Annotated in this window: 79 protein-coding genes, 3 tRNA genes and 1 pseudogene; 54 read left to right on the top strand and 29 right to left on the bottom strand. The window is 46.9% G+C overall.

The genetic code is table 11. From position 1 onward, the window contains the following. Window positions 1-356: 356 nt before the first annotated feature. The 17 genes and pseudogenes from BLW68_RS21480 to adk form a co-directional block, all read left to right on the top strand. A pseudogene (locus BLW68_RS21480) lies at window positions 357-500 on the top strand (transposase); the annotation flags it as partial. Between the two features lie 382 nt (window positions 501-882). Beyond that, window positions 883-3,678: a TonB-dependent receptor plug domain-containing protein gene (locus BLW68_RS18070; protein WP_092796317.1), complete on the top strand. Its 2,796-nt coding sequence runs from the start codon at window positions 883-885 to the stop codon at window positions 3,676-3,678. A 145-nt stretch (window positions 3,679-3,823) separates the two neighbouring features. After that, complete coding sequence (locus tag BLW68_RS18065; protein ID WP_092796315.1) at window positions 3,824-5,245, top strand: putative 2OG-Fe(II) oxygenase; 1,422 nt, start codon at window positions 3,824-3,826, stop codon at window positions 5,243-5,245. 27 nt (window positions 5,246-5,272) lie between these two features. Continuing rightward, entirely contained in the window at window positions 5,273-6,439 is a 1,167-nt protein-coding gene (locus BLW68_RS18060; protein ID WP_092796313.1) for an aspartyl/asparaginyl beta-hydroxylase domain-containing protein, read from the top strand. A 385-nt stretch (window positions 6,440-6,824) separates the two neighbouring features. Next, a complete protein-coding gene (locus BLW68_RS18055; protein WP_092796311.1) occupies window positions 6,825-7,100 on the top strand; it encodes a transposase in 276 nt (91 codons plus the stop codon). A 298-nt stretch (window positions 7,101-7,398) separates the two neighbouring features. Continuing rightward, window positions 7,399-10,410 (top strand): TonB-dependent receptor, encoded by a 3,012-nt coding sequence (locus BLW68_RS18050; RefSeq protein ID WP_218141405.1) that lies wholly within the window; start codon window positions 7,399-7,401, stop codon window positions 10,408-10,410. A 95-nt stretch (window positions 10,411-10,505) separates the two neighbouring features. Then, window positions 10,506-11,990, top strand: coding sequence for a tetratricopeptide repeat-containing sulfotransferase family protein (locus BLW68_RS18045; protein ID WP_177172285.1), 1,485 nt, complete (start codon window positions 10,506-10,508; stop codon window positions 11,988-11,990). Between the two features lie 90 nt (window positions 11,991-12,080). Then, complete coding sequence (locus BLW68_RS18040) at window positions 12,081-12,461, top strand: HvfA family oxazolone/thioamide-modified RiPP metallophore (RefSeq protein WP_092796305.1); 381 nt, start codon at window positions 12,081-12,083, stop codon at window positions 12,459-12,461. An 89-nt stretch (window positions 12,462-12,550) separates the two neighbouring features. After that, window positions 12,551-13,396: an HvfB family MNIO-type RiPP peptide maturase gene (locus BLW68_RS18035; RefSeq protein WP_177172286.1), complete on the top strand. Its 846-nt coding sequence runs from the start codon at window positions 12,551-12,553 to the stop codon at window positions 13,394-13,396. 3 nt (window positions 13,397-13,399) lie between these two features. After that, window positions 13,400-14,164 (top strand): HvfC family RiPP maturation protein, encoded by a 765-nt coding sequence (locus BLW68_RS18030; RefSeq protein WP_092796301.1) that lies wholly within the window; start codon window positions 13,400-13,402, stop codon window positions 14,162-14,164. Window positions 14,165-14,398: 234 nt separating this feature from the next. Beyond that, window positions 14,399-14,947 (top strand): adenine phosphoribosyltransferase, encoded by a 549-nt coding sequence (gene apt, locus BLW68_RS18025; protein ID WP_068232301.1) that lies wholly within the window; start codon window positions 14,399-14,401, stop codon window positions 14,945-14,947. Between the two features lie 48 nt (window positions 14,948-14,995). After that, the gene (dnaX, locus tag BLW68_RS18020) at window positions 14,996-17,095 is read left to right on the top strand and encodes a DNA polymerase III subunit gamma/tau (protein WP_092796299.1); all 2,100 of its coding nucleotides are present in this window, start codon (window positions 14,996-14,998) and stop codon (window positions 17,093-17,095) included. A gap of 127 nt (window positions 17,096-17,222) precedes the next feature. After that, window positions 17,223-17,549 (top strand): YbaB/EbfC family nucleoid-associated protein, encoded by a 327-nt coding sequence (locus BLW68_RS18015; RefSeq protein ID WP_092796297.1) that lies wholly within the window; start codon window positions 17,223-17,225, stop codon window positions 17,547-17,549. Next, on the top strand, window positions 17,549-18,151 hold the full coding sequence (gene recR / locus BLW68_RS18010) for a recombination mediator RecR (protein WP_092796295.1): 603 nt from the start codon (window positions 17,549-17,551) through the stop codon (window positions 18,149-18,151). The genes BLW68_RS18015 and recR overlap by 1 nt, the downstream gene beginning before the upstream one ends. 116 nt (window positions 18,152-18,267) lie before the next feature. After that, window positions 18,268-20,202 carry a molecular chaperone HtpG gene (gene htpG / locus BLW68_RS18005; RefSeq protein ID WP_092796293.1) on the top strand — a complete coding sequence of 645 codons (1,935 nt, stop codon included), beginning with the start codon at window positions 18,268-18,270 and terminating at the stop codon, window positions 20,200-20,202. 141 nt (window positions 20,203-20,343) lie between these two features. Further along, window positions 20,344-22,275, top strand: a complete 1,932-nt coding sequence (locus tag BLW68_RS18000) for a methyl-accepting chemotaxis protein (protein WP_092796291.1) — start codon at window positions 20,344-20,346, stop codon at window positions 22,273-22,275. A 239-nt stretch (window positions 22,276-22,514) separates the two neighbouring features. Next, window positions 22,515-23,159 (top strand): adenylate kinase, encoded by a 645-nt coding sequence (gene adk / locus BLW68_RS17995; RefSeq protein WP_092796289.1) that lies wholly within the window; start codon window positions 22,515-22,517, stop codon window positions 23,157-23,159. Window positions 23,160-23,222: 63 nt separating this feature from the next. Here the strand turns inward: adk and BLW68_RS17990 are convergent, their stop codons facing one another. Continuing rightward, the gene (locus tag BLW68_RS17990) at window positions 23,223-23,690 is read right to left on the bottom strand and encodes an Hsp20 family protein (RefSeq protein WP_068232280.1); all 468 of its coding nucleotides are present in this window, start codon (window positions 23,688-23,690) and stop codon (window positions 23,223-23,225) included. A 186-nt stretch (window positions 23,691-23,876) separates the two neighbouring features. Beyond that, complete coding sequence (gene tpx, locus BLW68_RS17985; protein ID WP_092796287.1) at window positions 23,877-24,497, bottom strand: thiol peroxidase; 621 nt, start codon at window positions 24,495-24,497, stop codon at window positions 23,877-23,879. A 129-nt stretch (window positions 24,498-24,626) separates the two neighbouring features. Here tpx and BLW68_RS17980 point away from each other — a divergent pair, with 129 nt between their 5' ends. After that, complete coding sequence (locus tag BLW68_RS17980) at window positions 24,627-25,643, top strand: response regulator (RefSeq protein WP_092796285.1); 1,017 nt, start codon at window positions 24,627-24,629, stop codon at window positions 25,641-25,643. A 2-nt stretch (window positions 25,644-25,645) separates the two neighbouring features. Further along, the gene (locus BLW68_RS17975; protein ID WP_092796283.1) at window positions 25,646-26,611 is read left to right on the top strand and encodes a sensor domain-containing diguanylate cyclase; all 966 of its coding nucleotides are present in this window, start codon (window positions 25,646-25,648) and stop codon (window positions 26,609-26,611) included. Between the two features lie 3 nt (window positions 26,612-26,614). Here BLW68_RS17975 and BLW68_RS17970 read toward each other — a convergent pair whose 3' ends face one another. The 4 genes from BLW68_RS17970 to sodB form a co-directional block, all read right to left on the bottom strand. Further along, the gene (locus tag BLW68_RS17970; RefSeq protein ID WP_092796281.1) at window positions 26,615-28,141 is read right to left on the bottom strand and encodes a SpoVR family protein; all 1,527 of its coding nucleotides are present in this window, start codon (window positions 28,139-28,141) and stop codon (window positions 26,615-26,617) included. 28 nt (window positions 28,142-28,169) lie between these two features. Then, the gene (locus BLW68_RS17965) at window positions 28,170-29,438 is read right to left on the bottom strand and encodes a YeaH/YhbH family protein (protein ID WP_092796279.1); all 1,269 of its coding nucleotides are present in this window, start codon (window positions 29,436-29,438) and stop codon (window positions 28,170-28,172) included. A 17-nt stretch (window positions 29,439-29,455) separates the two neighbouring features. Continuing rightward, the gene (locus BLW68_RS17960; RefSeq protein WP_092796277.1) at window positions 29,456-31,378 is read right to left on the bottom strand and encodes a PrkA family serine protein kinase; all 1,923 of its coding nucleotides are present in this window, start codon (window positions 31,376-31,378) and stop codon (window positions 29,456-29,458) included. Window positions 31,379-31,606: 228 nt separating this feature from the next. Then, on the bottom strand, window positions 31,607-32,191 hold the full coding sequence (gene sodB / locus BLW68_RS17955) for a superoxide dismutase [Fe] (protein WP_092796275.1): 585 nt from the start codon (window positions 32,189-32,191) through the stop codon (window positions 31,607-31,609). A gap of 239 nt (window positions 32,192-32,430) precedes the next feature. Between sodB and BLW68_RS17950 the strand changes: the two genes are divergently transcribed. After that, window positions 32,431-32,772, top strand: a complete 342-nt coding sequence (locus tag BLW68_RS17950) for a Grx4 family monothiol glutaredoxin (protein ID WP_068232257.1) — start codon at window positions 32,431-32,433, stop codon at window positions 32,770-32,772. A gap of 87 nt (window positions 32,773-32,859) precedes the next feature. Here BLW68_RS17950 and rnt read toward each other — a convergent pair whose 3' ends face one another. Next, a complete protein-coding gene (gene rnt / locus BLW68_RS17945; protein ID WP_092796329.1) occupies window positions 32,860-33,528 on the bottom strand; it encodes a ribonuclease T in 669 nt (222 codons plus the stop codon). Between the two features lie 133 nt (window positions 33,529-33,661). Here rnt and BLW68_RS17940 point away from each other — a divergent pair, with 133 nt between their 5' ends. Then, window positions 33,662-34,531 carry a flagellar protein MotY gene (locus BLW68_RS17940; RefSeq protein WP_092796273.1) on the top strand — a complete coding sequence of 290 codons (870 nt, stop codon included), beginning with the start codon at window positions 33,662-33,664 and terminating at the stop codon, window positions 34,529-34,531. Window positions 34,532-34,536: 5 nt separating this feature from the next. Here the strand turns inward: BLW68_RS17940 and BLW68_RS17935 are convergent, their stop codons facing one another. Together BLW68_RS17935 and mnmC are read right to left on the bottom strand one after the other, a co-directional pair. After that, complete coding sequence (locus BLW68_RS17935) at window positions 34,537-34,863, bottom strand: hypothetical protein (RefSeq protein ID WP_092796271.1); 327 nt, start codon at window positions 34,861-34,863, stop codon at window positions 34,537-34,539. Between the two features lie 83 nt (window positions 34,864-34,946). Beyond that, a complete protein-coding gene (gene mnmC / locus BLW68_RS17930; RefSeq protein WP_092796269.1) occupies window positions 34,947-36,809 on the bottom strand; it encodes a bifunctional tRNA (5-methylaminomethyl-2-thiouridine)(34)-methyltransferase MnmC2/FAD-dependent 5-carboxymethylaminomethyl-2-thiouridine(34) oxidoreductase MnmC1 in 1,863 nt (620 codons plus the stop codon). Window positions 36,810-36,982: 173 nt separating this feature from the next. Here mnmC and fabB point away from each other — a divergent pair, with 173 nt between their 5' ends. Beyond that, on the top strand, window positions 36,983-38,197 hold the full coding sequence (gene fabB, locus BLW68_RS17925) for a beta-ketoacyl-ACP synthase I (RefSeq protein WP_092796327.1): 1,215 nt from the start codon (window positions 36,983-36,985) through the stop codon (window positions 38,195-38,197). Window positions 38,198-38,253: 56 nt separating this feature from the next. On the opposite strand, the gene BLW68_RS17920 is transcribed toward fabB, so the two are convergent. Both BLW68_RS17920 and BLW68_RS17915 read right to left on the bottom strand, forming a co-directional pair. Beyond that, the gene (locus tag BLW68_RS17920) at window positions 38,254-38,448 is read right to left on the bottom strand and encodes a PA3496 family putative envelope integrity protein (RefSeq protein WP_092796267.1); all 195 of its coding nucleotides are present in this window, start codon (window positions 38,446-38,448) and stop codon (window positions 38,254-38,256) included. An 88-nt stretch (window positions 38,449-38,536) separates the two neighbouring features. Next, window positions 38,537-39,577, bottom strand: coding sequence for a glutathione synthetase (locus tag BLW68_RS17915; protein WP_092796265.1), 1,041 nt, complete (start codon window positions 39,575-39,577; stop codon window positions 38,537-38,539). Between the two features lie 183 nt (window positions 39,578-39,760). Between BLW68_RS17915 and BLW68_RS17910 the strand changes: the two genes are divergently transcribed. After that, window positions 39,761-40,345, top strand: coding sequence for a glutathione peroxidase (locus tag BLW68_RS17910; RefSeq protein WP_092796263.1), 585 nt, complete (start codon window positions 39,761-39,763; stop codon window positions 40,343-40,345). Window positions 40,346-40,526: 181 nt separating this feature from the next. Here the strand turns inward: BLW68_RS17910 and rnhA are convergent, their stop codons facing one another. Beyond that, window positions 40,527-41,003 carry a ribonuclease HI gene (gene rnhA, locus BLW68_RS17905; RefSeq protein ID WP_092796261.1) on the bottom strand — a complete coding sequence of 159 codons (477 nt, stop codon included), beginning with the start codon at window positions 41,001-41,003 and terminating at the stop codon, window positions 40,527-40,529. Between the two features lie 65 nt (window positions 41,004-41,068). Here rnhA and dnaQ point away from each other — a divergent pair, with 65 nt between their 5' ends. The 5 genes from dnaQ (at window position 41,069) to BLW68_RS17880 (ending at window position 43,922) form a co-directional block, all read left to right on the top strand. Further along, window positions 41,069-41,770 (top strand): DNA polymerase III subunit epsilon, encoded by a 702-nt coding sequence (gene dnaQ, locus BLW68_RS17900; RefSeq protein ID WP_092796259.1) that lies wholly within the window; start codon window positions 41,069-41,071, stop codon window positions 41,768-41,770. Further along, entirely contained in the window at window positions 41,758-43,215 is a 1,458-nt protein-coding gene (locus BLW68_RS17895) for a TIGR03503 family protein (RefSeq protein ID WP_092796257.1), read from the top strand. Before dnaQ ends, BLW68_RS17895 begins: the two co-directional genes overlap by 13 nt. 108 nt (window positions 43,216-43,323) lie before the next feature. Then, window positions 43,324-43,400 (top strand) — tRNA-Asp (locus BLW68_RS17890). Between the two features lie 28 nt (window positions 43,401-43,428). Continuing rightward, window positions 43,429-43,505: transfer RNA gene (locus BLW68_RS17885), tRNA-Asp, on the top strand. A 198-nt stretch (window positions 43,506-43,703) separates the two neighbouring features. Next, on the top strand, window positions 43,704-43,922 hold the full coding sequence (locus tag BLW68_RS17880) for a DUF6500 family protein (protein WP_092796255.1): 219 nt from the start codon (window positions 43,704-43,706) through the stop codon (window positions 43,920-43,922). Window positions 43,923-44,051: 129 nt separating this feature from the next. Here the strand turns inward: BLW68_RS17880 and BLW68_RS17875 are convergent, their stop codons facing one another. Then, on the bottom strand, window positions 44,052-44,450 hold the full coding sequence (locus tag BLW68_RS17875; RefSeq protein ID WP_092796253.1) for a rhodanese-like domain-containing protein: 399 nt from the start codon (window positions 44,448-44,450) through the stop codon (window positions 44,052-44,054). A 119-nt stretch (window positions 44,451-44,569) separates the two neighbouring features. Between BLW68_RS17875 and BLW68_RS17870 the strand changes: the two genes are divergently transcribed. The 3 genes from BLW68_RS17870 (at window position 44,570) to BLW68_RS17860 (ending at window position 47,074) form a co-directional block, all read left to right on the top strand. Beyond that, window positions 44,570-45,505 carry a helix-turn-helix domain-containing protein gene (locus BLW68_RS17870; protein ID WP_092796252.1) on the top strand — a complete coding sequence of 312 codons (936 nt, stop codon included), beginning with the start codon at window positions 44,570-44,572 and terminating at the stop codon, window positions 45,503-45,505. 316 nt (window positions 45,506-45,821) lie between these two features. Beyond that, window positions 45,822-46,529, top strand: a complete 708-nt coding sequence (locus BLW68_RS17865; RefSeq protein ID WP_092796250.1) for a DUF4386 domain-containing protein — start codon at window positions 45,822-45,824, stop codon at window positions 46,527-46,529. Next, on the top strand, window positions 46,526-47,074 hold the full coding sequence (locus tag BLW68_RS17860) for a hypothetical protein (protein ID WP_092796248.1): 549 nt from the start codon (window positions 46,526-46,528) through the stop codon (window positions 47,072-47,074). The genes BLW68_RS17865 and BLW68_RS17860 overlap by 4 nt, the downstream gene beginning before the upstream one ends. 63 nt (window positions 47,075-47,137) lie before the next feature. On the opposite strand, the gene BLW68_RS17855 is transcribed toward BLW68_RS17860, so the two are convergent. Both BLW68_RS17855 and BLW68_RS17850 read right to left on the bottom strand, forming a co-directional pair. Continuing rightward, window positions 47,138-47,914, bottom strand: coding sequence for an alpha/beta hydrolase (locus BLW68_RS17855; RefSeq protein WP_092796246.1), 777 nt, complete (start codon window positions 47,912-47,914; stop codon window positions 47,138-47,140). A 194-nt stretch (window positions 47,915-48,108) separates the two neighbouring features. Further along, window positions 48,109-48,726 carry a PEP-CTERM sorting domain-containing protein gene (locus BLW68_RS17850; protein ID WP_092796244.1) on the bottom strand — a complete coding sequence of 206 codons (618 nt, stop codon included), beginning with the start codon at window positions 48,724-48,726 and terminating at the stop codon, window positions 48,109-48,111. Window positions 48,727-49,324: 598 nt separating this feature from the next. On the opposite strand from BLW68_RS17850, the gene BLW68_RS17845 reads away from it, so the two are divergent. The 3 genes from BLW68_RS17845 (at window position 49,325) to BLW68_RS17835 (ending at window position 50,330) form a co-directional block, all read left to right on the top strand. Then, on the top strand, window positions 49,325-49,603 hold the full coding sequence (locus BLW68_RS17845) for a hypothetical protein (RefSeq protein WP_092796242.1): 279 nt from the start codon (window positions 49,325-49,327) through the stop codon (window positions 49,601-49,603). Between the two features lie 65 nt (window positions 49,604-49,668). Beyond that, a complete protein-coding gene (locus BLW68_RS17840; protein WP_092796240.1) occupies window positions 49,669-49,983 on the top strand; it encodes a helix-turn-helix transcriptional regulator in 315 nt (104 codons plus the stop codon). Window positions 49,984-50,021: 38 nt separating this feature from the next. Further along, on the top strand, window positions 50,022-50,330 hold the full coding sequence (locus tag BLW68_RS17835) for an addiction module antidote protein (RefSeq protein WP_092796238.1): 309 nt from the start codon (window positions 50,022-50,024) through the stop codon (window positions 50,328-50,330). A 182-nt stretch (window positions 50,331-50,512) separates the two neighbouring features. On the opposite strand, the gene BLW68_RS21175 is transcribed toward BLW68_RS17835, so the two are convergent. Next, window positions 50,513-50,677, bottom strand: coding sequence for a hypothetical protein (locus BLW68_RS21175; protein ID WP_177172284.1), 165 nt, complete (start codon window positions 50,675-50,677; stop codon window positions 50,513-50,515). Between the two features lie 402 nt (window positions 50,678-51,079). On the opposite strand from BLW68_RS21175, the gene BLW68_RS17830 reads away from it, so the two are divergent. The 5 genes from BLW68_RS17830 to BLW68_RS17810 all read left to right on the top strand — a co-directional run bounded on the left by BLW68_RS17830 (window position 51,080) and on the right by BLW68_RS17810 (window position 55,204). Further along, on the top strand, window positions 51,080-52,018 hold the full coding sequence (locus BLW68_RS17830) for a retron St85 family RNA-directed DNA polymerase (RefSeq protein WP_092796236.1): 939 nt from the start codon (window positions 51,080-51,082) through the stop codon (window positions 52,016-52,018). A gap of 7 nt (window positions 52,019-52,025) precedes the next feature. After that, on the top strand, window positions 52,026-53,645 hold the full coding sequence (gene ptuA, locus BLW68_RS17825) for a retron Ec78 anti-phage system effector ATPase PtuA (protein ID WP_092796325.1): 1,620 nt from the start codon (window positions 52,026-52,028) through the stop codon (window positions 53,643-53,645). Next, window positions 53,629-54,402, top strand: coding sequence for a retron Ec78 anti-phage system effector HNH endonuclease PtuB (gene ptuB, locus BLW68_RS17820; RefSeq protein WP_177172283.1), 774 nt, complete (start codon window positions 53,629-53,631; stop codon window positions 54,400-54,402). The genes ptuA and ptuB overlap by 17 nt, the downstream gene beginning before the upstream one ends. A 189-nt stretch (window positions 54,403-54,591) precedes the next feature. Beyond that, the gene (locus tag BLW68_RS17815) at window positions 54,592-54,966 is read left to right on the top strand and encodes a nuclear transport factor 2 family protein (protein WP_092796232.1); all 375 of its coding nucleotides are present in this window, start codon (window positions 54,592-54,594) and stop codon (window positions 54,964-54,966) included. A 19-nt stretch (window positions 54,967-54,985) separates the two neighbouring features. Next, a complete protein-coding gene (locus BLW68_RS17810) occupies window positions 54,986-55,204 on the top strand; it encodes a DUF6500 family protein (RefSeq protein WP_092796230.1) in 219 nt (72 codons plus the stop codon). On the opposite strand, the gene rraA is transcribed toward BLW68_RS17810, so the two are convergent. The 6 genes from rraA to BLW68_RS17780 form a co-directional block, all read right to left on the bottom strand. Next, window positions 55,188-55,670 carry a ribonuclease E activity regulator RraA gene (gene rraA / locus BLW68_RS17805; RefSeq protein ID WP_092796228.1) on the bottom strand — a complete coding sequence of 161 codons (483 nt, stop codon included), beginning with the start codon at window positions 55,668-55,670 and terminating at the stop codon, window positions 55,188-55,190. The two genes, BLW68_RS17810 and rraA, sit on opposite strands and share 17 nt — an antisense overlap. 289 nt (window positions 55,671-55,959) lie before the next feature. Next, complete coding sequence (locus BLW68_RS17800; RefSeq protein WP_092796226.1) at window positions 55,960-57,372, bottom strand: FAD-dependent oxidoreductase; 1,413 nt, start codon at window positions 57,370-57,372, stop codon at window positions 55,960-55,962. A 9-nt stretch (window positions 57,373-57,381) separates the two neighbouring features. Beyond that, the gene (gltB, locus tag BLW68_RS17795) at window positions 57,382-61,842 is read right to left on the bottom strand and encodes a glutamate synthase large subunit (RefSeq protein WP_092796224.1); all 4,461 of its coding nucleotides are present in this window, start codon (window positions 61,840-61,842) and stop codon (window positions 57,382-57,384) included. Window positions 61,843-62,246: 404 nt separating this feature from the next. Next, window positions 62,247-63,452 (bottom strand): beta-aspartyl-peptidase, encoded by a 1,206-nt coding sequence (iadA, locus tag BLW68_RS17790; protein ID WP_245728391.1) that lies wholly within the window; start codon window positions 63,450-63,452, stop codon window positions 62,247-62,249. Window positions 63,453-63,482: 30 nt separating this feature from the next. After that, entirely contained in the window at window positions 63,483-64,967 is a 1,485-nt protein-coding gene (gene yfcC, locus BLW68_RS17785; protein ID WP_092796223.1) for a putative basic amino acid antiporter YfcC, read from the bottom strand. A gap of 60 nt (window positions 64,968-65,027) precedes the next feature. Continuing rightward, entirely contained in the window at window positions 65,028-67,961 is a 2,934-nt protein-coding gene (locus BLW68_RS17780) for a TonB-dependent receptor domain-containing protein (RefSeq protein ID WP_092796221.1), read from the bottom strand. Window positions 67,962-68,328: 367 nt separating this feature from the next. Between BLW68_RS17780 and BLW68_RS17775 the strand changes: the two genes are divergently transcribed. Next, on the top strand, window positions 68,329-70,179 hold the full coding sequence (locus BLW68_RS17775) for a cyanophycinase (RefSeq protein ID WP_245728390.1): 1,851 nt from the start codon (window positions 68,329-68,331) through the stop codon (window positions 70,177-70,179). Window positions 70,180-70,203: 24 nt separating this feature from the next. Further along, complete coding sequence (locus BLW68_RS17770; RefSeq protein ID WP_092796220.1) at window positions 70,204-72,495, top strand: ATP-binding protein; 2,292 nt, start codon at window positions 70,204-70,206, stop codon at window positions 72,493-72,495. Window positions 72,496-72,499: 4 nt separating this feature from the next. On the opposite strand, the gene arcA is transcribed toward BLW68_RS17770, so the two are convergent. Both arcA and BLW68_RS17760 read right to left on the bottom strand, forming a co-directional pair. After that, complete coding sequence (gene arcA, locus BLW68_RS17765) at window positions 72,500-73,207, bottom strand: two-component system response regulator ArcA (RefSeq protein WP_068232166.1); 708 nt, start codon at window positions 73,205-73,207, stop codon at window positions 72,500-72,502. 180 nt (window positions 73,208-73,387) lie between these two features. Then, window positions 73,388-75,025, bottom strand: coding sequence for an ATP-binding protein (locus BLW68_RS17760; RefSeq protein ID WP_092796218.1), 1,638 nt, complete (start codon window positions 75,023-75,025; stop codon window positions 73,388-73,390). Window positions 75,026-75,169: 144 nt separating this feature from the next. On the opposite strand from BLW68_RS17760, the gene BLW68_RS17755 reads away from it, so the two are divergent. Continuing rightward, window positions 75,170-75,568: a DUF3293 domain-containing protein gene (locus BLW68_RS17755; RefSeq protein WP_092796216.1), complete on the top strand. Its 399-nt coding sequence runs from the start codon at window positions 75,170-75,172 to the stop codon at window positions 75,566-75,568. Window positions 75,569-75,594: 26 nt separating this feature from the next. Here BLW68_RS17755 and BLW68_RS17750 read toward each other — a convergent pair whose 3' ends face one another. The 3 genes from BLW68_RS17750 to trmB are packed head-to-tail and all read right to left on the bottom strand — an operon-like array spanning window position 75,595 to window position 77,662. Further along, the gene (locus BLW68_RS17750; RefSeq protein WP_092796214.1) at window positions 75,595-75,906 is read right to left on the bottom strand and encodes a hypothetical protein; all 312 of its coding nucleotides are present in this window, start codon (window positions 75,904-75,906) and stop codon (window positions 75,595-75,597) included. Between the two features lie 10 nt (window positions 75,907-75,916). Then, the gene (locus BLW68_RS17745) at window positions 75,917-76,936 is read right to left on the bottom strand and encodes a methyltransferase (protein ID WP_092796212.1); all 1,020 of its coding nucleotides are present in this window, start codon (window positions 76,934-76,936) and stop codon (window positions 75,917-75,919) included. Beyond that, on the bottom strand, window positions 76,937-77,662 hold the full coding sequence (gene trmB, locus BLW68_RS17740; protein WP_092796210.1) for a tRNA (guanosine(46)-N7)-methyltransferase TrmB: 726 nt from the start codon (window positions 77,660-77,662) through the stop codon (window positions 76,937-76,939). Window positions 77,663-77,791: 129 nt separating this feature from the next. Between trmB and mutY the strand changes: the two genes are divergently transcribed. The 6 genes from mutY (at window position 77,792) to rlmM (ending at window position 82,229) form a co-directional block, all read left to right on the top strand. Next, window positions 77,792-78,877, top strand: coding sequence for an A/G-specific adenine glycosylase (gene mutY / locus BLW68_RS17735; protein WP_092796208.1), 1,086 nt, complete (start codon window positions 77,792-77,794; stop codon window positions 78,875-78,877). After that, window positions 78,874-79,146, top strand: a complete 273-nt coding sequence (locus BLW68_RS17730; protein ID WP_092796206.1) for an oxidative damage protection protein — start codon at window positions 78,874-78,876, stop codon at window positions 79,144-79,146. The genes mutY and BLW68_RS17730 overlap by 4 nt, the downstream gene beginning before the upstream one ends. A gap of 95 nt (window positions 79,147-79,241) precedes the next feature. Next, window positions 79,242-80,177: a transcriptional regulator GcvA gene (locus tag BLW68_RS17725; protein ID WP_092796204.1), complete on the top strand. Its 936-nt coding sequence runs from the start codon at window positions 79,242-79,244 to the stop codon at window positions 80,175-80,177. Continuing rightward, window positions 80,158-80,796, top strand: coding sequence for an alpha/beta family hydrolase (locus BLW68_RS17720; RefSeq protein WP_092796202.1), 639 nt, complete (start codon window positions 80,158-80,160; stop codon window positions 80,794-80,796). Before BLW68_RS17725 ends, BLW68_RS17720 begins: the two co-directional genes overlap by 20 nt. Continuing rightward, the gene (locus BLW68_RS17715) at window positions 80,771-81,145 is read left to right on the top strand and encodes a DUF423 domain-containing protein (RefSeq protein ID WP_092796200.1); all 375 of its coding nucleotides are present in this window, start codon (window positions 80,771-80,773) and stop codon (window positions 81,143-81,145) included. Before BLW68_RS17720 ends, BLW68_RS17715 begins: the two co-directional genes overlap by 26 nt. A gap of 1 nt (window position 81,146) precedes the next feature. Further along, window positions 81,147-82,229 carry a 23S rRNA (cytidine(2498)-2'-O)-methyltransferase RlmM gene (gene rlmM / locus BLW68_RS17710; RefSeq protein ID WP_092796198.1) on the top strand — a complete coding sequence of 361 codons (1,083 nt, stop codon included), beginning with the start codon at window positions 81,147-81,149 and terminating at the stop codon, window positions 82,227-82,229. 50 nt (window positions 82,230-82,279) lie between these two features. On the opposite strand, the gene BLW68_RS17705 is transcribed toward rlmM, so the two are convergent. Further along, window positions 82,280-83,467 (bottom strand): endonuclease/exonuclease/phosphatase family protein, encoded by a 1,188-nt coding sequence (locus BLW68_RS17705; RefSeq protein ID WP_245728389.1) that lies wholly within the window; start codon window positions 83,465-83,467, stop codon window positions 82,280-82,282. 316 nt (window positions 83,468-83,783) lie between these two features. Here BLW68_RS17705 and BLW68_RS17700 point away from each other — a divergent pair, with 316 nt between their 5' ends. The 5 genes from BLW68_RS17700 (at window position 83,784) to BLW68_RS17680 (ending at window position 90,033) form a co-directional block, all read left to right on the top strand. Then, window positions 83,784-86,879 (top strand): TonB-dependent receptor, encoded by a 3,096-nt coding sequence (locus tag BLW68_RS17700; RefSeq protein ID WP_092796196.1) that lies wholly within the window; start codon window positions 83,784-83,786, stop codon window positions 86,877-86,879. Between the two features lie 117 nt (window positions 86,880-86,996). Next, the gene (gene udk, locus BLW68_RS17695; protein ID WP_092796194.1) at window positions 86,997-87,629 is read left to right on the top strand and encodes a uridine kinase; all 633 of its coding nucleotides are present in this window, start codon (window positions 86,997-86,999) and stop codon (window positions 87,627-87,629) included. 20 nt (window positions 87,630-87,649) lie between these two features. After that, entirely contained in the window at window positions 87,650-88,858 is a 1,209-nt protein-coding gene (locus BLW68_RS17690) for a NupC/NupG family nucleoside CNT transporter (protein WP_092796192.1), read from the top strand. Between the two features lie 15 nt (window positions 88,859-88,873). Further along, window positions 88,874-89,824, top strand: a complete 951-nt coding sequence (locus BLW68_RS17685; protein WP_092796190.1) for an isopenicillin N synthase family dioxygenase — start codon at window positions 88,874-88,876, stop codon at window positions 89,822-89,824. 123 nt (window positions 89,825-89,947) lie between these two features. Next, window positions 89,948-90,033: transfer RNA gene (locus tag BLW68_RS17680), tRNA-Leu, on the top strand. Between the two features lie 111 nt (window positions 90,034-90,144). Here the strand turns inward: BLW68_RS17680 and BLW68_RS17675 are convergent. Next, on the bottom strand, window positions 90,145-91,611 hold the full coding sequence (locus tag BLW68_RS17675; RefSeq protein WP_092796188.1) for a RimK family protein: 1,467 nt from the start codon (window positions 91,609-91,611) through the stop codon (window positions 90,145-90,147). 152 nt (window positions 91,612-91,763) lie between these two features. Between BLW68_RS17675 and BLW68_RS17670 the strand changes: the two genes are divergently transcribed. Next, entirely contained in the window at window positions 91,764-92,906 is a 1,143-nt protein-coding gene (locus BLW68_RS17670) for a peptidase C39 family protein (RefSeq protein ID WP_092796186.1), read from the top strand. Window positions 92,907-93,314 lie beyond the last annotated feature (408 nt).

Genomic DNA, 93,314 nt, shown 5'->3' with positions numbered 1-93,314 from the left:
ATTGTTAAAGCGGATAACCAAATCACTGATGGTTGCCCGGCCAATATTTAAAGCCTGAGAGATTTGCCTGTCGCTTAGTCTGGCCTCAAATTTAAGACGGAATATATCCAGATAAGTTTGCATATCTGTCCTTACCATTTTCTTTTTACGTGTCATGACTACTCCGGCAAACAGTTAAAAAACTGTTATGCCAAAGTCCGTAAAACGAAGGAAGAACAAACTGGCCGGACGATACCGAAACAGGTGGCCGGATAAGGCCGAAATCAGTGGCCGGATGATACCGAAATGGGTGGCCGACTCATGCCGAAATCGCTGGCCGGATCATCCCGAAATACGCAAATGAGGAAGTAAATAACGTGAGTAGATATGAATCCGCATCACACGTCTTCTATCGATGCCAGTATCACATCGTTTGGACGCCGAAGTACAGAGACAAGCTCTTAACGGGTGACCTTGGCAAGGTGCTTTACCGTGCAATTTATGTGTATTGTTCAATGAAAAAATGAAGAAATCATCCGTCACTACGGAGGCATCAGGACAAAGTGGTGAGAGAAGATGAGGAACGTCAATTAAGGATGGATGTTGAAAATTATTAAGCCCCTATAGAGGACCAACGCAAAGCCGCCTCCTATGGAGGTGGCTTTTTACTCTAAATTTAATTTGCTTTCTTATTTGCAACCTTTTTTATACGTTCAAGCCTCACATGACAACAGTGCTTAAGTAAAGTTCCTAAAAACCTGTTGACCCTGCGGAAAAATTACGTTTATTATCGGTGGGCGACAAATCGGAGGTTATCCGAGATAAACGGAGTGCCAAACGCCGTAAAAGGTTGGTAACTGTTAAAAAAATAGAATCACTAGATAGTGGTCCAGGGAGAAATACATGTATACGAATAATAAATTAAGCAAAGCCGTGCGCTTAGCGATTGCATTTGGTGCAGCTTCAGCGACTGCTTTTACTGCGTCAGTGAGCGCGCAGGAAGAAGAAGGTGCTAAGATAGAGAAAATTCAGGTGACAGGCTCTCGTATTCAACGAGCTGATATTGAGTCTGCTAGCCCTATCACAGTATTTAGTGCTGAAGATTTGGCCGCCTCTGGTCATGTTACTATCGAAGGCTTTATTCAGAGCATTCCTTCGATGAATGGTGGCATGAATGGCCGCCAAACAAACAACGGATCCGGCGGTGCAGCTGCTGCTTCAATGCGTGGTTTAGGTTCTGTGCGTACTTTGATCTTAATTAATGGTCGTCGTACTGCCACTGGTGATTTAAACACTATTCCTATGGGCTTTATTGAGCGAGTTGAAGTTCTGCGTGATGGTGCTTCAACAATCTATGGTTCTGATGCTATCGCTGGTGTTATTAACTTTATCACCAAACGTAACTTTGAAGGTGCTGAGGTTGTTGCTCAGTACGACGTTACCGGCGAAAGTGATGGTGAAGGCCGCAGTTTGTCTGTGACCTTAGGTAGTTCAAGCAACCGTGGTAATGCAGTGTTGTCACTTGAGTACAGCGATCGCAAGCCAATTTGGCAAGGAGATAGGGAATTTTCTGCCATTCCTTGGGGAGAACGCAATGGCGAACGTGTAATGGCGGGTTCAGGTGCAAACTCTTTTGGTACTTGGACACCGTATGATCGAAATTCACCATATTTTGGTAGCAATGATGATCCGACCTCACCATATTTTGGTCAGGGTGCTTGGGTAGTTGATCCGCAAAACGGTGCTGTTCGCCGCTATGATCAGACAATTGATTCTTATAACTTTGCCCCTGCTAGTTACTTGGTAACGCCGCAAAAAGTATTCTCAGCCAATGCTACGGCCAATTATGAACTGACTAAAGATGTTTCAGCATTTTTGGAGGCGGGATTCACTAACCGCCAGTCAGATCAGTTAATGGCAGCTGATGGGACATTTTGGGGGGCTCGTATGACTGCGGATCACCCGAATAACCCAATTGGAGAAGATATTTCGGTTAGCCGTCGCCTTGAAGAGACTGGTGGACGTAGTTTCCGCCAGGATTACTATGCTTATCGTATGGTTACTGGTTTGGAAGGCAGTTTTGATAATGGCTGGGCGTGGGATGTATCTTACAACTATGCGCGTTATACAGACGCCAGTTTAGATATTGGCCGTGCTAACCCAGGTCGTTATAACAAAATGTTGAGTCCAGCAGCATGTAATGCTGATCCTAAATGTGCCGCAGTTGGGATCTGGAACCCATTAGAAGCTAACTCTCTGACTCCTGAGCAACTTGCCTATGCTTCTGTTCCTAATTCGCCTTTGACTGTGGGTGTAAATAAACAGTTGATGGCCAACCTGACTGGTGATACTGGTGATTTTAGTTTTGATGCAGGTTCAATTGGTTGGGCGGTAGGTTATGAAAGGCGTGATACAAGCTTAGTGGTTACGCCAGATGGCGGTGCTGTTGTCGGTGAAATTTATAGTGTAACTGCCAGTCCTACTGAAGGAAGTTACTCAGTTGATGAAATGTTTGCTGAGGTAAATGTCCCGTTATTAGCTGGTGTAACAGGTGCTGACCGTCTGGATGTTTCTGCGGCAGTACGTATGTCAGATTATGACTTCTTAAGCTCGCATACAACCGCTAAGTTTGGTGTAGAATATGTTCCGGTTCAGGGATTATTGCTTCGTGCTACCTTCTCTGATGGTTTCCGAGCTCCAAGCATTACTAACTTGTATGGACCTCAATCAGAATCCAATATTAGTTACGTTGACCCATGTCATCAGTGGGGCACGAGTACAGCAAGTCAAATTGTAAAAGATAACTGTGCATCGGAAGGTTTATCACCTAATATTCAACTTACTAATTTACAATCTGCATCTATTGTGGGTGGTAATCCGGACTTGGGGCCTGAAGAATCTGAAAGTTACACTGTAGGTTTTGTTTATTCACCAAACTTCGTTCAGAATCTAAGCATAGCGATAGATTACTATAATATTGAGATTACCAATGGTCTTGGTGCTCCAAGCGTAACAGCGCTCATTGCACAATGTTATGGAAGTGAGAATTTCTCTGCTCCAGCATGTGATTCCATTAAGGGACCAACTCACCCAATCGTTAATCGCCCAGCTCTTCCGGGTTCAGATTACCGAGCCTTGGCAGCGAATCCTATTGTTTCAGGTATTATCGCGACAACTCAGAATATTGCTACGTTTGAAACGTCGGGTATTGACTTTGACGTAAACTGGCATACAGACTTATTAGGTGGTCGGTTTAATGCACGTCTGGATGGTACCTATCTAAGAAGCTATGATTATCAGTCTCTGTCTGGTGTGGCGGTACTTGAAATGGCGGGTAAATTTGGTGCTGATCCAAACTTTGGTGGCAGACCTGCTGCATTCTCTAAACTACGTTCTAATTTAGGTTTATCTTATAGTGTAGATAACTGGAATGTATTATGGGTTGCTCGTTATCAATCGGGTGTTGACGACATTAACTTCAGAGCAACGGCTTTGTCTAGCAGCGTTGGTTCGTATATTTACCACGATCTCCAAGGTAGCTATACCTTCCCGAATAACCTGTCATTAACAGCGGGTGTACGTAATCTGTTTGATAAGCAACCACCGTATGTCACAAACGGTAATGATATGAATACTCTGAACAGCTCTTATGATACTGCTGGTCAGTATCTATATGCTCGGTTAGCATATCGTTTTTAATATTTAGAACATTGTGAATAGATAAAGCCAGTTAAGCATTCCTTGACTGGCTTTTTTTTTAAAGTCTTAGTTTATTGCAGCAATAATATTGCTTCTTAGTTTTATACAGTACTTAATCTTTAAGTAGAGTAATTATCGATTTTATATGAACCTATTAAAAGCTCTTACCCTTGAAGCTAAAAAAGCTCAGTTGGCTGGGAACTATAGCTTGGCTTTAGATTTATATCAGCAAGCATATTATAGGTTTCCAAACAGCATTAGCGCTGAGCATAACTTAGCTGCAATTCTTGGTGATTTACATCGATTCTCTGAATCGTATCATCATTCTTTGAATGCTTTACGCAAGGGGGAAGGTGCTTCCGCAACTTGGTTGGTATACGCCAGAGCTTTAATGGGGCTACAGTTATATGATGAGGCAGCGCAAGCATATCAAAAAGCCATTCATCGTGATCCGGTCTCATATGATGCACATCGCGAGTATGCCCAGTTACTTTGGATGAAAACAAATGACTTAGAAAAGTCTCTGGAATTTGTTAATGCAGTGCTACGGCAGGGAGAAGTTGCTGCTTTGATTTTGTTAAAAGCACAAATTTTTGAATATGCTGGTGATTTACACCGAAGCCAGCAGTTGTTGCAGGATGCCGCAGAAAAATGGCCAGTGTTACCAATTTTGCAGGCACTAAGTTATGTCTCGATGCGTATTGGGAACACGGATGTTGCGCTAAAAAGCATTAACCAAGCCCTTGAAACTGCCCCTGCAACGTTCTCAGTAAGAGTTACGGCTAGTTATGTGTATGCGTCAGCAGGGAATGGGGAAACTGCTTTGGAACATGCTTGCGAAGCAGAACGTATCCAACCGAGAAACCAAGAAGCACTAGCTTGTAAGGCTACATCTTTGCGTTTGCTTTATAAAACGACAGATGATAATACATACCTTGAACGGTATCAGGAACTTTGTGATTACGATCGGTTTGTGGCTAAGGTACCGGTAGATATTCCAGTTGGTTGGGATACACGAGAGGCCTTTTTTGCTGACTTGGCCGAAGAATTAAAAAGCTTACATCCGTTCAGAACTCATCCATTTGGACAATCTGTGCGGGCGGGGAGTCAGTTGCCGAACCTTCTTAGTTTAAATAATCCTTTGGTTAGGACTTTTAAGGATGCTATTGAGGAGCCGATAAATCGGTATTTACAGGCTTTGGGTAATGACGAACATTCGTTAGCAAAATATAATAATGGTGGTTGGGAATGCTCTGGTATCTGGTCTGTTTGGTTACCGCCAGGCGGGTATCATGAAAACCATATTCATCCTCAGGGGTGGCTCTCATCCGCGTGCTACTTAGAATTACCAGATGTTATTGCGGATGAGAAGGAAAAGGCAGGATGGCTGAAGTTAGGGCAACCAATGTTCCCAACTCAACCGGAATTGGGTATTGAGCATTGGGTGAAGCCCGAAGTTGGTCATTTGGTTTTGTTCCCATCTTATATGTGGCACGGCACAAGTGTTTTCAAAGGAGATAAGCCCCGACTAAGTATTGCTCTGGATATCGTCCCTAAATCAAAATAAAAAATATGATTTATAAAGGTATTATTGATGGTAAAAAAAGAAAGATCTGTGGTGAGTGAAGCTCGGTTAAAAGAGCTGCTTGCGACAAAAGATTACTCAGAATCTTTGATGGTGATTGAGCGCTTACTCACTGTAAAACCTTCAGATGAACGTTATTTGCTAATGTTGGGCCGTCTATACGAGCTTATTGAGCAGGCTACAGATTTTAAGGATATCTATGAGAAAGTAGTAAACACTGTTCCGGGTGCCTACAATACACACTTAATGCTTGGACGCTACTATCATAGCAAAAATGATTTTGAGAAGACGTTTAAGCATTATGTGACGGCATTGCGTGCTGCAAATAATGGCGGTTTTTGGCTGGATAGAGAATCTACCGCGCCGTGGGTTCATCGATATGTTGTTCAGGCATTGAATTTTTGTGATAAACATCGCCGTGATATCGTAGGAAGCTGGATCACTGAATTACAGCAAACCTATGGTTTAGATGAAATGGAGCGTGTGGCTAAAGGAATTCGTATTTATAGTGGAGAACTCCCTGCTGTATATGATGATCCACGACAGAAGCCAGGTTTTCTCTATATTCCCGGGTTGCCCGTAAAACCGGTATTTGAAAGAAAAGATCTTGATTTTATTGATTATTATGAGTCTCAGTTTGATAAGATTAAAGCTGAACTTGATAATCTCATTTTGCAGAATGTCCCTATTGAGAACTATCGGGATACTGATAAACACGGTTTGACCAAAGGAGGTGATTGGGATGCAAAGTTTTTTTTTCGGCATGGTAAGCGCTATGATGATACGCATACATTATGTCCCCAGACTTCTGAAATATTAACTCACCTTCCTTTAGTCCATATTCAGGATCATAGTCCTGAAGTATGTTTCTCTGTTTTAAGGCCTGGGGCTCATTTACTACCTCACCGGGGAGTTACTAACAGTCGCTCAGTGTTACACATGGGGCTTCAGATCCCTGCTGATTGTGCTTTAAATGTTGTTGATATTGAAGAGCTTCACTGGCAGCCAGGTAAAGTCTTTGCTTTTGATGACAACTATTTACACGAAGCTTGGAATCGAAGTGATCAAAGCCGTTATGTTCTTTTGGCCGATATCTGGAACCCCTTCCTGACAGATGCTGAATGCTGCGCAATTACCGACTTTGTTACAAAAGTGAGTAGCCTTGATGGCAAATAACAGATATCCCGCTAAATAGCTTATCCTGATTATGATACACCTGCTTCAAAGCATCCTTGCCATCCGAAGATGGGGCCGCTGTGCCGCTAAAGTCAGTTAATTCACCCAATTTTTTGCACTGATGGTTCCAGGCTCTCATCTCGTGTAGCGCATGCAACAGTTTTTTAATTTATTGTGCCACTGACTGCTTGCCTGCGTCAGGGCAAACAGCCCATGATTTTAGTGGACAGGAGCAACGCCATCATATTCTACGCGCCAGCATGGCACTGGGAGGCCGCCCGCTAACGTTGCATCGGGGGGGACCGATGAACGAGTATACGTGCCCGCACATACACAAGGTGTTTTTACACCGGCTTAAGCAGGTACTACCGGCAGATTTTAAGCTGTGATTTTTATCGATGCGGGCTTTAAAGTGCCGTGGTTTAAGCAAATAAGTAAGCTTGGCTTGTACTACATCTCCAGAGTGCGCGGCAACCAGACGCTGCAACTGCCTGGGCAAGATACCTTTATCACCGTGGCTCAAGCCTGTAAACAAGCGCGCACTACGCCGCAGTTGCTGGGTGAGGTGAAACTGACCCAAGCACAGCAATACAGCACTGGCATGCGTTTTCATTTACTTACCTGGGGATGTGATTATGTAAGCTCGTCCGGCCGGGGTTGAATGCACAGGAGGCACAGGCTGTGATGAAGCAAATCCTGCCTTAGGTGGGGCAATTTTAAATTGCCATTAGTGGGTTAGTTTTGCATTGTCGGTGCCAGGGAGCCCTCTGCTTATTCATATTCAATGCGTTTTACCGATGGGTTTTGTCTGGCGAAAAATCTGATAGCGTAGCCCGCCTTGGGCTCTCATCCTCGGGCTATCTACCATTTTGAGAAGCTATTTAGCAAAGTTCACTTTTTTTTTTTAGGCAGTTGTAGTCAATAAGTATATCTGTTAAAGATATAGTGTGTAACAAAATGTGACACGTGCAATAAAAATAAAAATCCAAGGAGAAGAACAAATGAAAACCAAGTTTTTTAAGAACACGTTGACGGCTGCCGCTGTTGCTGCTTCATTGGGGATTGTCCTCCCTGCTGCTGCTCAAGATGCATCGCGCGGCAATCTGGTCGGCCAAGCACAAGATCAAAGTGGCCAAGTTATTAGTGGCGTTGAAATTGTTATTACTAATTTAGAAACAGGTTTAATAAGAACCGTAACCTCAAACGACAGTGGTAGTTTTCGGTTTCCTCTATTGCCACCGGGTGCTTACTCATTACAGGCTACTAAAGCAGGCTATGGTGTTGTGGCTGAAGAGAATGTTAATGTTCGTGTGGGTGGCAATACCAATATGAATCTCATTCTGTTGGCTGAGGGGGCTGTAGAGTCTATTGAAGTCCGCGGCTCTCGCATAGCAATGCTTGATACTATGTCGTCAGAATCTCAGTTGGTAGTAAGTCAAGAGTTTTTATCTAAAATTCCGGTCCCTCGCGATTTGGCTTCAGTTGCTCTTTTAGCTCCTGGCACGACAAAAGGTGATTCTGCTTTTGGTAATCATGCATCATTTGGTGGTTCATCTGTTGGTGAAAATGCATATTATGTTAATGGTTTAAATGTTACTAATTTCCGGAATGGTTTGGGAGGTGCTGAATTACCTTTCGAAATGTACGAAACGTTTGAAGTTAAAACTGGCGGTTACTCAGCTGAATTTGGTCGTTCCACCGGCGGTGTAATTAATGCCAGAACTAAATCAGGATCGAATGAGTTTAAAGCTGGTGCCAGTGCTTACTTTGAGCCTTCATCTTTACGTGCCCACAGTCCAGATGTGACTTTGACTGACGAAGGTGCTATCGAAGAGAATGCAACGCCTTATTATCTGGTTAATAGTAATGATAAAACTGGCGAAACCAACCTCAATTTATGGGCTAGCGGTGCCCTTATTCAAGATAAACTTTTCTTTTTCGGTTTAGTTAACTATAAAGACCGTGTCAGAGATTATTCTACAGATACGTTATTCTATAAACGCGATGCGGGTGATGTATTATATGCAGCTAAATTAGATTGGTATATCACTCAAAATCACATACTAGAGTTTACAGGTTGGGATAGTAGCAGCGATCTTGACACTAGTAAGTATGACTACAATTACGCCACTGATACACGTGGAGAGTTGTTTGGTGATTATATCCAAAAACGGGGAGGCAAGTCTTATTCTCTGCAATATACTGGAATTTTAACTGAAGATATTACTATTAGTGCACTGTACGGTGTTAATGAAGCAACATATAGTAATGTTAATGCTGGTGATACTGTAGTGGGTGCTGTGCACTACCCGTCTGGTCGACAATTCACTCAGTATGGTTTGAATTCACCTTCAATACAGGAGGATGAACGTACAGCTTATCGTTTTGACGTGGATTGGTATGTTCATGAAGATCATACTCTGCGCTTTGGTATTGACTATGAGGACATGAAAGCATTTGAACAAACTAGTCGCGTGGGTGGTACTTTATATCAATATCAGAACTGTGCAAACGCAGAGGCAGTAGCTGCTGGTGATTTATTAGCAGCTGATTGTGCTCGGGTGCGCTTTAATACTTATATGAATGATGGTTCATTCCAAACTAAATCTAGTGCTTTCTACATCCAGGACACGTGGCAGGTAACTGATAATATTGTAGCCCGTATTGGTTTACGTAATGAAAAATTTGAGAACTATAACAAGGCTGGAGAAAAGTTTGTTGATGTGAGCGACCAGTGGGCACCACGGGTGGGTATCAGTTGGGATATAAATGGTGATGGTAAAAGTAAAGTATTTGCTAACTATGGCAGGTATTTCCTTCCCGTAGCTACTAACACCAATATACGTTTGGCGGGCGATGAGCTGTATACCATTTTCATTTATGACGTACTGAGCATCAATCCGGATTTAACGCCAGTGGTTGATCCTGAGGCCATTTTAGGCGGTGCAGTTTATGCTGATGGCACTTTGAAAGGTACCTTGGAAACAGTGAATGCTAATCTGGACCCGATGTATCAAGACGAATTTATTTTGGGTTATGAGCGGATGCTGGGAGATAGTTGGTCAGTCGGTATCAAAGGTACTTATCGTGAACTGAAAAGTTCGTTGGAAGATGTGGCAATTGATTACGGTTTTAATGAGTATTTGGAGCAGGAGTTTGGTTCAGGCTGCACTATTTGTTCAGGTTTCCACTACTATGTTCTGACAAATCCAGGAAAGGGCGTGACGATTACTACCGATCCTGACGGCGATGGACCCCTGGCAAATCAACAGTACACTATACCTGCAGAATTTTTAGGTTATCCTGAGGCTAAGCGCCAGTACGGAGCTGTAGATATTAATATACGTCGTGCTTTTGACGGTTTGTGGATGTTGGATGCAACTTATACCTGGTCTCATAGTTGGGGCAATAACGAAGGTTTCGTTCGTTCTGACAATGGGCAAGACGATTCAGGATTGACAACAAACTTTGACCAACCAGGCTTAGTTGATGGTGCTTACGGTAATTTGCCAAATGACCGTCGTCATATGGTAAAAGTGCAAGGAGCATATTCTTTGACGGAAGACCTTAGTTTGGGTGCTAATTTCCGCTGGGAATCAGGTCGGCCTTTGAGTTCTTTTGGTCTACACCCAACAGACGTTTTCGCTTCATATTATGGCGCAGAGTCATTTGTCAAAGATGGGCAATTGGTGAGTAGGGGCTCAGAAGGGCGTACTTCCAGTAACTGGACGCTGGACTTAACGGCGCGTTACGAAATGGATTTCCGCGGTACTGATATTGTATTCCGTGCAGATATATTTAACGTATTTAACAATAATCGTGTTACTGAACGTAACGAAGTTAACGAGTACTGGGACGGCGGTTCAAATCCTAATGGAACTGACTCCGCAGCTAGCAGTTTGTTATATGGACTACCAGATGCATATCAGACACCACGTCATGTTCGTCTGAGTGCCGAAATTAAGTTCTGATAGTGGGCTGCAACTTTTTGCCTGCTTTATTGTAGAGCTAAACATAAAACCGGGAAATGGTAACATTTTCCGGTTTTTTACTGGGGAACATACACGTGAACGTGAGTAGTCAATATAGTTTAAACGATATTCTCAGTGCAGTACGGGAAGGGAAAAGGACTGAAGCACAAGCTCTGATTACATATTTTATTGAAACCGAACCGGATCTCAAAACGGACTGGAGTAAAGTCGCTGCTTTGGCTCTGCGTATTGGAGATATTAAACTTGCTAGACAGGCCGCGGATTTTTTCCATCAATGTTGTGTTAAAAGTGCAGAAACAGACATTCATTACGCTGGGTTATGTGCAGAGATTGGTGACCTAAATAAAGCTTTGAGAGTTGTCTCTCCTTATATAGCTCGCAAAGTTGCTTTGCCTTCGGTATATCACTTGGCTGGCACAGTGCAAGCGCAGCAGGGGAGGTTACAAGAAGCCAGACTAAACTTATTACAAGCATTGGCGTTAGCGCCTCACCTAGGGATTAGCTGGTATACCCTTGCAAGTATTGTTGATTTTAACCAGCATCCTGGCTTGTTGCAAAAGATGGAGTTCGCATTTAGCCAGCTTCGGGCTGACGACCAACGCAACTTCCAACAATTTATGTATGCGTTAGCAAAAGCTTTTAATGATCTACGCGAATATGCCAAAGCTTGGGAATTCTACAAAGCAGGTGCGCAAATCATGGCTGACATTAGTGAATACTCTGTTGACAATAATACACGTGAAATAAACCGACTTATTGCTGGCTTTAATAACACATCATTGCAACAATTGCCGCAATCTAGAAGTGCGTATAATGCGGGGGTGGCTATCTTGGGATTGCCTCGTAGTGGTACCACCCTGTTGGGACAAATGCTTTGCGCGCACAGTAAAGTAAAAGGAGCAGGTGAATTTAATGCTATAGGCGTAGCCTGCATGCACTTGCGTGACAACAACTTTACTGACTTTCCGTCTTTTATTGCACGACATGGTCATTCAGTAGCGGCTCTTGAGCATATAGCTAATATTTATCAGCAGGTCGCGGAACAACGATACTCTGGTCAAGGTTATATCATTGATAAATCTCTTAATCTGAACAGGCACTTTGGTATATGGGCTCAAGTAATGCCTTTGGGGAAAGCTATTTATATTAGTCGTAACGATGAAGATACAGCATGGTCTTGTTTTAAAAGTAATTTCAGATCTCAAGCTGGCTGGAGTTGGTCGGTGTCCCACATAGCTGCGTACATAAAGAACGAAAGGCGTTTATTGCAGCATTGGCAAAAGTTGTATGCTAATCGGATTTTGCATATTCGCTACGAAGATCTGGTAGCTAGACCTCAAGAGGTGCTAACCAGAATATGCCAGCACCTAGAGTTACAATATGAACCAGCCATGCTGTCTTTTTACAAGAGTAGTAGTCCTGTATTTACTTCTAGTATTGGTCAGGTGCATCAGCCTTTGCATCAGGGAAATATAGGTTTATCGCAGCACTACCCTGATTTTGTCTCGCAGTTAGCTCAGGCTAACAAAGCTGTTGGCGTTGGGGCAGATATTAGCTAATTTTGTCATGGATTTGCAGTTCAGAGTTTTGAAATAATATTGGCAATGTCTCGGTCTACTCTTTTGCAATAACTAACAACAGGTGAAAACATGAAAACAATGAAACAATCGAACGTCGCTATGGCTGTAGGTGCTTTAGTTTTTGGCTCACTGGCTACGGTAGCTACTACTGCAAATGCTAACCCGTTTACGGCGATGGAGCTGGCCTCGGGCTATGAGATGGTGGCTAGCGAAGGTAAATGTGGTGACGATAAAGCAAAAAAAGCTAAGGAGAAAGCAAAAGAAGCCAAGTGTGGTGAAGGCAAATGCGGCGCTGATAAAATGAAGGACAAAGCCGACAAAGCTAAAGAGGGAAAATGTGGCGAAGGCAAATGCGGTGCTGATAAAGCCAAAGAGGCAAAAGACAAGGCCAAAGAAGGCAAGTGTGGCGAGGGTAAATGCGGCGAAGGCAAATGCGGCGGTAGCGTTTAATTCAGCCGGTTGAGGCCTGCATAGTTGTACTACTTCGTTGTACTGATAGTGCAGGCCTTTGTTTTACAGGAGCCAGCTATATGCACACCATGACAAAGCTCCCCGTATCCGGGACGGGGCTTGGCCTACGCCGTGAAATGCTGGATGAACTGATCACAGCCAAGCCGGCAGAGATTGATTTTTTTGAGGTGGCACCGGAAAACTGGATCCCTTTTGGTGGCAAGCTGCAAAAGAAGTTTCAGCAGCTAACTGAGCAGCATCGTTTTATTTGCCATGGCTTGTCACTGTCGATTGGCAGCCCTGCATCTCTGGATGTGGTATTTGTGAAGCAGGTAAAGCAGTTTTTACGCCAGCACAATATCAGCTTATACAGTGAACACTTAAGTTATTGCTCCGGTACTGGCCACTTGTACGATCTAATGCCTATTCCCTTTACTGACGAAGCTGTAGGCTATGTCGCCAGACGGGTAAGGCAGGTGCAGGATATTCTGGAGCAGCCGTTAATTCTGGAAAACGTATCTTATTACGCTGCACCCGGCCAACAGATGTCTGAGGCAGACTTTACCAGGGCTGTATTGCAGGAAGCTGATTGCCAGTTATTGCTGGATGTGAACAATATTTATGTTAATTCAGTTAATCATGGCTACAGCGCCAGCGAGTTTCTGCGGGCTATGCCGTCTGAACGTATAGCTTATTACCATATAGCAGGCCATTTTAAAGAAGCGGAAGATTTGCTGGTAGATACTCATGGCGCTGCAGTGATAGACCCCGTCTGGCAATTGCTGCAACAGGCATACCAGTGTCATGGTGTTAAACCTACGCTGCTGGAGCGTGATTTTAATATTCCGCAGCTAAGTGTGTTAAGTGAGGAACTGCAGCAAATTAAAGCGATACAGCAGCTCGTTTTGGCAGATAACCTGATATTGAGGGCCTGACAGATGCAGTTTCAGCAAATTCAGCAGGCTTTTATCGCCCATATTAAGGATCCTGAGCATCAGAGTGCCCCGACAGGTATTGAGGATCGGCGCATGGCGATATACCGCGAGCTGTTTTTTAATAATATGGAAGGTTTTATCGCCAGTGCATTTCCTGTGCTGAAATCACTATATAAAGAAGCTGACTGGCAGGCACTGGTGCGGCAATTTTTTATACAGTATCAGTGCTCCAGCCCTTATTTTCTGCATATTGCTGAACATTTCCTGCATTATTTACAGCAAGATTATGTTACTGCTGAGTGTGATCCGGTGTTTATGCTTGAACTGGCGCACTATGAATGGACTGAACTTTATCTGGCAACAAAGCAGTTACCACAGGCTGAAACGCCGCTGGCTACTGAGCAAATCACCCAGGCGCCGCTGTATTTGTCATCGCTTGCAATGGTGTTGGCTTACCCTTACAAAGTACATGAAATCAGTACTGCTTATCAGCCCGAGGGGCCAGGCGAAGTACAGTATTATCTTTTGTACCGTAATGCTGCAGACGAAGTGAAATTTGTGCTTATTAATCAGCTTACTGCGGCTTTACTGCAGACGTTGCAGCAATCAGCAGGTAGTACTTTGGCAGCTGTAGTGCAGCAATTACTGCCGCTCCTGCCACAGTTTAGTGCGCAGCAGTTAATGCAGGGAGCCACAGCTTTATTACAGGACTTTGCCGCAAAAGGTGTGCTGGTGTCTTTTCAAGCACAGCAAAATTCATTACCATAACTGCCCTTAAATTCGCTGATTACAGAAGAGTAGTGCAATGGCAGACGAAAAGTTTAAAGAGTCGTTTAACCTGTGGCAGTTTCTTGCCCTGGTTGCAGTGTTTGTGTCTTTACTGTGTTTGGCACCCATAGTGCGTTGGTTTCAGATTCTGGCATAATGCACCAGCATAGTTGAAGGCCGCCTGAGGGCGGCTTTTTTGTCCCGGCAGGGGCGCTTAATAAAAGGTTTTCTGACATGGACAAACAGGCATTAGAGCTTGAATTAAAACAGGTTATTAAAACAGTTGTTGATTATCCAAAGCCGGGCATAGTATTTCGCGATGTAACCAGCCTGATGCAGGATGGCCCGAGTTTTAAAAAAGTCATCGACGCTTTTTGTTATTTTTATGCTGATAAGGGCATTACCAAAATTGTTGGTACCGAGTCACGCGGCTTTATTTTCGGTGCGCCGCTGGCTTATGCCATGGGTATTTCTTTTGTGCCGGTACGTAAACCAGGTAAGCTGCCACGTCAGCGCATTTCGCAAAGCTACCAGCTGGAATACGGTGAAGATGCGTTAGAGCTGCATGCTGATGCTATAGCTGCAGGTGATAAAGTGCTATTGGTTGACGATTTGCTGGCTACCGGCGGTACTATTGATGCCACAGCTAAGTTAGTACGCCAGCTTGGCGGTATAGTGGATGACGCTGCTTTTGTTATTGCACTGCCCGAACTTGGCGGCGTTAAACGCTTGCAGCAAGCCGGATTAAATATCCTCAGTCTGGTTGAGTATAGTGGCGAATAAGTTTAGTCTGTCAAAGATCCCAATTACCACAAGACATCAGCAACCGTTATGAGTTATCAGGTATTAGCACGCAAGTGGCGTCCACAACATTTTGCCCAGTTAGTCGGGCAGGAACATGTTAAAAGCGCACTGGGTAATGCCCTGAATAATAACCGGTTGCATCATGCTTATTTGTTTACCGGCACCCGTGGTGTCGGTAAAACCACCATAGCGCGCATTTTTGCCAAAAGCTTAAATTGCGAGCAGGGTATTACTGCTACGCCCTGTGGCCAGTGCTCGGCCTGCCTGGAAATCGATGCCGGCAACTTTGTTGATTTGCTGGAAATAGATGCCGCCTCGCGTACCAAAGTAGAAGATACCCGCGACCTGCTCGACAATGTGCAATATGCTCCCAGCCGTGGCCGCTTTAAAGTCTATCTGATCGATGAAGTGCATATGCTGTCAAAGCATAGCTTTAATGCCCTGCTAAAAACGCTGGAAGAGCCGCCACCGCATGTTAAATTCCTACTGGCCACCACTGATCCGCAAAAACTGCCGGTTACTGTTTTATCGCGTTGTCTGCAGTTTAATTTACTGGCATTAAGCCCGCTGCAAATTGAGCAGCATCTGGCGTTTGTGCTGGGTGAAGAACAGATCCCCTTTGAGCAAAGCGCGTTAACATTGCTGGCACGTGCCGCCAAAGGTAGCCTGCGTGATTCGTTAAGCCTTACTGATCAGGCTATTGCGCAAAGTAACGCCAATATAACCCTTGATACGGTGCGTACTATGCTGGGGTTTCTGGATCAAAGCTGGGCGCAGCAGTTATTGCAGGCAATTCTGGCGCAGGATGCCGCGCAGTTGCAAATTCAATTGGCCGCGCTGGTGCAACAGCAGAGTAACTTCAGCCAGGTGCTGGACGATATGCTGTCTATATTACATCTTACAGCGTTAAGTCAGTTTAGCCGCACTGCTGCCAGCTTTTCGCCACAGCAAGCATTTGTACAACAACTGGCTGACACCCTAGTGCCTGCACAGGTTCAGCTTTATTATCAGTTACTTATTAGCGGAAAAAAAGAGCTGCCTTATGCACCAGATGCGTTAACCGGGCTGGAAATGGCGCTATTGCGTGCCATGGCATTTGTACCTGAGACACAAAGCAAAAACGTAGCACCTGCGAAAACCGCTACGATAATGCCAGTTGCAGCACCGGCAGAACCAACGCAGAAAATTGAGCCGCAACCTGTGGCTGAAGTAGTAAAAGACACGGGCAGCTATTCTGCTACACCATCAGAAACGCTTACAGAATCGGTAACACAAACGCAAGCAGTTACACCGTCAGCGCCAAATACAGTTGCTGGTATAGCAGGTATTGATCCTGTTACCGCCCGTATCATGGCGCGCCGCGGCGTAGCGGTAACTGCAGCGCCTGAAACAAAAAAGTCTGAGCGCCAGCAGGCGCCATTGCAACAAGCGTCTGATGCTAAGGTTGAGGTAAAAACCGCAGCAGTTCAGCCGGAGCCAGTAAAAGCTGCTACACCGCCAACATCTCCTTTGCCTGAACCGACCACTGCTGCGGTTATACCCACTACAGCTTCGCCGCTGCCGGGTAATGACAACTATGACGAGCCTGATGACGCTGATATGCGTCACTATGATGCAGCCGCCACAGATGCATTATGGCAACAGTATGAGCAGGATGCACAGCAACAGCCTGATGTTGTTGTAGCGCCGCCGGCACTGGAAAGTTTTGATGGTAGTATCAACGAGCAGAATTTCTCGGTGCGTTTTGCCGCTCAGGTAGATGCCTGGGCTGCACGGGTTGAAACGCTGGATACCGGTGGTTTAAGCCGGCTGTTTTTACTCAATGCTGCTATGCAGTTGGCTGATAATAAGCTTATGTTAACGGTGGCACAAAGCCAGCAACATCTGGACAGCCCGGGTTTTCGTACTAAGCTGCAACAGGTTTTGCAGCAAAGTTTTAATCAGCCGCTGAGCATTGAAATTACTTATCAGAGTGAAGTAGCGCAAAGCCCGTTATCGATTCAGCAAAAAATTGTGCAGGAACGCTTTGGTTACGTTAGCCGCCTGCTGCATGAAGATGACAAGGTACAACAACTGCAACAGCTGTTTGATGCACAGTTGCTACCCGATACTATAGTAGTCAATTAGCGGTTTTACCGGTGCGCCAACCGCGCACAACTTGTAATTCGGCGGCGAAGTTATTATCTTGTCGCCGGTAAAGGTCAGTGTCCGATACACTGCTAACTCAATTCAATTTTACAGCAGGTACAATATTATGTTTAAAGGCGGTATGGGCAACATCATGAAGCAGGCGCAGGCCATGCAGGAAAAAATGCAGAAAATGCAGGCTGAAGTTGCAGCAATGGAAGTAACCGGTGAAGCCGGTGCCGGTCTGGTTAAAGTAACCATGCTGGGCAACCATAATGTGCGCCGTGTTAGTATTGACGACAGCCTGATGCAGGATGACAAAGACATGCTGGAAGACTTAATTGCCGCTGCAATTAACGATGCCGTGCGTCGCGTTGAAGAAACCAGCAAAGAAAAAATGGCTTCGGTAACCGGCGGCTTACAGTTGCCACCTGGTATGAAAATGCCATTCTGATGAGCCGCTATACCCCGTTGGTGCAGCAACTGATCGATGCACTGCGCATTTTGCCCGGAGTGGGGCCAAAGTCTGCGCAGCGCATGGCGTTTTCGTTGCTGGAGCGCAACCGTGAAGCCGGTTTGCAGTTAGGCGCTGCATTAAGCGCAGCCATGACGAAGGTAGGGCATTGCCAGCAATGCCGTACCTTTTGTGAAACCGCGTTATGCCACATCTGCACTGATCCGGCCCGGGCGCTCGATGGCATTATTTGTGTGGTGGGCTCTGCTGCTGACCAATTGGCAATAGAACAAACTGGCCAGTTTAAAGGCCGCTATTTTGTGTTACAGGGCTATTTGTCACCACTGGATGGCGTAGGCCCGCAGGATCTGGGCCTGGATAAACTTAGCGCATTGTTAACAGCTGGCGGTATTACAGAGCTTATTCTGGCAACCAACCCCACAGTTGAAGGCGATGCCACAGCGTTTTATATTGCTGAGCTGTGCCACAAGCATCAGGTAAATGTCTCACGCATTGCCCAGGGTATTCCGGTTGGCGGTGAGTTGGAATTTGTTGACGGCACTACGCTGTCACATGCTTTTAGTGGCCGTAAAGTATTTTAATCTGTTATAACCCTGCTTGAAATCCGGTTAATTCTCCCCATATTAGTTGTCAGTGTCTGGCTGCCGGTGCAGCCTGCGTTATAACTGTCAAAATTTGATGTTCGAGGATAACCACAATGAGTGATACCACAGCCACTTCAACCGGCCAAAAGCAAACCCACGGCTTTCAGGCAGAAGTGAAACAGCTATTACAGCTGATGATCCATTCACTGTATTCCAATAAGGAAATTTTCCTGCGTGAGCTGGTGTCAAACGCCTCTGACGCTGCAGATAAGCTGCGTTTTCTGGCCCTGTCTGATGGCAGCCTGTACGGCGATGACGGCGAATTGCGTGTGCGTATCAGCCTGGACGAGAAAGCCCGTACCTTAACCATCAGTGACAATGGTATAGGTATGACCCAGGATGAAGTAATCAGCCATCTGGGTACTATTGCCAAATCCGGCACCAAAGAGTTTTTCTCACAATTATCCGGCGATCAGGGCAAAGATTCCAAGTTAATCGGCCAGTTTGGTGTGGGGTTTTATTCCGCTTTTATTGTAGCGGATAAAGTGACTGTGCGTACCCGTAAAGCCGGTGCTGCTGCCATTGAAGCCATTGAATGGGAATCGGCCGGCGAGGGCGATTACAGCATTACGCCTATCAGCAAAGAAACGCGCGGTACCGATATTGTGCTGCACCTGCGTGAAGGCGAAGATGAGTTCTTAAGCCGCTGGAAAATTGAGAGTATCGTTACCAAATATTCTGATCATATTAGTATTCCGGTGGAATTATGGCAGGAAGAACAGCCAGAGCGTGATGGTGCCGAGGGCGAGAAAATTGCTGCTGTGCCGGGCCACTGGCAGGCTGTAAACAAAGCTACTGCTTTATGGACACGCGACAAATCAGATATTAAAGACGAAGAGTATCAGGAGTTTTATAAGCATATTTCGCATGACTGGAACGAGCCGTTAAGCTGGAGCCATAATAAGGTTGAAGGTAATAATAATTACACCAGCCTGTTATATGTGCCGAAAAAAGCGCCGTTTGATATGTGGAACCGCGATGCGCGTCATGGCCTGAAACTGTATGTACAGCGCGTGTTTATTATGGATGACGCCGAGCAGTTTATGCCCAGCTACCTGCGTTTTATCAAAGGCGTGCTGGATTCAAGCGACTTACCGCTGAACGTATCACGTGAAATTCTGCAAGACACCAAAGTGACGCAGGCACTGCGTAAAGGTTGTAGCAGCCGCGCGTTGAAAATGCTGGAAAAACTGAGCAAAGATGCTGAGCAATATCAGGCATTCTGGGCTGAATTTGGTCAGGTGCTCAAAGAGGGTCCGGCTGAAGATATGGCCAACAAAGAGCAGATTGCGGCTCTGCTGCGTTTTGCCTCTACCCATAATGAAAACAGCGAACAAAATGTCGCGCTGGCGGATTATGTCAGCCGGATGAAAGAAGGTCAGGACGAGATTTATTATATCGTCGCTGACAGCTTTGCTGCCGCCAAGCACAGCCCGCACTTAGAAGTATTACGCCAAAAAGGCCTGGAAGTACTGCTGTTATCCGACCGTATCGATGAGTGGCTGGTACAGCACCTGACAGAATTTGGTGGTAAAAAGCTGCGTTCAGTTGCCAAAGGTGGCCTGGATTTATCCAAGCTGGATGATGACGAAACCAAACAGGCACAGCAAGAAGCCGAAAAAGCCTTTGCTGATGTGCTGGGCCGCTTTAAAACCGCTCTGGGTGAGCAGGTTAAAGATGTTAAAGTCAGCCATCGTTTAACCCAAAGCCCGGCCTGTGTGGTTACTGATGAGTTTGACATGAGCACGCAGATGATCAAGTTAATGGAATCAGTTGGCCAGAAAGTGCCGGAAGTGAAGCCGATTTTTGAGCTTAACCCCGAGCACCAACTGGTAAAACGTATCGCTGATGAGCAAGACGAAGACCGCTTTAAACAATGGGCTGAGGTGTTGCTGGATCAGGCACTGCTGGCCGAGCGCGGTAATTTAAAAGATCCTGCTGCTTTTGTTGCCCGGCTCAACACCCTGTTATTGTCTTTAGCGAAGTAACAGTAAACGCCTTTGCTGCGGCCACAGGGCTGCAGCAAAGGCACCTTGCAACAAACATAGTTTCTTCCGCTTTTATCCTATCTATATTTTAATCTGCTTCTATACTTTCAATAGCTTACCGTTACTGGCAAGGAGCAGAGGATGTTTAATTTCTGGCGTAACATGGGTTTTGGTGCCCGGCTTACCACTATTATGGTTAGCTTACTGTTAGTGTCTATTCTGGTGTTAACCAGCCTGGTATTTGTTGAATACCGTAACTCGCAAACCCGGGCCGTGGTGAATACCTTACAAACCACCAGCGTACTTAATGCGGAGGCATTCACAGACTGGCTGTTAGTGCGCCAGGATGAAATGCGTTATCTGGCCAACCTGCCACAAAGCAAACAATTACAGTTGGACGATATCAGTACACTAATGCTGCAATTGGCTCAGGCACAAGGTTATTACGATACGATCTTTCTGGTATCGCCTGCCGGCAGAGGTATGGCAGGCGTAAGCTTTGCTAACGGCCAGGCCACGCTACTTAGCAGTACTGAGGCAAATGACTTTAACGTGGCAGACCGTGACTGGTTTAAACAGGCTGTCAGTGGACAAGATGCTTTCTCGCAACCGATAGTGTCGCGTGCTACGGGTAACCGTATCAGTACTATTGCGATCCCTGTACGGCATAATAATCAGATTGTGGCGGTAATGCGCGGCGCAGTGCAGCTAAGCACAGTGTTTAGCAAAGTAAATGAACTGAGCCATAACGATTATACCGAGATTTATCTGCTGGACGGTGAGGGCAAGGCCATTACACCTGTGGCCTCGATATCGGATACCGAGCAGGCACTGCAAACTGTAGCCGCCGATGCTATACGGCAAAAACAAAGCAATGTGGGCCAGTATAATAATGCTGCCGGAACAGCGGTAATCGGCAGTTATAGTTATATTCCGATGCTGGGGTGGGGCCTGGTACTGGAAAGCCGTGAACAGGAGGCATTGAGCGAAGTACAGGAAATGCTCTGGACACTGGTGCTTATTTCATCGGTAGTGCTGATTATTGCTGTGGTGGTATGCATCAGCCTGGTACGTAGTATTACCCGTACTTTGGGCGGCGAGCCTGACTACACTGCCAATATTGTACATAAGGTCGCCAATGGCGATCTTACCGCAGATGTGCAGCTCAAAGCCGGCGACAGCTCAAGCTTACTGGCGTCGATAAATCTGATGCAGCAGAATTTGCGCACTATGTTGCTGCAAATCCGGGATTATTCTGATCAGGTTGCGGCGGCTGCCACCGAGTTATCGCAAATTAATGAACAAACTCAGCGCGGCATTGAGCTACAAAACACCGAAATCAGCAGCTCTGCAGTGGCAATGAACCAGATGACCGCCTCGCTGGAGGAGGTATCACGCAATACACAACAGGCAGCAGATGCTGCTGATGCGGCAGAAAAAGAAACGCAGCAGGGGCAGCGCGTAGTTAGCCAAACTGTGCAGGATTTGTCGTTGTTATCACAAGAGGTAAGCCGGGCAGCTGATATTATTAACCACCTGAAACAAGACAGCGATCGTATCGGCAGTATCTTGCAGGTGATTGAAAGCATAGCCGAGCAAACCAACCTGCTGGCGTTAAATGCCGCTATTGAAGCGGCACGGGCAGGAGAAACCGGCCGCGGTTTTGCTGTGGTAGCTGATGAAGTGCGCACGCTGGCCAGCCGCACCAAAGACTCAACTACTGAAATACAGCAAATGATTGAAAAACTGCAGCGCGGTACTGATAACGCCGTTCAGGCTACTAACAAAAGTGAGCTGGCAACGCGTAAAACTGCAGAGCAGGCCGGTAAGGCTGGTGAAGCATTAACCTGTATTAGCAGCGCGGTATCGCTGATTAATGACACCGCACAACAAATTGCCAGTGCAACCGAGCAGCAAACCACAGTGTCGCGCGATCTGAATAAGAATTTGCACCGCATAAGCGATGTCGCTTACCAAACGGCTGATAATGTTACGCAGTCAACGCAAGCCAGTGAATCACTGGCAGACTTAGCAGAGCAGCTAAAAGGATTAGTGGCGCAGTTCCGGGTATAGCGCATTACAACTTTAGTCGATATAACCGCTGCTTATCTGGTAGAAAAACTGCTATTTTCTGAAGTTTGAGCAGAAAAAACACAGAGAGAGCTGTCTTTACACAGCTGTACGACTAAAAGCCAATGAAATAGCCGGACCAGTTGGCATGACAAGACAAATTTCTTGTTTCAGGCAGCACATTATGTAAAGATCCAGCCTTTATTATTAATGGATCAATCCCAAAACATGAGGGTGTTGCTATGCGCATAATTTTGTTGGGTGCCCCTGGTGCCGGAAAAGGAACTCAGGCTCAGTTTTTAATGAGTAAATATGGCATTCCACAAATTTCTACCGGTGATATGCTGCGCTCTGCTATTAAGGCCGGTTCTGAGCTTGGTTTAGCGGCGAAGCAGGTGATGGATGCGGGGCAACTGGTATCAGATGATATCATTATCGGTTTAGTAAAAGAGCGCATCGCCGAGCCGGATTGCAGCAAAGGTTTTTTGCTGGATGGCTTCCCACGTACTATTCCGCAAGCCGATGCTATGAAAGATAAAGGCATTGTGATTGATCATGTAATTGAGTTTGATGTACCGGACGAAGTCATTGTTGAACGTATGAGTGGCCGTCGTGTGCACCCGGCATCAGGCCGTGTTTACCATATTCGTTACAACCCGCCAAAAACTGCAGGTAAAGACGATGTTACCGGCGAAGAGCTGGTGATCCGGGCTGATGACGTAGAAGAAACCGTGCGTAAGCGCCTGGCTATTTATCACGAGCAAACAGAGCCATTGGTTGGTTATTACCGCGCTGAGGCTGAGGCGGGTAACACCCGTTATCATCATATTGATGGTACTAAAGCCGTTGAGGCTGTTACCAGTGAACTGGCCAGCTTGCTAAGTTAGTACCGCTGATAGCAAAAAGCCCTGATTAATCAGGGCTTTTTTGTGCCGGTAGCAAGGCTGCAGTTAAGCAACTTTTTCGGCATTGAGTAATTGCGTAGGCGTTTGTGCAGTACTGCCACCAATGCTGATTTTGCGTGGTTTTAAGGCTTCAGGTACTTCACGCACCAGCTCTATATGCAGCAGACCATTGGCCATATGGGCGCCGGTAACTTTAATATAGTCAGATAACTGAAATTTTCGCTCAAAGTTACGCTCTGCTATGCCCTGATGCACAAAGCGGCGGCCATCGTCTTTACCGGCTTTCTGGCCTTTTACCAGCAAGGTATTGTGTTCAGTTTCAATGCTAAGTTCCTGCTCGTCAAAGCCGGCAACTGCCATGGTAATGCGGTACTGATCTTCGCCGGTAACTTCGATATTGTAAGGTGGGTAAGCGGGCTGCTTTTCATTGCGGGCAGCGGCATCCATCAGATTAGCCAGGTGATCAAAACCAATAAATGAGCGGTAAAACGGAGTTAAATCAATATTTGTCATAACCAATTCCTCATTAGCAAACAGGTGTTGTATTGCCCTTCGGTTGAACGGGCGTTAACTTAACCAGCACAGCGGCTGGTTGTTCTCAGGTGCCGTATCCGGCCACCTGACCTGTTAATAAGGTCGGTCAGTAAAATTTCAAGTTTTGGGCCGGACATTTTTTTATTGCCGGCCCAGAGGTGGCTGTCAGCTTTTGCTTATTACCTGCTGCAGGGCATTTAACGCTGCGTCATAGTCAGGTTCTTTGGCCAGTTCATCTACCATTTGCTGGTATACCAGTTTGCCTTCGTTATCAATAATAAGCACGGTACGTGTCAACAGGCCCATGTCTTTAATCAGTAAACCATAGTTACTGCCAAAATCCCGCCATACTGCATCAGATAATACTATTAGCTTGTCAATTTGCTCTTGCTGGCAATAACGCTTTTGCGCAAAGGGCAGGTCGGTACTGATAGTCAGCATTACAACATCTTCAGGCAGCTTAGCCACTTCGGTATTAAAGCGTTTAGTTTGCAGTGAACAAATGCCGGTATCCACACTGGGTACTACACTTATCAGTACAGTTTTGCCTTTAAAGTCTTTTAGCTCTGTTTGCTTAAAACCGGCGTCAACCACCTTAAAGGCAGGGGCTTTTTTTCCTACTTCGGCCTTTTTACCCAGTAAGACAATCTGTTGTTCTCCGGCTTTAACTTTACTCAGGCGTTCTGGTAGCCTTTCCTGCAGATCTACCGCTCCAGCCAGAGTGCTTAAACTGAGTAAGCAACCTGCTATGACAAATTTGCGGCAGGTAAAAGATAATGCAGACATGATATAGCTCCTGTTAAGATAGTTGGTGTAATAGTAATCAGCTGGAACACAACATATTTTTCGTGCCTGACGCACGAACCGAGTATTTCAGTCTAGACTGAAATGAAGCCTGTACGAAGTGAGAAACCGATGACCACTGCGGTATTAATTTGTGACGACTCTAATCTGGCTCGTAAACAATTAGCCAGAATACTACCACAAGAGTGGCAAGCGAACTTATTTTTTGCCGGTCATGGCGCTGAAGCCCTGGATACCTTGCAGCAACACCGTATTGACTGGTTTTTCCTCGATTTAAACATGCCGGTGATGGATGGCTACGAAGTGCTGGCTGAGCTGAAAAAGCGCCAGTTGAATGTCAGGGTTGTAGTAGTGTCTGGCGATGTTCAGCCTGAAGCATTTGAACGGGTAAAAAGCCTGGGCGCTCTCGACTTTATCCGCAAACCGGTAGACGCTGAGAAGATCCGGCAGCTTATGCAGCAACATGCTATTGCTCATACTGTACCGGCAGAAACCAGCAGCACTAAAAAAGCGGGCCCGGTTACTGCAGAGCTTAGTGCAGAAATGCGCGACGTATTGCAAGAGCTGACTAACGTGGCAATGGGGCAAGCGGGTAATTTACTGGCGCGGTTATTAAATGTATTTGTAAAACTGCCTATCCCGAATGTGAATTTAATTGAAGTCAGTGAATTGCATATGGCTCTGGCATCAGTAGAGCAGGAGTCTTCTACTTCTGCTGTGTGTCAGGGGTTTATCGGTGGCGGTGTGTCGGGAGAGGCGCTGCTTATTCTGAATGACTCCAGCTTTAAAGATATTGCCCGGTTAATGAATTACCATGGCGCCTTGACAGTAAAAGTTGAGCTGGAATTGCTGATGGATATTGCCAACATTCTGATCGGCGCCGTACTCAAAGGACTAGCAGAACAAATTGATATGAGTTTCAGCCAGGGCCACCCGGTAGTGCTGGGGCAGCATGCACCGGTTAGCGAGTTGATCAGAGCCAATGCCAAGCGCTGGCGTAAAACTCTGGCAATAGAAGTAAGTTATGGTATTGAAAACTATAATATCAGTTGCGATTTATTATTACTTTTTACGGAGGACAGCCTGAAAACCCTGAATTATAAAGTTGCTTTCTTGCTGGAGGAGTAGTGATGTCAGAAACATCGGTTGAGGTATCTGAGATCCATTGGCTGATGGATATGTTCCAGACAGTTGATGTTGGACTTGTCGTGCTAAATTGCGACTATCGTATTCAGGTGTGGAATGGTTTTATGGAAAACCATAGTGGTTTAACACCACGCCAGGTGCGGGACAGTTACCTGTTTGACTTATTCTCTGAAATTGATGAAGACTGGTTACGGCGTAAATGTGATCCGGTGATCTTGTTGAAAAACCGTGCATTTACGATTTGGGAGCAGCGACCTTATATATTTAAATTCCGTAATTACCGGCCCATTACCGGTAGTGCTGAATATATGTATCAGAACTGTACTATTTTTCCGCTGTCAGACACCCGTGGTCAGGTAACCCACCTGTGTTTTATCATTTATGATGTCACTGATGTGGCAGTAAGCCGCATAGAGTTAGAGTCGATGAACGGCCGTTTACAGCAACTGTCAAAAACCGATTACCTCACCCAGCTATTTAACCGTGGTCACTGGGAAGAAAGCCTGAACCAGGAATATAAACGCTTGCAGCGTTACCCGCACCAAAGCACTTTGCTGATGTGCGACATTGATCATTTTAAACGTGTTAATGACACCTACGGCCATTCTGCCGGCGATTTAGTGATCCAGCAAATTGCTGATGCGGTGCGTAAAAACCTCAGAGCTACTGATATCGCCGGCCGCTACGGCGGCGAAGAATATGCCATTTTGTTAGTAGAAACTAATCTGGAGCAGGCAGCTCATCTGGCGGAAAGGTTGCGTAAATCAGTTGAGCAGCTGTCGATTAAATATAACAGTCAGATATTAAAAGTCACGCTTAGTATTGGTTTGGCTGAGCACAACAAAGACATGGTAAATTACCGGCAATGGCTGGAAGCTGCAGATAAAGCGCTGTACCGCTCTAAAGCCGGCGGGCGCAACAGAGTTACCTGTTACAGCCCGTTAGACTAACACTCAGGCGCCAAGCAGCGCAGGTTCCGGGCAGCTGTGCAGTAGCTCTGTGCTGCCATCAGAGTTTTGTTGTTCCAGATAAACGGTAAAGCCCCATAACCGGTGCAAGTGTTTTAGCACATGCGGCATAGTACCTGCCAACGGAATACGGTTTTGCGGTATATAATGTAATGTCAGTGAGCGGTCGCCGTTTAAATCGACATTATGCACCTGGATGTTCGGTTCTATCTGGCTCAGATTATATTGCTGCGATAACATTTGCCGTATGCGCTGATAACCCTCTGCATTATGAATAGCGGCCACTTCTAAACTGCCTTCTTCGTCATCATCGACAATGGCAAATAAGTGAAAATCGCGGATCACTTTAGGTGACAGATATTGGCTGATAAAGCTCTCATCTTTAAAATTCTGCATGGCAAAGTGCAGTGTTTCCAGCCAGTTACTGCCCGCGATATCCGGAAACCACTCTTTATCTTCGGCTGTGGGATGTTCACAAATGCGGCGGATATCAGTAAACATGGCAAAACCCAGCGCATAAGGGTTAATGCCGGAGTAATACTTGCTGTTGTATTCCGGTTGCGCTACCACATTGGTATGGCTGTGCAGAACCTCCAGCATAAAGCGATCGCTGACTTTACCCTCATCATACAGATGCTGCAAAATAGTGTAATGCCAAAACGTGGCCCAGCCCTCGTTCATCACTTGCGTTTGTTTTTGCGGATAAAAATACTGCGAAATTTTACGTACTATCCGCACAATCTCACGCTGCCAGGGTTTTAGCAGAGGGGCATTTTTTTCAATAAAGTAGAGAATATTTTCCTGCGGCTCTGACGGAAAGCGGCTTTTGTGCTGCGTTGCACTGGCAGCTTTTACCGGTATAGTGCGCCATAAATCATTTACCTGAGACTGCAGATAGGTTTCGCGCTCATGCTGGCGTTTTTGTTCTTCATCCAGAGAGATTTTTTGCGGCCTTTTATAGCGGTCAACGCCATAATTCATTAATGCATGGCAGGAGTCGAGCATATCTTCAACTTCGCTGATGCCGTACTTTTCTTCACACTGGCTGATATAGTTTTTGGCAAACACTAAGTAATCAATAATAGAGCCAGCGTCGGTCCAGGTTTTAAACAGGTAATTATTTTTAAAAAAAGAGTTATGGCCGTAACTGGCATGCGCCATGACCAGCGCCTGCATAGTAATAGTATTTTCTTCCATCAGGTAGGCAATGCACGGGTTGGAGTTGATAACAATTTCATAGGCCAGGCCCATATAACCGCGCTTATAGTTTTGCTCGGTCTGGATAAATTTCTTACCATAAGACCAGTGATGATAACCCAGCGGCATACCGACACTGGAGTAGGCATCCATCATTTGCTCTGCGGTAATCACTTCAATCTGGTTGGGGTAAGTATCTAGCTGATAGTACGCTGCAACGCGGGCGATTTCCTGATGATAGGAATCCAGCAGATCGAAGGTCCAATCCGGGCCATCTGGTAAACAAGCATTTATTTTCGTTTTTGCTTTGGCCATAAAAACCTCACTGCAAAGTCAATTGCGCTTAAGCGGCTTGCTTCTTAAACAGCTCGCGAAACACCGGGTAAATATCACTGACTTCTTTAATATGCTGAATGGCAAAGTTGTCATGCACCGGTAGCAGCTTTTCATATTCCTGCCACAGGCTCTGGTGAGCCCTGGGCGTAATTTCAATGTAAGCATAATAGCGCAGTAGTGGTAGTAACTTATTCGCCAGCAGCTCTGCGCAGGGCGCGCTGTCGTCAGTCCAGTTATCGCCATCGGATGCCTGGGCGGCGTATATATTCCATTCCACCGGGTTGTAGCGCTCCTGCACTATGTCATGCATCAGCTTAACCGCGCTGGACACTATAGTGCCGCCGGTTTCCTGTGAATAAAAGAACTCCTGTTCATCCACTTCTTTGGCCTGGGTATGATGGCGGATATACACCACCTCAACATTTTTGTAGCTGCGGCTTAAAAACAGATACAGCAGTATATAAAAACGTTTCGCCATATCTTTGGTGGCCTGATCCATAGAACCGGACACATCCATCAGACAAAACATCACTGCTTTGCTGGTTGGCTCTGGCCGCTTTTGAAAATTACGAAAGCGTAAATCAAAGCTGTCGATAAAAGGCACAGCAGCAATGCGCTGTTTTAGTGTGTCAATATCGTCAATGATACCGCGCAGCAACTGCTGATCCGGCACCGGTTCGCGCTCCAGCGCACTAAGTTGCTGCTCCAGGTCACGCAGCCGGGCTTTTTTATCGGCTGTCATAGCAACACGCCGGGCCAGAGAACCCCGTAACGAGCGCACTATGTCAATATTGCTTGGCACACCTTCAGAGCGGTAACCGGCCCGTACATTTTTATATTGCACCAGTTTATCTAACTGGTTTTTTCTCAGGTTGGGCAGCTCTAAATCTTCAAATAACAGATCCAGATACTCATCTTTAGAGATAGAAAACACAAAATCATCTGTGCCCTCACCGTCGTTAGCCGGATCTCCTTGGCCACTGCCCGAACCACCGCCACCTTGTGGCCGTTTAATACGATCACCCGGGCTGAACTGATCGTTGCCCGGATGTACGATTTGCCTGCGGCCGCCTTTACCCTGATGAAAAAACGGCTCAGTAATGTCTTTGCTGGGAATAGTGACACTTTCACCGCTGCTAATGTCGGTAACGCTGCGTTTGCTGATGGCGTCCGACACGGCTTTTTTAATTTGTTGCTTGTAGCGGCGAATAAAGCGCTGGCGGTTTACCGCGCTTTTATTCTTACCATTCAGCCGTCTGTCTATAAAGTGCGCCATACTACCTCCGGCTTACGTTACTGCGATTTACGTACGCGCAGATACCACTCTGACAACAACCTTACCTGCTTACGGGTATAGCCTTTTTCCATCATCCGGTTGACAAAATCATCGTGTTTTTTCTGATCATCGGTTGAGGTTTTGGCATTAAACGAAATTACCGGCAGCAACTCTTCTGTGCTGGAGAACATTTTCTTCTCTATCACAGTGCGCAGCTTCTCGTAGCTGGTCCAGGTTGGGTTTTTGCCATTGTTTTTCGCTTTGGCTCTAAGCACAAAGTTAACTATTTCATTGCGGAAATCTTTCGGGTTACTGATGCCGGCAGGTTTTTCGATCTTTTCCAGCTCTGCATTCAGTGCTGAGCGGTCAAATAACTGGCCGGTTTCAGGATCGCGGTATTCCTGATCCTGGATCCAGAAATCAGCATAAATCACGTAGCGATCAAAGATATTCTGCCCGTACTCGGAATAGGATTCTAAATACGCGGTTTGAATTTCTTTACCTATAAATTCAATGTATTTAGGGATCAAATAGCCTTTTAAATGCTCCAGATACCGCTCTGCCACATCGGCAGGGAATTGCTCACGCTCTATCTGCTGTTCCAGCACATAAAACAGGTGTACCGGGTTGGCGGCCACTTCTGTGCTGTCGAAGTTAAATACCCGCGATAAAATTTTAAAAGCAAAACGGGTTGATAAGCCTGTCATGCCTTCATCGACGCCGGCATAGTCGCGGTACTCCTGATACGATTTTGCCTTAGGATCGGTGTCTTTTAAGCTTTCCCCATCGTAAACACGCATTTTGGAGTAAATGCTGGAGTTATCGGGGTTTTTCAACCGGGACAACACTGCAAACTGTGCCAGGGAGCTTAAGGTGCCCGGTGCACAAGGTGCAGTATTCAGCTCGCTGTGTTCCAGTAGCTTTTGATATATACGCTTCTCTTCGCTAACCCGCAGGCAGTAAGGTACTTTTACAATGTAAACCCGATCAAGAAAGGCTTCATTGTTCTTGTTATTGCGAAAGGTTTGCCACTCAGATTCATTGCTGTGTGCCAGTATAATGCCGTCAAACGGCAACGCCGCTAAACCCTCGGTGCCATTGTAGTTACCTTCCTGCGTTGCTGTCAGCAAAGGGTGCAGTACCTTAATCGGTGCTTTGAACATCTCAACAAATTCCATCAGGCCCTGATTAGCGCGACAAAGTGCACCAGAGTAGCTATAAGCATCGGGGTCATTCTGGGCGAAGTGTTCCAACTGGCGGATATCCACTTTACCTACCAGTGAGGCAATATCCTGATTGTTTTCATCGCCGGGCTCGGTTTTGGCAATGGCCAGCTGATCCAATATAGACGGGTATTTTTTCACCACCTTAAACTGGCTGATATCGCCGTTATATTCGTGCAGCCGTTTACTGGCCCAGGGTGACATAATATTGCGCAGGTAGCGTCTGGGAATGCCGTATTCCTGCTGCAGAATATTGCCATCTTCGTTAACGTCGAACAGGCACAGCGGATGGTCGTACACCGGTGAGCCTTTTAAGTAATAAATCGGAATTTGCTGCATTAAATGTTTCAGCTTTTCGGCCAGTGACGACTTACCGCCGCCCACCGGGCCGAGTAAATACAAAATTTGTTTGCGCTCTTCCAGCCCCTGCGCCGAATGCTTCAGGTAAGACACAATTTGTTCGATGGCATCTTCCATACCATAAAATTCGGAAAATGCCGGGTAGCGTGCTATTACCCGGTTGGAGAACAGCCTGCTTAACTGTGGATCTTGCGCAGTATCGGTCAGTTCGGGTTTACCTATAGCCAGCAACAAACGCTCGGCTGCACTGGCGTAACAGCTTTTGTCGTTTTTGCATAATGCCAGGAATTCCTGGATGCTATATTCTTCTTCTTTCGCAGCTTCGTAGCGTGATTTATAGTGCTCGAAAATACTCATATGCACCTCCAGCTTTTAAACATCGGAAAAGGGTGGCAGCCAAGCTGTTATCTTAAGGTTAGACAGTAAAGCGGATTCCCGCCTGACTAATTGACAGAAAAATCTATAAATTTCTTCAGGCTATAGTGGCTGAGGGCAAAATGGTTTAGTTGGTGTACTGCGGGAAAATGTAAAGCTTGGTGGACAAAAAACCCGGCATAGGCCGGGTTTATTTAATACTGCTAAGTCTTACTTGGCAAAGTTTTCGCTGGCGAATTTCCAGTTAACCAGTGCCCAGAATGCATCCAGATAAGTAGGGCGGGCATTGCGGTAGTCAATGTAGTAGGCGTGTTCCCACAAATCTACAGTCATGACAGGCGTTACGCTGGTATCTGTTAAAGGCGTGGCGGCATTGCTGGTGTTAACGATATCCACGCTGCCATTAGCTTTTTTCACTAACCAGGTCCAGCTTGAACCAAAGTTGTTCACGGCTTTGTCGTTAAAGGCGGTTTTAAATGCAGCAAAAGAGCCCCATTTAGCATTGATAGCATCGGCTAACGCACCTGTTGGCTCGCCGCCACCGTTTGGTGACAAGCAGTGCCAGTAGAAAGTGTGGTTCCATACCTGAGCGGCGTTGTTGAAAATGCCACCTTCAGAGGTACGCACGATTTCTTCCAGAGATTTACCGGCAAAGGGGGTGCCTTCAATCAAACCATTTAGTTTTACCACGTAGGTATTGTGGTGCTTGCCGTAGTGGTATTCCAGAGTTTCTGCGGAAATGTGTGGCGCTAAAGCGTCTTTTGCATAAGGTAATGCTGGTAATTCAAAGGCCATTGTCGTTCTCCGTTGGCGTTGTTTATGATGTCTGCATGGCGTAGACTACAAAACCTGACTAAAATACTCAAGTTTTACAGTATTGATTATTGGCTGATCCAGTGTAGCCGGATGTGATAATCAGCGCTTAGGGTTGTAGCAACAGAGGTGGGGATTTTTTCTCAGATCTCAAGTGCCAGTTACGACAGAACAGCGTAAAATGTCTGCCAGTCTGAAAATGCTCATGTTGTGAGGTGTTAATGGAAACGTTAGATAAAATTAAGCAGCAAATTGCTGAGAATCCGATCCTGTTATTTATGAAAGGCTCGCCTAAATTCCCAAGCTGTGGGTTTTCGGCGCAGGCTTCACAGGCGCTGATTGCCTGTGGCGAACAATTTGCTTTTGTAGATATTTTGCAAAACCCGGATATCCGTGCTGAATTACCCAAATATGCCAATTGGCCTACTTTTCCACAGTTGTGGGTAGACGGTGAACTGGTTGGTGGTTGTGATATCGTGCTGGAAATGTTTCAGCGTGGTGAGTTGCAGCCATTGATTAAAGAAACTGCTGCTAAATACAAAACCGATACCGCCGCAGAGTAAAATCTTGCTGTGGTAAATATAAAGGCCGCTTCTTATTGCGGCCTTTATATTTTGACGGTTAAGCGGCGAGTCCGGGCTGCTTGTGTTTCACACCGGTTCACTGGTGTCTTCGCGGCTTGCTTCCACTACCTGCGCCAGCGGCCAGCCGCCAAGTTGTTTCCAGCTATTAACAATATAACAAAACAGCTCAGCAGTGCGTTCGGTATCATACAAAGCGCTGTGCGCTTCTTTGTTATTAAATTCAATACCTGCCGCCTGGCAGGCTTTGGCAAGTACAGTTTGCCCCAATGCTAATGCCGACAAACTGGTGGTATCGAATGACACAAACGCATGAAAGGGCGAGCGTTTAAAGTTAAGCCTTTCCACTGCGGCGTTAAAAAAGCTCTGATCAAAGGCAGCATTGTGCGCCACTATAACGCTGCGCTGGCAGTCGGCGTCTTTCTGCGCTTTGCGCACCGCTTTACATATTTCCGTAATGGCTTCGCGCTCTGGCACTGCGCCACGCAATGGGTTAAAGGGATCTATACCGTTAAATGCCAGTGAGCTGGCATCCAGATTTGCCCCCTCGAAGGGCTCAACGTGAAAGTGCAGTGTTTGCAGCGGAATTAAATTGCCGTCATCGTCCATATCCAGCAAGGTGGCGGCTATTTCCAGTAAAGCATCTGTTTTTGCATTAAAGCCTGCGGTTTCCACGTCGATAACTACAGGGTAGTAACCGCGGAAGCGCTGCGCCAGCTGTGATCTTGGTTGTGTCATAACATCGCCAGTTTGCCAATCAGCGGCTATTATGCCAAAGAATTGCGTCAGCGTCTTGTTGCGGCATAGTGTTTGCTTAACATAAAGCCAAATTGCCATAAATTGCTTACCGACAGTGGTGGAAAGCCAGAAAATGCGAACTTTATTAATGATCAGCAGCCTGTTGTGCAGTGCCAGTGTGTTGGCGCAGCCACAGTTGCGTCAATATTCTGCCAGTATTGAGCAATCAGTCTGGCAATTAAGTAAAAACACCCCGTTGGAGTGTCAGCTGCAGCATGAAATTCCGCAGTTTGGCCAGGCGGTATTTCGCAGTGTGGCCAGTAAAGGGCTGAACCTGGATTTTGAATTGCAAATGCTACGCCTGCCCGATAACTATGGTTTAGCTGAGGTACTGTCAGTGCCGCCGGCCTGGCGTCCGGGCACCCCTGCTAAAGCGGTGGCCAGCATGAAGTTATTAAAGCAATACAATGGCGACCTACCGAAAAAAACGGCCTGGACCTTACTGACTGAACTGGAGCAGGGCTTTAGTCCGACGTTTTACTTCAGCGACTGGTACAGCCCTTACGATAAAGTAGTGGCGGCGATGAACCCGGTGCAGTTTCCGGCAAATTACCATCAGTTTAATCAGTGTGTGTCGCGTTTATTGCCGTATGGCTTTGATGATATTGCTTTTACCGTTCTGAGCTATGAAAGTGGCGGCGACAAGTTAACCCGGGAATCGGAGCGCAGGCTGGCGCAGATCGCTGAATACCTGAAATATGATCAGGATATCGCTTATGTGGAAATTCAGGGCTACACCGACAGTTATGGCGGGCGCTGGATGAACGAGCAGTTATCGGTAAAGCGGGCGGAGAAAGTAAAAAGCTTTTTTGTTGCCGCCGGGCTAAGTGAGGATAAAGTTCAGGTAGAAGGTTTTGGTGAACGACGCCACGTAGCGCCAAACGATACCGCCTTAGAACGCAAACAAAACCGCAGGGTAGTGTTGCAGCTGACTAAGCCTTAACCGGCTTAGTTTTGCACCATAACATCAACCTGGCGCCAGTTATCGCGGCTTGAGATCAGCACCCGTACCTGGTTACCATTGAGCGTAAAATATAAATGTTCGCGGCCATACCTGCTTTGTATTGAATCAGGCTGCCCCAGTTGCTGGATATAAAAATCGCGTAGTGTGGTTTCGCTTTGCTGGCTAAAGTAACTGAGCACTGCAGGCAGTTTATTATCAAGCCGGGCAAATTCACGGGCATCTTCCGGCAGCGGGATCTGGTAAAAATCTTTAGCGGCAGCGCTGTGCCCGTAATTGAATAACGCCAGACATAATAAAACGGCTAGACGCATGTTTTGTCCTTATTTTTATTTATTATTCTGCGCTACCTTAGCAAACTTTTATTGCCTTTGCCCAGCATTATACCTGCCGGTATTTAAAGCGTGTCGCTATGAAAACGGGTAGCGGCCAGCCGCTCACACAGCTGTTGTGATAACGGCAGCGGTTCAGCACAAATCTGGCACACCAATAGCTCGGCCAGCAATGGCGACAGCATAATACCTCTGGCGCCCATAGCACCTATCAGGTAAAGGTTTTGCTGTTCAGCCAAAGGGCCAACCAGGGGCAGATGATCCGGCACAGTAGCTCGAAATGCCGCTGTGGCGTCTGTTACTTCAGCCTTTGCAAACCAGGCGGGTTGCTGCAGTTGCTGGCGCACCAATTCTACGTTTTCGCTGTTATCCTGCGCGCTGATAAAGGCTTCTGTTGCGTTACGGTCAAAAGTAGCGCCAACACTGTGCAGGTTTTGCCACTGCGGCGTAATATAACCTTTATGACACAGCACCGTTTTAAGTGGCGCCATAGCGCTGGCTTGCACATAACTGACCTGGCCGCGGATTTTATTCAGCGGCAACTGTGCTGTTGGGGCAAATTCTGCCAGTTTGCTACCACAGGCTAATACTAAAACTGCGGCCTGATATTCTCCGGCTGCGGTATCTAAATGCCATCCGCTATTATGTTGCCTTATCGCCCGTACTTTACAATCAGGGCTAAAGCGAAATAACTTTTGCTGTTGTAAATATTGCAGCGCCTGCAGGCAGAACTGTTGCGGGCTTAACCAGCCGGCCAGCGGCAAGTAAATGCCGCTGTGGGGCAGTTCAAGCCCGGCAATGGCAGAGGCTTCGCTGGCATTTACGGCCTGCACCAGTTTAGTTGGCCATAGCGCTTTATCTATCAGTTTTTGCTGGCGCTGTTGTAGCAGCGTATTGCTGGCCAGATGCAGTAAGCCACACCAGTCCATGGCAAAACTCAGCCCTTGTTGTTGCCAGTGCTGATAAAAGCGCCGGGCAAACAAAAAGGCCTGAGCGTGTAACTGGCTGTCATCGGTCAGGTTCGCATGCAGGTTGGGGTATACCGCGCCCTGGCGGTTTTGTGACGCCTGGCGTGCCACCCTGTCATCTTCACAAATAAGATGCACGGCCACACCGCGCTGAGTCAGTGCCAAAGCTGTGCAAAGCGATGCTATACCGCCGCCTATAATGGTAATTTCATTGTTTGGCTGGGTAGGTGTAGCGGTATCCGTTGCCATTATGGCCGTCAGCATTTCACGCTTGCGGCCAAAGCCTTTAATTTTACTCACCGTAAAACCTGCCTGTTGCAGGCCACGCTTTACCAGCCCGGCAGAGGTAAAGGTAGACACTGTGCTGCCATTACCACTTAGCCGGGCCAGGCCGGTAAACAGCTGCTGCTGCCACATATCCGGGTTTTTGCTGGGGGCAAAACCATCAAGGTAAATAGCATCTGCTTTGGCATTAAGCTGTGGCAGCAGGGTATTTACATCGCCAAACCATAAATCCAGTACTACGCTGCCATTATCAAAGCTAAGCCGGTGACAACCGCCAATACACAGCGGATAAGCGTCCAGCAGTTGCTGGCACTGCTGTTTAAGCTCGGTGTGTACTGCTAGCGCCTGGGTTAGATCGGCATGGCTAAGCGGGAATTTTTCAAAACTACTGAAATACAGGCGTTGGCAGACAGCATCTGGAAACAGCTGGCGGTATTGACGAAAGCGCAGCCAGCTCAGCAGAAAGTTGGCGCCGGTGCCAAAGCCGGTTTCAATAATATGGAAGGCGGGCCCTGAATGTGTGTGCCAGCGCTCTGGTAAGCCATTTTGCTGCAAAAATACGTAGCTGGTTTCAGCCATGCCACCGTCATTGGAAAAATAGACGTCATCAAAATCTGACGCCACGGGCGTACCTTGTTCATTAAAATGTATTTTGGCGTGTGTAAGCTGAGACATAGAAGGCGGGTCCACCACAATATTCGGCTTGTAGTTTACCCTAAGCTATCGCAAAATTGAAAACAGAGTACAAGTGTGCGCTGAAAGCTGACCACTTTGCAGAACAAAGTCCGTACAATAGCGCACAGTATTATTTTAACCTTGCCGGCAATTGGCTGGTCGATGGAGAAAGCATGAAAAGAGCGGTAATCACAGGTATTGGTATTGTGTCCAGTATTGGTAATAACAAAGACGAAGTACTGGCCTCGTTACAGGCCGGGCGCTCAGGCATTACCCGATCAGAAGAATTTGCTGAGCTGGGCCTGCGCTCGCAGGTATGGGGTAATATCAAACTGGAACCCAGTGAACTGATTGACCGTAAAGCTATGCGTTTTATGGGTGATGCTGCAGCCTATGCTTACCTTGCTATGCAAGAAGCCATGACAGACGCCGGTTTTACCGAAGAGCAAATTTCCAGCCCGCGTATTGGTTTGGTGGCGGGCTCTGGCGGTGCGTCATCTAAAGTACAGGTTGAAGCGGCTGATATTTTGCGTGAAAAAGGCGTAAAGCGGGTTGGCCCTTATGCGGTGCCAAAAACCATGTCCAGTACCTGTTCAGCCTGTCTGGCGACACCGTTTAAAATTAAAGGTGTTAACTATTCTATCAGCTCGGCCTGTGCCACCAGTGCGCACTGTATTGGCCATGCGGTAGAGTTGATCCAGCTGGGCAAGCAGGACGTGGTATTTGCCGGTGGCGGTGAGGAAGTACACTGGACGCTGGCAATGGAATTTGATGCGATGGGCGCGTTGTCTACCAAGTACAACGACTCCCCTGAGCAGGCATCGCGTACTTATGATGCGAACCGCGATGGCTTTGTGATCAGTGGTGGCGGTGGCATGGTCGTGGTTGAAGAGCTGGAGCATGCCTTAGCCCGTGGTGCCACTATTTATGCTGAAGTAACAGGTTATGGCGCAACGTCTGACGGCTATGACATGGTAGCGCCAAGTGGGGAAGGCGCCGTGCGTTGTATGCAGATGGCCCTGCAGAATGTCACGGCTCAGGTAGATTACGTTAATACGCATGGTACCAGCACGCCGGTAGGTGATGTAAAAGAGCTGGGTGCTATTCAGGAAGTATTTGCCGGTAAATCACCAGCTATCAGTGCGACCAAAGCGATGACCGGCCATGCGCTGGGTGCTGCCGGCGTGCATGAAGCAATATATTCACTGCTGATGATGAAACACAGCTTTATCGCGCCTTCAATTAATATCGGTGAGCTGGATGAAGCCGCGCAGGGGCTGAATATTGTTACTAAAGCCACCCCGGCTGAGCTTAATACCGTGATGTCGAACAGCTTTGGTTTTGGTGGTACTAATGCCACTTTAGTTATGCAAAAGTACCGTGGTTAATAGCCCCGGCTGGCACTACAGATAAAAAAAACGGGCGCTTAACACGCCCGTTTTTTTTATGCCTCTGTATCATCCAGATCCCAGTCATCCAGTAACTGACGCAAGCGTTTTTGCTCCAGCAGATCATCTATGCGCCGCCGGGCCTCCAGCTTTTGTTTTGCTTTTTGATCTTTTGATGATACATCTTTGACGATCTCAACTTCATCCGTTAAGTCATCCAGTTCAAAATCGTTGCTTTCTACCTGTGACATAAGCGCACCTCAGATTTTTTTTTGCTTATTTACCGAGATTTACCGGTTTTAAACAGTGAATTATTTTTTTACAGACGATAAAAATTTTTCAAATAACAGTTTCAGCATCACTCAGCAGTGGCCTGAACACCTGCTTACGTGGCGATAACTGGGTTTTACTGCTTACCATATGCTCAATAAAATCAATAACTTTCTCTTGCAGGCGCACGCTATTTAACCGGTTAATCCGGGCAATACCGCCAGGGCTCATTACATTGACTTCAATCAATTTGCCGTTAATTACGTCTATGCCAGCAAAAAATAAACCGTCGCGGGCAAGCTTAGGGCCTATATGAGCACACAAGCGTTTTTCCTGTTCGGTTAGTTGATGTTTAACCACAGTGCCGCCGGCATGCACGTTAGAACGTACATCATCTGCCGGCGGAATACGGCGCATAGCACCTATAGGTTTACCGTTTAGCATTAAAATACGGATATCGCCCAGTTCAGCGCCTTCAACATATTCCTGCAAAATAACGTAATTGCCGCGCTCGGTGTCGCCAATATAAAAATCCAGTAACGAGCGGGCGCTTTGCGCGGCAGATTTTTCCAGCAAAATAACGCCTTTGCCACCATAGCCATTTAGTGGTTTTAAAATCATTTTATCGTTGGGAGACTCTGCCAGCACCCGCGCCAGATAATCCTTGTTTTTTGATACATGCGTCACCGGAATAAACTCGTTGTCCGGATCGTGCAAGGACGCGGTATACATCTTGTTGTTGGCAATACGCACACCATCTAAATCATTCATAATAAAGGTGTCTTCGCGCACCGAGTCCAAAAAATTAAGCACTATCGGGTCTAGTGGCGGGTTTAACCGGATAAAAATGGCATCAAAGGCCGCTAACGGCAGCTTTTGCTGATTAAACTGCGCGTTACGATAAAAGCTGGCGATATTGCTGGATACTTTCTGGCCTTTAACAAACACTTTGCAAAACGCCTGGGCAATACTATCCCGCACGGTTAAGTTGGTAGCATGGGTAATGGCTACCGTATGGCCGCGGCTGACCGCTTCGTGGATCATCCGAATGGTGCTGTCGCCGTCTGGATAAACTTTGTCCCACGGGTACATTAAAAAACAAATGCGCATAGCGATCCTTGAGTAAGCTGTTCTGGCTTAGCATACGAGAGCCGCCAAAAAAAGGAAGCGGATGATAGCGGATAGCAAAAAAAACACACGTGAATTTTTATCGGTTTGGGCAAACAGATCGGCTTTAGGTTATGCTGCGTAACAGTTGTTGGCCTTAAGTGCGAACCCTACAGGAGATGAAAAATGAAAACATTACTAAGCGCCGTAGCCTTAGCTTGCGGTTTACTGGCTATGCCTGCTACGGCTAACCAGTGTGGTGAAATTCTCGGCCATTCTATGCAGCAGTTAAATACGCGTGAGAGCGTAGATTTATGCGACAGCTACAAAGGCAAAACCCTGCTGGTGGTGAATACGGCCAGTAAATGTGGTTTTACCAAACAGTTTGAAGGCCTTGAGGCTTTACATCAAAAGTATCAGGACAAAGGTTTAGTGATACTGGGGTTTCCGTCGGACAGCTTTATGCAGGAATATGACGATGCCGAAAAAACGGCAGAGGTGTGTTACTTAACTTACGGCGTAAAATTTCCGATGTTTGCCAGCTCTAAGGTAAAAGGCGATGATGCCAACCCGGTATTTAAAGCTTTAATTGCCAAAACCGGGGAAGCACCAAGCTGGAATTTTAATAAGTATCTGGTAAGCAGCGACGAGCAAACAGTAAAGCATTTCGGCAGCCGCACCGCGCCGGACGATAAAGCTTTTATCGCTGAACTGGAAAAAATGTTAGCCGCAAATGCCGGTACTGAAGCACCGATAAAAGCTGGCGAGTAGGGTGTAGGTCAACTGCTTAAGCGGGTGTAAAAGCTATTGCCTAATTAATTCGCCTATCCAGTCAACTGCGGCTGGAGCCTCGATTTGGTCATCACAGAGTGTCTGAGCGAACGCGCAAGCGGTAGCGAGTTGCTGTGATGAGCCAAGGCGAGTGTTGCAGCGCAAGCAGTTGACGATTTGATTAAGTTTTAGCGCTTAACTCAAACGCCGTATCTACAGTAGTGGGTTTCGCCTCTGCCGCGCTGCGGGCTAATACATCACAACGCTCGTTCTCCGGGTGGCCGGCATGGCCTTTTACCCAGTGCCAGTTAACTTTGTGGGCTGAGGCGGCAGTATCCAGCCGCTGCCATAAATCCTGATTTTTCACCGGCTGTCTCTGGCTGGTTTTCCAGTTATTACGCTTCCAGCCGGCCAGCCATTGCGTAATACCCAAACGCACATACTGGCTGTCGGTGGTTAAATCCACATCGCAACTATCTTTTAAACTCTCCAGCGCAACAATAGCGGCTAACAGCTCCATACGGTTATTGGTGGTAAGTTTGTAGCCGCCGCTTAACTCTTTGCGATGCTGTTTATACAGCAGCACAGCACCGTAGCCGCCCGGGCCGGGGTTACCCAGGCAGGAGCCGTCGGTATAGATCGCAACTGTTTTGCGCATAAAGCCTTTCCTCAAACCAAAACGGCGTATAATCTAACCCAAATGCTGTAAAAAACGAAACTGCCATGGCTAAAAGACAAATTATTCTCGACACTGAAACTACTGGTCTAAACCCCAAAGACGGCCACCGTATTATTGAAATAGGTTGCGTAGAGCTGATAAACCGGCGTTTTACCGGCAATAATTTTCATGTTTACATTAACCCCGAGCGGATTATTGACGCTGAAGCCGTTGCCGTGCACGGTATTACCAACGAGCGGTTAAAACATGAACCCAAATTTCGTGATATCGCCAGAAATTTTTATGACTATATTCATGGTGCCGAGCTGGTGATCCATAACGCTGCGTTTGACGTCGGCTTTATTAATCACGAGTTTTCCCTGTTGCATCCGCAACTGGCACCGGTTGGCGACTATTGCGCCATTCTGGATACCTTATTAATGGCGCGGGAACTGCACCCAGGCCAAAAGAACAACCTCGATGCACTGTGCCGCCGTTATGATATTAATAACAGCCATCGTACCCTGCACGGCGCTTTACTGGATGCTGAAATTTTAGCGGATGTTTATCTGCTGATGACCGGCGGCCAGGTAAGTTTAAACCTGGCAAACGAGCAAGACGGCACAGACGGCGACGGTGGCCCGGTGGCAATACAGCGCAGCGGCCGGTTAAAGGTGCTGCAGGCAACTGCAGAGGAACTGGCCGCGCATGAAAGCCGGCTGGATCTGGTACAAAAAAAGGGAGGCAGTTGCCTGTGGCGAAACTGATAGCAGCATTAGGTTTATTGCTTTGCAGCCTCCCGCTTAGCGCCATGCAAGACGCGCCGCCTGACGCTGTGGCTCCGGTAACAGAAGTCACAGAGGCTGTTGATGAGAAAACCCTGCACGAAAGTGGTTTTACGCTATTAAGTGATTTACCTACAAAAAACCAGATTTCGCTGTTTGATAACCGTTTTCGTATTGATGATAAAGTAGACGAAATTACCCTGCTGTTGTTTCGCCGCCGCGGCTCGGCATCTGTAGTGCTGGTAAAGCCGGATGGCAGCAAAATTCATTTTAATACTGCTGAAGCCCAGCAGGTGCGCTGGCATGACGCCAGCAGTTACGATTTAATTCAGATTAAAAACCCGATGCCGGGTCCCTGGCAGGCCATTGGCCGCCTGCTGCCTGAAAGCCGTATTATGTTGCTAAGCGACATTCAACTAAACGTAGAGCCGTTACCTACCAACCTGATGGTAGGCGAAACCGTTAAGATCACCGCACGCTTAACCAATGGCGATCAGCCTATTACAGCCAAAGACTTTAACGAAGTACTGGCGCTGGAAGTGATCTTTGTCAGCACCAATAATGCTGACTACGACAACTTTGGCCGCGGCGTGGTGCAGGTAGCGCAATTTCGTGATGACGGTAAAGGCTATGATGAGCGCTCCCGTGACGGCATTTTTACCGGCGAGTTTCAGCTAAAGTTTGTGGCCGGTGAATGGACGCCTAAATATATAGTGCGCACACCTTTATACACTCGTGAAGTAGAGCAGGCTCCCGTGGTTTTAAAGCCCGCGCCAATAGTAGCAGATATTACCGCAGCGGCTGCGCTGGCTGACGATAAACCTCAGCAGCAGGCTATACCGCATCAGGTGTTGTTTCGGGTAACCGACGATAGTGTGAATGCCGCGTCAGTGTTGCTGCAGGGCAGAGTACGTTATCCCAGTGGCGAGATAGAGTCGTTTGCGCTGAATGAGCCTGGCACCTCACCACGGGAGCTTAAACTGCATAACCGTGGCCATGGTAGCTACATTTTAGAGGTGGCCGCTTTTGGCGAGATGCAAGATGGCCGCGAATTTATGCTTAATTTGCCCGAAGTGAGTTTTGTGGTTAACCGGCCGGTATTAGACGCGCCGGTACTGGCAGATTTGCCGCAGAAAGTTAAAGATGAAATTGCCGCCGAGCAAGCCGAGCCTGTGCCTGAGTTTCCCTGGGGGTTGGTCATTGGTGCTAACTTATTTATTCTGTTTGGTGGTGGTTTTGCTATCTGGTTTGTAATGACAGACAAGAAATTAGCCGATTTACAGTTCTGGCGTAAAAAAGACGCCAAGGCTCAGCCCGTTGCGGCAACAGCGGAAAAAAATAAGCCTGCAACAGATAAAAACAGCACGAATGCACAAAAAAACAACGATATGGATGACATTCTGGATCTGACCTTACCGGATGATTAAGGATTAGGCAAAAGCGGCAAAAAAGGTGTTGACGGCCTTTCGGCTAATCCGTATCATTCCCGCCGCACTGCAGGATACCCAAACGAAATTCTGCAGCGCAATTGGTGCGGAGCGGTAGTTCAGTCGGTTAGAATACCGGCCTGTCACGCCGGGGGTCGCGGGTTCGAGTCCCGTCCGCTCCGCCACTAAGCCTTACACTGCTTGTCTGATTCCGGAGCGGTAGTTCAGTCGGTTAGAATACCGGCCTGTCACGCCGGGGGTCGCGGGTTCGAGTCCCGTCCGCTCCGCCACTTTAAGCCAGCATTAAGCTGGTTTTTTGTTTTTTTAGCCTGAGCAGTAGTTCAGCCGGTTGCTCTCTATTACAAGCTTAGCCGGCCTGTCATGCCAAAAGCCACAAAGCGCGCGGCCGAGTCCCGAAAGCTTTGCCATTTTAAGCCAGCATTACGCTGGTTTTTTGTTTTCTGCAGCAACATCATTATTGGTAGTCTATGCGCGATACGTTAAGAGAAAAGATTATTGCTGTTTGTGATAAAAAAATACTCACCAAAGGTGAAACCGTAGGGCTGTCTTTTTACGCCTTTTTTGCCAACCAAAATGACGACCCGGCGCTACTGATGGAAGCGGCTACCTGGTGGATCCAAACCCACCGCTTAGACCATTTTGAGAAAGCGTTAAAAATAAAGCAGCTGGTTATGGCCGGGCTTTGAAACGGCCTGCACGTGAGCAGCAAACGTCTCACCGACCAGGGCTAACCATCTTGCTTGTACATGCATAATACTCAATCCACCGGCATCGTCATGGCACAGTCTTGCAACTGTGCCGGCCTTATTACAACATCAGACATCACTGATAAGCTCAAAGCCTTCATCAATCCAGCCTGTTACGCCGCCTATCATTTTTTTGACCGCGCGGCCTAACCTAGCCAGCTTTACGGCGGCTTTCTCGGTCGCGTTGCAGTGCGGGCCGGCGCAATATACAACAAAAACGGTATCGTCAGGATAGCTGCTCAGGGTGGTTTCATTAATGGTTGGATAGGGCAGTAACGTAGCCCCGGCAATATAGCCTTTTTTTGCCGTATCTAATGAGCGCACGTCGAGCAGCACAAAGTCCTGCAGATTATGGTTAAGCGCATAGTGCACATCCCAACAGTCTGTTTCAAATGCCATTAAACGTTGAAAATGTGCCAGTGCTTCTGCGCTGGTGGCTGGCTTAGGTCTGACAACTGTTGAATGCATGTTTGGTCTCTCATCTCATGGTTTGGAGTCTGCATTATCAGTCGTGGCCGGATTTTGCGGAATTGTCTAAATAGACAATGTTCGATAATATCCAGACATAATTCATTTGAGATAGCAGCATGCGGGTAACCATACTATTAACCGAACAATTGTCATTATTTGAGCTAGGCTGTGCGGTAGAGTTATTTGCCATGCCGCGACCAGAATTTACCGACTGGTACCGTACGCAAATAGTTTCGTTGTCGAGCCAGCGCTACACCGGCCTGGCTGGTAGTACGCTGTTGTGCGACATGGTGGATACTCTGCCGCTGTCAGATTTGCTGGTTATACCCAGCTTTCCGGTTGGGGTAATACAACCTGAAGAAAAGTTAATTGCCGGGTTGCTTGAGCATCATCAACGCGGCGGCCGGATTATTAGCTTTTGCTCCGGCTCGTTTTTATTGGCCGCGGCGGGGTTATTAGATAACCGGGTTGCTACTACGCATTGGCGCTATGCCGAACAGTTTAAACAACGCTTTCCCCACATCCGTTACCAGGACAATATTTTGTACGAATATGACGGTATGGTTGGCTGTTCGGCCGGTAGCGCGGCAGGTATTGATTTGGGTATAGAGGTCATTCGCCGCGACTTTGGTTATCACCGTGCCAACAGTGTAGCCCGGCGCCTGGTGCTGCCCGCCCATCGTAGTGGTGGCCAGGCGCAGTTTGTTGAAAAGCCGGTTACCCTGACCAAAACCGGTATTTCACAAGCACTGGATTGGGCAACCAATAACCTTTCATCAGTAATAACCATTGATGACATAGCAAAAAAGGCCAGTATGACCCGGCGCACTTTTGACCGGCAGTTTAACAAGAACTACAACATAACAGCGCTGCAATGGCTAAGTGAGCGCAAGCTGGAAGTCGCCAAATCGCTGTTGGAAATTACCGACTTGTCTATTGATGAAATTGCAGCGCGCTCCGGCTTTGAAAATGCCGTAACACTGCGGCATAACTTCAGAAAATACCTGTCTATCTCGCCCATGCAGTATAAACGTACTTTTTGTGGCAGTTAGATATCAGTACTAAATCAGCAGCTCGTTAGTTTCCCCCGGCGCGCTTATGCGATTGCTGTAAGCAGTACCAATGTGGCGCTGTATGACGCCATCAGTATACCCGCTGAAGAATATTGAAATGTATCTCGCTTTTTCTAAAGCGGTTGATGATAAGGTCATACTTGACTGGCAGTGTACGCTGAACAAGGTGGTGCTGTTACTGCAGAAATACCTTGTAACAATAAGGCAGTAGGCAAAAACGGGTTTTCCGCGCAGCATCATGTCAGCCGCCGCCAGAGCGGTACCCAATTACTCCAGTTACAAGGATGCGTGAACGATGAGCTCAGCTACTGCTGTAGTGTCACAGCGCTATGTGCGTTTTGCCGGCTGCTGTTATTTATTGATAATCGGTTTAGGTCTGTTTTCTGAAACACAAGTGCGTGGCAGCCTGGTTGCCGCGGGCGATGCCGCTACTACCGCCGCACAAATTGGCGCTTCAGCACTGCTTTGGCGCAGCGGCATCGTGGCTGATCTCTGTATGCAGCTGTTAGACATCCCGATTATTGTGCTGTTTTATCTGTTATTTAAGCGGGTGAATGCCGCGCTTAATTTAACCGCCACCGGTTTTAACCTGATCCAAACCGCCGTACTGGTCGCCAATAAGCTTACGTTAATAGTGCCGCTGTTGCTGGCTGGCAGTGGCATGTATTTAACCGCGTTTTCTGCAGAGCAGCGCGACGCCTTAGCTTATGTGGCGATACAGCTGCACGGCTACGGTTTTGCCATTGGCTTACTGTTTTTTGCGCTGGCCTGTGTTATCCGCGGCTATCTGATTGTTAAATCGCAGCTATTTCCCAAAATACTCGGCCTGATGTTGGGCCTGGCCGGTGTCTGTTATCTGGTGAATACCCTGGCACTGCTGCTGGCACCTGATTTTGCCGGTAAGTTATTCCCTTGGATCATGCTGCCGGTGTTAGTCGGGGAGTTGGCACTTAGCCTGTGGATGATAGTAAAAGGCGCAAACGTTAAAGGGCTGGCACAATGAGCGCCTACCGGAGGGCCGTATTGTTGCCGCTGGTAGCCTTGCTGCTGGCAGCTATGCATCTGACGATTGAACATCTGTCCACTGGCGTGCAAAGCCATCATTTATTCAATGACGCCACGCTGCCGGCGATTTCAAACTGGTTTGAACTTATCACTTTGCCGCTGCTGGGTTTAGCGCTGGCAACCTATGCGCAGCGCCAACCGGCGCATATATCGCGCCTGGCGACAGTACCGGTCAGCTTATTGCCGGGGCTTATCGGCGCCGCCTGCTACGGTGCGGTGTTTGCCGCCAGTTTTGCGCTGGGCCAGATGACAATAACAACACTGCTGTTTTTCGGCTTACTGCCCTGTGCCGTGTTGTTTCCGCTTTACCGGCTGCACTATATCAGTGGCTTTGTCGTGGCGATGACGTTTACCTTCGGCGGCATACTGCCGCTGATGATAGCCGCCGCGTTAGCACTGCTGTCCTGGCTTAGCCGTTTTGTCATTGCAACTGTGGTAGCAGGTTGGCGTAAATACCGCACCGGGCCGGCAAAACCCGTATAAGGCGGTTTAAATTCTTTGCGCTGTTTAAGTTTAAGGTAAAAGTGGTAGCTGTTTTGAGGCTGGCTAATTTGATAATGCGGCTGAAGGTGTTGCAGTAGCAAGCCAGGCAGCAAGCTGGCTGGCCGCTAGTTCACTATTGTGGCTGCCGCTATAGCTTTTTACTCTGGCAATACCGGGCGCAAACGCCTGATACAGCGCCTCGCTGTGGGCCCGGCCGATAATTTCATCTTGTTCTGCCAGCAAGATCAGCGTGGGGCTGTAAATGCCAGGCGCATAGGCCACAGAGTTGTAGGTATCTTTTAGCAACCACTTAACCGGAAATAGCGGAAACTGCCGCCGTGCCAGGGCGCTAAGGCTGTCAAACGGGGTAATTAACACCAGTTGCGCTACCTTACGCTGTGCCGCCAGTTGCACCGCTACGCCAGAACCTAAGCTGCGGCCCAGCACAGTAATATCACTATGTTTAGTCTGCAGCTGGTCATATAGCGCCAGCGCATCCGCTACCAGTGCCTGCTCCGAAGGCTTGCCGGAACTGCCGCCATAACCACGATAGTGCATAAGATAAATAGCATGGTTGGGAAACGCCGCAGCAAACTCCGGCAAAGCCACACTAACATCCTCGGCATTGCCGCCAAAATACAGCAGCGCCTGGCTGGTTTCGCGCGGCTTTTGGCTTACCAGCACAGTGGCATCTGCTTGTTGCAGCAACAGCGGCTCGGTTGGCGGTAACTGTGCCGGCACGGGGAAATAAATCAACTGCCGCTGCAGCAGATACAGCAATAAACACAGCAGGCAATAGCCCGCCAGCACATAGCCTGTCAGAGTAAACAGCATACGCATGGTCTATCCGGCACCAGGTTAAAGGGTGTAAAGCAGCTTAGCGGATAGCAGGGTTAAAGCAAACGGCGATGAAGGTTGGTGAAAGTTGTACGTAGCCCAATCTGCGTTAGTAAAAAGGGTAAGAGTCATTGATTTTAAAAGAAAATAGTAATTGCAATAATATCAATGACTCTGCCCGCATTGCTTCGGCAAACTCAGAGGGGTTTGCAAGACGTGTTTTTGCGGCGAGCTAAGCGAATGCTAGCCAGACCCATTATCAGTAAGATTAGTGTTGAAGGTGCGGGAACTTCATCTGCATTTTGTTCTGCTAAGTTAATCACCAAGTTATTTACGACGTAGCCGCCGCAAACGCTGAACTCACAGTGGTAGTTCGACGTAAAGCGGTAAACTTCATTAGCAAGAAATGTTATCGGCGAAACAAATGAATTTGTGCCATTAGTTGACCCCTGAAAAAGATTGGAAATAGATACGCCATTGCCGACAAGTGTCACCCCAAGATCTTCTTCGTCAGTAAAGAAAAGCCGGTCATATTCACTCCAAACAACGTCTTGGTTGAACATCACATCAAAGGAGAGAGTGGTAGCAGAAGATCCGATAAAAAGGCCACGTTCGAAATACCAAAAACCTCTTCCATCAGCTTCGTTAACGGGATTAAAAAAGTCAGCAGTAAATGCCCCCTCGTCTAAAGAATAACTGAAACTGTTTGTACGGTGAATGGATGAGTCAAACACTATAATGGCTGCATTGATGCTACGTGAGGTAAAAGCTAACAAGAACGTAATGGTTAAAACAGCAAGATTGAAATTTTTCATAATCAGATAACCTAATTGTTTTAAAAAATGGCAATTGTTAATATGCAGTTATCTTGCCATAGGATTAAGTTGTTGATAATTAATTGGTCTTTGTATTTTAATTTTCTAAATTTTATCAACTGTAAAAAAATATGACAGTCTCTAAGGTGAAAGAAAGCGTGATTGGGGGGAGTGCCACTGCTTTTAAGCCGATAAACAATGACTGACGTGATAGTAAAAGCTTTTATCCTACAGCTCCAAGTTACCAGGTAAAGAGCCAATCAAGCGTAAATCAACATGCCAAATTTTCTCTGGCGGTGCTCGTTGCTGCATTTGCTTACGCAGTAGCTTTTTAGCTTGCTGCCAGCAAAGCATTACCTCTTTCCCCTCTTTTACTGAGCGCTAAGTTTCCAGCAAGGCCCTTCTTTGACGGCATTTGCTGTCTGCTGCAATGTCTGTTCGGAGTAAATAAGCTGCCTGAAGCGCAGCAACAGCGGTTGATAACTCAAACCACCAGCTGCTTAGTCGCGATCAAAATGCTATCCGTGGTTGCGGGTTGCGCAACTTGAGTCTAGAATATTCATGTCGCTGATAAAGACCGCGAACAAGGAGGTGACTATTGCGGGTAGTTGTTAAACCGGGAAAGGAAGCAAGTACAGCGGCAGCTATCAATAGCCTGTCCGCGCTTGCGCGGGAGGAAGTAACAGACGTAATTGATATTCTTGTTAATGCGATATCACTGCAGGAAGCCAAAGAGGTCTTGCTGGGCGATATGGTGTTAGAGGGCAACAGTTTCAGTGTGTCGATAAAGGAAAATTTTCAGTTTGTGGTAGCAGGACTGCTTGGGCAAAGTGAAGGCGAAGAAATGCTGCTGATAGAGCTTATACGCTGCGGCTAAGTTGTGTTTACACTAAGTGGGTTGCGTAATTTCAATGCACTTTATTTGCAAAGGTAATGAATGAAATGAAAAACAGTACTGAATTACTGACTAGTGAAAACCTGCGCGAGAAGGGCCTGATTGGCCCGCCAAAAGGGGCCGGCGCACATTTTAAACGCTATCTGCAGCGTAAAAACCTGACAGCTGCTGATGCCGCCCGCGATCTAAATGTAGCCAAATCTACCATCACCCGTTTTATCAACGGTGAAAGTGAGTTAAGCATTGACCTGGCTACCAAGATAAAGCGGGTTTATAACGCGCCGGTAGAGGTGTTTTTTCGAATTGACGCCCAGTACAAAGCCTATGTTGTTGCGCAGAATATTGCCAAATCAGTGGCGTAAACTGCTGTAGTCAAACGATATGGGCTGAGGTGTAGGTTATGGCTATTAAAACCATGCGCTGGAACAGCGCAGAGCATTTAAAAACTGACGAAGATATTCAGTTGTATCTTGAAGCCTGTATTGAAGAAGCGGGTGATGATCCGGCGTTTATTGTGCATGCGTTAGGTGTAATTGCCAAAGCGAAAAACATGAGCCAGCTGGCGCGTGATACCGGTATTAGCCGCGAAGGGCTGTATAAAGCTTTTTCGCCGGACGGTAACCCAACCTTTGCTACTGTTGCTAAAGTAGCCAAAGCGCTGGGGCTGCAAATTACTGTGCAAACAATCAATCACGCCCAGCCTGGTTAGGTCTACCTGGGCTGTCGGTTATCAATATCAGCAAAAGGCTTTGCCGATTTAAATGCTTGACGGTGTTTAAGTTTAAGGTAAAAGTGGTGGTTGTTCTAGGGCTGATATACCGGCAAGAGTATTCGGTGGCAAAAGGCAAGACCTGACCCTGAAGTTAAAGTCTGCCAAATTTTCGCTGGCGACTATGGTTGCTGCATTTGCTTGCGCAGCAGCTTTTTAGCTTGTTGCCAGCAAAGTATTATCTCTTTCCCTCCTTTTAAAGCACGCTCAGTTTCCAGCGAGGCGTGTTGATGCCACGCTGGTAAAATTTTTACTTCGTCGTCGGTATATAAATGTTGTTTATCCATCGACAGGCCCTTACTTGAACAAAGTGGCGGTACTCTAACGTAAAAATGGCAAACTCACTTGCTGCAAAAAGCAACCTCACCTTGTGACGGAAGTTTATTCCTGTATCAGCGAATGTAATTACGTCACTCTCATTGAATGCTTGCAGCGGTTGGTATAGACTTTTCGGGCTCTTTAGTGTTTTCAGGATTAGTCCTGCAAGGATTGATCTAGTTCGGCGTTGCGCCGAACTCTAAATTATTGGGCAGATTTGCGGTTGCGGAACAAAATTTTTGAGCCTCAATTCGTAGTTCGTCCCTCACTTCGCCTTTCGGATCAAAAATTTTGTTCCGCGGCTAACTAGTAAAGAGCGTTCCAGCGATGCAGGTATTCCTGCATCGCAATTTTACTTTAAAGAAGTCAGAATGAAATCAGGAATATACGGAATACTTAAGGCTGAATTCTGTGATTTTGACGCGTTTCTTAGCTCGAAACCACCACTCCACTATAAAGTATATAAAATTCCTAAAAGGACAATAGGTTTCAGAACTATTGCGCAACCTACACCTACCCTAAAAAAAATTCAAAAGACTTTGGTGGGATTAATAGAGCCGCACGTTAAAATTCACCCCAACGCAGCGGCTTACAGAATAGGTAAGGGCGTAAAAGAAAATGCATTATCACATGTAAACTCGAGTTACTTGCTGAAGGTTGATTTAGAAAACTTTTTCAATAGTATTACACCTCATATGCTATTTAAGACACTTAAGCAACAACACATAGAGATAAATGATGTTGATAAATACGTTTTAGAGCAAATTTTTTTTTGGAATAGATCGAGAAGAAAAAATGGACGCCTGATACTGAGTATTGGAGCTCCTAGTTCACCATTTATATCAAATGTAATAATGTCAAAATTTGATAATGATATTTCAATAATATGTGATAAGAAGGGGGTTTCTTACACTAGATATGCTGATGATATGACTTTTTCGACAAAAGAGAAAGACGTGATTTTTAGTGTCATGGCGGACGTAAGAAGATTGTTGCGAAATAATTTTAGTAACAAAATGAATGTTAATGAGTTAAAGACAATATTCTCTTCGAAGGCCCATAACCGCCGAGTGACTGGTGTTACACTTACTAATGATAATAAAATTTCAATCGGTCGAGATAAGAAAAGATATATATCAGCGCTTACTCATAAGTTCAAGTTTGGCAAGTTAGACATATCTGACATATATCATCTTAAAGGTTTAATATCTTATGCAAGACATGTCGATGTTGGATTTATTCGCAAGCTTCAAAAAAAATACGGGGTAACGACATTGGAATTAATAAATAAATACTCCTCTGAAGGCTGAAATGGTCATGAATGAAATCGCTAAGCATAAAAAGCTTTTTTTAAAGTCAGACGCGGGCGAGTTTTCTGCATCTTATCAATTGTTTAAAATGTACGACGAAGGGATTGGTGTAGATAAGGACTCTGAAAAGGCTGATTATTTTAAGAGTAAATTCATTAAGCAACTTGATAATTATACGTTCAGAATTAGCTCTGTTAGACTGATTAATTTTAAAGGGTTTGGTGACGTAGATTTGCAGTTGAATAAACACGGCTGCACTATCCTTGTTGGTAATAATGGTTCAGGTAAATCTACTATTCTGGAAGCTATACAAAAGACACTTAGTCATCTTTCTTCAAGGCTTACTACTAGATCATATAATGGTGATCAGATTGACGAATTAGAAATAAAATCAAAATCAGAATATTCAACTATAGCAATTAATTTTTTAATCGATGAATTAAATGTTGGTGTGGAGTTGTCGCAAAGCAGACCTTTGAGTCAAACAATAAGGAAAAGCAGATTTACAGATCTTAATGATTTGGGTAACATCTTTAGAATTGCAAACTCAACGACTGATAACTTTCCTCTGCCTTTACTTGCTTCATATAACGTAGAAAGGGCAAATGATGTCACTACAAAAGACATAGAAAAGTCAGAGGAGATACTTGATAGCTATATTTGGAGTAAAGCTAGAGGATATAGTAAAAGTCTAACCGGAAAAGCCGATTTTCGTTTGTTTTTTAAGTGGTTCAAAGAGGTTACAGAAGAGAAAAACGAAAATAGTCTAAATGAAATAAAGATAAAAATTTCCGAGAAAGAAGCTGAATTAAATAGTCCGTTATTGCAGTCTATATTTTCTGAATTTGAAAATCTAAATGATAATGTTAAATCTACTATCGATAAGTATAGAAAAGATATTGAAGAATTGCGTAGTAGGCTTAACTCTATTTCAACAGAGAATACAAATGAGAGAATGCTTAATTTTGTTAAGGATGCTATATATAATTTTTTACCTGGATTTTCGGATTTGAAAATTCAGAGAAATCCTTTAGATTTGAGTATTAAAAAGAATAATGAGCAGTTAAGCGTATTGCAACTATCGCAAGGTGAAAAGAGCTTGCTCGCGTTAGTTGCCGATATTGCAAGAAGACTTACATTACTAAATCCGGAACGTGATAACCCTTTAGATGGAGTGGGAGTTGTTTTAATAGATGAAATCGATCTACACCTTCACCCATCGTGGCAACAGGTTATTGTTTCGAGGTTACAATCAACGTTTAAGAATATTCAGTTCATAATAACTACACATAGCCCACAAGTTTGTCATGCGGTATCAAGTGATAATATTTGGTTGTTGAAAGATGGGAAAAAATATAGTGCGCCTCAAGGAGTACAAGGGGCCGTATCATCTTGGGTTTTGAAAAATCTTTTTGAAGTTGAAGTTCGCCCCCCTGAAGATGAATTTACCAAAATATTAGACGAGTATGAGAAGCTTGTGTACTCAGATGAGTATGAGTCAGAAAGAGCAAAGGAATTATACAGTAGACTTCAGGGTAATTTTGGAAGTGACTACGAGGTTCTTGTTCAGCTTAGACAGTATATAGAAAATCGGGAATGGGAAAAGGAAATTGATCAAGATAAATAAGTCGTTGCCTCCCAATCCTCTAACAATATTTTCAGGTATAAACCCTAACGCTGATTGGAATTGTTTTCGGAACTGGAATGGTGGTAAAGATTATAAAGAAGTGCAAAATATAGTCTTCAGTGATCAAAATCAACTTTGCGCTTACTGTGAAGTCAATACCGGCATCACTCCACTAAACAAGCGTATTGAGCACTTTGTTTCTAAGTCATTGAACATAAGACATCATACTGACTGGTTTAATATTTTCGGCGTGTGCATAGGCGGCTCTGACCATGATAATTCAGAGTTGCGTGGTTACAGGCTTCCTGAAAATCTTAGCTGTGATGCTCACAAAGCTCGTCTCGAGACCAAGTATAGACATCTCAATAGAGACTGGAGTGGCGTAATTATTAATCCTCTACACCTTCCGCATGAGCATAATTTCTTTTCATTCGATAAATCTTCGGGCGAATTGTTCGCTAATGTTCAATATTGTGAATCTAATAATATTGAACATAACAAACACGATTCGACGTTAAATTTAGTTAGGAAAACACTTGAAGTATTGAATTTAAACTGTTCAAGACTTTGCGCTGCTCGTAGAGAAATATTCTTTGGTTTTGAAAGGCAAGTTAAACAGGCTAGAAAAACTAATGATATTGAGCGACTTGCAAAATTTGCTGTTTTTTGGTCCTCTTATCCATCAAAGGAATTTCAGACTACAAGAAATATCATTTTGAGAGAAAATATAGCAATTCAAAAGCTGATAAGTGAATAATATTTAATTCAATATTAATGTTTGAATTAAAAATCTCAGGGTCAGGTCTTGTCTTTTGCCTTTGCTGCTCGGGTGTGGGTTCTCATATTAAAGTCTTGGTATTATTATCCGCATAAACAACCCAGTTTGGTGTAACGTCGCCTTGGCCAGTACTGAGATCTAGATCTGCTTTATAGGAGATTTTAAAAATTGCATAGCGATACCGTTAAACAACAATTAATTCAACTTGAACAACTACTGGTACAGCCCGCTACGCGGTTATCTGCCGAACTGCTTAACCGCTATTTAGCCGATGACTTCTATGAAATTGGTGCCAGTGGCCGCTGTTTTGGTAAAGCCGATGTGCTTGAGCGCCAGCCAACTGAAGCGCCGCCAGTTATTACCCAGCAAGATTTTGAATGCCGCGTGTTAGCCGATGGCCTGGCGCAGCTTACGTACCGCGCCACAATACAGCGCGCCGATGATAATAGCCCAAGCTACTCAGTGCGCAGCTCACTCTACCGTTTTGATGGTGAAAAATGGCAGATGGTTTTTCATCAGGGCACCGCTTGTAATCCATTTTAACCGCAGGAATTGCCGCACTATGCGCGATGCATTAAGACAAAAAATTATTGCCGTTTGTGACAAGAAAATACTCGCCAAAGGCGAGACAGTCGGCGTGTCGTTTTACGCCTTTTTCGCCAATAAAAACGACGACCCGGCGCTATTAATGGAAGCGGCAACCTGGTGGATCCAAACCCACCGGCTGGACCATTTTGAAAAAGCACTGAAGATAAAGCAGTTGGTTACAGCAGGGCTTTAGTCGCCACCAATACGCCATTATTATCGGCATAAACAAACTGGCCGGGGGTAAAATCTACCCCGGCGAAGGTTACCATCAGGTTAATATCGCCCAAATCACGCTTATCGGTTTTCAGCGGGTGAATACCCAGCGCCTGCACGCCGAGTGCGGTTTGGCGTATCTCGTCTATATCGCGAATACAGCCGTTGATAATAATACCTTCCCAGCCGTTTGCGGCCGCTTGTTCTGCCAGCATATCACCGAGCAGCGCATGGCGTTTAGAGCCGCCACCGTCGACTACCAACACCTTGCCCTGGCCCGGTGTTGCTACCAGCTGTTTTACTTTGGAGTTATCTTCAAAGCATTTCACCGTAACAATTTGCCCGCCAAAGGCGGTTTTGCCACCGTAGTTGCTAAAGATGGGTTCTGCTACGCGGATGTAAGCCGCATGGGCGTCGCATAAATCGGGTAGGGTGAATGGGGGCATTGTTCGACTCCTTTGTGCTCGTGAAGCAGATGGTTCGGGTGGTATGGCTCGAACCGGTTTGCCCGCTTTTTGAACCTGCAGCCTGAAACGATAAAGCGAGATTAGGCTTACTCTAAGCTGACCGTTGAAGCCCCGGACGGGCTGAGACGAGCCCCCAGGGATGGGTTTACGGCGTGTCAACGTGGGTAAGCCGGTTCGAGCATTTCTCCTAACCTCGCTTTAACAGTCCGCTGCTGCAGATGGCACAAGCAACAGCAGGTTGTTACACCTGCTGCTGTATCTACAGGCTTTATACCTCCAAGTAGTCCAGTATACCCTCGGCGGCTTTACGGCCCTGGGCGATAGCGGTTACTACCAGGTCTGAGCCTAATACCATATCGCCACCGGCGAAGATCTTATGCTCGTTGGTTTGCATAGCAAAGGTACTCTTTTCACTGGCGATAACGCGGCCTTTATTGTCCAGCGCTACGCCCATATCCACCAACCATTGTGGCGGGCTGGGCTGGAAGCCAAAAGCAATTACCACAGCATCAGCGGCTAACACCTGCTCGGAGCCTGGTACCGGCTGCGGGCTGCGGCGGCCTTTGGCATCGGGTGCGCCCATCTCTGTTGTTACCACTTTAACGCCACACACCTGGCCGGCGCTGTTTACCTCTATACCCAGCGGTTGCAAGTTGAACAAAAACTCCACGCCTTCTTCGCGCGCGTTTTGTACTTCTTTGCGTGAGCCCGGCATATTGGCTTCGTCGCGCCGGTAGGCACAGCTTACCTTGGTTGCGCCCTGGCGGATGGAGGTGCGTACGCAGTCCATTGCCGTGTCGCCACCGCCTAATACCACTACGGTTTTATCTTTTAAGCTGACATAAGGGTGCTCGGTTTGCCAGCCCATCAGATTATTGATATTGCCGATTAAAAACGGCAGCGCTTCATATACGCCCGGCGCATCTTCATTTACCAGGCCGCCTTTCATTGGCGTATAGGTACCCAGCGCTAAAAACACCGCGTCGTATTCGTTTAGCAGGCTGTCAAAGCTGACATCGACACCCACATTAGTGTTTAAGCGAAACTCGATACCCATGTCGGTGAAAATCTCCCGGCGCAGGCTTAGCACGCTTTTTTCCAGTTTAAACGGCGGTATACCAAAGGTTAACAGGCCGCCGATTTCCGGATAGCGGTCAAACACCACCGGGGTGACGCCGTTGCGCACCAGTACGTCGGCACAGGCCAAACCAGCCGGGCCGGCACCAATTACTGCCACGCGGCGCTCGGTTTTAACTACGGCCGATAAATCCGGCCGCCAGCCCATTTCAAAGGCTTTGTCGGTAATGTATTTTTCAATACTGCCAATGGTTACCGCGCCAAAACCTTCGTTTAGCGTACAGGCGCCTTCGCAGAGGCGGTCTTGCGGGCACACCCGGCCGCATACTTCCGGCAGGCTGTTGGTTTTGTGCGCCAGCTCGGCCGCTTCAATAATTTTGCCTTCATTGGCCAGCTTTAACCACTGCGGAATATAGTTGTGCACCGGGCACTTCCACTCGCAGTACGGGTTGCCGCAATCGAGGCAGCGATCAGCCTGGCCTTCCACCTGGGTATGGGTCATTGGCTGATAAATTTCGACGAACTCTATAGTGCGTTCGCTGTGTGAGCGTTTTGGCGGATCAATCCGTTTTACGTCAATAAACTGGTATACATTCTGTGCCATAACGTCTCCCTACATCGCCTGAACCCGCAGCTCGGCTGACGAGCGTGCGCGGTGTCCCAGCAAGGTGTTTACATCGCTGGTTTTTGGTTTAACCAGCTTAAATTGACTTAAATAACGGTTAAAGTCGTTTAAGATTTTCTGTGCTTTGTCGCTGCCGGTTTCTTCTACGTGCTGGTGCAACAGGCTGCGCAGGTGTTCCTGCAGTATCGGCGTGCTAACGTCCAGCGCCTCGACCAGCTCGGGGTTTAACCTAAGCTCTAAATCGTTTTGCTCATCCAGCAGATAAGCAAAGCCGCCGGTCATACCGGCACCAAAGTTCACCCCGGTGCAGCCCAGTACTACGACCACGCCGCCGGTCATATATTCGCAGCAGTTATCGCCGGTGCCTTCTACCACGGCTAAAGCGCCCGAATTTCGTACGGCAAAACGCTCGCCGACCTGGCCTGCGGCATATAGCCGGCCGCCGGTGGCGCCGTATAAACAGGTATTACCGGCAATGGTAAAGCCGTTTTTAGCAAAGCTGGCGCCCTTGGCCGGGAAAATGGCCAGCATGCCGCCGGTCATGCCTTTACCAACGTAATCGTTGGCATCGCCCTGCAGTGACATATGCAGGCCACCGGCATTCCATACGCCAAAGCTTTGGCCAGCGGTACCGGTAAAGCGGATACGGATAGGATCGGTTGCCATACCCTGGTTACCATGCTGCCTGGCAATAAAGCCGGACAGCGCCGCGCCAACCGAGCGGTCGGTGTTACGGATACTCAGGTTTAACCGGCCACCGCTTTTATTTAGTACCATTTGCTCGCAGCGTTTTACCAGGTCCTGATTTAACTTGCCTTCGTCAAACGGTGTATTGTTTTGCACACAAAACAGCGCCTTGTCAGATTTGACGCCACTGGCTTGCAATATCGGCGTTAAATCCAGCTTGGCTTGTTTTTGCGTTTCACTGTCTTTCATTGCCAGCAAATCGGTGCGGCCTATCAGTTGGGTCAGCTCAGTTACCCCCAGCTGTGCCATCAGCTCGCGTACTTCAAAGGCTAAGAACTTAAAGTAGTTCATTACCATTTCCGGCAAGCCGGTAAAGTGATCTCGCCGCAATGTCGCATCTTGTGTCGCCACGCCGGTGGCGCAGTTGTTTAAATGGCAAATACGTAAAAACTTACAGCCCAGCGCCACCATAGGGCCGGTGCCAAAACCAAAGCTTTCGGCGCCTAAGATGGCAGCTTTAATTACGTCCAGCCCGGTTTTTAAGCCGCCGTCTACCTGCAGCCGTACGCGGTCGCGCAGGCCGTTTTCCACCAAGGCCTGGTGCACTTCGGCTAAACCCAGTTCCCACGGGCTACCGGCGTATTTCACTGAGGTTAACGGGCTGGCGCCGGTGCCGCCGTCGTAACCGGATACGGTAATCAGATCGGCATAGGCTTTGGCCACGCCGGCGGCAATGGTACCGATGCCGGGCTCTGACACTAATTTCACTGAAATCAGCGCCTGCGGATTCACCTGCTTTAAATCGAAAATCAGCTGGGCTAAATCTTCAATTGAGTAAATATCATGGTGCGGCGGTGGTGATATCAGCGTTACGCCAGGCACCGAGTAGCGCAGCCGGGCAATTTCGGCGGTAACTTTTTCACCGGGTAACTGGCCACCTTCGCCAGGCTTAGCACCCTGGGCTACCTTGATTTGAATAACCTCAGCATTTACCAGGTAATGCGGCGTTACGCCAAAGCGGCCGGAGGCAACTTGCTTAATTTTCGAGTTTTTCTCGGTGCCAAAGCGGCGCGGATCTTCACCGCCTTCACCCGAGTTAGACCGCCCGCCTAAGCGGTTCATCGCTATGGCTAAGGCCTCATGCGCTTCCGGGCTTAAGGCACCGATAGACATAGCGGCGCTGTCAAAACGCGGATACAGGTTTTGCTCGCTCTCTACCTGCTCCAGCGGCACAGGCGTGGCATCATTCAGCTTAAATAAATCGCGCAAATGTGCTACCGGCCGCTCGTTCACAATACTGCTGTACTGCTGGTAATCTTCATACTTACCCGAGCGCACGGCTTTTTGCAGCGTTTGCACCACATCCGGGTTATAGGCGTGGTATTCGCCGTCATGTACATACTTTAATAAACCACCGTGGTTCAGCGGTTTACGTTTTAACCAGGCCACTTTGGCCAGTTGCTGTACATCTTGTTCAAAGTCGCTAAAGCCGGCGCCGCCCAAACGTGACGGGACATCGGCAAAACAAAGTTGCATTACGGTTTTATCAATGCCGACGGCTTCAAACAGGTTAGAGCAGCGATAGCTGGCCACTGTTGAAATGCCCATTTTCGACATAATTTTGTACAGGCCTTTATTAATGCCTTTACGGTAATTCAGCACTGCCTGGCGTGCGGTAAGGTTAATTACACCTTTTTCTACCAGTTGCTCTACAGTCTCATAGGCCAAAAATGGATAAATGCCGGTAGCACCTAAACCAATCAGCACGGCAAAATGGTGCGAGTCGCGCGCTGAGGCGGTTTCAACAATAATGTTGGAGTCACAGCGCAGCTGCGCATTAACCAGTGCATGTTGCACCGCGCCTACCGCCATAGCAGCAGGGATCGGCAGCTTGCCTTGCTCAATACGCCGGTCAGTTAACATGACCAGCACGACGTTATTGTCGCGCACGGCAGTGATAACGTCGGCGCATAGTTGCTCTACCGCTTGTTGCAGGCTTTGCAGCGCCGGGTCGAAGTTCAGCGAAAAAATCTGATGCTTGTAGTACTTCTCATCGGCTTGTTTTAACTGCTTTAAGTCGGAGTACATCATCACCGGCGATTCAAACTGAATGCGGCGGGCGTAACCGGCCGTTTCTTTAAATACGTTATGCTCACGGCCGATACTGGTGGCCAGCGACATTACGTGTGATTCACGCAGTGGATCGATCGGCGGGTTAGTGACCTGAGCAAACTGCTGGCGGAAGTAATCAAATAAGGTGCGCGGCTTGCGCGATAATACCGCCATCGGCGTATCATCACCCATAGAGCCCACCGCTTCCTGGCCGTCTTTGGCCAGCACTGTCATTACCTGATCAATTTCTTCATAGCTGTAGTTAAACAGCTTGTGGTACACCAGCATGTCGTCATCAGAAAATACCCGCTTGCCGATTAAATCGGTCTCGTATTTCTCGTACGGTACCAACCGCTGCACGTTGGCATTTAGCCAGTCACGGTAGGTATGACGTGCCATTAAGTCGCTGTCTATTTCGTTGGAGCGCCAGATTTTGCCGGTGGTGGTATCTACTGCCAGCATTTCGCCCGGGCCAACGCGGCCTTTTTCTACCACTTCATCCGGGGTGTAATCCCAAATGCCTACTTCTGAAGCCAGCGTAATCAGCTTATCGCGGGTAATAACAAAGCGGGCAGGGCGCAGGCCGTTGCGGTCGAGGTTACAGGCGACATGCTGACCATTGGTCATTACGATACCGGCCGGGCCGTCCCACGGCTCCATATGCATGGAGTTAAACTCGTAAAACGCCTTTAAGTTATCATCCATTACGCGGTTGCCTTGCCAGGCCGGCGGCACTAACAAACGCATGGCACGGAATAAATCCATGCCACCGGCTAATAACAGCTCCAGCATATTGTCCAGCGAGCTGGAATCGGAGCCGCTTTGGCTGACAAAGGGCGCGGCATCGTGTAAATCGCTTAGCAGCGGCGAGGCAAATTTATACTGCCGTGCGCGGGCCCACTGGCGGTTACCGGTAATGGTATTAATCTCGCCGTTATGGGCTAAAAAGCGAAACGGCTGCGCCAGTTGCCAGCGCGGCATGGTATTGGTAGAAAAACGCTGGTGGAACACGCAAATGGCGGTTTCCATGCGGATATCAGCTAAGTCGAGATAATAACGCGGCAAATCGGCCGGCATCATCAGGCCTTTAAATACGGTAACTAATGACGAGAAGCTGGGAATATAAAAATCAGCATCGTCGCTTAATTGTTTTTCAATGCGGCGGCGCAGCATGTACAGCCGGCGCTCTAAGTCGTGATCGCCCCAGCCGTGCGGCGCATTAACAATAACCTGCTCTATGCCTGGCATAGAGCTAAGCGCTAACGGGCCCAGCACACTACTGTCTATAGGCACGACACGCCAGGCCACTAAGGTCAGGGTTTCGCGGGCAATTTCCTGCTCAATAATTTTTTTCGCTAAGGCAGCTTTTACCGGGTCCTGGCTGAAAAAAATCATGCCGACGCCGTATTTCTTTGCCAGATTCCAGCCATTTTCTTCGGCTATAGCGCGGAAGAAGCTGTCCGGTTTTTGCATTAATAAACCGCAACCATCACCTGTTTTACCGTCGGCAGATATACCGCCGCGGTGCTGCATACGGTCAAGGCCGTTTATTGCGGTTCTGACGATCCGGTGGCTGGCCGCGCCTTCCAGATGTGCGATCAGACCGAAGCCACAGTTCTCTCTTGCCTGACTGTGCTGATACAACGCCATGACTAACCTCCACACTTGTCCTGATATTTAAATAAATATTTATTATTTTTGAATTATTATTCTAATTTTTGGTTTTTGCTGCTGCTGAAAGAAAATAACGGTTACTCTTTCAGAGGTCAATGCGTTGTAGTGTTTTTGCTCTAGAAATGTTTAGCCATCTAAACGTTTAAAGAGTTGACAGGTATACCGCGAAATCCGGCTAATTGCAAGTTAACTTTGTAGTGCATTACTGGCAACCCGGCGCAGAAAGTAACGTTATAAAACTGAAAATTAATTACATGAATTGGCGATATTTTTGCCAATTATACCTGCGGCAGCAATAAAAAAAGCTGCCGCAGCAGCTTTTTAGCGTCGATAGCTATGGCTAAAGGCGCCATATTTATGCGAATTTGTCTTATTTGCTTTTAGCGCTCAAAGGTGCCCTTTACCAGTGCTTTTCCTTGCTGAACTAAAATCTGGCCTTTGGCGATTACAGTATCAATCTGCAGATTATCCCGGCGCAACAGCACCACATCGGCATCCAGGTTTGTTGCTACACGGCCCTTGCGTGTTAAACCCAATATTGCTGCCGGCGCCGCAGTAATGCTACAGATAGCATCGGCTATGTTGACCTTATGCTGCGTTATCGCCTCTCTGGCCGATTGATACAGGCTTTGCACTGTACCTACCTGCAAGCCGAGTAAATCACCGTCGTCATTGTATATCGGCAGGCTGGCATTGCCATCTGAGCTTAGCGTCAACTGCATCGGCTTAATACCAAATGCCAGCGCTTCTGCCAGCGCAGCCGCTGCGGCCACTTCTCCATGCTTTAAATCGAACTCGGTGGTGCTGGTGGTAAAGTCAATTACGCCGCCCTTAGTGGCAAACTCCAACCCGGCTTCAAATACACGGCGGTTGCGGTTCATATGGGTGGGGTAAAACTGTTTCAGCTTTAATTCGGTACCGGCTACGGCCTGATAAACCGGCTGTAAAATACGCTCGCCGGCGCCCATATGCACACTGACAATACCGCTTTTACCAGCCAAAATGCCGCCAATACGCGCTGCGGCAGCGACTTTACGGATTTCATCAGTGGTGGGCTGCGATGAGCGGTGATCGCTGATAGCAATTTCACCGACGCCGATAAATTTGTCGATCAGAATTAAGTCATCTGTAATATTGCCGGTAAGGGTACGACAGGGTATTTCGTACGAGCCGGTATGGCAGTAAGTGCTAATACCTTCAATATCCAGCGCATGGGCTTTGGCCAGTAAGTTGGTTAAGGTGCGGGTGGTAGCATCGGTACCTAATACACCAATAGCAGTGGTGACACCGCCCAGGGTAGCATCGGTTAATTGCATTTCCGGCGTGCGGGTAGCAAAACCGCCTTCGCCGCCACCGCCGATAAAATGCACTAAAGAGTCAACAAAACCCGGCGTTAAATAAAACTCGTTGCCATCAATAACGGTCACCGGCAGGTTACTGCCGGCCAGGTTAAAGTCTTTGCCAACGGCGGCAATGCTGCTACAGGCTATCACGACATCCAGTTTGCCAAGTGGCTGTGGCGAGAGTACTTCGGCATTTTTTATCAGTATGATTGCGTGCAAATTTGCGTTCAAAACTTGTTTCAAAATAATAACCTCAAAGCTGCCGCACTGCGGCTATTGATAACCTATGGCCACGGCCAGAAACATAAAGGCACTGGCTAAAGCGAATAGCCATAGTTGTAATTTCCAGACAAAGCGAAACCATAGTGTCCAGTCAAGTCGTACCACGCCCAAACAGCCGATTAAGGCCGCCGATGTAGGAATAATACAGTTGGTTAAGCCATCACCCAATTGAAAGGCCAATACCGCAATCTGGCGCGAAAGTCCGACTAAATCGGCCAATGGTGCTATCAGCGGCATAGTCAGTGCGGCCTGGCCGGAGCCGGAAGCAATGAAGAAGTTAATCACCGACTGGATAATCAGCATTAACCAGGCGGATAAAAAAGCCGGCAAATCGCCAAGTAGCTGGCCACTGTAATATAGCAGGGTGTTTAATACCGACGGTGATTCGGGGTTATCGCCACCGAGCAATAACACTATGCCTTTGGCCATACCCACGATAAGCGCTGCGGGTAATAACTCGGCTGCGCCGTGTTTAAAACCTTCCGCGGCTTCATTCATGCTCAGGCGTTTACCCAGTACGGCAATCACGGCAATGACAATACCTATGGTAAAAAACTGGCTGGCAATTTCCGGAATATAGTATTGGCGCGTTGTTACGCCCCAGATAATCCAGATTAAGCCGGCGAAAAACGCCAGCAGAATTAGCGTATCAAGCAGGCTATAGTCGTTTTTGGCGTCGGCGCTTTGCTGCGCCCGCAGCTTCTGATCCGTAGCATAGCTTAACGATAGCTCTGGCCTGGCTTTCACCTTAGCGGCATAGCGCATGGTAAAAACAATACCAAACAGCGTAAATACTGCCCACATGCCAATGCGCAAATCACTGCCGGACAGTAACGGAATTTCTGCAATTCCCTGGGCAATAGCCACATTAAACGGGTTCATCCAGGAGGTAGCAAAACCAATTTGGGTAGCAACATAAGTAACCAATACAGTGGTAATAGCGTCATAGCCCAGCGCCAGCATCAGTGGCAGCAGCACGATGCAAAAAGCGATAGCTTCTTCGCCCATACCAAAAACGGCGCCGCCCAATGAAAACAGGCCAAACATCAGCGGAATAAATAAAAACTCCATCCGTTTGGTTTTGTCTATCAGCGCCAGAATGCCGTTATGGATAGCGCCGGTTTTCATAATGATGCCAAAGGCACCACCGGTAAGCAGGATAAAGGCCACTACGCCAATGGCCGAGCCCCATTTATTGCCCGACACCAGGCCTTCAAAGGCATAGTTAAAAAAGCCAATGCCGCCACCCTCCGCAAACAATGGCACCCCTTGTTGGCTGTCGCTGGCGAAGCTAAAACTATTGGGATCTAATTTGCCCTTCAGCTTGGTGGCGCCTTCAGCCACTGGTGCGGGTTCAAGCAGCGTAAAAGCGCCGGCCGGTACCAAGTGCGATGCGATAGCGGCCAGAATCATCACAAAAAACAGGATGACAAAAGCATCTGGCATCGATGCTGGCTTTTTATTTGTTAAAGTCATAACTTAACCTATATCAAGCGCGAAAAAAGGGAGAGTGAACTCTCCCTTTGCTACGAGAGCTTAAAAAAAGTAACTAAAAGATAGTTTATAGTTGCGGCCAAAAGCGTTGTGGTTAATTGAATCAAAACCGCGCGCTGAGCCGTAAACAGCCGGCGGGTCGCGGTCTAGCAGGTTATCAACAGTAAAGTTAATACTGGCATTGTCAAAATCGTAGCCTATATTGGCGCGTAATGTGGTCCAGGCTGCAACTTCACGCTCACCATTTTCATCTAACAAACCCAAATCATTTAACTCATTAATATTGCGACGTCTGAGTCTGCTGATGTCGTCGTTGTAAGATGAGGTGTAAAGTGCGGTCAGCCCTAAATAAAGCGCTTCACCGCTCCAGAAAATACGCGCACTGGCGATGTTTTCAGGGTAACGGAAAGTACCAATTAGCGACTCGATTTCATTAGAGCCGGCTTTATTGCGGTCAAAACTAATATAGTGCGTCCAGTCTGCATCTAAGCCTAAGCGCCCGCCAATAAGATCCAGGGTGTGTGAAAAGCGAAAATCTATACCTTTAACATCTTGTTGGCCAACATTTTCTAACTGGATTACATGGTCGCGTAGCAATGGCAATTCATCAAAACGAGGCGCATCGAAGTCTACCCAGGCCGCGAGTATTTGCTGCATATTTGCACCATCATCTTCTACGGTGAGGCCTGCTTGATCTGTTACCAAACACAAGTCCGGGTTATAAGCGATACCCGTTGCACCTTCCGGCACCAGGCCGCAATGGCGCACGGATGCGTCTGTTGCTGTTCTTGCTAACATGGCTGTCAGATCAGTGTCTACCAGCTTTTTATGGCTAAACTGCCAATAATCCACCGTTAAGGTGGTATCCTGAGTTGGGCTCCAGGCAAAACCTACGCTACGTGATTCTGAGGTTTCAGCTTGTAAATCCGGGTTGCCCAGCTCCAGCACGTTGGGACGGCGCACATCGCCGAAACCTTCACAGTAAAGATCTGAAACAGTTTGATTTGCACTGCAATCATAGGTGGCTGTGGTTGTTCTTAGTTTTACACCTGCTTGCGTCAGTGATGGTGCTCTGAAAGAGGTAGCCCATGAACCACGAACAGCTAAGCTGTCCAGCGGACGCCAGGTAAGGCCCACTTTAGGGTTAAAGGTGCTGCCAAAATCGTCGTAATAGTCGTACCGGCCAGCCAGTTGCAGTTCAACAGTGCTGCTTAACGGTGCATAAACCTCGGCATAGGCGGCAGCCTGGGTTCTGTCAGCGGCTGATAAGCTGGAGCCAAAACCGAACACATCAACCAGATAACGGTTTTCCGGCCGTGCTCTGGCGTTTAACGATGGCGTATCAGTGATTTTTTCTTTGCGTGCTTCTACACCAAATGCCGCGCGGATAACGTCATCATTAAACTGCATCAAGTCGCCGCTAAAACGCAGATCCCAGCCGAACACGGTACTTTTACCATCGCGTGTTGGTACTTCTTGCGCATTTGATAGCAAGGCGTCATTAGCAGCATCATTTTGCAGCAGAGGATTAAAAGCGCTCAGCAAATTGCCTGCAGAGCAATTTAAGCCACTGTCCGGATCAAAGTCGGCGATAGCACCGTTGCTACACAACTCACCATGCACCAGAGCGCTATATTTATAGCGGTTGTAAATACCGGCTATGGCTTTTTGTTTAGATTGCGATTGTGACAGCAGGATTGCCGTTTCCCACTGCCAGTCAGCCACGTCTCCGGCAATTGAGCTGGTTAGACGGAACGAATCTGTTTTGTTTTCTATGGTACGGGGATCATTAAAGCGGGCACTGTACTGGAACCCCCATAAGCGTTGGCCTGCGACAGTGTTAAACGGGTCTATCCACAGTTCGTCAAATAAAAAGTCGGCATATTCCGACGGGTAAATATCCAGCGCGGTTTCCGGAATCCAGGCACCGTGATCCGGATTTATTTGCTCCACCTGCTCTATTGGTGCCGGTGAGGAAATCGCTGTTGATTTTGTTGTGCTGTAGAAAAAGTCGGTATTCCAAACTAAGCCGTTTATATCTTTGGTAAAAATAAACCCGGCAGATTGGCTTTCAAACGGGCTTTCCAGTTGGTCGTCCTGATTTGCGTAGTAAGCACAAATTTCTTCACCAAACTCGGTAGTGACTAACGGGTTGGTGCAGTTTGGATTGCCAATTTCATCACCGTTGCGTGCTGAATAGAAGTTTATATTGGCGCCGTCACGCAATTTAGGCAGGTAAGAGTAGTTACTTTGCAAAGCCGGCTGTGAGGTGAAAGCTCTGTCTGATGCCATATAGCCTTTGCGATCGAAAAGGTCGGCAAACAAGGTTAAATTGCCACCGGCAAAGTTGGTACCAAATAGCAGGTTAGCATTAACTTTCGCATCATTTGATGATGCCGTGCTGTTTGCATAAGACAGGGTAACTTCGGCCCCCTCGTAGTCTTTTTTCAGAATGTAGTTTATTACACCGGCTACTGCATCAGCGCCATAAATAGCCGAGGCGCCGGTAGCCAGAATTTCAACGCGCTCAATTGCCGCCAGCGGGATACTGTTTACATCAACAAAATTTTGCGTGCCGGCAGCAAAAGACGATGCTGCAACTCTGCGTCCGTTAATCAGCGTCAACGTAGAAGAAGGGCCTAAACCCCGCAAAGAGGCGGCAGCTTGACCGGCCGGTGTGGAGGTCGACGTTGCACCACTTTCTGAAGTGGAAAAAGTGCCGGTACCACCGCGAACCTGGCCTAAGTCTTTAAGCAGTTCATATACTGAGCTGGCGCCGGAGTTCTTAATATCATCAGCTGAAATGACTGTAAGGGGTTGCGTACCCTCTAAATCTACACCACGAATGCGTGAGCCTGTGATTTCGATTTTTTCAATTTTCTGTTCTGCTTTTGCTACTTCGTCAGCAGCGAAAACCAGTGGAGTTGTGAAAAAGCTGCTGGCAACAGCCAGCGCTAAAGGAGATAGTTTGCGCATAGATACACCTGTCTTAACATGGCACAGCCTTCGGTATGGTCCGAATTGGTGTGCTTATAATTATTTATGTTAGTTGTTGTGGTGCAGGAATAGAGACCTGCCAGACACGGTTTAGTGTCTGACGTGTGTCTACTCGTTAAACCACTCCGACAGGTAGTAGGACGAGTAGTGATATAAGCTAAGCGCGAAGGCTTTCTTTAACATATCGCTACCAAAATGATGTGTGATCAGTTAAACAACAGCAATAGAATTACTGCTAATTGGCAAAGAAGTCAATACAGGATAATCTATGCCGTATTAATTTTTTGGTACCTATCTGTGGTCGTGGTAGTTGTATACTTCTGCGCTTAAAATAAGAAAGAGAATAATGAGATCACTGAGCTTTTATATCACTGCCAGCCTGTTGGCTTGCTCTGTTTCTGCTGCAACCACGGGGGCCAGTAAAAAATTTCCCGATTACTCTTTGGTGTTAGTTGGCGGTGGCTTGCAAAGTTGTACCTCTGTAAATACCCGGGGTTGCTCGGCGCCAGATTTATTTTCTGCTGCAGCGAAGTCTGCGGATTTATTTAGCGTATCGACAGCACATCTGAACAATATTGCCGGTGACAGTTTTTGGAACCCGGAGCGCGCAATAGAACAACAACAAACGCTGGCATTGCTGGAGTTTGTTCGTAGCAGAATAAACAACGAACAAGTGTCCGAGCGTGAACTGCTAAGGTTGTGGCGCTCGGCAGAAATAGAAATTGACGGTATCTGGGTATCAGGAAAAGAAAACTATAGCCAACTAAGTGATCGTGAGCGCAACTTTGTACTTGATCAGCTTCAGGTAATGGCGACAGCGCAAGATAACACTACTCGGCGACGCACACCGCAAAGGCAAAAAGAATACGCCAATCTGGCACAAACCAGCGATGCATTTTCCATAGAGCTGTATCGGAAAATCGTTGAGTTAGCTCAGCAGGTGGCAGGGCCTGCGCGAAAGCCCCGTGTGTTAGTGGTTACCGCTTCCAGCCGTGATCCATTTGCAGCGGTCGATTTTTACACTAATTTATTTACAGAAGCTGGTGCAGACGTCAGTTGGTTACCCATTAACGCCGCCTATCAGGCTGCCCAACAAAACCGCGTGGACAATAAACCGTCATGCGCGCAATTACCGCAATATCTGGCGGCTTATCATGGTACTTATCAGCGGGAGCGGGTTTATCCTGATTTGATGCAGCAGCTGAGGGAGTTTTGTCAGCAAGGCACTGCAGCAGCTGTTGAGCAGATCCGCCGGGCAGACGCTATTTTTATTAATGGTGGTGATCAAAGCCTGACATTGCAGGCCCTCAGGCTGGAAGATGGCAGTGTATCGGCTGAACTAAAGCAAATACAATCAATGCTAGATGCGGGCCAGATTATTGTTGCCGGCACCAGTGCTGGTACTGCTGTGATGTCAGGAGGCTCATATCAGGGCCGTATAACGCCGATGATTAGCAATGGCGACAGCTATAATGCTATGCGCTTTGGCGCTTTTGATTTGCCAGCACCACAGCCTGGCTGCGACAAAGATCAAAGTTGTAGTAATGGTCTGGCAGAAAATCATCTTACTTTTACCTCAACTGGTGGTCTCGGCTTGTTTTCCTGGGGAGTACTGGATACACATTTTTCTGAACGTGGCCGCCAGGGGCGTTTAATTCGTTTACTGAACGATACGCAAACCCGTTTTGGCTTTGGGATTGATGAAGCTACGGCAATGCTGGTTGGTTTTAGCAATTCAGACAGCGAGCCAGAAGTGAAAATGTCTGTGTTAGGGGCGGCTGGAGTGTATGTCGTTGATACGCAAGGTATGCAAAATGCAGGCGAGGGTAGTGCAACAGTCATTAAGCAAGTTAACACACATTACCTGACCCGCGGCGATGCGATGGAGATAAAAGACGGTGTGTTACGCACCCGTTTTGCCGCCTGGAAGTTTGCACCGAATAATATGCAGGCGCCTATGCTGGCGTCTGGCGAGTTGTTTGAACGCGACAACTATAAGCAACTGGCACATTTGCTTTGTTTAACTCAAAGCCGCCAGGCCGATGGTAAGGCGGTAAAGGTTGGCCAGGGTCAACAAATAAGCCTGTATAAAGATCATTCGTCGTATGCCCGGCAGGGCGTTTACCAGTTGCAGGATAAAGAGGTGCAGTACTGTTCGTATCGTAATTTCAGGGTTGATGTTCAACCTGTGCAGTAACACATCATATGAGGTAACAGCCTGATGCAAGGTCCGGTTCATCCACACGTCAGGATCTTTGCGGCCTGGATCCGTAAATGGGGTAAGCTGCAGCTGGCATTATTTTGCCAGCTGGTACTGCTTATTCTTGCTGCGTTATTTAGTATTTGCCTTGAGCTGGTGCTGCATAATCAAATAGATTTTACCCTGCTAAATGGCGCGCTGTTATTTACCCTGGCGTTGGGGCCGGTGTTTATCAGCTTTATTTTTTATCTGGTACTGCACCTTGATGCTGCCTTGTCTTACCTGATTGATTCTGCTCATCAGGAGCGGTTACTGAACGAAGGTATGCAGGATAATATCCGCCAGTTAAATTTTGAGATTGAAGAGCGGAAAAAAGCCTTTCAGGCTAAGCGCCGGGCGATTGATGAACTGCGCAAAGAAATTGCCGAACGTAAAAAAGCCCAGATAGAACTGGAAGAGCAAAGCCTGCTGATCCGCTCAATCGTTGACAGCTCGCCTGACTTATTCTACTACCGCGACGAAACCGGCCGTTTTGCCAGTTGCAATAAAATGTTTGAAGCTATTATGGGTAAAACAGCCCGTGAGCTTATTGGCCATTACCCGGCAGAAATATACACCGCTGACAGTGCTCAGGCCGCTATCCTCACTGAACACGAAAGCAATACACCACAGCCCTCAGAACTGACATTAGACGTCGAATTTGTCAAAGATGATGGCCAGGTGCTGTGGTTTGAAATGCGTAAAGTGCCATTTTATGACCGCTATGGCCGTTATATCGGTTTACTGGGTTTTGGCCGGGATATTACCTCGCGTAAGCTGGCCGAGCAGGCGCTGGAGAAAGCTTATTTGGATAAAGGTAAATTTATTGCTACGTTAAGCCATGAGCTCAGAACGCCGCTAAACGGTATTGTGGGTTTAAGCCGGCGTTTACTGGAGAGTAAACTCAGCAAGCAGCAACATGGCTGGGCCAATACCATTTTCAGCAGCGCGGAAACACTGGGTAATATTTTTAACGATATTATCGATCTGGACAAAATTGACCGGCAGGATCTCGACATTGTTTACCATAGCGTGTCATTCCGGCAGTTTATCAATGACATCGCAAATTTTGCCGAGTTGCTGTGCCAGCAAAAAGGGCTGGAATTCAAACTAAGTTGTGAAGGCGAGCTGGATGTTTATTTAAGAATGGATCCAACCCGGTTGCGCCAGGTGCTGTGGAATTTGCTTAATAATGCGGTGAAATTTACCGCTGCAGGCTCTGTAAGCCTGTATTGCAAACTGGATGCAATAAATAACCGGCTGCATTTTAATATCGAAGACACTGGTATTGGTATCGCTGCTCAAGAGCAGGAGCGCATCTTTGATATGTACTACAAATCTAATGATGGCCGCCGCTTAAGTATTATTGGCTCCGGCATAGGCTTATCCGTGTCGCGGGCGCTGGTTGAGGCAATGCAGGGTAATATCAGTGTTAGCAGCGAAGTAGGTAAGGGCAGTAGCTTTGCGGTGCTATTGCCTACAGAACTAGTACAGCAAGAACAACAACAGGCAATAAGCTGCCCAGAGCTGACCATACTGCTGATAGAAGATGTGCCGCTAAATGCCGAAATTGCTATAGGGTTGCTGGAGCAACGTGGCCATAGTGTTATTCATGCTGAAACCGGTGAAGATGCTATTGCCTTGCTTGAAACCGAAGATGATATTGATTTGGTGTTGCTGGATATGCAACTGCCCGATATGGGCGGCGAGCAAATCGCCCGTTATATCCGCGATGAGGAACATTTATCAGCTCTGCCTATAGTGGTATTAAGTGCCAATGTGCGTAAAGCTGAACAGCAACTGGATGGTGTGCAGGTAGACGGTGCACTGGCCAAACCTATCAACACCACTAAGCTGGATTTAATGCTGGCACGGCTATTTTCACCCAGCGCAGTGCGGTTGCAACAGGTAAAACCGGCCAGTGTAAGCAATGAAAACCAGGTTCTGGATGTTGGCACCCTGAATGACTACATTCAGTCGCTGGGTAAAGATGCCATGAAACGCAGTGCCCAGCTATTTGCCCAGTTATTGCCTGGCTATATGAATAAGCTAATGGAAACAGCAGTACAACGGCAGGAAAAAGATTTTCAGGAAGCGGCGCACAAGCTAAAAGGTGCAGCAGCATCGGTTGGTTTGTTATGGGTGCAGCAACAGGCCAAGCGGATGGAGCAGGAACAAATTAACTGGCAGGGGTTAGAGCGGCAACTGGTAGACTTTCATTTAAAAACAGAGCAGCACCTGGCTGCTCTGTCGGAATATATTGAAAACGCTTAAGGGCTTACTTTTCCAGTTTACCCACGAAGCGGTAACCTTCACCATGGATGGTGCTGATTAACTCAGGGCTTTCAATATCAGATTCAAAATGCTTACGGATACGGCGGATAGTTACATCTACAGTACGGTCATTCGGGCGTAAATCACGGCCTGTCATATGGCGGATTAACTGCTCACGGGTGAAAATCTTGCCCGGTGTATCCAGCATTAAACGTAGCGCACGATATTCGCCTTTGGGCAAACGGCGGGCAACGCCTTTGGGCGAAGTCAGGTTGCGGCTGTTTTCATCCAGTGTCCAGCCATTAAACTTAACTATGCTTTTATGCTCTTCAACTACCGGCTGAGCCACCGTGCGGCTTAACAGGTTGCGGGCACGGATAGTTAATTCGCGTGGGTTAAATGGTTTGGTCAGGTAATCGTCTGCACCAATTTCCAATCCCAGAATGCGGTCTACTTCACTGTCGCGGCCGGTCAGGAAAATTAAACCGATATTTTCGCGCTGACGCAGTTCGCGGGCCAGGATCAGGCCATTTTTACCTGGCAGGTTAATATCCATGACGACCAGATTTACCTGATTTTCAGTAAGCTTCTGGTTCATCTCCTCGCCGTTTACCGCCTCGATAACATCATAGCCCTCTCCCTGAAACAGGCTAACCAGATTTAAACGGGTTACTTCTTCGTCTTCAACTATGAGAATCACAGGTGTTTGCATTGGAGTTAAACCTTATGTGAATTTTGTGAAATTTATAATGCTTAAGCGTGTTATAGATGACGTCGATTTGTCAAATAATACGTAATTATAACCATCTGTCCAATTGTTAACAAGTTCTTTTGTTAACAATTAGTCGCAGCTAATGTTCCATTCGACCAAAGTAGCATCAGTTATAGTTGTTTATTTCTGCGCCAGCCGTGCAGTTTTTACTATCACGGGGAAATCTATCTGAATTTGAATACCAGCACCGAGCGTGCTTTCTAACTGAATTTTGCCGTTAAGAGCCTGAGTAACTAAATTATAAACCAAATGCAAACCCAGGCCACTGCCACCTTCACCGCGTTTGGTGGTGACAAAGGGGTCGAAAATACGTTTTTTAATCGATTCCGGTACCCCGGCGCCATTATCACTGTAGCTGAGAAAACAGCGATTATCTTTTACCTGAACCGCAATATGCATTTCGCCTTGTTCTATATGTTCAAAGGCGTGGATCAGGCTGTTCATAATCAGGTTAATCAAAATTTGATTAATCGGGCCGGGTTTGCTGTCCAGTTCGAGTTCTGCCGGGCAATCAATTAAAATCTGGTGTTGGGTTTTTTTCAGGTTTGGCCGCAGCGACAGTAATACTTCATTAATTAGTTGTAACATGTTGAACTGGCGGCGGTTCTCATTTGACTGATCAACAGCTACCCGTTTAAAGCTGGAGATCAGGCTGGCTGCCCGCTCCATATTGCGGTAAATAATGCCTAGGTTTTCTTTGCTTTCAGACAAAAATTTCGCCAGCTGGGATGAAGTCAGCTTTTTTTCATCAAAGGCTTTTTGAATATCTGTCAGCTTGTCCTGCAGCAGCGTTGATGCTGTAACACCTAAACCAATGGGGGTGTTTACTTCATGCGCAACCCCTGCCACCATCTGGCCAAGGCTGGCCATTTTTTCGGTTTCAACTATCTGGTTCTGATACTGATGCAGTGTTGCCAGAGTATTTAGCAGTTCCTGGTTTGATGTTTTTAAAGCCTCGGTGCGCTGGCCGATTTTTTGCTCAAGGCTAAGGGTTAGCTGACGGTTTTCCTGTTCGGCCTGTTGCAGTTTGCTGATTTGCTGCTCAATTCTGTCCAGCATAGTGTTAAAGGCGCGGCTGAGCATATTGTATTCTTTGATCGGGGCCACCGGCGCCCGGATTTGATAGTTTTTCTCTTTGGCTACCTTTTGCACCACACTAAGTAAGGTTTCTATCGGTGCGGTAAAACGGCGCTGCAAACGCGAGCTGATAAAAAATGCACTGATCAGTGCTACCAGTGCGATCAGAATATCAAGCAGGATCCGGGTTTGAATGTAAGAGCTGAGCTCTTCCTGGCTGGCACGGACATACACATAGCCCAGCAAGTTGCCCTCATAACTAATGGGTTTGGTTATTTCTATATAGTTGCTGCTGATCACCGGTGTTATAAACTGCTGGATGCGGTCAAATTGTACCGGGTAAGGGCCTATATCTCTGCGGTTGTAGCTGGCAAAAAAACTTAACGCATTACTGTCGGGCTGTTTTTTATAAATATGTATATTGTGCAAAATATTAACCGCGGCAAATGAGCTTAAGCGGTTTTCCTCAATGTCAGCATTGTCCTGCAAAATACTGCTGCTGGCGTTAAATGCAATAATGCTGATGTAACCTTCTAGCTGTGATACCAGTTTTTTACGCTGTAATTTAACATCCTGAGTGGCGGAGACAATCATGGCCAGACACAGCGTAAGACTGCAAATCAGCATAATCACCCAAATCAATGCATTTTTAATTGAAGTGGTTTTATCTATTGCAATCATTCGGTTATCTCGACCAATTTATCGTTAGCTTGCAGAGCAACGTCTGCATTGATGTTATGCACATTAACGGAATTTAGCAAACTGCGCTGGTAAATTTAGTAAAGCAGTTTATAGTAGAAGCACTTGTTACTTTTAGGTCTGGTTATGAGCCTGTGGGAAAGTTATAAAACGAGTATTTTTCTATGCCATCAGGCACTGAAATGCGATGCTGACTTCGCCATTATCAGCGCCCAAAACCCCGCCGGGAACACTGAACATCCTTATCTTAATTTACGCCGCGACAAAGAATTACAAGCCTGTTTGAATTTGCAGCGTTTACCTTATCGCTCTGTTATCGGCAGTGCACCTGACTTAAGTTTTCAGGAAAAAAGCTGGATAGTGTTGTGTGACAAAAGCATTGCACTGCAGTTGGCACAGCAATTTCAGCAAAATGCTATTTACTGGGTAGAGCAGGGCGAATTATTTCTAGTGCCGGTGTTAATGCCGCAGCATGAGGAAAGCCTGGGAGCTTTTAGTGAGCGCTTAGTGTTACTGCCTGATTAGCCGTCATCTGAATAACATCTGTCTGTTTAGTTAGTGCGCCGCTGCAATACATCCAGCACAGCCTGCAGTTTCTCGCCGTATATTACCTCCATCTGGCGTCTGGTCATATTCTGCCGCACTTTTTCTGCATCGTCGGTGGGCTGGTGTAACAGCGGCGCAAAGTCTGTCGCACATATACAGACAACGCCAGGTGCGCTCATCTGCGGTAATTGCGCGACACGGTACAATAGATTAGGGCAGGCTTTTACCCGGTTCGGGTTTTGAATGCAGGTCAAACTGTCTGCTGCTATTGCTGGTGTTAACCAGAGCAGTATTAACACAGCAGCCAGTTTGCGCATAAAAATTCCTTTAACTTTGATTAGTAGCCCGGTATACCGCAAAGCCGTTAGCTTTGGCTTTTAATGTAACCTTTTTAAACGCCTGTTGCAGTAACTCCATATAGGCCAGATGGCTGTTAGCTACTATTGTCAGGCTGCCATTGGCGCTAAGCCTGGCTGAGCTTTGACGGATAAAGGTATCAACAATACTGTAGTCGGTTTTAATACCCGTGTGAAATGGCGGGTTGCTGACAATACAATCGAATTGTTTTGGTATATCAGGTAATCCGTCAGCGGCTATCACTGTGCCACTAAGCTGGTTTGCTGCCAGTGTCAGTTCAGTAGCCTTCACGGCTAAACTACTGATGTCAGAGCTGAAAAGCTCTATCGCCGGATGTTTTCGCTTTAACATTGCGCCAATAACACCACAACCACAGGCAAAATCGAGCACCTTGCCCTGGCTTACGTCTGGCAGGTTATCCAGTAACAATGCGGTGCCGATATCCAGCTTACCGTGGTTAAATACGCCGGGTAGCGAATGCAGTGTAAGGGTTTCACCCGCTGCGTTAATGCTAAAGCTGCTGGCTGCTACGGCAGCTAAGCGGCTGAAATCACCAAATAATGAAAACCATAAGCAGTGCTTGGCATTATCCAGTTTATTGGCACCCAGCCCCAACTTTTGCGCATGGCTGGCCAGGCTTTTAATGCCGCCTTTGTTATCGCCGGTAACAAACACTGCTGTAGTAGCGCTAAGAGCCGGTTTAAGTTGGGCCAGCGTAAAAGCAAGCTGATCTTTGCTTTTCGGGTAAAACAGCACCACAGTATCAAAAGTGCCGGTAAACTGCGGGCTGACATCGGTATACAGTGTTACGCTGTCATGAGCCCAACAGGCTGCAGCTGCAGCATCTGTGCTATAACAGCTTAACTCAAGCTCAGGTGCCAGATGGCGCAGCTCTGTTGCCAGGCTGTCGGCCATTGGCTCAACCACTAATACCTTGCCCTTAAGATCATTGATGTTACGTAATACCAGTTGACTGGCTGTTGCTAGCATTTAGCTTTCCTTTTTAAACATCAGATCCCAAACACCATGGCCCAGACGCTGGCCACGTTGTTCGAATTTAGTCAGCGGGCGGTGTTCTGGCCGCTCAACGTAGGTGTTATCGGCAGATAAATTAGTAAAACCTTCAGCTGCCAGCATAACTTCAAGCATATGTTCAGCATAGTTTTGCCAGTCGGTTGCCATATGAAACACGCCGCCTGGTTTTAACTTGCGCCGTAGCAGTTGCACAAAATCACTTTGCACTATGCGGCGTTTATGGTGGCGTTTTTTATGCCAGGGATCAGGGAAAAACAGCTGCACAGTATCCAGGCTATTGTCGGCAATGCTGTGTTCCAGCACTTCTACTGCATCATGTTCAAATACTTTAAGGTTTTTAACCTGTTGCGCTACTGCTTCAGATAAACAAGCGCCAACGCCGGGGCGGTGTACTTCAATACCGATAAAGTCGCTTTCTGGTGCAGCTTGCGCCATTTGCACTAACGACTTACCCATACCAAAGCCGATTTCCAGCACTTTTTTTGCGTCACGGCCGAAGATCTCGTTCAGCTGCAGTGGCTGGCTCTGGTAAGTTAAGCCATAGTCGGCCCAGTAGGTGTCCAGCGCATGTTGTTGCCCTTTGGTCAGGCGGCCTTCGCGCAGGACAAAAGAGCGGATCCTGCGCATATAGGTGGTATTTTCAGCCTGTTCGTCGTGCTGCTGGCCGTTACTGTCTGTCATCTGTTGCTCCGCATAATCGTTAACGGCGCGTATTATCCTTGTATTAGGTGCTTTGCTCAACCGCGATTATGGTTGGCAAGGCAAACAGGGCTGCTTATACTGCGCGCAATCTTTAGTACTGAGGCGGTTATGTTGCAGCAACAGGATGCAGTTTGGTTTTCAAATCAGCTGGTTAGCTGGTATCAGCAGCACGGGCGCAAAACACTGCCCTGGCAGTTGAATAAAAGCCCTTATAAAACCTGGCTCAGTGAAGTGATGCTGCAGCAAACGCAGGTGGCCACGGTAATTCCTTATTTTCAGCGTTTTACCGCGCGCTTTGCCGATATTAATGCTCTGGCGCAGGCGCCGCTTGATGAAGTACTGCATTTATGGACCGGGCTAGGGTATTACGCCAGAGCACGCAACCTGCATAAAGCAGCGCAAATGGTAGCGGCACAGCACAACGGAACATTTCCGACAGAGTTTGCACAGGTGCTGGCATTGCCAGGCGTGGGGCGCTCGACGGCGGGGGCGGTGTTATCTTTAGCGCTAGGGCAGCACTATCCTATTTTGGATGGTAACTGTAAGCGGGTGCTGGCGCGCTTTGCCGCTATATCCGGTTGGCCCGGTGATAAAAAGGTAGAGCAGCAGTTATGGCAGTTGGCAGAGCAGGTAACGCCCGCAGAGACAGTGGCTGAATTTAATCAGGCGATGATGGATCTTGGCGCTACGCTTTGCAGCCGCAGTAAGCCGCGCTGTGTAGAGTGTCCTCTGAAATTAAAGTGCAAAGCTGCACTGGCCGGTGAACAGGCTTTGTACCCTGGCAAAAAAGCGAAGAAAGCTCTGCCGGAAAAACAGAGTTTCTGGTTGTTATTACAGCACGACGATAAAGTGTTGTTGTCGCAGCGCCCGGCGTCTGGCCTGTGGGGCGGATTGTTTGGCTTTATTGAGTTTGCTTCTGCAACAGAGCGTGAGCAATACATCGCATTAAATGCGCTCGATGTTGAAAGCAGGGAAGAGCTGGCAGGCTTTCGCCATACTTTCAGCCATTTTCATTTATGGATCCAGCCACTGCGGGTAACACTACAACATGCCCCTGTGGCAGTGCAGGAGCAATCTGCGCCCACTTGGTTTACAATAAGCACCATTCCTCAAGTTGGTTTGTCGGCTCCGGCAAAACAACTGTTTCAGCAGTTATTGGCTGCAAACCCGGACAAAAAGGACAAACACCTATGAGCCGTACCGTATTTTGCGAGTATTTAAACAAAGAAGCCGCCGGGCTGGATTTTCAGCTGTATCCAGGCGAGCTGGGTAAAAAGATTTTTAACAGTATCAGCAAAGAAGCTTTTGCACTGTGGCAGGCAAAGCAAATTATGCTTATTAATGAAAAAAAACTGAACATGATGAACCCGGAACATCGTCAGTTTTTGGAAGCACAAATGGAAGCCTTCCTATTTAAAGGCGAAGACGTTGAAATTGAGGGCTACAAGCCGGTAGAGAAGTAAACTTAGCTTAGCTCCCCGCTGGCGTCTTGGCGACGACGGCGTTATAATTCGGATTAGAAATTTTAATCATCAGATTTAATAATCTAAGAGACATTATGGCGCGTCGCCTGCCACCGCTTAACGCATTAAAAGCCTTTGAAACGGCCGCCCGCCATTTAAGTTTTACCAAGGCAGCGGAAGAGATGTACGTTACTCAGGCCGCTATCAGCCATCAGATTAAAGCGCTGGAAGATCATCTTGGCCTTAAGCTGTTTATGCGAAAAAACCGCTCTTTACTGCTGACAGAAGAAGGCCAAAGCTATTTTCTGGATATTAAAGAGATTTTTCTGCAACTGCATGAGTCTACTGAAAAGTTGCTGGCGCGTGGGGCTAAAGGCTCGTTAACGGTAAGCCTGCAGCCCAGTTTTGCTATTCAGTGGCTGGTACCCCGGCTTAACCAGTTTAGTGAACAGCACCCCGATATAGATGTACGAATTAAAGCGGTTGATCTGGACGAAGGCTCACTGACAGATGACGTTGACGTGGCGATATATTATGGCCGTGGCACCTGGCGCAATTTGCACGCAGATAAACTGCATACGGAATATTTACTGCCGGTATGTTCACCGTTGCTGCTAAACAGCCCTAAACCCCTGGCAGAACCCACGGATTTGCAATATCACAATTTACTGCATGACGGCTCACGCCGTGCATGGAAGGCCTGGTTTACTACACAGGGCTTTAAACATTTTAATGTCAACCAGGGGCCTATTTTCAGCCACTCTTCCATGGTGTTGCAGGCAGCCATTCATGGCCAGGGCGTAGCGCTGGCGCATAACGTGCTGGCACGGCCAGATATAAACTCCGGCCGCTTAATAGTGCCGTTTAACCATGTACTTATCTCCAAAGATGCTTACTACCTGGTGTGCCGGGAAAGCCAGACTGAGCTTGGTAAAATTACCGCTTTTCGCCAGTGGATGGTATCGATGGTAGAAGCCGAGCAGGCCGCTTTTGCCGAGCAGCAGTTTACTAATGCCGTTGCCCTTGACTAAGGTGCTGATAAATACCGCTGCTGCGGCTAAAGCCCGTTTGTTACTGGCACATGGTGCGGGCGCCGGTGCCGACAGTAGTTTTATGCAACAGCTGGCACAGCAACTGGCAGTTAATAATATAGAGGTTTGGCGCTTTAATTTTGCTTACATGCAGCGCTTTATCGATACGGGTAAACGCAGTTTGCCGGAAAGAATGCCGTTATTAATGCAGCAATTTAACCAGCAAGCCGGTAACTGCCCACCGGATTTACCTTTGTTTATTGGCGGTAAATCGATGGGCGGCCGTGTGGCCAGTATGCTAAGCCAACATAGTAATGTAAAAGCGGTATTTGCCTTTGGCTATCCGTTTCATGCGCCGAAAAAGCTTAGCTGGCGCACTGAGCATTTTACTACTCTGGCTTGCCCGTTATTTATTGCCCAGGGCGAGCGGGACCCTTTTGGTACAACAGCCGAGCTGGTAGACATGCAATGGCCTAAAGTGGATATACACTGGCTGGCAGACGGCGATCACGATTTTAAACCCAGAGTTAAAAGCGGCCTGACCCAGCAACAACTCATTGCTGCAGCCGCACAATTTTGTAGCAGGAACATTGATGAAATACTTTTGGCAGCTAAGTAATAGCGTCACCGCTTTGTATGGTGGCGCAGTAGTGGGTTTAAGTGCTGTGCTGATGCATTTATGGCAAGGACAGCTAAGTGCAGAGGCTATCGCTAAGGTAGTAAGTGCGTTAGCTATGCTGGCATTTCATGCCTTAGCGCTGCTGGCGTTAGGGCAACAGCGTACAGAAGCCAAATTGGTTAAGCTGGTGGCTGTTGTCTGGCACCTGGGGCTGTGGTTTTTTGTCTGGACTATACTGGCAGGGGTGTTTGCACTGCCGTTTTATTATTCACAGCTGGCGCCTATCGGCGGCCAGTTGCTTATTGCTGCCTGGCTGCTGTTTGCCGTAAGTGCCTGGCGGCGGAGTTAACATGAAACAACTATTACTGTACTGCCGCGCCGGTTTTGAAAAAGAATGCGCAGCTGAAATTCAGCATACAGCTGCTTTGCATAATGTGTTTGGTTACTGCAAGTTAACTACGGACAGCGCCTACGTTATTTTTGAAGCTTATGATGCGGACAGCTTAGCGCAGTTTTATCGTGATTATCCGTTTGAGCAGTTTATCTTTATCCGTCAGTGGAGCCTGCTGCTTGCCGATCTGCTTGAATTGCCGCCGGCAGATCGGATAGCGCCGGTAATAGCTGCCGTACTCAGTGCTGAACTAAGTGGTTGTGGTGAAATAAGAGTGGAGTATCCGGAAACAAATGACGGAAAAACGCTATCCACACTGGCGCGTAAACTTACGGTACCGCTGCGCCAGTCATTGCGAAAGGCCGGGGTGTTATTGCCTAAAGAGCTAAAACGCGCACCTGTGCTGCACTTGTTTTTGTTAACTGGTCAGCAGGGTTATGTCGGCTTGTCGTACCCTGAGAACAATAGCCCGCTAGAAAATGGCATTATGCGGCTGAAGTTCCCCAACGAAGCACCAAGCCGCAGTACCCTAAAACTTGAAGAAGCCTTTATTCAGTTTATTCCCAAACATGAGTGGGACAAGCGCTTGTCTGGTGGTATGAATGCGGTAGATCTTGGTGCCAGCCCGGGTGGCTGGACTTATCAGCTGGTAAAACGCAGCATGATGGTAACCGCGATTGATAACGGCCCTATGGCTGAGTCATTAATGGAAACCGGCCAGGTACGGCATTTAATGGTGGACGGTTTTAAGTACGAGCCGCAGAAAAAGAATAACCACTGGCTGGTTTGCGACATGATAGAGCAACCACAAAGGGTGGCAGAGCGCATGGCTGACTGGCTGATCAATGGCTGGTGTCAGGAAACCATTTTCAACCTTAAACTGCCAATGAAAAAGCGCTATGAAACGGTAACAGATATTTTGCAGCAACTTGAACAACGTCTGGTAGAAGCCGGTATCAAATACCGGCTACAGGTTAAACATTTATATCATGACAGAGAAGAAGTTACGGTGCATATACAAAATCTGGTACAACGTTTCTAACCAGCTTCCTGTTAGGCTTCTCGCCATAGTACAGGATACACAGCGCTGAATTAGTCAGCGCTTAATTCTACTGTTACCCATACCAGCCGATGGTCCGAACTGGCGCCGCGTGAACCTATAAGTGGGTACAGTGGATCGGCTTTTACCGGCCAGAATACACCGCTGTCTTTTAACACCAAACCAGCTTTTGACGGCAATACATAGTCGGCCCGCATCCGCCAATCGGCAGTGTGATAAGCCGCTTTTGGGTTATCTGGCGTATGTTCTGCACCGCCTTTGCTGGCTGGCGGCATACTGCTGTTAATGCGCGGGTGTTTATATAGCATGTTAATACCACTATTTAACGCATCGCCTTCGTTATCAGCCGAAGCGTTCTGATCGCCCAGCAGCACAAAGCTGGCGTTTTCTGCTAATCCGCCTTTGAGGCCGTTGTCATCGTAAATATAGCCAGCTTTTTGTGGTGTTAAGTAATCAGCCCACAAACGGATTTCATCGTGGTTGCGAATACCGTTGCGGTTTTCCTCTCCGTCAAATACCGGTGGAGTTGGGTGGCTGGCTAATACATGCACCGTTTTGCCATTAATATTAAGCGGGATATCCCAGTGGCTTTTAGATGAAAGCGGAAACTCGGCCCAGGCCTCTTTGCTGTACCAGGGGCTGCCATCGGCTTTTTGGGTTGGCATAAAACCCGGCATATCTTTCCATTTAAACTGCTGAAAAGTGCGGATCTTGGCGGTATCTATCGGGTATTTAGACAACAGCACCATACCATACTGGCCAGGGTAAAACCCGAAGCCCCAGGCGTCTGCTCCAACACCGGTAGTTTTACCATCGTTGTCTAAATCATAAGGACTGGGTTGGCCGGTATTTACTGTGCTGTAGTAGAAGTAGGGGTAGTTAATGGCCTCAGCTGTGCCTTGCGGTTGGTTCAGGTAGTTTTTAATAAAAGCTTTTATACCTTTATCACTATCGGCGATGTAGTCAAATTCGTTCAACAACAGCACATCGGGACGCACCAACTGGATAATATTAGCGATATTACGAATTTGCGGCTGGTTATCGGTTTGCAGCAATTCTGCCAATACAGCCGGGCTGCCATTCTGGCCTTTAGGTAAGTAATTCTGCGCTTCCATACTGACATTAAAAGTAGCGAAGGTAACTTCGGTGGCGTGCATATTTAAAGAAGCTCCAAGGCTGATTAAGGCACTAAAGCCAAGTGAAGATAAGAATTTTTTCATTAGGTGAAGGTGAGTAAGTCAGACAGGCTTATAGGATAAAGTGATGGCACAATAAAAACCAGTAAATGGATGAAAACACTGAGTAAGTCGGTTTTTTAGCCAATTTCTGCCAGCATAGTGCGCAACTCAGACCAGCTATGTTACACTTATATTGCAACCGCCTATGACAATGAGAGGAACGAAAAGTTCCCATAAATCGGATTGGCGTAAGAAAAGTGTAATATGGTTTAGTTACCATTGTCTCCCAAATTGAAAGCAGCATCTGTATTCAAATGGATTTAGATAAATACCTACAACTACCAGGTGAAAAAACGATATGAAAATTAAAAATATAGCTATTGCTGTCGCGCTCTCTATGGGCATGGCAAACGTTGCGTTTGCTGACACGTCATCAGCAATCCGCGGTGTGATTAACAGTCCGCAAGGCTCTCCTGCTGCTGGTACTAAAATAACGATTTTACACGTACCATCAGGTACCAGCCGTCAGGCTGTTGTAAACGACAGTGGTGTTTTCAATGCTTCTGGTTTGAGAGTGGGTGGCCCATACCGGATTATCGTCGATTCTGATGTATATGCTGATACCGTCATTAATGATGTATACCTGACATTAGGTGAGACTTTCCAATTACAACGTCAGTTAGAAGCATCGAATGTTGAGAGAATTCAGGTCGCAGGTACCGCCATTTCCAGTTTAACCGGTGATACTGGTCCGGCAGCACGCTTTGATAGCTACGCTCTTGAGGTTGCGCCTTCAGTTAACCGCGATATTAAAGATGTAATCCGCACAGATCCTCGTATTTATATCAATGAAACAAACGCCAGTTCTATACAATGTGCCGGCGGCAGCCCACGTTCTAACAGCTTGACTGTTGATGGCGTTCGTATGAACGACAACTTTGGTTTAAATAGCAGTGGTTATCCAACAGAGCGTATTCCATTTTCGTTTGATGCTATAGACCAAGTTGCTGTTGAACTGGCTCCATTTGATGTTAAGTATGGTGGTTTCACCGCCTGTAATATCAATGCAGTTACTAAATCAGGTTCAAACAAAGTTAGTGGTAGCGTTTTTGTTGATTACACCAACGATTCGATGAAAGGCGATAAATTAGAGGGCGACAAGCAGAACCTTGGCTCTTATAACGAAAAACGCTACGGTGTGAATGTTGGCTTCCCGATAGTACAAGATAAGTTATTTGCTTTTTTTGCGTATGAAAAGCTAGAAGGTTCAGAAATATTCGATTATGCACCGCTAGCGAACGGCCGTGTAACACAAGCTCAGATAGACGAAATTATTTCAATTTCAAAAGATATTTATAATTATGATCCTGGTTCTGCAGTTCCTAGCATGCCAGTTAAAGACGAAAAGATATTGTTGAAGGTTGACTGGAACATCAATGATCTGCACCGGTTGAATTTCTTATATAACTATAATGATGGTTATGCGATAGCGCAATCTGATGCTGGTTCTGATCGTTTATCATTATCGAATCACTTCTATGAGCGTGGTGCTGAGCTCAATGCTTACGTTACTTCTTTGTACTCAGACTGGACGCCAGATTTTTCTACTGAAGTTCGCCTTGGTTACTCAGAGTTGCGGAATCGTCAGCTATCCATAGACGCGGCAAGCGGCTTTGGTGAAGTGCAGATCCTTGGTGTGAATGGCACCACTATATATCTGGGCCCGGATGACTCACGCCAGTCTAACGTTTTAAATTACGATAACCTGTCTTTCAAATTGGCGGGTACCTATTATCTGGACGATCATGAACTGTATTTTGGTTATGAGTACGAGAACTTAGATGTTTTTAACTTATTCGTACAAAACAGTGTTGGTCAGTACCGTTTTGCTAATATCGACGCATTCAGAAATGGCTTAGCAAGAGCTTATTACGGTAATGCTTCATCGCATAATCCGAATGATGCTGCTGGTGAATTTAAATATAATATTCATACGGTTTATGCACAGGATAAATATCGTTTACCTAATGCAGACGTGACTATTACAGCAGGTTTGCGCTATGACTGGTACACCAGTGACAGCGTACCTACTTATAATGCTAATTTTGAAAACCGCTACGGTTATTCTAACCAGCAAAATCTGGATGGCAAAAGTCTGTTGCAACCTCGTTTAGGTATTAACTGGGTTGCCACTGAGCAGCTTGAAATTCGTGGTGGTGCGGGCCTCTACTCTGGCGGTAATCCGAATGTTTGGATATCAAATAGTTACTCCAATGACGGTATTCGAAATATTCAGGTTAACCGGACGAATATGCAACTGTTAGGGCCTAATGCTGTAGCCCTGATTGGTGAAGGTCGCCCTGGTTATGATATACCTCAAGCGTTGTATGATGCGGTTGGTTCTGGAACAGCCGACTCTAGCACTAACGTAACCGATCCGGATTTTAAAATACCATCTGAGTGGAAGTATGCTTTAGGCGGTACTTACAGCTTCGATAGCGGTTATGTAGTGTCAGCCGATTTATTACATAGCAGAAAGAAAAATTCAGCAATTATCAAAGATCTGTCGTTGGACCAAACCGGTACTGCGCCAGATGGGCGGCCGGTATATACGTCCAGACGAGGTTCAAATAATGACTTCCTGTTAACGAACCGCAAAGATAACGATGCCCGTTCTACTGTATTCTCATTATCAGGCACTAAGTCTTTTGATAACGGTGTAGATGTTGCATTGGCCTATGCTTACACTGATGCTAAAGATGTGCACCCTATGAACAGTTCGGTGGCATTTTCTAATTACCATTTTGTTTCTGCTTCAGATACTGAAAACTTAGCTTTAGCAACATCTGACTATGAGATCCCTCATCGTTTTACTCTGAATTTAACTTATGCTCATGAGTTTTTTGCAGGTTACGAAACTCGTTTCAGCTTGTTCGGTCAGGTTGTGAAAAGCAATTCATATGGCTATACCTTTGACCGCTCAAGTTCAGGTTTAGGTTTTAACGATGCAAGTCGCCAGTTGCTGTATGTTCCAACATTAAATGATAGCAGAGTAGTATTTGCAACTAAGCCAGACGGTCAGGGGACCTATGAGGCTGATTTTAATGCTTGGGTTAGTGAGCAAGGGCTTGAAGGGTACCGCGGAAGCATCATGCCACGAAACGCTCTTAGCGGTAGCTGGTGGAATAAGTTCGATATTCGTGTTGAGCAACAGTTCCCGGGCTTTACTCCAGAGCATAAAGGTAGCGTTTACTTTGTGATGGAGAACGTTGGTAATTTCCTGAACGATGACTGGGGTATTGTCAAAGAAGGTAGTTCACAGACGTCAGCTGTTACCACCAGTGTTAATGCTAATGGCCAATATGTGTATACTTTCAACCAGCCAACAGCTGAAAACCGCCGTATCGAACCTTCTCTGTGGGAAGTTCGGGTTGGTTTAAGCTATAAATTCTGATTTGTTTAATAAATAGTAAAGTAAAAATGCCAGTCGCCCGACTGGCATTTTTTTATTCCTTAATCAGCGCTTTTTAGCGATAATCAGCAGCTTATTTCTGCAAAAGTGAACGTGTCAGTGGGAAAAAATACTATTATCGCAATTGCCGGTGCTTCCGCATCAGGTAAAAGCCTTTTTGCTTCAACGGTATATCAGGAACTGGTGGCTGAATTAGGCGGTGAGCGTATCGCTATTTTGTCGGAAGATGCCTACTATCGTGATCAGAGCCATTTGTCGTTTGAACAGCGCACGTTAACTAATTATGACCACCCTGCAGCTTTTGAACATGAATTATTGGCTGCGCATTTACGCGCGTTGCGTGCCGGTAAAGCCATACAAATGCCGCAATACAGTTACAAAAACCATACCCGTACTGATGAAACCATAGCGGTGCAACCGGCGAAAGTGATTCTGGTTGAAGGAATTTTGCTGCTGACTGATGAGCAGTTAAGAGAGCAGTTTGATATTACCGTATTTATGGATACGCCGCTGGATGTCTGCCTGCTACGGCGTATAAAGCGTGATTTAGAAGACCGCGGCCGCAGTTTAAGCTCGGTAACTGAGCAATATGAAAACTCGGTACGACCAGCTTTTTTTGAATTTATCGCACCTTCCAAGCAACATGCCGATCTGGTGGTGACCCGTGGCGGTAAAAACCAGATTGCTATCGATATAATAAAAGCAAAAATTCGCCAGTTGCTGGCTGAATAATATTAATCAGGGAATAAAGTATGATGGGATTAGTGGGCATTGTTGCCCTGTTACTGGTGGCGTATGCGGCTTCTGCCAATCGTAACCGTATTAACTGGCGTACCGTGGGCGGCGCTTTTGCTATTCAGTTGGCAATAGGCGCCTTTGTATTGTATGTGCCTTTTGGTCAGGACGTGCTGTATAACATTTCGCAGGTAGTAGCGAATGTGATTGGTTATGCCAATGCCGGTATTCAATTTCTGTTTGGTGATTTAGGCAGGTTCTCGCAAGGCTTTATTTTCGCTATCCATGTACTGACTATCATTATCTTCTTCTCATCATTAATTGCCGTGCTGTATCACATTGGGATTATGACTTGGGTTATTCGTATTATTGGTGGCGGCTTGCAAAAGCTGCTTGGCACCAGCCGGCCGGAGTCTATGTCGGCTGCAGCAAACATCTTTGTTGGCCAAACCGAAGCGCCGTTAATAGTACGGCCTTTTATCCCTACCATGACCCGCTCGGAACTGTTTGCCGTTATGGTTGGTGGCTTAGCTTCTGTGGCTGGCTCGGTACTGGCCGGCTATGCCGGTTTGGGCATTGAACTTAAATACCTGATTGCCGCCAGTTTTATGGCCGCACCGGGCGGTTTTTTAATGGCAAAGTTGATTTTGCCCGAAACCGAGCAGCCGAAAAACGAGCTAACTGAGATCAGTGCGGATAAGCCACACACTAATGTAATTGATGCCGCTGCCGCGGGGGCCTCCAGTGGTATGCAACTGGCGCTGAATGTCGGTGCTATGCTGCTGGCCTTTGTCGGTTTAATCGCTTTGGTTAACGGCATAGTAGGTGGCATTGGTGGTTGGTTTGGTATGGACAACCTGACTCTGCAACTTATTTTCGGTTATGTATTTCAGCCGCTGGCATTTATCCTTGGCGTATCCTGGGATGAAGCCCGGATGGCCGGGAGTTTTATTGGCCAAAAACTTGTAATCAATGAATTTGTCGCATACCTCGACTTTGTGCAGGTGAAAGAACAGTTAAGCGCCCATACTCAAGTGATAGTAACTATTGCACTGTGTGGTTTTGCTAACTTTTCTTCCATTGCTATTTTATTAGGTGGCTTGGGCGGTATGGCTCCGGGGCGCCGGGCTGATATTGCGGAGTTGGGTTTAAAAGCCCTGCTTGCAGCAACATTGGCCAACTTAATGAGCGCTGCTATTGCAGGGTTCTTTTTTTCCTTAGGCTAAAAACAGGTCTTTTATATGACACAGCAAGTTCCAACGTTAGATATAAGACGGTTTGCCACCGACAAAGATAACTTTGTTGCCGAAATTGGCAAGGCCTACACTGAGTTTGGATTCTGCGGCATTAGTGGCCATGGTATTCCGGATGAAGTGGTAGCAAATACTTACACAGCAATTAAGCAGTTTTTTGCTTTACCGAATGAGGTTAAGGCGAAATACCATAAGCCGGGCCAGGGCGGGGCACGCGGTTATACTGCTATTGGCGTTGAAAAAGCTAAAGACTCTAATCACCCTGATTTAAAAGAGTTCTGGCATGTTGGCCGTGAGCTGGATGGCCCTCCGCCGCATCCAAGCTTATATCCTAACGTTTGGCCAACTGAGGTTGAGGGTTTTAAGAAAGCTACTTATACACTTTATAGCGAGCTAGAAAAGCTTGGCAATACCGTGTTGGAAGCACTGGCTTTGTTTTTGCATCAAGAGCAAAGTTACTTTGCTGATAAAGTAAACTACGGTAACTCTATTTTGCGGCCTATCCATTATCCGCCGATTAAAGATACCAGCACTCAGTCTATCCGCGCCGGTCAGCATGAAGATATTAATCTTATTACCTTGCTGGTGGGATCTAATGAAGCCGGCTTGGAAATTCTGCGCCGTGATGGCAGCTGGCTGCCGGTTACTACTATTGAAGGCACTATAGTGGTAAATATTGGTGATATGTTGCAACGACTGACTAATCATGTACTGCCGTCTACTACGCACAGGGTGGTTAACCCGGCAGGTTTGGCAGCAGGTGAGCCGCGCTATTCAATTCCGTTTTTTATGCACCCGAACCCGGATTACGTAATAAAAACGCTGGATAGCTGTATCAGTGCCGACAGACCCAATCGTTACCCCGAGCCAATTAACTCTAACGACTACTTAATGCAACGTTTAGAAGAGATTGGTTTGCTGAAAAAGGCTAAATACTAAGCTTCTTGCTTAGTATTTGTCCGAACGATGCAAAACGATAGAAATTGTGTGTTTTCATAGTTGACTGGTTTTATAAAGTCGCTATACTGCACGCCATGTTAAGCGCTGAGCGTGAAACATAACGCAGATGTGGTGGAATTGGTAGACACGCAAGCTTCAGGTGTTTGTGCCCACAAGGCGTGAGAGTTCGAGTCTCTCCATCTGCACCAAATCAACCGGCCCAGGCCGGTTTTTTTGTGCCTGTAATCCATGCAGGCATCCCTTCGGGACCAGCCTTCGGCTGTCCAAAAGCGCTCCAGGCGCTTTTGTGCATTAAAATTTTACCGTTTTAATTCGATGCGGCGGATAAAGTCCTCTACAATCATGTCGTACAGTTTATTGCCCAGAAACAAATCTTCTACGCCATCGTCAATATTCGGGTTATCGTTTACTTCTATCACGTAAACTTTATCGCCATCTTGTTTTATATCTACGCCGTATAAGCTATCGCCGATAGGGGCGCAGGCGCGGATAGCGGCATCCAATACATGCGCCGGTACTTCAGTAATGGCACAGGTGCTAAAGCCGCCGCTTTCAGTTTTTGCCTTACCATGCTTATAAATTTGCCAGTGGTTGCGGGCCATAAAATACTTACAGGCAAAAATGGCCATGCCGTTTAACACCCCAATACGCCAATCATATTCGGTAAAGGTATAACGCTGAGCCAGAATAATAGCGCTTTGCTCAAACAGGGCGCTCAGCTGTGAGCGTAACTCGGTCAGGGTTTTTACTTTCACCACCCCGCGGGAAAAGCTGCCATCAGGGATTTTCAGCACCAGTGGTAAGCCCAACGTATCGGCTGCGCGCTCTAAGTTATCTTCATCCTGCTTAAACAACATAATGCCACCCGGCATCGGCACTTTGTGCTGTTCGAACAACGTTTGCAGATACACCTTATTGCCACAGCGCAATATCGAGTTAGGGTCATCAATTACCGCCAGGCCCTCGCGTTCGGCTTTTAGCGCCATATGGAAAGTATGATGGTTTACACCGGTAGTTTCGCGAATAAACAGGCCATCAAATTCTGCCAGCCGGTGAATATCTCTGGCGCCTATCTGCTCGGTGTCCATAGCGGCTTTTTTGGCCGCTTTACTAAACAGTTCCAGCGATTTTGGCGTGCAGGGCGGAAACTTCTCTTTCGGGTCAACTAATACTGCCAGATCATATTTATATTTACGGTTGGTCGGTTCTACCCGCCAGATCTTGTGGCTGTAGCGCTCTAATGTATTGCCAAATATGCTTTGCTCTTGTTCGTTCAGTTTATGTACGCTGCCAATTTTTAATGTCTTTACCTGCCAGTTGGTTTTCTTTTGCAGCTCAACGCGCAGTATCGGCACTGCAAAAGCGTCAAATAGATAGCTTGCCACCTTCTTTAAGGCTTTGTGCTCAGTCTCGCCAAAGTAAATATTAAAAATCAGCTGAGTGCTGGTTTCATCAACCAGCGCCTTGTTCAGTTGGCTAAGAATTGTGCCGGGGATCTCTTCTGCAATATCGGCTATTTCGTGGCGATTAAATTTATTAAATGCGCGCACTGAAGGCACCACATGGTGGCTGCGAGCTTCTGCCAACAATGAACAGTAATAGCCTGTACCTAAATATTGCGCCTGGCGGCATAAATTAATTACGCGAGTACGTTGTTTATTTTTAACAGACCATTTCAGATAGGCCGGTAGCGTCATTACGCCATCGTACTGATGAAATGGCGCCCAATCCTGTGCTTTGTCTACTACGATAATCAGCTTGGCCATTGCCACTCCTGTAATTTTGCTAAAGCATGTCGTGATGTCAGATAAAAAGACTGCGAAGAAAATTGCATCACAACAGTTAAATTTCTTGTTTGCTTTTCATTTGTTTAGCTGGTGTTATCCTAAACTTAGTTAAAAATTGGCCAAAGGCAACAATGACTTTAGTAACAGCATTAAGCAGCTGCTCGCCGGTTCTGACATGCAGAAGTGCAACTGCCAAAGATATTTCAGCTCTGATGGCATTAGAGCAGAAGTGTTTTACAACTGACCGTATCAGTTTACGCAGTTTCAAGCGTTTTATCGCCGATAACCGCAACGACTTACTGGTGGCAGAGCAGGCTGGCCAGCTAGCGGGATATTTTCTGCTTATATATAGAAGAGGCACCAGCCTGGCTCGGCTCTATTCGCTAGCGGTAGAACCTGCTTATCGCAAGCAGGGAGTAGCTGAGTTTCTTATGCTAAATGCGGAAAAAACCGCAGCGGCCAGGCGTTGTGTTTTGCTGCGCTTGGAGGTGCGCTATGATAATGCTGCTGCGATTAAGTTATACCAGAAACTTAATTATCATGAATTTGCCATTAAGCATGACTTCTACGAAGACCACTCTGACGCTATTTGCATGCAAAAACAGATTATTCAGTTTGATAGTGCCTCTCTAAGCCGCCAAGTACCTTATATTCCGCAAACTACTCCTTTTACTTGTGGCCCGGCTTGCTTACTGATGGCGTTTAATTACTTTCAACCTGGCAAGTTTGATCCAGCCTCGCTGGAAATAGATATCTGGCGTGAGGCGACAACGATTTTTATGACCTCGGGTCATGGCGGTTGTGGCCCCAGGGGGTTGGCATTAGCTGCTCACAGCCGGGGGTTTGCGGTTGAGATTTTCCTGAATAAAGAGGGACCGTTATTTACTGACACTGTGCGCAGCGAAGTAAAAAAAGCGATTTTGCAGCGGGTACACGATTCATACCGGCAAAAGGTTGAGCAAAGTGGCATTGTGTTACATCGCTCTGAGCCTGGTATCAGCAAGATAAAACAGTTACTGCAGGATGGCGCTTTGTTGGTCGTATTAATAAGCACCTGGCAGTTTGATAAAAGCAAAGCGCCGCACTGGGTGGTGGTATGTGCTGTGGATGAACACTTTGTCTATATTAATGATCCCGATACTGAAGATATCCCCTGGCTGTCGGCAGCCGAGCGGCAGTACATCCCGGTAGAGCACAGCGTGTTTATGAAAGCTTTTAGTTATGGCAAAAATCGGCTTAAGGCTGCGGTAGTTATCAGGGAGGTCAAAAAGTAGCGCATTTTGTTTGCTTTTATACCGCTTTGTGCAATTTTTCTGCGAACGATCTTAAAAGTACAAGTTTTCTTAAATAACCGCTTGCAGGTATTCTAAAAGGCCCTATAATGCGCGCCATGCCACGGGGTGCTGCAGTTTGGGTGTCTCAGGTGAGTTAAGACGGTTCGCAAAAATCTTTCAAAAAGACGCTTGACAGGCCCGCTTAAATCACTAAAATGGCGCCCTCGCTTCACGGTGGTGTTTAACGCGGTGAAATGAGTAAAGAAGTCTGGTGTGACGATGAGTTTTTAAATGAAGAATCATCGTCACGCTTGACTTAAAAACTGGGAAGTGTAACATACGCCTCCCGCTTTGAGAGTTCAAAGCACGCTCTTTAACAATTCGCAATCAATCATCTGTGTGGGCACT

It is taken from the genome of Rheinheimera pacifica (assembly GCF_900108485.1).
Classification (GTDB): Bacteria; Pseudomonadota; Gammaproteobacteria; order Enterobacterales; family Alteromonadaceae; genus Alishewanella; species Alishewanella pacifica.
This window is presented reverse-complemented; position numbering and strand designations above follow the sequence as displayed.

Excerpts from the sequence above, each read along its gene's own strand:
- BLW68_RS18070 (WP_092796317.1), top strand. The coding sequence starts at position 883 with ATGTATACGAATAATAAATTAAGCAAAGCCGTGCGCTTAGCGATTGCA.
- BLW68_RS18065 (WP_092796315.1), top strand. The coding sequence starts at position 3,824 with ATGAACCTATTAAAAGCTCTTACCCTTGAAGCTAAAAAAGCTCAGTTG.
- BLW68_RS18060 (WP_092796313.1), top strand. The coding sequence starts at position 5,273 with ATGGTAAAAAAAGAAAGATCTGTGGTGAGTGAAGCTCGGTTAAAAGAG.
- BLW68_RS18040 (WP_092796305.1), top strand. The coding sequence starts at position 12,081 with ATGAAAACAATGAAACAATCGAACGTCGCTATGGCTGTAGGTGCTTTA.
- BLW68_RS18035 (WP_177172286.1), top strand. The coding sequence starts at position 12,551 with ATGACAAAGCTCCCCGTATCCGGGACGGGGCTTGGCCTACGCCGTGAA.
- BLW68_RS18030 (WP_092796301.1), top strand. The coding sequence starts at position 13,400 with ATGCAGTTTCAGCAAATTCAGCAGGCTTTTATCGCCCATATTAAGGAT.
- apt (WP_068232301.1), top strand. The coding sequence starts at position 14,399 with ATGGACAAACAGGCATTAGAGCTTGAATTAAAACAGGTTATTAAAACA.
- dnaX (WP_092796299.1), top strand. The coding sequence starts at position 14,996 with ATGAGTTATCAGGTATTAGCACGCAAGTGGCGTCCACAACATTTTGCC.
- BLW68_RS18015 (WP_092796297.1), top strand. The coding sequence starts at position 17,223 with ATGTTTAAAGGCGGTATGGGCAACATCATGAAGCAGGCGCAGGCCATG.
- recR (WP_092796295.1), top strand. The coding sequence starts at position 17,549 with ATGAGCCGCTATACCCCGTTGGTGCAGCAACTGATCGATGCACTGCGC.
- htpG (WP_092796293.1), top strand. The coding sequence starts at position 18,268 with ATGAGTGATACCACAGCCACTTCAACCGGCCAAAAGCAAACCCACGGC.
- BLW68_RS18000 (WP_092796291.1), top strand. The coding sequence starts at position 20,344 with ATGTTTAATTTCTGGCGTAACATGGGTTTTGGTGCCCGGCTTACCACT.
- adk (WP_092796289.1), top strand. The coding sequence starts at position 22,515 with ATGCGCATAATTTTGTTGGGTGCCCCTGGTGCCGGAAAAGGAACTCAG.
- BLW68_RS17990 (WP_068232280.1), bottom strand. The coding sequence starts at position 23,690 with ATGACAAATATTGATTTAACTCCGTTTTACCGCTCATTTATTGGTTTT.
- tpx (WP_092796287.1), bottom strand. The coding sequence starts at position 24,497 with ATGTCTGCATTATCTTTTACCTGCCGCAAATTTGTCATAGCAGGTTGC.
- BLW68_RS17980 (WP_092796285.1), top strand. The coding sequence starts at position 24,627 with ATGACCACTGCGGTATTAATTTGTGACGACTCTAATCTGGCTCGTAAA.
- BLW68_RS17975 (WP_092796283.1), top strand. The coding sequence starts at position 25,646 with ATGTCAGAAACATCGGTTGAGGTATCTGAGATCCATTGGCTGATGGAT.
- BLW68_RS17970 (WP_092796281.1), bottom strand. The coding sequence starts at position 28,141 with ATGGCCAAAGCAAAAACGAAAATAAATGCTTGTTTACCAGATGGCCCG.
- BLW68_RS17965 (WP_092796279.1), bottom strand. The coding sequence starts at position 29,438 with ATGGCGCACTTTATAGACAGACGGCTGAATGGTAAGAATAAAAGCGCG.
- BLW68_RS17960 (WP_092796277.1), bottom strand. The coding sequence starts at position 31,378 with ATGAGTATTTTCGAGCACTATAAATCACGCTACGAAGCTGCGAAAGAA.
- sodB (WP_092796275.1), bottom strand. The coding sequence starts at position 32,191 with ATGGCCTTTGAATTACCAGCATTACCTTATGCAAAAGACGCTTTAGCG.
- BLW68_RS17950 (WP_068232257.1), top strand. The coding sequence starts at position 32,431 with ATGGAAACGTTAGATAAAATTAAGCAGCAAATTGCTGAGAATCCGATC.
- rnt (WP_092796329.1), bottom strand. The coding sequence starts at position 33,528 with ATGACACAACCAAGATCACAGCTGGCGCAGCGCTTCCGCGGTTACTAC.
- BLW68_RS17940 (WP_092796273.1), top strand. The coding sequence starts at position 33,662 with ATGCGAACTTTATTAATGATCAGCAGCCTGTTGTGCAGTGCCAGTGTG.
- BLW68_RS17935 (WP_092796271.1), bottom strand. The coding sequence starts at position 34,863 with ATGCGTCTAGCCGTTTTATTATGTCTGGCGTTATTCAATTACGGGCAC.
- mnmC (WP_092796269.1), bottom strand. The coding sequence starts at position 36,809 with ATGTCTCAGCTTACACACGCCAAAATACATTTTAATGAACAAGGTACG.
- fabB (WP_092796327.1), top strand. The coding sequence starts at position 36,983 with ATGAAAAGAGCGGTAATCACAGGTATTGGTATTGTGTCCAGTATTGGT.
- BLW68_RS17920 (WP_092796267.1), bottom strand. The coding sequence starts at position 38,448 with ATGTCACAGGTAGAAAGCAACGATTTTGAACTGGATGACTTAACGGAT.
- BLW68_RS17915 (WP_092796265.1), bottom strand. The coding sequence starts at position 39,577 with ATGCGCATTTGTTTTTTAATGTACCCGTGGGACAAAGTTTATCCAGAC.
- BLW68_RS17910 (WP_092796263.1), top strand. The coding sequence starts at position 39,761 with ATGAAAACATTACTAAGCGCCGTAGCCTTAGCTTGCGGTTTACTGGCT.
- rnhA (WP_092796261.1), bottom strand. The coding sequence starts at position 41,003 with ATGCGCAAAACAGTTGCGATCTATACCGACGGCTCCTGCCTGGGTAAC.
- dnaQ (WP_092796259.1), top strand. The coding sequence starts at position 41,069 with ATGGCTAAAAGACAAATTATTCTCGACACTGAAACTACTGGTCTAAAC.
- BLW68_RS17880 (WP_092796255.1), top strand. The coding sequence starts at position 43,704 with ATGCGCGATACGTTAAGAGAAAAGATTATTGCTGTTTGTGATAAAAAA.
- BLW68_RS17875 (WP_092796253.1), bottom strand. The coding sequence starts at position 44,450 with ATGCATTCAACAGTTGTCAGACCTAAGCCAGCCACCAGCGCAGAAGCA.
- BLW68_RS17870 (WP_092796252.1), top strand. The coding sequence starts at position 44,570 with ATGCGGGTAACCATACTATTAACCGAACAATTGTCATTATTTGAGCTA.
- BLW68_RS17865 (WP_092796250.1), top strand. The coding sequence starts at position 45,822 with ATGAGCTCAGCTACTGCTGTAGTGTCACAGCGCTATGTGCGTTTTGCC.
- BLW68_RS17860 (WP_092796248.1), top strand. The coding sequence starts at position 46,526 with ATGAGCGCCTACCGGAGGGCCGTATTGTTGCCGCTGGTAGCCTTGCTG.
- BLW68_RS17855 (WP_092796246.1), bottom strand. The coding sequence starts at position 47,914 with ATGCGTATGCTGTTTACTCTGACAGGCTATGTGCTGGCGGGCTATTGC.
- BLW68_RS17850 (WP_092796244.1), bottom strand. The coding sequence starts at position 48,726 with ATGAAAAATTTCAATCTTGCTGTTTTAACCATTACGTTCTTGTTAGCT.
- BLW68_RS17840 (WP_092796240.1), top strand. The coding sequence starts at position 49,669 with ATGAAAAACAGTACTGAATTACTGACTAGTGAAAACCTGCGCGAGAAG.
- BLW68_RS17835 (WP_092796238.1), top strand. The coding sequence starts at position 50,022 with ATGGCTATTAAAACCATGCGCTGGAACAGCGCAGAGCATTTAAAAACT.
- BLW68_RS21175 (WP_177172284.1), bottom strand. The coding sequence starts at position 50,677 with ATGGATAAACAACATTTATATACCGACGACGAAGTAAAAATTTTACCA.
- BLW68_RS17830 (WP_092796236.1), top strand. The coding sequence starts at position 51,080 with ATGAAATCAGGAATATACGGAATACTTAAGGCTGAATTCTGTGATTTT.
- ptuA (WP_092796325.1), top strand. The coding sequence starts at position 52,026 with ATGAATGAAATCGCTAAGCATAAAAAGCTTTTTTTAAAGTCAGACGCG.
- BLW68_RS17810 (WP_092796230.1), top strand. The coding sequence starts at position 54,986 with ATGCGCGATGCATTAAGACAAAAAATTATTGCCGTTTGTGACAAGAAA.
- rraA (WP_092796228.1), bottom strand. The coding sequence starts at position 55,670 with ATGCCCCCATTCACCCTACCCGATTTATGCGACGCCCATGCGGCTTAC.
- BLW68_RS17800 (WP_092796226.1), bottom strand. The coding sequence starts at position 57,372 with ATGGCACAGAATGTATACCAGTTTATTGACGTAAAACGGATTGATCCG.
- gltB (WP_092796224.1), bottom strand. The coding sequence starts at position 61,842 with ATGGCGTTGTATCAGCACAGTCAGGCAAGAGAGAACTGTGGCTTCGGT.
- yfcC (WP_092796223.1), bottom strand. The coding sequence starts at position 64,967 with ATGACTTTAACAAATAAAAAGCCAGCATCGATGCCAGATGCTTTTGTC.
- BLW68_RS17780 (WP_092796221.1), bottom strand. The coding sequence starts at position 67,961 with ATGCGCAAACTATCTCCTTTAGCGCTGGCTGTTGCCAGCAGCTTTTTC.
- BLW68_RS17775 (WP_245728390.1), top strand. The coding sequence starts at position 68,329 with ATGAGATCACTGAGCTTTTATATCACTGCCAGCCTGTTGGCTTGCTCT.
- BLW68_RS17770 (WP_092796220.1), top strand. The coding sequence starts at position 70,204 with ATGCAAGGTCCGGTTCATCCACACGTCAGGATCTTTGCGGCCTGGATC.
- arcA (WP_068232166.1), bottom strand. The coding sequence starts at position 73,207 with ATGCAAACACCTGTGATTCTCATAGTTGAAGACGAAGAAGTAACCCGT.
- BLW68_RS17760 (WP_092796218.1), bottom strand. The coding sequence starts at position 75,025 with ATGATTGCAATAGATAAAACCACTTCAATTAAAAATGCATTGATTTGG.
- BLW68_RS17755 (WP_092796216.1), top strand. The coding sequence starts at position 75,170 with ATGAGCCTGTGGGAAAGTTATAAAACGAGTATTTTTCTATGCCATCAG.
- BLW68_RS17750 (WP_092796214.1), bottom strand. The coding sequence starts at position 75,906 with ATGCGCAAACTGGCTGCTGTGTTAATACTGCTCTGGTTAACACCAGCA.
- BLW68_RS17745 (WP_092796212.1), bottom strand. The coding sequence starts at position 76,936 with ATGCTAGCAACAGCCAGTCAACTGGTATTACGTAACATCAATGATCTT.
- trmB (WP_092796210.1), bottom strand. The coding sequence starts at position 77,662 with ATGACAGACAGTAACGGCCAGCAGCACGACGAACAGGCTGAAAATACC.
- mutY (WP_092796208.1), top strand. The coding sequence starts at position 77,792 with ATGTTGCAGCAACAGGATGCAGTTTGGTTTTCAAATCAGCTGGTTAGC.
- BLW68_RS17730 (WP_092796206.1), top strand. The coding sequence starts at position 78,874 with ATGAGCCGTACCGTATTTTGCGAGTATTTAAACAAAGAAGCCGCCGGG.
- BLW68_RS17725 (WP_092796204.1), top strand. The coding sequence starts at position 79,242 with ATGGCGCGTCGCCTGCCACCGCTTAACGCATTAAAAGCCTTTGAAACG.
- BLW68_RS17720 (WP_092796202.1), top strand. The coding sequence starts at position 80,158 with ATGCCGTTGCCCTTGACTAAGGTGCTGATAAATACCGCTGCTGCGGCT.
- BLW68_RS17715 (WP_092796200.1), top strand. The coding sequence starts at position 80,771 with ATGAAATACTTTTGGCAGCTAAGTAATAGCGTCACCGCTTTGTATGGT.
- rlmM (WP_092796198.1), top strand. The coding sequence starts at position 81,147 with ATGAAACAACTATTACTGTACTGCCGCGCCGGTTTTGAAAAAGAATGC.
- BLW68_RS17705 (WP_245728389.1), bottom strand. The coding sequence starts at position 83,467 with ATGAAAAAATTCTTATCTTCACTTGGCTTTAGTGCCTTAATCAGCCTT.
- BLW68_RS17700 (WP_092796196.1), top strand. The coding sequence starts at position 83,784 with ATGAAAATTAAAAATATAGCTATTGCTGTCGCGCTCTCTATGGGCATG.
- BLW68_RS17690 (WP_092796192.1), top strand. The coding sequence starts at position 87,650 with ATGATGGGATTAGTGGGCATTGTTGCCCTGTTACTGGTGGCGTATGCG.
- BLW68_RS17685 (WP_092796190.1), top strand. The coding sequence starts at position 88,874 with ATGACACAGCAAGTTCCAACGTTAGATATAAGACGGTTTGCCACCGAC.
- BLW68_RS17675 (WP_092796188.1), bottom strand. The coding sequence starts at position 91,611 with ATGGCCAAGCTGATTATCGTAGTAGACAAAGCACAGGATTGGGCGCCA.
- BLW68_RS17670 (WP_092796186.1), top strand. The coding sequence starts at position 91,764 with ATGACTTTAGTAACAGCATTAAGCAGCTGCTCGCCGGTTCTGACATGC.